At 66.8% G+C, this 115,343-nt stretch carries 81 protein-coding genes, 1 other RNA gene and 4 pseudogenes (1 of these 86 cut by a window edge); 30 read left to right on the top strand and 56 right to left on the bottom strand.

The features are described from left to right. Window positions 1-33: 33 nt before the first annotated feature. Window positions 34-1,080: a rod shape-determining protein gene (locus tag ACCQ13_RS16570; RefSeq protein ID WP_010368259.1), complete on the bottom strand. Its 1,047-nt coding sequence runs from the start codon at window positions 1,078-1,080 to the stop codon at window positions 34-36. Between the two features lie 277 nt (window positions 1,081-1,357). On the opposite strand from ACCQ13_RS16570, the gene ACCQ13_RS16575 reads away from it, so the two are divergent. Then, window positions 1,358-2,290 carry a carbohydrate kinase family protein gene (locus ACCQ13_RS16575; protein WP_159407584.1) on the top strand — a complete coding sequence of 311 codons (933 nt, stop codon included), beginning with the start codon at window positions 1,358-1,360 and terminating at the stop codon, window positions 2,288-2,290. Window positions 2,291-2,408: 118 nt separating this feature from the next. Here the strand turns inward: ACCQ13_RS16575 and ACCQ13_RS16580 are convergent, their stop codons facing one another. The 5 genes from ACCQ13_RS16580 to ubiE form a co-directional block, all read right to left on the bottom strand. Continuing rightward, entirely contained in the window at window positions 2,409-3,044 is a 636-nt protein-coding gene (locus ACCQ13_RS16580; protein WP_159407585.1) for an HAD family hydrolase, read from the bottom strand. A gap of 143 nt (window positions 3,045-3,187) precedes the next feature. Then, complete coding sequence (locus ACCQ13_RS16585) at window positions 3,188-3,907, bottom strand: hypothetical protein (protein WP_159407586.1); 720 nt, start codon at window positions 3,905-3,907, stop codon at window positions 3,188-3,190. Window positions 3,908-4,937: 1,030 nt separating this feature from the next. Beyond that, window positions 4,938-6,887: a M1 family metallopeptidase gene (locus tag ACCQ13_RS16590; protein ID WP_159408026.1), complete on the bottom strand. Its 1,950-nt coding sequence runs from the start codon at window positions 6,885-6,887 to the stop codon at window positions 4,938-4,940. A gap of 183 nt (window positions 6,888-7,070) precedes the next feature. Then, on the bottom strand, window positions 7,071-7,961 hold the full coding sequence (locus tag ACCQ13_RS16595; protein WP_104602453.1) for a GGDEF domain-containing protein: 891 nt from the start codon (window positions 7,959-7,961) through the stop codon (window positions 7,071-7,073). A 200-nt stretch (window positions 7,962-8,161) separates the two neighbouring features. After that, window positions 8,162-8,923, bottom strand: a complete 762-nt coding sequence (ubiE, locus tag ACCQ13_RS16600) for a bifunctional demethylmenaquinone methyltransferase/2-methoxy-6-polyprenyl-1,4-benzoquinol methylase UbiE (RefSeq protein WP_104602454.1) — start codon at window positions 8,921-8,923, stop codon at window positions 8,162-8,164. 107 nt (window positions 8,924-9,030) lie between these two features. Here ubiE and ACCQ13_RS16605 point away from each other — a divergent pair. Both ACCQ13_RS16605 and ACCQ13_RS16610 read left to right on the top strand, forming a co-directional pair. Then, window positions 9,031-9,186: pseudogene (locus ACCQ13_RS16605) on the top strand (GNAT family N-acetyltransferase); the annotation flags it as partial. Further along, window positions 9,186-9,641 carry a nucleoside deaminase gene (locus ACCQ13_RS16610; RefSeq protein ID WP_104602456.1) on the top strand — a complete coding sequence of 152 codons (456 nt, stop codon included), beginning with the start codon at window positions 9,186-9,188 and terminating at the stop codon, window positions 9,639-9,641. The pseudogene ACCQ13_RS16605 and the gene ACCQ13_RS16610, both read left to right, overlap by 1 nt. 100 nt (window positions 9,642-9,741) lie before the next feature. Here ACCQ13_RS16610 and hslU read toward each other — a convergent pair whose 3' ends face one another. The 8 genes from hslU to ACCQ13_RS16650 all read right to left on the bottom strand — a co-directional run bounded on the left by hslU (window position 9,742) and on the right by ACCQ13_RS16650 (window position 17,625). Next, complete coding sequence (hslU, locus tag ACCQ13_RS16615; RefSeq protein WP_104602457.1) at window positions 9,742-11,109, bottom strand: ATP-dependent protease ATPase subunit HslU; 1,368 nt, start codon at window positions 11,107-11,109, stop codon at window positions 9,742-9,744. Window positions 11,110-11,220: 111 nt separating this feature from the next. After that, entirely contained in the window at window positions 11,221-11,772 is a 552-nt protein-coding gene (gene hslV, locus ACCQ13_RS16620) for an ATP-dependent protease subunit HslV (protein WP_104602458.1), read from the bottom strand. A 289-nt stretch (window positions 11,773-12,061) separates the two neighbouring features. Then, on the bottom strand, window positions 12,062-12,964 hold the full coding sequence (xerC, locus tag ACCQ13_RS16625; protein ID WP_104602459.1) for a tyrosine recombinase XerC: 903 nt from the start codon (window positions 12,962-12,964) through the stop codon (window positions 12,062-12,064). 75 nt (window positions 12,965-13,039) lie between these two features. After that, the gene (locus ACCQ13_RS16630; protein ID WP_167526947.1) at window positions 13,040-13,711 is read right to left on the bottom strand and encodes a DUF484 family protein; all 672 of its coding nucleotides are present in this window, start codon (window positions 13,709-13,711) and stop codon (window positions 13,040-13,042) included. Continuing rightward, complete coding sequence (gene dapF, locus ACCQ13_RS16635; protein ID WP_104602461.1) at window positions 13,711-14,562, bottom strand: diaminopimelate epimerase; 852 nt, start codon at window positions 14,560-14,562, stop codon at window positions 13,711-13,713. Before dapF ends, ACCQ13_RS16630 begins: the two co-directional genes overlap by 1 nt. Beyond that, the gene (lptM, locus tag ACCQ13_RS16640; RefSeq protein ID WP_104602462.1) at window positions 14,552-14,791 is read right to left on the bottom strand and encodes an LPS translocon maturation chaperone LptM; all 240 of its coding nucleotides are present in this window, start codon (window positions 14,789-14,791) and stop codon (window positions 14,552-14,554) included. The genes dapF and lptM overlap by 11 nt, the downstream gene beginning before the upstream one ends. 38 nt (window positions 14,792-14,829) lie before the next feature. Next, on the bottom strand, window positions 14,830-15,228 hold the full coding sequence (locus tag ACCQ13_RS16645; protein ID WP_104602463.1) for a YbaN family protein: 399 nt from the start codon (window positions 15,226-15,228) through the stop codon (window positions 14,830-14,832). Between the two features lie 255 nt (window positions 15,229-15,483). Beyond that, the gene (locus ACCQ13_RS16650) at window positions 15,484-17,625 is read right to left on the bottom strand and encodes a S9 family peptidase (RefSeq protein WP_159407587.1); all 2,142 of its coding nucleotides are present in this window, start codon (window positions 17,623-17,625) and stop codon (window positions 15,484-15,486) included. Between the two features lie 109 nt (window positions 17,626-17,734). Between ACCQ13_RS16650 and ACCQ13_RS16655 the strand changes: the two genes are divergently transcribed. Next, window positions 17,735-18,919 carry a pyridoxal phosphate-dependent aminotransferase gene (locus ACCQ13_RS16655; RefSeq protein ID WP_159407588.1) on the top strand — a complete coding sequence of 395 codons (1,185 nt, stop codon included), beginning with the start codon at window positions 17,735-17,737 and terminating at the stop codon, window positions 18,917-18,919. Between the two features lie 308 nt (window positions 18,920-19,227). Here ACCQ13_RS16655 and ACCQ13_RS16660 read toward each other — a convergent pair whose 3' ends face one another. Together ACCQ13_RS16660 and ACCQ13_RS16665 are read right to left on the bottom strand one after the other, a co-directional pair. Continuing rightward, complete coding sequence (locus ACCQ13_RS16660) at window positions 19,228-21,321, bottom strand: prolyl oligopeptidase family serine peptidase (protein WP_159407589.1); 2,094 nt, start codon at window positions 21,319-21,321, stop codon at window positions 19,228-19,230. A 69-nt stretch (window positions 21,322-21,390) separates the two neighbouring features. Continuing rightward, on the bottom strand, window positions 21,391-21,705 hold the full coding sequence (locus ACCQ13_RS16665; protein WP_159407590.1) for a hypothetical protein: 315 nt from the start codon (window positions 21,703-21,705) through the stop codon (window positions 21,391-21,393). 363 nt (window positions 21,706-22,068) lie between these two features. On the opposite strand from ACCQ13_RS16665, the gene ACCQ13_RS16670 reads away from it, so the two are divergent. Then, complete coding sequence (locus ACCQ13_RS16670) at window positions 22,069-22,635, top strand: lipocalin family protein (RefSeq protein ID WP_104602468.1); 567 nt, start codon at window positions 22,069-22,071, stop codon at window positions 22,633-22,635. A 39-nt stretch (window positions 22,636-22,674) separates the two neighbouring features. Here ACCQ13_RS16670 and ACCQ13_RS16675 read toward each other — a convergent pair whose 3' ends face one another. Beyond that, the gene (locus ACCQ13_RS16675; RefSeq protein ID WP_104602469.1) at window positions 22,675-23,640 is read right to left on the bottom strand and encodes a helix-turn-helix transcriptional regulator; all 966 of its coding nucleotides are present in this window, start codon (window positions 23,638-23,640) and stop codon (window positions 22,675-22,677) included. A 271-nt stretch (window positions 23,641-23,911) separates the two neighbouring features. Here ACCQ13_RS16675 and ACCQ13_RS16680 point away from each other — a divergent pair, with 271 nt between their 5' ends. Continuing rightward, on the top strand, window positions 23,912-24,718 hold the full coding sequence (locus ACCQ13_RS16680; protein ID WP_104602470.1) for a DUF481 domain-containing protein: 807 nt from the start codon (window positions 23,912-23,914) through the stop codon (window positions 24,716-24,718). Between the two features lie 609 nt (window positions 24,719-25,327). Here the strand turns inward: ACCQ13_RS16680 and hemC are convergent. The 8 genes from hemC to ACCQ13_RS16720 all read right to left on the bottom strand — a co-directional run bounded on the left by hemC (window position 25,328) and on the right by ACCQ13_RS16720 (window position 35,727). Beyond that, on the bottom strand, window positions 25,328-26,242 hold the full coding sequence (hemC, locus tag ACCQ13_RS16685) for a hydroxymethylbilane synthase (RefSeq protein WP_104602471.1): 915 nt from the start codon (window positions 26,240-26,242) through the stop codon (window positions 25,328-25,330). A 30-nt stretch (window positions 26,243-26,272) separates the two neighbouring features. Further along, window positions 26,273-27,010, bottom strand: coding sequence for a LytR/AlgR family response regulator transcription factor (locus ACCQ13_RS16690; RefSeq protein ID WP_167526948.1), 738 nt, complete (start codon window positions 27,008-27,010; stop codon window positions 26,273-26,275). Window positions 27,011-27,043: 33 nt separating this feature from the next. After that, a complete protein-coding gene (locus tag ACCQ13_RS16695; RefSeq protein WP_159407591.1) occupies window positions 27,044-28,096 on the bottom strand; it encodes a sensor histidine kinase in 1,053 nt (350 codons plus the stop codon). Window positions 28,097-28,100: 4 nt separating this feature from the next. After that, window positions 28,101-28,766: an alpha/beta hydrolase gene (locus tag ACCQ13_RS16700; RefSeq protein WP_159407592.1), complete on the bottom strand. Its 666-nt coding sequence runs from the start codon at window positions 28,764-28,766 to the stop codon at window positions 28,101-28,103. An 82-nt stretch (window positions 28,767-28,848) separates the two neighbouring features. Next, on the bottom strand, window positions 28,849-30,786 hold the full coding sequence (gene mdoH / locus ACCQ13_RS16705; RefSeq protein ID WP_159407593.1) for a glucans biosynthesis glucosyltransferase MdoH: 1,938 nt from the start codon (window positions 30,784-30,786) through the stop codon (window positions 28,849-28,851). A gap of 446 nt (window positions 30,787-31,232) precedes the next feature. Beyond that, complete coding sequence (locus ACCQ13_RS16710) at window positions 31,233-32,882, bottom strand: M28 family metallopeptidase (RefSeq protein WP_159407594.1); 1,650 nt, start codon at window positions 32,880-32,882, stop codon at window positions 31,233-31,235. Window positions 32,883-33,027: 145 nt separating this feature from the next. Further along, on the bottom strand, window positions 33,028-34,008 hold the full coding sequence (locus tag ACCQ13_RS16715) for a GGDEF domain-containing protein (RefSeq protein ID WP_167526949.1): 981 nt from the start codon (window positions 34,006-34,008) through the stop codon (window positions 33,028-33,030). Window positions 34,009-34,239: 231 nt separating this feature from the next. Further along, on the bottom strand, window positions 34,240-35,727 hold the full coding sequence (locus ACCQ13_RS16720; protein ID WP_159407595.1) for a SulP family inorganic anion transporter: 1,488 nt from the start codon (window positions 35,725-35,727) through the stop codon (window positions 34,240-34,242). Window positions 35,728-35,927: 200 nt separating this feature from the next. Here ACCQ13_RS16720 and ACCQ13_RS16725 point away from each other — a divergent pair, with 200 nt between their 5' ends. Continuing rightward, a complete protein-coding gene (locus ACCQ13_RS16725; RefSeq protein WP_104602478.1) occupies window positions 35,928-37,391 on the top strand; it encodes a cellulase family glycosylhydrolase in 1,464 nt (487 codons plus the stop codon). Window positions 37,392-38,701: 1,310 nt separating this feature from the next. On the opposite strand, the pseudogene ACCQ13_RS16730 reads toward ACCQ13_RS16725, so the two are convergent. Further along, window positions 38,702-41,307: pseudogene (locus ACCQ13_RS16730) on the bottom strand (PAS domain S-box protein). Between the two features lie 271 nt (window positions 41,308-41,578). Between ACCQ13_RS16730 and ACCQ13_RS16735 the strand changes: the two are divergent. Beyond that, entirely contained in the window at window positions 41,579-44,458 is a 2,880-nt protein-coding gene (locus ACCQ13_RS16735) for a M16 family metallopeptidase (RefSeq protein ID WP_159407597.1), read from the top strand. Between the two features lie 128 nt (window positions 44,459-44,586). Then, window positions 44,587-45,513, top strand: coding sequence for a GAF domain-containing protein (locus ACCQ13_RS16740; protein ID WP_159407598.1), 927 nt, complete (start codon window positions 44,587-44,589; stop codon window positions 45,511-45,513). Window positions 45,514-45,748: 235 nt separating this feature from the next. On the opposite strand, the gene ACCQ13_RS16745 is transcribed toward ACCQ13_RS16740, so the two are convergent. Beyond that, window positions 45,749-46,765: a hypothetical protein gene (locus ACCQ13_RS16745; protein WP_167526950.1), complete on the bottom strand. Its 1,017-nt coding sequence runs from the start codon at window positions 46,763-46,765 to the stop codon at window positions 45,749-45,751. A 491-nt stretch (window positions 46,766-47,256) separates the two neighbouring features. Between ACCQ13_RS16745 and treA the strand changes: the two genes are divergently transcribed. Continuing rightward, window positions 47,257-48,930: an alpha,alpha-trehalase TreA gene (gene treA / locus ACCQ13_RS16750; RefSeq protein WP_104602484.1), complete on the top strand. Its 1,674-nt coding sequence runs from the start codon at window positions 47,257-47,259 to the stop codon at window positions 48,928-48,930. A gap of 79 nt (window positions 48,931-49,009) precedes the next feature. Next, the gene (locus ACCQ13_RS16755; RefSeq protein ID WP_104602508.1) at window positions 49,010-49,705 is read left to right on the top strand and encodes an AIM24 family protein; all 696 of its coding nucleotides are present in this window, start codon (window positions 49,010-49,012) and stop codon (window positions 49,703-49,705) included. A gap of 215 nt (window positions 49,706-49,920) precedes the next feature. Here the strand turns inward: ACCQ13_RS16755 and ACCQ13_RS16760 are convergent, their stop codons facing one another. Both ACCQ13_RS16760 and cycA read right to left on the bottom strand, forming a co-directional pair. Further along, window positions 49,921-50,832 (bottom strand): CorA family divalent cation transporter, encoded by a 912-nt coding sequence (locus ACCQ13_RS16760; RefSeq protein WP_159407599.1) that lies wholly within the window; start codon window positions 50,830-50,832, stop codon window positions 49,921-49,923. 139 nt (window positions 50,833-50,971) lie between these two features. Further along, complete coding sequence (gene cycA, locus ACCQ13_RS16765; protein ID WP_104602486.1) at window positions 50,972-52,348, bottom strand: D-serine/D-alanine/glycine transporter; 1,377 nt, start codon at window positions 52,346-52,348, stop codon at window positions 50,972-50,974. A gap of 341 nt (window positions 52,349-52,689) precedes the next feature. Between cycA and ACCQ13_RS16770 the strand changes: the two genes are divergently transcribed. Next, window positions 52,690-54,456, top strand: coding sequence for an expansin EXLX1 family cellulose-binding protein (locus ACCQ13_RS16770; protein WP_274391986.1), 1,767 nt, complete (start codon window positions 52,690-52,692; stop codon window positions 54,454-54,456). A 23-nt stretch (window positions 54,457-54,479) separates the two neighbouring features. Here ACCQ13_RS16770 and ACCQ13_RS16775 read toward each other — a convergent pair whose 3' ends face one another. Then, window positions 54,480-55,355 (bottom strand): DMT family transporter, encoded by an 876-nt coding sequence (locus ACCQ13_RS16775; protein ID WP_167526951.1) that lies wholly within the window; start codon window positions 55,353-55,355, stop codon window positions 54,480-54,482. Window positions 55,356-55,606: 251 nt separating this feature from the next. Here ACCQ13_RS16775 and ACCQ13_RS16780 point away from each other — a divergent pair, with 251 nt between their 5' ends. Next, window positions 55,607-56,458 (top strand): class I SAM-dependent methyltransferase, encoded by an 852-nt coding sequence (locus ACCQ13_RS16780; protein WP_159407601.1) that lies wholly within the window; start codon window positions 55,607-55,609, stop codon window positions 56,456-56,458. A gap of 469 nt (window positions 56,459-56,927) precedes the next feature. Here the strand turns inward: ACCQ13_RS16780 and ACCQ13_RS16785 are convergent. The 3 genes and pseudogenes from ACCQ13_RS16785 to ACCQ13_RS16795 form a co-directional block, all read right to left on the bottom strand. Then, window positions 56,928-57,818, bottom strand: a pseudogene (locus tag ACCQ13_RS16785) (NAD(P)/FAD-dependent oxidoreductase); the annotation flags it as partial. A 107-nt stretch (window positions 57,819-57,925) separates the two neighbouring features. Beyond that, window positions 57,926-58,414, bottom strand: a complete 489-nt coding sequence (locus ACCQ13_RS16790; RefSeq protein ID WP_104604011.1) for an Rrf2 family transcriptional regulator — start codon at window positions 58,412-58,414, stop codon at window positions 57,926-57,928. A 107-nt stretch (window positions 58,415-58,521) separates the two neighbouring features. Then, window positions 58,522-60,541 (bottom strand): annotated as a pseudogene (locus ACCQ13_RS16795) (diguanylate cyclase). 270 nt (window positions 60,542-60,811) lie between these two features. Between ACCQ13_RS16795 and ACCQ13_RS16800 the strand changes: the two are divergent. Beyond that, on the top strand, window positions 60,812-61,903 hold the full coding sequence (locus ACCQ13_RS16800; protein WP_159407603.1) for a DUF1615 domain-containing protein: 1,092 nt from the start codon (window positions 60,812-60,814) through the stop codon (window positions 61,901-61,903). Between the two features lie 273 nt (window positions 61,904-62,176). Continuing rightward, complete coding sequence (locus tag ACCQ13_RS16805; protein WP_159407604.1) at window positions 62,177-64,501, top strand: S9 family peptidase; 2,325 nt, start codon at window positions 62,177-62,179, stop codon at window positions 64,499-64,501. An 8-nt stretch (window positions 64,502-64,509) separates the two neighbouring features. Here the strand turns inward: ACCQ13_RS16805 and ACCQ13_RS16810 are convergent. From ACCQ13_RS16810 to ACCQ13_RS16820, 3 genes are all read right to left on the bottom strand, one after another. Next, a non-coding RNA gene (locus tag ACCQ13_RS16810) (sX9 sRNA) lies at window positions 64,510-64,586 on the bottom strand. 142 nt (window positions 64,587-64,728) lie between these two features. Further along, window positions 64,729-66,690 (bottom strand): alpha/beta hydrolase family protein, encoded by a 1,962-nt coding sequence (locus ACCQ13_RS16815; protein WP_223214364.1) that lies wholly within the window; start codon window positions 66,688-66,690, stop codon window positions 64,729-64,731. A gap of 204 nt (window positions 66,691-66,894) precedes the next feature. After that, window positions 66,895-67,038, bottom strand: coding sequence for a hypothetical protein (locus ACCQ13_RS16820; protein ID WP_159407605.1), 144 nt, complete (start codon window positions 67,036-67,038; stop codon window positions 66,895-66,897). Window positions 67,039-67,106: 68 nt separating this feature from the next. On the opposite strand from ACCQ13_RS16820, the gene ACCQ13_RS16825 reads away from it, so the two are divergent. The 3 genes from ACCQ13_RS16825 to ACCQ13_RS16835 all read left to right on the top strand — a co-directional run bounded on the left by ACCQ13_RS16825 (window position 67,107) and on the right by ACCQ13_RS16835 (window position 69,273). Then, complete coding sequence (locus ACCQ13_RS16825; protein WP_104604014.1) at window positions 67,107-67,592, top strand: MarR family winged helix-turn-helix transcriptional regulator; 486 nt, start codon at window positions 67,107-67,109, stop codon at window positions 67,590-67,592. Window positions 67,593-67,617: 25 nt separating this feature from the next. Further along, window positions 67,618-68,541 (top strand): CPBP family intramembrane glutamic endopeptidase, encoded by a 924-nt coding sequence (locus ACCQ13_RS16830; protein WP_104604015.1) that lies wholly within the window; start codon window positions 67,618-67,620, stop codon window positions 68,539-68,541. Between the two features lie 270 nt (window positions 68,542-68,811). Then, the gene (locus tag ACCQ13_RS16835) at window positions 68,812-69,273 is read left to right on the top strand and encodes a DUF4126 domain-containing protein (protein ID WP_167526952.1); all 462 of its coding nucleotides are present in this window, start codon (window positions 68,812-68,814) and stop codon (window positions 69,271-69,273) included. 9 nt (window positions 69,274-69,282) lie between these two features. Here the strand turns inward: ACCQ13_RS16835 and ACCQ13_RS16840 are convergent, their stop codons facing one another. Further along, window positions 69,283-70,269: a glutathione S-transferase family protein gene (locus ACCQ13_RS16840; protein ID WP_159407606.1), complete on the bottom strand. Its 987-nt coding sequence runs from the start codon at window positions 70,267-70,269 to the stop codon at window positions 69,283-69,285. Between the two features lie 337 nt (window positions 70,270-70,606). Between ACCQ13_RS16840 and ACCQ13_RS16845 the strand changes: the two genes are divergently transcribed. Then, the gene (locus ACCQ13_RS16845; protein ID WP_159407607.1) at window positions 70,607-72,190 is read left to right on the top strand and encodes an SDR family NAD(P)-dependent oxidoreductase; all 1,584 of its coding nucleotides are present in this window, start codon (window positions 70,607-70,609) and stop codon (window positions 72,188-72,190) included. 397 nt (window positions 72,191-72,587) lie between these two features. Here the strand turns inward: ACCQ13_RS16845 and ACCQ13_RS16850 are convergent, their stop codons facing one another. From ACCQ13_RS16850 to mdcA, 9 genes are all read right to left on the bottom strand, one after another. Next, window positions 72,588-73,307, bottom strand: a complete 720-nt coding sequence (locus ACCQ13_RS16850) for a GntR family transcriptional regulator (RefSeq protein ID WP_159407608.1) — start codon at window positions 73,305-73,307, stop codon at window positions 72,588-72,590. 79 nt (window positions 73,308-73,386) lie between these two features. Further along, complete coding sequence (locus ACCQ13_RS16855) at window positions 73,387-74,742, bottom strand: SLC13 family permease (RefSeq protein ID WP_159407609.1); 1,356 nt, start codon at window positions 74,740-74,742, stop codon at window positions 73,387-73,389. 87 nt (window positions 74,743-74,829) lie between these two features. Beyond that, entirely contained in the window at window positions 74,830-75,750 is a 921-nt protein-coding gene (gene mdcH / locus ACCQ13_RS16860; protein WP_104604021.1) for a malonate decarboxylase subunit epsilon, read from the bottom strand. A gap of 184 nt (window positions 75,751-75,934) precedes the next feature. Next, window positions 75,935-76,825 (bottom strand): triphosphoribosyl-dephospho-CoA synthase MdcB, encoded by an 891-nt coding sequence (gene mdcB, locus ACCQ13_RS16865; RefSeq protein ID WP_159407610.1) that lies wholly within the window; start codon window positions 76,823-76,825, stop codon window positions 75,935-75,937. Continuing rightward, window positions 76,822-77,463, bottom strand: a complete 642-nt coding sequence (gene mdcG, locus ACCQ13_RS16870) for a malonate decarboxylase holo-[acyl-carrier-protein] synthase (protein WP_159407611.1) — start codon at window positions 77,461-77,463, stop codon at window positions 76,822-76,824. The genes mdcB and mdcG overlap by 4 nt, the downstream gene beginning before the upstream one ends. A gap of 1 nt (window position 77,464) precedes the next feature. Then, a complete protein-coding gene (gene mdcE / locus ACCQ13_RS16875; protein ID WP_159407612.1) occupies window positions 77,465-78,169 on the bottom strand; it encodes a biotin-independent malonate decarboxylase subunit gamma in 705 nt (234 codons plus the stop codon). Continuing rightward, window positions 78,160-79,062, bottom strand: coding sequence for a biotin-independent malonate decarboxylase subunit beta (locus tag ACCQ13_RS16880; protein ID WP_208800714.1), 903 nt, complete (start codon window positions 79,060-79,062; stop codon window positions 78,160-78,162). The genes mdcE and ACCQ13_RS16880 overlap by 10 nt, the downstream gene beginning before the upstream one ends. A gap of 226 nt (window positions 79,063-79,288) precedes the next feature. Beyond that, the gene (gene mdcC, locus ACCQ13_RS16885; protein WP_104604024.1) at window positions 79,289-79,606 is read right to left on the bottom strand and encodes a malonate decarboxylase acyl carrier protein; all 318 of its coding nucleotides are present in this window, start codon (window positions 79,604-79,606) and stop codon (window positions 79,289-79,291) included. A gap of 8 nt (window positions 79,607-79,614) precedes the next feature. Further along, a complete protein-coding gene (gene mdcA / locus ACCQ13_RS16890) occupies window positions 79,615-81,258 on the bottom strand; it encodes a malonate decarboxylase subunit alpha (RefSeq protein WP_159407614.1) in 1,644 nt (547 codons plus the stop codon). A gap of 193 nt (window positions 81,259-81,451) precedes the next feature. Here mdcA and ACCQ13_RS16895 point away from each other — a divergent pair, with 193 nt between their 5' ends. Beyond that, complete coding sequence (locus tag ACCQ13_RS16895; RefSeq protein ID WP_104604026.1) at window positions 81,452-81,973, top strand: PadR family transcriptional regulator; 522 nt, start codon at window positions 81,452-81,454, stop codon at window positions 81,971-81,973. A gap of 194 nt (window positions 81,974-82,167) precedes the next feature. Beyond that, window positions 82,168-82,956 carry a siderophore-interacting protein gene (locus ACCQ13_RS16900; RefSeq protein WP_104604027.1) on the top strand — a complete coding sequence of 263 codons (789 nt, stop codon included), beginning with the start codon at window positions 82,168-82,170 and terminating at the stop codon, window positions 82,954-82,956. A 1,040-nt stretch (window positions 82,957-83,996) separates the two neighbouring features. On the opposite strand, the gene ACCQ13_RS16905 is transcribed toward ACCQ13_RS16900, so the two are convergent. Beyond that, window positions 83,997-84,728, bottom strand: coding sequence for a YceI family protein (locus tag ACCQ13_RS16905; RefSeq protein ID WP_159407615.1), 732 nt, complete (start codon window positions 84,726-84,728; stop codon window positions 83,997-83,999). Between the two features lie 196 nt (window positions 84,729-84,924). After that, entirely contained in the window at window positions 84,925-85,515 is a 591-nt protein-coding gene (locus ACCQ13_RS16910; protein ID WP_159407616.1) for a malonic semialdehyde reductase, read from the bottom strand. Window positions 85,516-85,649: 134 nt separating this feature from the next. Here ACCQ13_RS16910 and ACCQ13_RS16915 point away from each other — a divergent pair, with 134 nt between their 5' ends. Continuing rightward, window positions 85,650-86,597 carry a mitochondrial fission ELM1 family protein gene (locus tag ACCQ13_RS16915; protein WP_159407617.1) on the top strand — a complete coding sequence of 316 codons (948 nt, stop codon included), beginning with the start codon at window positions 85,650-85,652 and terminating at the stop codon, window positions 86,595-86,597. A gap of 111 nt (window positions 86,598-86,708) precedes the next feature. Next, on the top strand, window positions 86,709-87,272 hold the full coding sequence (locus ACCQ13_RS16920) for a VUT family protein (RefSeq protein ID WP_104604031.1): 564 nt from the start codon (window positions 86,709-86,711) through the stop codon (window positions 87,270-87,272). A gap of 155 nt (window positions 87,273-87,427) precedes the next feature. Here the strand turns inward: ACCQ13_RS16920 and glnE are convergent, their stop codons facing one another. From glnE to ACCQ13_RS16945, 5 genes are all read right to left on the bottom strand, one after another. Continuing rightward, on the bottom strand, window positions 87,428-90,259 hold the full coding sequence (glnE, locus tag ACCQ13_RS16925) for a bifunctional [glutamate--ammonia ligase]-adenylyl-L-tyrosine phosphorylase/[glutamate--ammonia-ligase] adenylyltransferase (RefSeq protein WP_104604032.1): 2,832 nt from the start codon (window positions 90,257-90,259) through the stop codon (window positions 87,428-87,430). A gap of 290 nt (window positions 90,260-90,549) precedes the next feature. Next, window positions 90,550-92,958, bottom strand: coding sequence for a hypothetical protein (locus ACCQ13_RS16930; RefSeq protein WP_104604065.1), 2,409 nt, complete (start codon window positions 92,956-92,958; stop codon window positions 90,550-90,552). A 150-nt stretch (window positions 92,959-93,108) separates the two neighbouring features. Further along, window positions 93,109-95,286 (bottom strand): translocation/assembly module TamB domain-containing protein, encoded by a 2,178-nt coding sequence (locus ACCQ13_RS16935; protein WP_159407620.1) that lies wholly within the window; start codon window positions 95,284-95,286, stop codon window positions 93,109-93,111. A gap of 107 nt (window positions 95,287-95,393) precedes the next feature. Further along, entirely contained in the window at window positions 95,394-96,467 is a 1,074-nt protein-coding gene (locus ACCQ13_RS16940) for a 3-deoxy-7-phosphoheptulonate synthase (protein WP_159407621.1), read from the bottom strand. Continuing rightward, window positions 96,467-96,703 carry a hypothetical protein gene (locus ACCQ13_RS16945; RefSeq protein WP_146090333.1) on the bottom strand — a complete coding sequence of 79 codons (237 nt, stop codon included), beginning with the start codon at window positions 96,701-96,703 and terminating at the stop codon, window positions 96,467-96,469. Before ACCQ13_RS16945 ends, ACCQ13_RS16940 begins: the two co-directional genes overlap by 1 nt. A gap of 337 nt (window positions 96,704-97,040) precedes the next feature. Here ACCQ13_RS16945 and yjjJ point away from each other — a divergent pair, with 337 nt between their 5' ends. Then, window positions 97,041-98,417 (top strand): type II toxin-antitoxin system HipA family toxin YjjJ, encoded by a 1,377-nt coding sequence (gene yjjJ / locus ACCQ13_RS16950; RefSeq protein WP_372372311.1) that lies wholly within the window; start codon window positions 97,041-97,043, stop codon window positions 98,415-98,417. Between the two features lie 59 nt (window positions 98,418-98,476). Here the strand turns inward: yjjJ and ACCQ13_RS16955 are convergent, their stop codons facing one another. After that, complete coding sequence (locus ACCQ13_RS16955) at window positions 98,477-101,368, bottom strand: TonB-dependent receptor plug domain-containing protein (protein WP_159407623.1); 2,892 nt, start codon at window positions 101,366-101,368, stop codon at window positions 98,477-98,479. 428 nt (window positions 101,369-101,796) lie between these two features. Between ACCQ13_RS16955 and xopX (ACCQ13_RS16960) the strand changes: the two genes are divergently transcribed. Together xopX (ACCQ13_RS16960) and xopX (ACCQ13_RS16965) are read left to right on the top strand one after the other, a co-directional pair. Then, on the top strand, window positions 101,797-103,854 hold the full coding sequence (xopX, locus tag ACCQ13_RS16960; protein WP_223214365.1) for a XopX family type III secretion system effector: 2,058 nt from the start codon (window positions 101,797-101,799) through the stop codon (window positions 103,852-103,854). Between the two features lie 175 nt (window positions 103,855-104,029). Continuing rightward, window positions 104,030-106,147: a XopX family type III secretion system effector gene (xopX, locus tag ACCQ13_RS16965; protein ID WP_104604037.1), complete on the top strand. Its 2,118-nt coding sequence runs from the start codon at window positions 104,030-104,032 to the stop codon at window positions 106,145-106,147. A 118-nt stretch (window positions 106,148-106,265) separates the two neighbouring features. Here the strand turns inward: xopX (ACCQ13_RS16965) and groL are convergent, their stop codons facing one another. After that, a complete protein-coding gene (groL, locus tag ACCQ13_RS16970) occupies window positions 106,266-107,906 on the bottom strand; it encodes a chaperonin GroEL (RefSeq protein WP_159407624.1) in 1,641 nt (546 codons plus the stop codon). A 146-nt stretch (window positions 107,907-108,052) separates the two neighbouring features. Beyond that, window positions 108,053-108,340 (bottom strand): co-chaperone GroES, encoded by a 288-nt coding sequence (locus ACCQ13_RS16975; RefSeq protein WP_104604039.1) that lies wholly within the window; start codon window positions 108,338-108,340, stop codon window positions 108,053-108,055. A 437-nt stretch (window positions 108,341-108,777) separates the two neighbouring features. Here ACCQ13_RS16975 and ACCQ13_RS16980 point away from each other — a divergent pair, with 437 nt between their 5' ends. From ACCQ13_RS16980 to ACCQ13_RS16995, 4 genes are all read left to right on the top strand, one after another. Then, window positions 108,778-110,550: an endonuclease gene (locus tag ACCQ13_RS16980; RefSeq protein ID WP_104604040.1), complete on the top strand. Its 1,773-nt coding sequence runs from the start codon at window positions 108,778-108,780 to the stop codon at window positions 110,548-110,550. Window positions 110,551-110,861: 311 nt separating this feature from the next. Continuing rightward, window positions 110,862-111,185, top strand: a complete 324-nt coding sequence (cutA, locus tag ACCQ13_RS16985) for a divalent-cation tolerance protein CutA (RefSeq protein WP_104604041.1) — start codon at window positions 110,862-110,864, stop codon at window positions 111,183-111,185. Window positions 111,186-111,201: 16 nt separating this feature from the next. Continuing rightward, window positions 111,202-113,511: a protein-disulfide reductase DsbD family protein gene (locus tag ACCQ13_RS16990; protein ID WP_104604042.1), complete on the top strand. Its 2,310-nt coding sequence runs from the start codon at window positions 111,202-111,204 to the stop codon at window positions 113,509-113,511. 373 nt (window positions 113,512-113,884) lie between these two features. Continuing rightward, on the top strand, window positions 113,885-115,343 hold the 5' portion of the coding sequence (locus ACCQ13_RS16995; RefSeq protein ID WP_372372312.1) for a prolyl oligopeptidase family serine peptidase. 692 nt of this gene lie beyond the right edge of the window; 1,459 of the gene's 2,151 nt are visible here — the first part of the coding sequence; it begins with the start codon at window positions 113,885-113,887; its stop codon lies off the right edge, out of view.

The following is a 115,343-nucleotide window of genomic DNA, read 5'->3' on the forward strand; positions in this document are numbered from 1 at the left end:
TTCCCCATTCCCGATTCCCCATTCCCAGCTCCATCACTCCGGGGCAAAGAACTCATTGCCGTGCATGTCCACCAGCTCCAGCGCACGGCCACCGCCGCGAGCCACGCAGGTGAGCGGGTCGTCGGCCACCTGCACGTGCAGGCCGGTTTCCTCGGAGATCAGGCGGTCCAGGTCGCGCAGCAGCGCGCCGCCACCGGTGAGCACGATGCCGCGCTCGGCCACATCGGCACACAGCTCCGGCGGGGTCTGCTCCAGCGCCAGCTTGACTGCCGAGACGATGCCCGACAGCGGCTCGTGCAGCGCTTCGAGCACTTCGTTGGAGTTGATCTTGATCATCTTCGGCACGCCCTCGGCGAGGTTGCGGCCGGAGATTTCCATCTCCTGCACCTCGTCCTGCGGGTAGGCACAGCCGATCTGCAGCTTGATGCGCTCGGCGGTGGCTTCACCGATCAGCATGCCGTGGTTGCGCCGCACGTAGTTGGTGATCGACTCGTCGAAGCGGTCGCCGCCCACGCGCACCGACTGCGAGTAGACGATGCCGTTGAGCGAGATCACCGCCACTTCGGTGGTGCCGCCACCGATGTCGATGACCATCGAACCGCGCGCCTCGGTGACCGGCATGCCGGCACCGATCGCCGCCGCCATTGGCTCCTCGATCAGGTACACATCGCGGGCACCGGCCTCTTCCGCAGACTCCTTGATCGCGCGGCGCTCCACCTGAGTGGAACCGGCCGGCACGCACACCAGCACGCGCGGGCTGGGGCGCAGGACGCGCGACTTGTGCACCTTCTTGATGAAGTGCTTCAGCATCGCCTCGGTGTAGGTGAAGTCGGCGATCACGCCGTCCTTCATCGGGCGGATGGTAGTGATGTGACCGGGGGTACGGCCGAGCATCTGCTTGGCCTCGGCGCCGACCGCGGCCACCGAGCGCGTACCGCCGATGGCGCGGTCTTGGCGTACCGCCACCACCGACGGCTCGTTCAGCACGATGCCCTGTCCGCGCACGTAGATCAGCGTATTGGCCGTGCCCAGATCGATGGACAGGTCGTTGGAGAACATGCCGCGCAATTTCTTGAACATCGAGGGAATTGTTCCTGGGTAAGTCGCGTGCCCCGCCACCCGTGTGGCGAAATTTTGGGCAGAAAACGAAGTCAGCTAGCCTAGCAATCCCCCCCGGTGTGAGCAAGGAAAAATAGGTTAATACGCCCCCGTTTTCATGTGCCGGTCACGCCGGCCATGGCATGCGGTTGTGGCCCTGATCGGTCGCAGCCGTTACCCTTTGCGCCGCGGCGCACGCGCCGTCCCGCTGCCATGCCCGGCAACTGGCGGGTATTTCCCTACGCAAAGGCCTGATTCGATGTCCGCACTGATCTGTGGTTCCCTCGCCTACGACACCATCATGGTGTTTCCGGACCAGTTCAAGAACCACATCCTGCCGGACAAGGTGCACATCCTGAATGTGTCGTTCCTGGTGCCGCGCATGCGCCGCGAGTTCGGCGGCTGCGCCGGCAACATCGCCTACAACCTGCACCTGCTTGGCGGCGCGCCGATCCCGATGGGCACCGTAGGCCAGGATTTCGGCCCCTACCGCGAACATTTCGAAGCGCTGGGCATCGACCTGTCGCGGGTGAAGATCATCGACGACCTGTTCACCCCACAGGCCTTCATCACCACCGACCACGACAACAACCAGATCACCGCCTTCCATCCGGGCGCGATGATGCGCAGCTACGAGAACCATGTGAAGGACGTACCGGGCGTGACCCTGGGCCTGGTCGGCCCGGACGGGCGCGAGGGCATGATCCAGAACGCGGAAGAGTTCGCTGCCGGCGGCATCCCCTTCATCTTCGACCCTGGCCAGGCGATGCCGCTGTTCAACGGCCCGGAGCTGCGCCAGTTCATCGAGCAGGCCGAGTACGTGGTGGTCAACGACTACGAGTCCAACCTGCTGCAGGAGCGCACCGGCTGGGACGAGAAGGACATCGTCTCGCGCGTGCAGGCCTACATCACCACCCAGGGGCCCAAGGGCGCGCTGGTGCATACGCCCGAGAAGACCTACGACATCCCGCCGGCGCACGAGCGCCGCGTGGTCGACCCCACCGGTTGCGGCGACGCGTTCCGCGCCGGGCTGATCTACGGCATCCAGCACAACTACGACTGGCTCACCATCGGCCGCATGGGCAACCTGATGGGCGCGCTGAAGGTCGAACACCCGGGCACGCAGAACCAGCGCTTCGACTTCGCCGAGTTCAACGACCAGTTCAAGCAGCAGTTCGGCTACGCGCTGTAAGGGCTCTGTCGGGCGGCTGCGAGCCGTCCCGTGGCGACAGGTGGCGGGAGTTTGGATGCGACCGGGATTGGCCGGTCTGACTCAGGCGCCACAGGGAAAACCGCTGGCGATCGGCAACTCAATCGCCGTCGCGTCGCTGCCATTGCTGCAACAGTTGCGTGCAATCGTGAAGGCGCCAGTCGGCAAGGCCGGGCCATGGGTCGCCAGGCGTGTTGACCAACACCGTGCAGGCGCCCACGGCCCGGCCGCACGCCAGGTCATTGAGGTGGTCGCCGACCATCACCAGCGCGGGGCCGCCGATTGCCCAGCGCTGCTGGAAGTAGTGCAGACCGTCGGGCGCTGGCTTGGGCGCCGCTTCGTCGCGGCCGACAATATCGTCCCAGCCGAACGCATCCTCCAGGCCGATCGCCCGTAGCGTCACCTGCGCCAGTTCGCGTGCGTTGCGCGTGAGCATGCCAAGCCGGCATCCGGCTGCCTGCAGCGCCCGCACCAGTTCCACCGCGCCAGGTGCAGCACGTGCAGCCTGCGCCAGTTCCCGCTCGTGTTCGAGCAACCAGGCGTGCCGGGCCGCAGCCTGGTCGGCGGGCAGTGTCGCCAGGTGGTGCAGGATGTCGGCCTCTGGCGGAATTTCCAGGGTGCGTCGGATCGCTGCGAAATCGTGCACTGCCTCGGTCAGCGTACCGTCCATGTCGAAGACCCAGTGCCGGTAATGGGGCAGCGCTGGCAATGCCTGTGTGCGTGTCATGCCGTCCATCCGTTCAAAGCGACCGGGGTGGTCAACCACCGCGCGGCCGGATGCACCGTCGCTGCCGGCTGTGCGCCTGCCGATCCCAAGGGTTCCCGCCGCCAGGCAACGACCGCTTGCGCAGCGCTGCAGTGGCGCGGGGACATGGCGTGCTACTTCCAGCCGGGCATCTGCGCAGGGTCCAGCCCGCCCACGTCGAACGCTGCCGTGCGCGTGCCGCCGGCTTTGACCGGGAACGCAATGCTGATGCGCTTGGCATTGCGCACCACCTTCCATAGCGCCTTGTCGTCGTCGATGAACATCGCGATGGCTTCGTCGGTATCCGGGCGATGTGCCGCCATCGCGCGCGGCGCGCCGCCGTCGGCCGACACCTGCACCTTGCAGCCGCTGTAGCAGTTGAAGTCGCCGGCCTTGAGCACGAGGTAACTATGCCGTTTCCATTGCGGGTGGTCGCGGAACACCAGGCTCACCGGTTTCGCCCCGCTGCCGTCCACATCCACGCGCGCGGCGGCCTCGACCATCGCCGAACGCTGGGTGCCGCCCTTGGCCGGCACTTGCGAATACGCCCAGAGTGCCTGCATGCGGCGCAGCTCGCGCGCCTGCTCGCCCTTGGCCTTGATCTCGGCGTAGCCGGGCGCGATGCGCGTGGCCGCAGCGCTACCGGCATAGCCTTCCAGCAAGGCAGCGCCATGCGCGCGCGCCATGTCCCAGTTCTGCGCTGCGACCGCTTCGTCGTACTGCTTGGCCAGCGCATCGGCCTGCGCTTGCCTGGCCTGCGCCTGCGCAGCTTCCTGCGCCTGGCGTTGCGCCTGGCGGTCGGTGCAGGCACTCAGGGCCGCCACGCACAAGGCCGCGCTCAGCAGATACTTCATCGTCGACTCCGGAAGACATGAAAGGCTACGGCAACGATAACAGCCCGCCCGCATGACCCGCGATCAGACACCCGCAACCCGTAGGAGCGCACCTGGGCGCGATAGGGCTCTACCGGGAAAGCTCCATCGCGCCCGGGTGCGCTCCTACGGTGTTGATTGCAGGGCACGATGCCGCGCTGCAGGCAGCGGGAGGGCGTGCACCTGGGCGCGACTTCATCGTCGACTCCAGAAGGCATGAAAGGCTACAGCAACGATAACAGCCCGCCCCCATGACCCGCGATCAGACATCGGCAACCCGTAGGAGCGCACCTGGGCACGATAGGGCTCTACCAGGAAAGCCCCATCGCGCCCGGGTGCGCTCCTACGGTGTTGATTGCAGGGCACGATGCCGCGCTGCAAGCAGCGGGAGGGCGTGCACCTGGGCGCGACTTCATCGTCGACTCCGGAAGACATGAAAGGCTACGGCAACGATAACAGCCCGCCCGCATGACCCGCGATCAGACACCCGCAACCCGTAGGAGCGCACCTGGGCGCGATAGGGCTCTACCGGGAAAGCTCCATCGCGCCCGGGTGCGCTCCTACGGTGTTGATTGCAGGGCACGATGCCGCGCTGCAGGCAGCGGGAGGGCGTGCACCTGGGCGCGACTTCATCGTCGACTCCGGAAGACATGAAAGGCTACAGCAACGATAACAGCCTGCCCGCATGACCCGCGATCAGACACCCGCAACCCGTAGGAGCGCACCTGGGCGCGATAGGGCTCTACCGGGAAAGCTCCATCGCGCCCGGGTGCGCTCCTACGGTGTTGATTGCAGGGCACAATGCCGCGCTGCAGGCAGCGGGAGGGCGTGCACCTGGGCGCGACTTCATCGTCGACTCCAGAAGGCATGAAAGGCTACAGCAACGATAACAGCCCGCCCCCATGACCCGCGATCAGACATCGGCAACCCGTAGGAGCGCACCCGGGCGCGACGGGGTTCTACCGGGAACGCCCCATCGCGCCCGGGTGCGCTCCTACGGTGCTGATTGCGGTTACGGCTGCGCCGGGGGCGCCGCCTTGGCCTTGGCGATCATCTCGGCCACCGAGGCGGTGGTGATCGGGTGATAGCTGGGCTTGGCCTTTTCGAAGGCCTGTTCGGCGAAGGCGATCCCGTCGGCGGTCTTCAACAGTTCGGCATAGATCGGCAGCACCAGCTTGCGCCGGCCCACACGCTCGATGAACTCACCCGCGGCCGGGCGGGCGTCGGTATAGCCGCTGCGGATTGCCAGCGGATACCAGCGCATGGCGATCTCGCCATTCGGGGTCCCGGTGAAGTGGTAGGCCTGATCCAGCTGCTTGAGCTGCTCGGGCTTGAGCGTGGCGCCCATGCCGCTGAGGAAATGCACCCACTCCTGCGTGCCCCACTCGCTGGTGACCTGCTGGCTGGGCAAGGTGCCACTGCCGCTCCAGGCGATGCGTGCGGTGTCCACGATGGAGAAGCTGCGCGAACGCGCCTTGGTGGCAAACGCGGGGATGCCCGGCTGCTTCAACCATGCATCCACCTCGGCCGCGCTGACCGTGGTCGGATGCTTGTCCAGCAGATTCTTCTTGAGGTAATCGACAAACTGGTCGGTGGTGGCGCTCTGGAAGGCATGGTCGTCGAACCAGCCACGCAGGAACGGGTCGAACACCTCGCGGCCGAAACGCTGCTCCAGGAACTGCAGGAACCACGCACCCTTGACGTAGGCCACCTGGCTCAAGGCTTCGTCCGGGTCGCGCTGCGCCAGCGGCGGCAATGCCAGGGTCTGGTCGGCCGGGGCCATGTCCTTCACTTCGGCCAGCAGGTCGCCCTGGTCGATCTCGCGCTCCATCTCGGCCATCTCGGTGCCGTACAGCGCTTCGGTGATGCGGCCCTGCACGTAGGTGGTGAAGCCTTCGTTGAGCCAGATGTCCTTCCAACTGGCATTGGTCACCAGGTTGCCGGACCAGCTATGTGCCAGTTCGTGCGCCACCAGCGACACCAGCGACTTGTCGCCGACGATCACGGTAGGCGTGGCGAAGGTCAGGCGCGGGTTCTCCATGCCGCCGAACGGGAACGACGGCGGCAGCACCAGCATGTCGTAGCGGCCCCAGCGATACGGGCCATAGAGCTTTTCGGCGGCACCGATCATCTTCTCGGTGTCTTCGAATTCCTTGGCGGCCTTGTCGGCCATCGCCGGCTCGGCCCACACACCCGAGCGCGCGGAGATCGGCTTGAACACCACATCGCCAGCGGCAATGGCCAGCAGGTAGGAGGGAATCGGCTCGGGCATCTTGAAGCTGTAGTCGCCGTCGCGCGCGGCCTTGGGGTCGTTGTCGGCGCTCATCAGCACCATCACGTCCGGGCGCGAGGTGACATGCGCGCTGTAGGTGAAGCGCACGCTCGGGGTGTCCTGCAGCGGCACCCAGCTGCGCGCGTGGATCGCCTGCGATTGGCTGAACATGAAGGGCAGCTGCTTGCCCTCGGTCATCGACGGCTCCAGCCACTGCAGGCCCGACGCGGTCGGTGCGGTGTGATAGGTGATGACGACCTTGGCCGGCTGGTTCGGCGTCTCGATGGTGAGCTTGCTGCCGAAGGTCTTGTCGGCCGGCGCCAGCGCGAACTGCAGCGGCGCCAGGCCGCCCTTGCCGTCGTCGGCCTGCACCTGGGCGATGCTCAGCTCGCGCGTGTCCAGCACCAGCTGCTTGGCCGCCTTGTCCTTCCACTCCAGCGTGTAGGTGGCCGTGCCACCAATCTGCTTGCTGTCGAAATCCAGCTTCAGGTCGAGCGCCAGGTCCTTGATGACCACCAGCTGCGGCTGGGCATAGGAGCTTTCGTCGTGGGTACGGGCATCTGCTTTCACGGTGGCCTTGGCAGTGGCGGCCGGCGCGGCAGCGGTGGCGGCCGGCGAGGCGGAGTCATTGGAGCAGCCGGCCAGGGCGATGGACACGGCCAGGGACAGCGACAGGATCGGGAAGCGCATCGACGGCACCGCAGCATGAACAATCACGCAGTTTAGCGCTCCGCGCCGTTGGCTGCCCGCGCGGTGGCCCGGGCAGCGCCAGGCACGGGCAAGATCACGCCAGACGCGCGCGCGCCAGCACCGCACTGCCGACGCATCCACAAGGCGCCACGCGTGCAATGCGCGACGCACTACAATGCCCGCTCAGATCGCCGGAGGCAGGCGCGGGGTGTCGACCCCATCGCGCACCAGGCGCCGGCCGCCGGAAAACTTGGCGCGATACATCGCCGCGTCAGCGCGCCGATACAGCTCGGTGGCATCCACGTCCGGCGCGTAGACCGCGCTGCCGGCGCTCAGGTGCAGCGGCGCTTCCTCGCCATCTTCGCGCTCCAGCATCGACAGCCATTGATTGAGCTTGAGGGTGGCCTCGTCCTCGCCGGCATGCACGCCGATCAGGAACTCGTCGCCGCCCCAGCGGCCGATCCAGTCCTGCGCACCGAGCCAGCCATAGGCCGATTCCACCAGCCGCACCAGTACACGGTCGCCGGCCAGATGCCCGAAGCGGTCATTGATCGGCTTGAGGTTGTCCATGTCCAGCACGAACAACACGAACGGCCAGCCTTCGCGTTGTGCGGCGGCCACCGAATCGCGCATCGCCTGTTCACAGCCGCGCCGGTTCAACGCTTCGGTCAGCGGGTCGAACAAGGCGTGCTTCTTCAGATCGCGCATGCCCGCGTCGATGCCGTGCAGGCTGCGGTTGATCCCGCGCAGCAAGCGGCCCAATTCATCGTCACCGTGTTCTGGCAGGTTGGGCAGGCGTTGGTCGGCGTAGTAGCCGTCCAGCGCGTCGGCGGCAATGCGCAGCGGTGCCAGCAGCCGATACAGGGCCGACAGGGTCAGCGCGGTGCCCACCAGGGTCGCCAGCAACGCCACCACGACCACCGACCACAGCAGATGCCCCTCCAGCTCACTCTGCGCAGCCAGCCACGCGATCAACAGCAGCAGCGGCAGGTGGATGCCGACGAAGGTCACCGCCAGCAGCTTGGCACTGAAGGAACGCGGAAACACGCGCGCCAGTCCTGTATACAAGCGCATCCAACTCTCCGCCGGAACCGGCGCCCAGTGTCGCCGACGGCCCGTGCAATCGACGCGACGGGCGTCCCAGAACCTCGTTGCCCGCTCCTGGTTGCGGCGTTGCCCCGCGCAAGCCTGTGATGGCCTGCGCAGGCGAAGGCCTTCGCATCAGGCCCGCACGGCACGCCTGCGCGCGCCGCGTCGGCCCCGATGGCGCCGCCTCAGATCTTGTAGCCGGAGTGGATCGCCACGATGCCACCGGTGAGATTCTTGTAGTGGCAGCGCGCAAACCCGGCCTCGCCCATCATGCCCTTGAGCGAATCCTGCGGCGGATGCTTGCGGATGCTCTCGGCCAGGTACTGGTAGCTGTCGGCGTCGCGCGCGAACAGCTGGCCCAGTCTGGGCAGGATCTTGAACGAGTGGAAATCGTAGATCGGCTTGAACCACTCGGCGGTGACTTCGGAGAACTCCAGCACGCGCGCCTGCCCGCCCACCTTCAGCACGCGGTACATCTCGCGCAATGCGGCGTCCTTGTCGGTGACGTTGCGCAGGCCGAAAGAGATCGTGACAAGGTCGAAACTCTGGTCCGGGAACGGCAGCGCTTCGGCATTGCATTGCACGTAGTCGAGGCCGGCCACCAGCCCGCGGTTGGTCAGCCGGTCGCGGCCGACCGACAGCATGCCGGCGTTGATGTCGCCCAACACCACCGCGCCTTCATCGCCCACGCGCTCCTTGAGCAGCACGGCGATGTCGCCGGTGCCGCCGGCCAGATCCAGCACCCGGTCGCCCGGCTTCACCTGGGCGGTGGCCACGAAGTAGCGTTTCCAGGCGCGATGCACGCCCAGGCTCATCAGGTCGTTCATCAGGTCGTAATTGCGCGCGACCGAGGTGAACACGTCGCCGACCAGCTTCTGCTTGTCCTTGGCAGCGACATCGCGAAAGCCGAAATGGGTGGTACCGGAGGTATAGGGGGATTCGCTCATTGGGAGATTATCGCACTGCCGAGGCCAACGTGACCGCAACCGGATCACACGGCGGCCTCTTCCGCAACCAGACCTGCGCGCGATGCAGCCGCTATCATGCGGTGATGCCCACCTTCGCACGCGCGCTCCTGGCGCAGGCGCACCTGCAAGCGTTCTACGCAGCGCATGCATTGACGCCGGTGTCCTCCCCGTCCCTGCAAGACCGCGTTCCCCACCCCGACCTGCTGCGCCCTGCCGGCGCGGCGTCCATGGAGCCCGCCTGATGCTGACCACCCCCGACTATCGCGCCCTGCTCGACACCGCCATCGCGCAAGCCCGCCAGGGCCTGGCCGAAGGCGGCATCCCGATCGGCGCGGCGCTGTATCACAACGACGGCCGCCTGCTCGGTTGCGGCCACAATCGCCGCGTGCAGGAAAACGACCCATCCGTGCACGGCGAAACCGACGCCTTTCGCAAGGCCGGCCGCCAGCGCCGCTACAAGGACACCATCATGGTCACCACGCTGGCGCCGTGCTGGTACTGCAGCGGACTGGTGCGCCAGTTCAATATCGGCACCGTGGTGGTGGGCGAATCGATCACCTTTCAGGGCGGGATTGCCTGGCTGCGCGAGCATGGCGTCAACGTGATCGACCTGCAAAGCCAGGAATGCGTCGACCTGCTGGGTGGCTATATCTCCGCCAATCCGGACGTGTGGAACGAAGACATCGGCGAGGATTGACGCGCGCGGGCATCCCGCTCGCACCGCCACCTCGTCCTGCAAGGCAGCAGCGGGCACGGCCCATACCGCAGCCGTGCATGCCCGTGCTGCTGCCTCGCGCTCAGAGGATGTAGCGGCTCAGGTCCGGATCCTGCACCAGCTCGCCCAGCTGCGCGTCCACATAGGCCGCATCCACGCTCACGCTCTGGCCATCGCGGTCGGGGGCTTCGTAGCTCAAGCCATCCAGCAGCCGTTCCAGCACCGTATGCAGGCGACGGGCACCGATGTTTTCCTGGCGCTCGTTGACCTGGGCGGCAATCTCGGCCAGCCGCTCCACCGCATCGGCGCCAAAGCGCAGCGACACGCCTTCGGTCTGCAGCAGGGCTTCGTACTGCTTGATTAATGCGGCCTTCGGCTCGGTGAGAATGCGCACGAAATCGGCCTTGGTCAGCGCGGTCAGCTCCACCCGAATCGGGAAACGGCCCTGCAGCTCGGGAATCAGGTCGCTGGGCTTGGCCAGGTGGAAGGCGCCCGAGGCAATGAACAGGATATGGTCGGTCTTGACCGTCCCGTATTTGGTGGACACGTTGGAGCCTTCCACCAACGGCAACAGATCGCGCTGCACGCCTTCGCGGCTGACATCGCCACCGTTGGAGCCGGCTTCGCCGCGCTTGGCAACCTTGTCGATCTCATCGATGAACACGATTCCGTGCTGTTCGCAGGCCTCGATCGCCGCTGTGCGCACATCGTCTTCATTGACCAGCTTGCCGGCCTCTTCCTCGATCAACAGCGGGCGCGCGGCCTTGATGGTGAGCTTGCGCTTTTGCGACTTGCCGCTGCCGATGTTGGCGAACATCTGCCGCAGCTGCTGGCCCATTTCCTCCATGCCCGGCGGGGTCATGATGTCCATGCTGGCGTTGATTGCCACGTCCAGTTCGATCTCGCGCTCGTCCAGCTCACCGTTCCGCAGCATGCGGCGGAACTTGATGCGGGTGTCGTTATCCTGCGACGAAGGCTCGTTGCGTGCGGCTTCCGGATCAAAACCAATACCGGCGGCACGACGCGGCAGCAGCGCGTCCAGGATGCGGTCTTCGGCGCGCTCTTCGGCCTGGTTGCGCACGCGCACCTTGGCCTGTTCGCGGTACAGCTTGACCGAGGTGTCGGCCAGGTCGCGAATGATCTGCTCCACGTCCTTGCCGACGTAGCCCACCTCGGTGAAGCGGGTGGCTTCCACCTTGACGAATGGCGCGTTGGCCAGCGTCGCCAGGCGTCGCGCGATCTCGGTCTTGCCGACGCCGGTCGGGCCGATCATCAGGATGTTCTTGGGCATCACCTCGTTGCGCAGCTCTTCGGGCAACTGCATGCGACGCCAGCGATTGCGCAGCGCGATGGCAACCGCACGCTTGGCATCGTGCTGACCCACGATATGACGGTCAAGCTCCTGCACGATTTCGCGCGGAGTCATGGTTGAAGTTTCGGGATTTGGCATTGGGGGAGTCGAGAATGGGGAATGGGGAATCGTGGAGGCAAGCATCAAGAGCCTGTGTCGTTGGAGTGGAGACGAGACCGCTGTTGCGATTCCCGATTCCCCACTCCCGATTCACAACTCTTCGACCACCACATTGCGATTGGTATAGATGCAGATATCGCCAGCGATATTGATCGCCTCGGTGGCGATGGTCCTGGCATCCAGCGCCGTGTGCGCCAGCAGCGCGCGCGCAGCCGACAGCGCGTACGAGCCGCCGGAACCGATGGCGATGATGCCGTCTTCCGGCTCGATCACATCGCCGGTGCCGCTGATGATGAGCGAGGTTTCCTTGTCGGCCACCGCCAGCAGGGCTTCCAGCTTGCCCAGGCGGCGCTCGGTGCGCCAATCCTTGGCCAGTTCCACCGCTGCGCGGGTCAACTGGCCGTGCTTGTCCAGCTTGGCTTCGAACAATTCGAACAGGGTGAATGCGTCGGCCGCAGCGCCTGCGAATCCGGCCAGCACCTGACCCTCGCGTCCGAGCCGGCGCACCTTGCGCGCATTGCCTTTCATGACCGTATGGCCGAGGGTGACCTGGCCATCGCCGGCGACGGCGACATGCCCACCACGCCGCACCGAAATGATGGTGGTGGCATGCACGATGTTGGGGTTCTGGCTGGGGTCCATGGGTCCTCCGGGGGTTTCCAAAGAGGTGGGGACGCCCCTGCCGGGTTCAAGCGCGCTGCGACGAAGCGACGCGAGGGCACTGCCGCGCCCCGGATGCGTGCACATCACTTGCGATGGAGACTTCGCGCGACCTGGAGACAGACGAGCATGCTTTGACCAACACGCCAGCCCTCTAGCCCCTCTCCCACCGGGAGAGGGGTTGGGGTGAGAGTAAGGCCACTCATGATGTCTGCATGACGCACTCACCCATCATGCGCCGCCATGGATTGAATCGCTCGCCCCGTCACGCTCACTCGGCTGATTTCTTGCGCTTGGCGCGCGGATGCGCGGCGTCGTAGACCTTGGCCAGGTGCTGGAAGTCCAGATGCGTGTAGATCTGGGTGGTGGCGATATCCGAATGGCCAAGCAGCTCCTGCACACCGCGCAGATCGCCGGACGACTCCAGGATATGGCTGGCAAAACTATGCCGCAGCATATGCGGGTGCACGTCCTTGAACATGCCCTGGCGCACGCCGAGTTGCTTGATGCGGATCTGCACGGCGCGCTGCGAGAGCGCGCCGCCGGCGCGCCCGGGGAATACATGCGCGTCGGCAGTTCCGCCGCTGTCGCGCTGCCATTCACGCAGGGCAGCGATCGCATGCGAGCCCACCGGCACCAGCCGCTGCTTGCTGCCCTTGCCCAGCACCATCACCAGACCGCTGGCCAGATCCAGGTCGCGCCAGCGCAGGGCACACAACTCGCTCAGGCGCAGACCGGAGGAATACACCAGTTCCAGCAAGGCACGGTCGCGCAGGCCCAGCGGGGCGTCGGTGGGCACCTCGACCAGGCGCACGGCCTCGTCGGCGTCGAGTACCTGCGGCAGTTTGCGCGGCGCCTTGGGCGCACGCAGCGCGGCGGCGGGGCTGAGGGCGATGCGCCCATGCTTGAGCAACCAGGCGTAATAACTACGGCAGGCAGACAGGCGCCGCTGCAGGCTCTTGGCCGACAGCCCGCGTCGATGTTCGTCAGCGACAAACTGGCGCAGGTGCGCGCTGTCCAGCTGCGCGACATCCAGCGGTGCGGCAGTATCCTTGGTCTGCTCGGCCACCCAGCTCAGCAGTGCGGCCAGATCACGCCGATACGCATCCAGCGTGTGGGCCGACACCTGCCGCTCGACCTGCAGATACGCCAGGAAATCCTCCACCGACGCCATGTCACCTGTCCCGCGGTCGCGGCGCTATTGCAACAGTGCGCTGCAATGCGCCAAACCATTGCCACGCCACCGCCATCACGCCTCGAAGCGCTGCAGCGCCACGCTCAGCGACTCGCCCATCATGCGCAGGAACAAGGTCCCCATGCCGGGATAGAAGCGGTTGGCGTCGTGGCTGCCCACCGCAATCAGACCGATGCCGGGCAACGGCAGCAAGGCGGTGGACTGCACTTGGCTCGCTTGCTCGCCATACAGCAGCGCGTGCTTGTCGGCCTGCAGGCGGCCGCAGATCGGTTCACCATCGCTCAGGCAGTCGCGGAATGGCGCCAGGCGCGCATCCTCGGCGGCCATCGTCTGCAACCAGTCGGCCTGCAGACCAGCCACCGGGGTCAGCAGCACCAGCCGCACCAGATCGCCGTTGAAATCTTCCGCCAGCGAAGCGGCCATGGCCTTCAGCGTATCGGCCGCGGTGCGTTGGCGCATCAGCGCCAGCGTCAGCTGATGGGTGCGCACCGCCAGCCGCTCGTTGACCTGGGCGTTGCTGCCCAGCTCGTGCAGCCGCCGCGACAGCTCGCGGTTCTTGTCGCGCAACACTTCCAGTTGGTAGGTCGCCAGCGAGGCGGTGGGGCCGTCGTCGCGCGGCACCAGCAGGCTCACCGCCAGATCCGGAAACTGCTTGAGGAAGGTGGGATGACGGCGCAACCATGTCGCCACATCGTGTGCGCCCAGCTTGTCGGTGGTGTCGCTCATCAGATCCATTCTCCATCGAAGACGAACACGGCCGGACCGGACATCACCACGTCCTGCCCCTCGCCGGGCCAGCGGATCCGCAGCGCGCCGCCCGGCAGGGACACACGCACGTCGCGCTCCACGCGGCCGCGCTGCATCAGCACCACTGCCGCTGCGCAGGCGCCGCTACCGCAGGCCAGCGTCTCGCCGACGCCGCGCTCGAACACGCGCAACTGCACCTGCGTGGGGTCCACTACCTGGACAAAACCGACGTTGACCGAATCGGGGAACGCGGCGTTCTGCTGCAGCAGGCTGCCGACACGTTCCACCGCCGCGGCCTCCACGCGGCCAACCTCCAGCACGGCGTGCGGGTTGCCCATCGACACCGCGCCAAAGCGCAGCGTCTCGCCATGCACCGGCAACGCGTATTCCTCGCGCGCATGCGCAAAGCCGGCCAGCGGAATCTGCGCCGGATCGAACCGCGGCACGCCCATCGCCACCGCATAGATGCCTGCATCGACCCGCTCCACCGCATGCGCGGTGACCGGGCTGTCGATGAGGAAGCGATCGCCTTGCGCAGTGCCATCGCGCACCAGCCAGGCCGCGACGCAGCGCGCGCCGTTGCCGCACTGGCGGGCCGCCGAACCATCGGAATTCCAGATGCCATAGGCAGCCACGGCGCCATCGCTGCGCGGGGCTTCGATGGTCAGGATCTGATCGCAGCCCACGCCGAAGTGCCGGTCCGCCAGGCGGGCCGCCAGCGCGGCATCCGGCGGCAGCGCGCCGTCGCGCAGGTCCAGCACCACGAAATCGTTGCCGGCACCATGCATTTTGGTGAAACGCAGGCGCCCGTTGCGGCCGTCAGCGCTCATTGCCGCTGCTAGCGGGCTGGTCGGTGGTGGAGGCAGGCGGCGTGTCGGTCTGCGCCGGCGCCGGCTCGCTCTGCGATTGCGGCGCATCGGCCGGTGGCACGGGCTGTGCTTCCACCGGCACCGGCTTCTGCGGCATCACCAGCGGGCCCTTGTTGCCGCAGGCGGCAAGCAGGGCAAAGATCGCACCAACCAGTGCGAGACGAACGGAAGGTCGGGACATGAGGCTCATGGCCCGAGTATAGCCAGAACACCCTGACTGCCGTGCGCTCAGGACGGCGCCGGCAGCGTGCGCGGCGGCGGCTCCGGGCGCAGCCACAACCAGATTCCCACCACCGCCATGCTGCCGATCGACAGGCACTTCACCCACAGCACCGGAACGCACCACAGCATGATGCCGGCACACACGGTCATGGTCAGCGTGGCCATCCACTTGGCCTTGCGGCTCACCGCCCGATAGGTCTGCCATTCCACGATGGCCGGACCGAAGCGCGGGTGCGACAGCAGCCAGCCATGCAGGCGCTCGGACCCACGCGAGGCGGCCCAGGCCGAGATCAGGACGAACACGGTGGTCGGCAAGCCCGGCACGAAGATTCCGACAATGCCGGTCGCCAGGCTGGCGTACGCCAGCAACCACCAGGCCCAGCGGAATCGAGTCGGTCGCGTCATGGGTAAATGATACGACCAGAGCGGCTACGGGTGCGCCAGGGGGTGGCGTGGGGGGGGGGAGGTGAGGATGCGTGCAGGCCCTACCCTCATCCGCCCTGCGGGCACCTTCTCCCGATGGGAGAAGGGAGCGGGTCATCTGTCCTGCGGGCACCTTCTCCCGACGGGAGAAGGGAGCGGGTCATCTGTCCTGCGGGCACCTTCTCCCGACGGGAGAAGGGAGCGGGCCATCTGTCCGGGCGCGTTGCCGGCAGGCAGTTATTTGACGCCTAGCTGATCCAGCACAAACGCATACGACTCGGCCAGTTCGCGGTAGCGCCGGAAGCGGCCGGATTTACCGCCATGGCCGGCTTCCATGTTGGTGCGGAACACGATTGGATACTTTCCGATGTTGTCGTCGCGCAGCTTGGCCACCCACTTGGCCGGCTCCCAATACTGCACCTGCGAATCCCACAGGCCGGTGCCGACGAACATCGCCGGATACGCCTGCTTGCGCACGTTGTCGTACGGCGAATACGACAGCATGTAGTCGTAATAGTCCTTGTTCTCCGGGTTGCCCCACTCGTCGTATTCGTTGGTGGTCAATGGAATGCTGGCATCCAGCATGGTGGTGACCACATCCACGAACGGCACCTGCGCCACCATCACGCGGTAGTCCTGCGGGGCCATGTTGGCCACTGCGCCCATCAACAGGCCACCGGCGCTGCCGCCGGATGCCGCCACGCGGTCCTTGGAGGCATAGCCCTGCGCCACCAGGCCGTGGGTGACATCGACGAAATCGGTGAAGGTGTTCTTCTTGTGCAGCAGCTTGCCGTCGTCGTACCACTGGCGGCCCATCTCCTGGCCGCCGCGGATGTGCGCGATGGCATACACCACGCCACGGTCCAGCAGGCTGATGGCGGGCAGGTTGAACGCCGGATCCATCGACATACCGTAGCTGCCGTAGGCGTACTGGAACAGCGCCGCAGAACCATCCTTCTTGAAGCCCTGCTTGTACACCAGCGATACCGGCACCTTGACCCCGTCGCGCGCAATCACCCATACCCGCTCGGTGACGTACTTGCTGGCATCGTAGCCAATCACCGGTTGCTGCTTGAGCGTTTTGCGTTCGCCGGTCTGGGTATTGAGTTCGTAGGTGGTGGCAGGCGTGGTCAGCGAGGTGTAGCTGTAGCGCAGCCAGGGCGTGCCTGGCTCGGAGTTGACCGACAGGCCCATCGAATACGCTGGCTCATCGGCCTTGACGTATTGCGCCTCCCCCGCAAGAGCCTGCGCACCCGTGTGCGGACCGTTGAATTGGAGACGCACGCGCTCCAGACCGCCGGAGCGTTCTTCGATGGCGGTGAATCCGTCGAACAATTCGAAATTCTCGATGTACACCTTGTCGTCGTGCGCCACCCAATCGGTCCACTGCTTGCGGGTGGTCGCATCGGTCGGTGCGGTCACCAACTTGAAGTTCTTGGCACCATCGGCATTGGTGCGGATCACCCAGCGGCCATCGAAATGCTCGGCGTGGTATTCCACATCGCGCTCGCGCTTGGCCAGCACCTTGAACGTGTCCGGTTTGGCGGCGGAGGTATAACGCGTCTCCGAGGACACTGTGCTTTCTACGCCGATGGTGATGTACTTGTCGTCGCGGGTGCGGCCGATACCCATGTAGAAACTGTCGTCCTTCTCTTCATAGACCAGCACGTCGTCCTTGGCGGGCGTGCCGAGCACATGCTTTTTCACGCGCACGGTCAGTAGCGTTTCCGGATCGTTTTCGACGTAGAACAGCGTCTTGTTGTCGTCGGCCCAGACAATGTTGGCCGCAACGCCTTCCACGGTATCGGGATAGGTTTCACCGGTCTCCAGGTTCTTGAAACGGATCGTGTACTGGCGGCGGCCGATCGCATCGTCGGCCCAGGCCAGGATGCGGTTGTCCTGGCTGACCTCGGCCTCACCGACGCTGAAATACCCCTTGCCTTGCGCCATCTGGTTGACGTCCAGCAGGATCTGCTCCGGCGCGTCCATGCTGCCCTTGCGACGCGCCTGGATAGGGTAGTCCTTGCCGGCTTCGAAGCGGGTGTAATACCAGTAGCCGCGCTGCCGATACGGCACGCTGGCGTCGTCCTGCTGGATGCGCCCCAAGATCTCGGTATAAAGCGTGTCCTCCAACGGCTTGAGCGGCGCCATCACGGTGTCGGCATAGGCGTTTTCCGCATTGAGATAGGCCAGCATCGCCTTGTCTTGCCGCTTGTCGTCGCGCAGCCAGTAGTAGTCGTCGTTGCGGGTGGCACCGAAGGGCGCCTTGACCACATGCGGATGCTTGGCGAGGTCTGGCGGCGTTGGGAGAGCGGCAACGGCGGAGGCGGCGGATGTGGTCATCAGGCTGGCGATCAACAAGGTCAGGACAGGCTTCATCAGATTGGGGTCCGTTGGATGAACGCAATGCCATCCCAGCGCCGGAGTGTGGAAGAGCCCGTCGCCGAGCGCCATGTGTCCTAGGTCATGCTGGTCTATCATCCTCGCAATGGATTCCACGCTTTCGCCCCTTCGCGGCTATAGCCGCCGCAGTCAGGACATCGCCCCGTTCCATGTCATGTCGCTGCTGGCGCGGGCCAATGCGCTGGAGCAGGCCGGGCACGACGTAATCCATCTGGAAATTGGCGAACCCGACTTCACCACCGCCGCGCCGATCGTGGCCGCAGGCCAAGCCGCCCTGGCCGCCGGCCACACCCGCTACACCGCCGCGCGCGGGCTGCCGGCATTGCGCGAGGCCATTGCCGGTTTCTATGCGCAGCGTTATGGCTGCAGCCTGGATCCGGAGCGGATTCTGGTCACCCCGGGCGGCTCCGGTGCGCTGCTACTGGCCAGCAGCCTGCTGGTGGACCCTGGCAGGCACTGGCTATTAGCCGACCCCGGCTATCCGTGCAACCGCCATTTCCTGCGCCTGGTCGAAGGCGCCGCGCAGTTGGTGCCGGTCGGGCCAGACAGCGATTACCAGCTGACCCCGGCACTGGTGGATGCGTGCTGGAATACCGACAGTGTCGGCGCGTTGGTCGCCTCGCCGGCCAACCCCACCGGCAGCGTGCTCGCGCGCGAACAGCTGGCCGGGTTGTCCCACGCGCTGCAGGCCCACGGTGGGCATCTGGTGGTGGACGAGATCTATCACGGCCTGACCTATGGCCTGGATGCGCACAGCGTGCTGGAAGTGGACGACAGCGCCTTCGTGCTGAACAGTTTTTCCAAGTACTTCGGCATGACCGGCTGGCGGCTGGGCTGGCTGATCGCGCCACCTGAGGCGGTGCCCGAGCTGGAGAAGCTGGCGCAGAATCTCTACATCAGTGCCTCCACCATTGCGCAACACGCGGCGCTGGCCTGCTTCACGCCCGAGAGCATGGCCATCTTCGAAGCGCGCCGCGCGCAGTTCCAGCAACGCCGCGATTATCTATTGCCCGCCCTGCGCGCATTGGGGTTCAAGATCGCCGTCGAACCGCAGGGCGCGTTCTATCTGTATGCCGACATCAGTGCATTCTCCGACGATGCGCAGGCCTTCTGTGCGCATTTCCTGGAAACCGAACATGTGGCATTCACGCCCGGCATCGACTTCGGCTTCCATCGCGCCAACCAGCATGTGCGTATTGCCTACACGCAAAGCTTGCCGCGCCTGGAGCAGGCGGTAGAGCGAATTGCGCGTGGGTTGAACCATTTTTGATGACATGACGCGCGTTTCGCACGGCTCATCGCTGTCGCTACGCTCAGACGCAACATCGCTCACTGCGGTTGATGAAAGCAGCTGTTTCTTCAGGCCCTGCGCGTTTACTTTTGCACCCAGGAACATCTCCTTCTGCGTGCGACCGTCCCCTCATCCGCCCTTCGGGCACCTTCTCCCCCATGAAGGAGGACAATGTCCCGGCGGGAGAAGGAAATACCAAAAAAGCCCTGGACCACTCGGCCCAGGGCTTTGTTCAACGCAACACATGGAAAAACAAAGCAAGTTGCGGAATTGCTTTCAAGACCAACTCAGTCCGCCAACCGCTCCCACAGGAAGCTGTACGCCAATGCCGCCATATGCGCAGCCTGCGCATTGTTGGCTGCGCCGCCGTGGCCGCCTTCGATGTTCTCGTAGTAGGTCACGTCCTTGCCGGCCTCGATCATCTTGGCGGCCATCTTGCGGGCATGGCCGGGATGCACGCGGTCATCGCGCGTGGAGGTCAGGAAGATCACCGGCGGGTAGGTCTTCTTCGGGTCGAACAGGTGGTACGGCGAGAAGGTCTGGATGAAGGTCCAGTCGTCGGTGTCCGGGTTGCCGTATTCGGCCATCCAGGAGGCGCCGGCCAGCAGGTGGCTGTAGCGCTTCATGTCCAGCAGCGGCACCTGCACCACCACCGCACCGAACAGCTCCGGATACTGGGTGAGCATGTTGCCGGTCATCAGGCCGCCGTTGCTGCCGCCCTGCACGCCCAGGCGCTTGGTCGAGGTGATCTTGCGGGCGACCAGATCCTTGGCCACCGCCGCCATGTCCTCGTAGGCCTTGTGACGGTTCTGCTTGAGGGCGGCCTGGTGCCACCGCGGACCATACTCGCCGCCGCCGCGGATGTTGGCCACCGCATACACGCCGCCCTTTTCCAGCCACGAGCGACCCAGGGCACCGGAGTAGTTCGGCGTCATCGAGATCTCGAAACCGCCGTAGCCGTACAGCAGCGTCGGCGCGCTGCCATCGAGCTTCAGCGCCTTCGGGCGGACCAGGAAATACGGCACGCGGGTGCCGTCCTTGCTGGTGGCGAAGTGCTGCTCGATGCTGTCCTTGCCGGCATCGAAGAACGCCGGCATGGTCTTGAGCGGCTGCGGCGCGCTGCCGACCTCGACCCACGACAGCGTGGTCGGGGTGAGGTAATCGGTGACGGTCAGCCACAGCGCATCGCTGTCATCGCTGTCCACCGCGCTGACATCGACCGTGCCGAAGGCCGGCGCGCCGACGAAGGCGCTCTTCTTCCATCCGTCCTGCGTTGGAGTGACCACGCTCAGGCGGTTCTTGACGTCTTCGAGCACGTTCAACACGAGATGGGATTTAGTCCAGGCAATGCCGGCCAGCGAGGTGGTCTCGGTGGGCTCGAACAGCACATCGAACCGGCGCTTGCCCGCCATGAACGCGTCAAAGCGCGTCGCCAGCAGCGAGCCGGCCTTGTAGGTCTTGCCACCCACCGTCCACGGCTCGCGCAGCTCCAGGGTCAGCCATTGGCGCTTGACCGCCTTGCTGGCCGAGTTGGGCGCGTCCACCTTGACCAGCTTGCCGTCGGCGCCCTTCAGATACAGCTCGTCGTTGTAGAAGGCCAGGGTGCGGCTGACGAAATCCCGCTCGAATCCAGGCGTGTCGTCGTGCATCGCGGCGATGTACATGTCGGTCGGCTTGCCTTCGTAGACCACCGCAGCGGCACTGAGCGGAGTACCGCGCTTCCACTGTTTGGCAATGCGCGGGTAACCGGAGGTGGTCATCGCACCAGAGCCGAAATCGGTGAACACGTAGACGGTGTCCTGGTCGATCCAGCCCAGCCCGCCCTTGGACTCGGGACGGAAGAAACCGTCCTTGACCCACTGCTTGCTGCCCAGGTCGAACTCGCGGGTGACATCGGCGTCGGCACCGCCGCGCGAGAGCGCGATCAGGCAGCGCTGGTAGTCCGGGCGCAGGCAGTCGGCGCCGTGCCAGACCCAGTTCTCGCCTTCGGCCTTGTTGAGCGCATCCAGGTCCAGCACCGTTTCCCACTTGGGCGCCGGCTTGCGGTATTCGTCCAGCGTAGTGCGCCGCCACAGGCCGCGCTCATGCTGCTTGTCCTTCCAGAAGTTGTAGTAGAACGCGCCGATCTTCTGCACGCCGGGAATCTTGGCGTCCGAATCCAGCACCTCGCGGATGCGGGTTTCCATCTGCTTGAACGCCGGGGTGACCGCCAGCCGCGCTTCGGTCTTGGCGTTCTGGGCCTTGACCCAGTCCAGCGGCTTGGCGCCGGTGACATCTTCCAGCCAGGCGTAGGGATCATTGGACACGGCGGTTTCCTCTGCAGAGACGGCGCCAACAGTCATCAGGCCGGCAAGCAGGCAGATCGAGGCGAATTTGGACATGGGTATTTCCGGAAAAACCAATGCCGGAAAACCTAGCACAGCACCTGGCCGGGCCTCCCCTGCCGAAGGTCAGGCCGCCCGTGCCGATGTCGCCGGGTGCGAAGCAACACGCCGGCGCTGCGTCTGCGGCCGACGGCGGCGGCGCGCGGCCGGCCGCAGCCCGGTCGCCGCCAGGGTCGGTAGCGCGAACCGATACAGGCTCCACCAGGCCAGCATCGGCATGCCCACCAGCCACATCGGCCACCAACCGATCCATTGGCTGTCCCCGCGCGCGGCCGGCCACACCAGCACCAACGCAAGACCTGCCAGGGCAATCTGCCGAACCGGGCGCAGCACGCGCGGATCGGGGCGTTCGGAACGGCGGTTGGGGCGATGATGCGACATGGCGGCACTCCGTGGCTGGAAGGATGGAACAGGCCGGCAGGATTGCCTGCGTCCATCTCACGGACTGCGACCTGGCCGACGCAGCGCGGCTGTCCGGCAGTGGGAGACACCGCCGCTCGACCCATCCATACCGACGCCTGACTTGCCGCCTCGCCGGGCTGGGTTCTCGCCGGCCCACCGCCCAGCCATCCTGAGCGCTGTGGCGCCGCGCAGGACGGCCTCACGCCCTCCCCCACCGACCGGCGTCCCGTCAGGGAGTTGCCGCGCCGGCCGCCGCCGCACACGCCAGACCCGACCGTTGACGCGAACTTGCCCCCTGCATGCGGTAGTGTGCTGCACCTATTGCCCCTTTGTGATGTTGCGATGCGCCTGACCGTTACGATCGCCCTCGCCTTCCTGCTCGTGCTCGGCCTGTCTCCGGCGCATGCCAAGGACCCGCCCAGCGCCGCAGCGATCGATCTGTCCAAGATGATGGGCACCTGGTATGTGATCGCCCGCATGCCCAACGCGGTCGAACGCGGCCACGTCACCAGCCGCGACGAGTACACCCTGCTCGAAGAGGGCAAGGTGGCGGTGCGTTACCTGTACCGCGAGGGCTTTGGCGAGCCGGAAAAGGAAGTCAACGCGCGCGCCTCGGTGGATGCGGACAGCGGTAATCGCGATTGGCGGGTCTGGTTCTACAAAGTGATCCCGACCAAGCAGCGCGTCCTGGAAATTGCCCCGGATGGTTCATGGATGCTGATTTCCTACCCAGGCCGCGATCTGGCATGGATCTTTTCCCGCAAGCCGGACATGAGCCGCGACCAGTACCGCGCCCTGGTGGACAAGATGCGCGACGACTACGGCATCTACACCGACAAGATCAAGCGCGTGCCGCAGCTGCGCGAGCAGGTGGACCGGTTGGGATTCGAAGTGCCGAACAAGCGCTGAAATAGCGGCGGGCCGGCGCATCGCAGGCCGCCCGCCGGCTCAGTCGTAATTGCTCAATGCCAGCGACAACAGCGCCTTGACCTGCTCGCGCAGCGACACCGGCTCGACGATTTCCGCGTCCGAACCGTAGTGCAGCACGTCCATCAGCAATTCGCGCGAGTTGCTATACGGTAATTTGAGTTCGTAGCGGCCATCCGGCAAGAAGCGGCCCTGCTGCCTGGAATGCCAGTGTTCGTCGGCCACCCAGCGCGCGGCCTTGGCACTGAAGACGATGGTGGCCCAGCCCTTGGGCGCGCCGGAGAAAATGCCGTAGCTGGCGGCCAGCTGTTCGTCCAGCTCGCTATCGGGCACATCGCGCGGCGCCGCATCGAGCAGGCGCGCGTGGTTGATGCGGTCCACCGCGAAGCTGCGCACGCCGTCGCGGCCATGGTCCCAGGCATCCAGATACCAGTTGTCGCGGTAATGGGTAATGCGCTGCGGGGACACGGTGCGCTTGGTGGATTCGTCGGTGGAACGGGCGCGGTAGTCGAAGCTCAGCTGCTTGCGCTCCAGCACCCCGGAGGCCACGGTGCGGAAACTGGCTTCGTCCAGCTTGCGGCCGCGATGCGGGATCACCCGTACCCGGTCCACCGGCCAGTGCGACACCCCGGCCTGCGCGGCCAGCAAGCCTTCGATGCGCTGCTGCAACGGCGCCAGCATCGAGGACAGCACCCCGCCACCGGTACGCGCGAGCAATTGCTGCGAGGCCAGCAACGCGTGCAATTCTTCGGAACTGAGCCACAGGCCGGGCAGTTCGAAGCGGTCGCTTTCGCCGGACAGGTAGCGGAAGCCGGATTCGCCATCGCCCTCCACCGGCGCCATCAGCGCATCGCGCAGGAACGCCAGGTCGCGGTACACGGTGGCGCGGGAACAGCTCAGCTCATCCTGCAGCCGCGCCACCGTGACCGGATAGCGCGCCGACTTGAGCAAGCGATGCAGGGAGTTGATGCGTTCATAGCGGTCCATGCGCCGATTATGTCCGGATTCGTCGCGCGGCGGGGTGAGCATGCGCCCGGGTCGTTGCCCGCTCGTCCACGTGGCGGCGGTAGCGGCGGCGCACCATCGGCTGGATGCCTGGGCGCGGGACGGGAGTTTTCGCGCATCTGCCGTCGCTGGATGGCAGCAGCAGCGGAACCACGACTAAAGCGTGGCGTTCACCTGGTCATGACGAAGCGCACAGTCCGTTATCATGAAACCGCTTCCACCTTACCCACCCCGTCCATCAAGCGAGCCGCCCATGTCCCGCCGTGCCCCGTTGTCCGCCCTGTTGCCACTGCTGTTGATGACGCCTGCCGTGTGGGCCCAGTCGATCGCGGTTGCGCCGACGCCGATTGATCCCGCTGCGGCACTGGTGCCGTCGCCGTGGAGTGGCAGCAGCGGCGAGCTGGGCTATGCCTCGGCGCACGGCAACAGCACCACCGACAGCCTCAACGGCCGTATTCGCCTGCGTTACACCGACGGCGACTGGATCCACAGCCTGGACGCCACCGCGCTGCGCTCCAGCTCGGAGTACATCAACACCAACGACGACGGCAGCACCACGCGCGAGCGCCAGACCACGGCCGAGCGCTACACCGGCAGCGCCGGCAGCGCATTGCAGCTGGGCGAACACCGCCAGCTCACCGCCACCGGCCGCTACGAACACGACGACTTCGCCACCTACGACCGCCTGGCCACCTTCGGTATCGGCTATGGCACGCGTCTGATCGACGCGCAGCGGTTCTATCTGGATGCGCAGGTAGGCCCGGGTATCCGTCGCGCGCACAACAGCAACGACGACCGCAACGAGACGGGCTTGATCGGGCGCGGCCTGTTCGACCTGAAGTACACCGTCACCGACAACACCGATCTCATCAACACCCTGCTGGTGGAATCGGGCCAGTACAACACCTATGCGCAGAACGACTTTGGCGTGCAGGTCAGCATGAACTCGCACTTCGCGCTCAAGGCCGCCTGGCAGATGCGCCACAACAGCGACGTTAGCGAAGGCGACAAGAAAACCGACACGCTGACCACGGTCAATCTCGTCTACACCTTCAAGTAAGCCCCGTAGGAGCGGCCCTGGCCGCGAGGGCTTTCCCGGTAACGCCCGTCGCGGCCGGGGCCGCTCCTACAAATTGCTGGCGCGCGCGCGGCGTGCAGCATCCCTGTAGGAGCGCACCCGGGCGCGAGGGGCGTTACCACCAAAATCCAACCCCATCGGTGCCTCTATCGGTCACGCGTTCGCGGCCGGGTCCGCTCCTACAAGTGCTGGCGCGCGCGGCCTGCAACATCCCTGTAGGAGCGCACCTGGGCGCGAGAGGCGTGACCGCCAAAACCCAACCCCGTCGGTGCCTCTATCGGTCACGCGTTCGCGGCTGGGGCCGCTCCTACAAGTGCTGGCGCGCGCGGCGTGCAGCATCCCTGTAGGAGCGCACCTGGGCGCGAGAGGCTTCACCGACAAAACCCAACCCCATCGGTGCCTCTATCGGTAACGCGTTCGCGGCCGGGTCCGCTCCTACAAGTGCTGGCGCTCGCGGCGTGCAGCATCCCTGTAGGAGCGCACCCGGGCGCGAGGGGCGTTACCACCAAAATCCAACCCCATCGGTGCCTCTATCGGTAACGCGTTCGCGGCCCGGTCCGCTCCTACGAAGGGCACGGCTGGGTTCGGGTGCTACAGCTCGGCCAGCAGCTGCGCGGCGCCCTTGTCGAACAAGCCCTGCGCAACGCGGCGACCCAGTGCTTCGGTGTCGTCGGCGCTGCCGTGTGCGTCGGCATGGATCAGCCGGCCATCGCTGGCGCTGCCGACCATGCCCTGCAAGTACAGACCTTCGCCTTGCCAACGCGCGAAGGCCGCCACCGGCACGTGGCAGCTGCCGTGCAGCGCGCGATTCATGGCCCGCTCGGCTTCCACGCAGACGCGGGTGGTGGGCGCGTCCAGCACCGCCAGCAGGGCGTGGATGCGTGCATCGTCGCTGCGGCATTCCACCGCCACCGCGCCCTGCGCCGGCGCTGGCAGCCACTGCGGCGCGTCCAGCCGTGCGCTGATGCGTGCATCCAGGCCCAGCCGCTGCAGGCCGGCACAGGCCAGCACGATGGCGTCGTAACCGCCGTTGTCGAGCTTGGCCAGGCGGGTGTTGACGTTGCCGCGCAGGTCGATCAATTCCAGGTCCGGGCGGGCGGCGCGCAGCTGCGCCTGGCGACGCAGCGAGGAGGTGCCCACGCGTGCACCCAGCGGCAGTGCCTGCAGGCTGGCATAAAGGTTGGACACCAGCGCATCGGCGGCATCGCCACGGGGCAGGATGGCCGGCAGCACGAAGGGCGCATCCAGCTCCATCGGCACGTCCTTGAGCGAATGCACCGCGCAATCGGCATCGCCGCGCAGCATCGCCAGCTCCAGCTCCTTCAGGAACAGGCCCTTGCCGCCGATCGCCGCCAGCGAACGGTCCAGCACTTCGTCGCCGCGGGTGCTCATCGGCACCAGCACCACCTCCAGGCCGGGGTGGTGCTGGCGCAGCGCGGCGGCGACATGTTCGCTCTGCCAGAGGGCAAGCGGGCTTTTGCGGGTGGCGATGCGGAGCGTGGTCATTGCGCCATTATCGCGGACCGGACCGCGAACTCATACATGGCGAAGTTGATCGCGCAGGCTGGCCACGCAGCGGCGACTCACTTCCAGGGGGTGCGGCACGTTGCGCAGCACCGCATGCACCTGGCCGTCGCTGCCGCGACGCAGTTCCAGCAACTCGTCGCGGGCCACCAGGCAATTGCGGTGGATGCGCACCAGGCGGTCGGAGAATTCGTCTTCCAGCGACTTGAGCGATTCTTCGATCAGGTCCTCGCCACGGGTGTGGTGGACGATGACGTACTTCTCTTCGGCCTGCAGATAACGGATGTCGCCGATGGCGATCAACCGCAGGCTGCCGCGCAGGCGCGCGCACAGATGGGTGCGCAGCGGTGCCGGCGCGGCGCTGGGCACGCGCCCGGCCAGGAAGGTGGCCACGCGCTCCAGCGCGGCGGCCAGGCGTTCCGGGCGCACCGGTTTCATCAGATAGTCCAGCGCGGCGGCATCGAAGGCCGACAAGGCGTGCTGGTCGTAGGCGGTGCAGAACACCACCGCCGGCTGCGGCTGGCACTGGCGCAGCAATCGCGCAGTTTCCAGCCCGTCCACGCCGGGCATGGCGATGTCCAGCAGCACCAGGTCCGGGTGCCATTGCTCGCATTGCTGCAGCACCTGCTGGCCGTTTTCGGCCTCGCCGATCACCTGCACCTGAGGATGGTCTGCCAGCAGCATGCGCAGGCGCTCGCGCGCCAGTGGCTCGTCATCGGCGATCAACACCCGCACTTGCGTGGCCGTCATGGACATCCCCCCTTACGCTGCGGTGACTCTCCCTCACGGCAGCGGCAATGTGATTTCGCAGGCATAGTAGCCTTCGGCCCAGCTGGCCGCCATCCGTGCTCCGGCACCGAACTGGAACGCCAGCCGGTGCGAAATGCTGGCTTGTGCGTGCCCGGCGCCGGCAAGCAGCGGCGCCTGCGTGCCCGGCTGCGGGGCCGGGTTGACGATGCGGATCTGCAATTGGTTGCCGCGCTGGCGTAGCGACAGATACAGCGTGCCACCTTCGGGCATGCGCGAGACGCCGTGCAGCACGGCGTTTTCCACCAGCGGTTGCAGCACCAGGCGCGGCATCGGCAGCTCCCAGGGCAGCGGTTCCTGGCGGTGCCAGCGCACCTGCAGGCGCTGGCCCAGGCGCAGCGATTCGATCGCCAGATAACGCTCGGCCAGTTCGCATTCGGCGCGCAGGGTGGACAGGCCTTCGCCGGCACCGAGCGCGGCGCGGAACAGGTCCGACAGGTCCAGCACCGCCTGCTCGGCTACCACCGGGTCGCGACGCAGCAGGCTGGCGATCAGATTCATGCTGTTGAACAGGAAATGCGGGCGGATGCGCGCCTGCAGCGCATCGGCTTCGGCGCGGGCATTGGCCTGCACCTGTGCTTCCCAGCGGTCGCTGACGTAGAAGTAGCGCAGTGCCAGCGCGGTAATCAGCACCACGGTGGCCGCGCTGCCCAGGGTGAAGCGCCAGAAACCGACCAGCGGGCCCAGCGGGGCCTGGTCGAGCGCCGCATACAGGGCGTGCACGATCCCGGCCCCCAGCATCGCCACCACAGCGGCAATCGACAACGCCGCCAGCCCACCCAGCCGTGGCGGCAGCCGCGACAACGCGGGCCGCAGCACGCACAGCAAGACGCTGACCGCCAGCGCCAGCCACAGCGCCAGGCCACTGGCCGAAAGGAAGCGCGACAGGGTGATGCTGCGCGCCGCATCGGCATCAGGCACCAGGGTCACCACCAGCACCACCAGTTCGGCCAGCCCCAGCATCGCGCCCAACCGGGGCAGCCGGCACAGGTCCGGCATCCAGGCGATCTGGGGGGCGCCGGTGGCCATGGGCTCAGGCGGCGAAGCGCGCCTGCATCCAGTCGCGCAGGGCGTCGATCTCTTCCAGGCAGACCTGGTGGCCCATCGGGTAGGTGTGCCAGTCCAGCGCGAAGCCGAGCGTGCGCAGGGCCTGCATGCTGGCCTGGCCGGCCGCGAACGGCACCACCGGGTCGGCGCTGCCATGGGCCATGAACAGCGGTTGGCCGGTGGCGGCCGGCTGCAGTTGGCTGGCCGCAGCGGCCGGGTCCGGCAGATAGGTCGACAGCGCGATCAGCCCGGCCAGCGGCACGCTGCGCTGCAGGCCTACCGCCAGGGTCACCGCGCCGCCCTGCGAGAAGCCGGCCAGCAGGATGCGCCCGGGGGCGGTCCCGCGGCTCTGCTCATGGGCAATCAGCGCTTCGACCTGAGCCACCGATTCGGCGATGCCGGCCTTGTCGGCACGCTGGGCAAAATCCATGCCCACGATGTCGTACCACCCGCGCATACGCACACCGTTGTTGATGGTGATCGGGCGGATCGGCGCATGCGGGAACACGAAGCGCAGCGCCGGCCAGTCGGGACGCACCAGCTCCGGCACCAGCGGGGCGAAATCGCTGCCGTCGGCGCCCAGGCCATGCAGCCACAGCACGGTCCACTGCGGGTTCGGTCCGGTCTCGCGTTCGATCACTTCCAGCATCATCCAGCTCCGTTCGGGGGCCGGGCATTATGCCTTGCGCGCCTGCCCTGCCCGATCACGCAGGCGCGGCTGCCACGCCCCCCGCTCAGATCAGCGGGGGTTGCTGGGCGGCGGCGCGGCGCAGCTCGGAGGCACGCACCAGCACCTTGGGTGGGTCGAGTTCTTCGGGGATGCAGAAGATGCCGGCGCGGCGCAACGCCAGGCCGCCGCGGCGCAGCGAGGTCAGCGCCACCACCGGGATCGATACCGCCATGCCCACGATCACCGGGGCCATCCACGCCGCCAGCGACGGCGAGACCAGATAGGCCAAGGTCCCCATGAACACGCCGAACACGGTCAGCCCGCCGTAGCTGCGCAACAACGCCGGCCACGACAGCTTGCCGTCGTCGCGCACCTGCGCATCCCAGCCCGAATCCTTGCCGGCCAATACTTCGAACACGCCGCGCGATTGCAGGTACATCACCACCGGCGCCATCAGCGCGGCCAGCAAGGTTTCCAGCAGGATGCTCAGCGCGGCGCAGATGGCACCGCCGCAGGCACGCAGTTCGCGCGGGTTGAGCAGCAGGCAGATGTAGCCGAGCAGCTTGGGCGCCAGCAGCACGAACATAGTGCAGATGAAGATCCAGATCGCATTGCCCTGGCTGCTGCCGTGCCAGTAGCGGGCAGGCGAGAACGGCAGGTCGCCGGCCAGGTCGATGCCGCCGCCGGCCAGCGGAATGCCGATGCCGATCAGCATCAGCAGGCCCCACATCGGCGCGGTGAAGTAATGGCCGATGCCGATCAGCATGTGCATGCGGCTGATCCAGTGCAGCCCCCTGGCGCCGACCACCTTGGCGTGCTGCAGGTTGCCCTGGCACCAGCGGCGGTCGCGGATCAGCAGGTCGGTGAGCGTGGGCGGGCCTTCTTCGTAGCTGCCCTGCAGATACGGCACCATATGCATGGCCCAGCCGCCGCGCCGCATCAGCGCCGCTTCGACGAAATCATGGCTGAGCACGTGGCCGCCGAACGGCTTGCGCCCACGCAGCGACGGCAGGCCGGCGTGATCGGCAAAGGCCTGGGTGCGGATGATGGCGTTGTGGCCCCAGTAATTGCTCTCGGCGCCATGCCACCAGGCCACGCCGAAGGCGATGATCGGCCCATACACGCGCCCGCCGAACTGCTGCATGCGGGCGAACAGGGTCTGCCCGTTGACCACCGCCGGCAGGGTCTGGATCAGGCCCACGTCCGGGTTGTTTTCCATACCCGCGACCAACCGTACGATGGTGTCGCCGGTCATCACGCTGTCGGCGTCCAGAATCAGCATCTGCGGGTAGTTGCCACCGAAGCGGCGCACCCAGTCGGCCACGTTACCGGCCTTGCGCGCGGCATTGTCGGCGCGGCGGCGGTAGAAGATGCGTCCATGCCCGCCGACGCTGTCGCACAGTTCGTTGTAGACCCGCTCTTCGGCGCGGCCGATGTGCTCGCGGGTGGTGTCGCTGAGCACGAAAAAGTCGAAGTGCTCCAGCTGCCCGGTCTCGGCCACCGATTCGTAGATGGCCTGCAGGCCGGCCAGCAACCGGCGCGGGTCTTCGTTGTAGGTGGGCATCAGCAGCGCGGTGCGCGAGCGCAGCGTGGGCAGCGGTTCTTCCGGATCGATGCCGAGCTTGCGCCCGGCACGCGCGACCACGGTGACGAAGCCGGCCACCGCGCTGGCGAAGGACATCGCGATCCAGGCGAACAGCAGCACGAACAGCCCGAGCAGGCAGCCTTCCAGCACGCTGATGCCGTCGGGCCACAACACGCTGAGCATCACCCACACCGCGACCGCAGTGGTGGCGAAGGTGCCGCCGATCAGATAGAAGCGGCGCAGCCCGATGCCGGGCGGCGAGGTGCGCTGGTGCGGCACCTGCAACTGGCCCTCGCGCAGCGATTGTTCGGGCATCGCCAACGGCGCTTCCGGCGGCAGTGTGGGCTGGCCGGCATCGAGCGCGGAGACGGGGGGCAAATCGGTGGGCGCGGGGGAAAGGGTCACGGTACCGTCCATCAGGGCTGTCCGTCGCACGCGGGCGACAATGTGGGCGGAAACGGAAGATGGCTTCCCGCGATGCGGCGCGAGAACCTCATGCATGCGTCAACGAGAGCAAGCCTGGCGGTGTGCAGGCACAACGCGGGGTTGGCAGCTTTGGAACCACTCCGATGCACAAACTCTCCTGGCGGCGACGCACTGTCGCGGCTCATGCTAAAGAATCGTCCGTTAAAGGAAACGAAGGCCATTGTGCGGTCTTCGCCCCTTCCCGACGAGGACCGCGCGGCAGACTACGCGGTGACAACCGAACGCAACCCCAACAGATTGCGGGCTGGCGCGCAGGCTGTCACGGCCGGCGCTGCCCTGCCGCCACCATCAGCGATGCAAGCAATATGCCAGCAGCGGCGCGGCAACAGCCATGCCGCGCCAGCCCGCGCCGGCATGGCCGTTGCCGCAGACGCCGCCTACTTGCGCGCCGCCGCGCTGGCATCGCGGATGGCGCGGAATTGCGAATCGCCGCTCCAGTTTGGCCATTGCCGCGAATCGGCCAGTTGCTGGCCCAGCGTGTACAGCACGCCCAGGTCGCGCGCGGCGCCAGCGAAGGTCCAGTCCGGCTTCCACTCATCGCCCTGCTGGTGGTAGCGCTTGGCGGTGTAGTCATCGGCGGCAGCCTTGCCTGCGGCCACGCCGCCCACTTCCCAATCCTGCCCGGCCGCATACGACAGCGCCGGCACGCCGCGCTTGGCGAAGGAGAAGTGATCGGAACGGAAGAAATAACCGGCCTGCGGCTTGGGATCGGGGGTGTAGCGCAGCTTGGATTGCGCCGCCACGGTCTTGAGCTGGTCGAGCAGTTCGAGCTTTGCGGTGCCGTAGATGCCGAAGTCGCGCGAGGGCACGAACGGGTTCATGCCATCCATGTTGATGACCGCCACCGTGGTGTCCAGCGGGTACAGCGGCTTGGAGGCGTAGAACTCCGAACCCAGCAAGCCCTTTTCCTCGGCGGTGACCGCCAGGAACACCACCGAGCGCTCGGGCTTGGGCCCTTTGGCAAAACCACGTGCCAGTTCCAGCAAAGCGGCGGTGCCGCTGGCGTTGTCCAGTGCGCCGTTGAAGATGGTGTCGCCACGCGCATCCGGCTTGCCCACGCCGATATGGTCCCAGTGCGCGCTGTAGATCAGCGTCTGGTTGGGCCGCTTGCTGCCTTGCAGATGCGCCACCACGTTGTGCGAGGTAATCACGTCGGATGTGACCTGGTAGCGGGCGCTCAGGCCCTGGCCCTTAAGTTCCACCGGTTTGAAGCTGCGGGTCTGCGCCTGCTGCTTCAATGCATCGAAATCCAGGCCAGCGCGCTTGAACAGCGTGGCCGCCAGATCGCGCTGGATCCAGCCTTCCAACGTGGGATGCGCCGCGCGCGGGTTGTCGCGCACCACGTCGAACATGGTGTTGGTGTTGGAACTGGCCACGGTGTCCCAGCCATAGGAGGCCGGCGCGGTTTCGTGCACCACCAGCACGCCGAGCGCGCCCTGGCGTGCGCCTTCTTCGTACTTGTAGCTCCAGCGGCCGTAGTAGGTCATGCCGGCGCCGTCGAAGGCGCCTTTGCCGGTTTCGAAGTCCGGGTCGTTAATCAGCACCAACGCGATCTTGCCCTTCAGGTCCACGCCCTTGAAGTCATCCCAGTCGCGCTCGGGCGCCTTGACGCCATAGCCGACGAATACCAGCGGTGCGTTGGCGATGTCCACGGTGGACGAGCCGTCGAGCGCGGCGCGGATGGCGATCTGCTTGCCCTGGGTCAGCGGCTGCGACTTGCCGGCATCGGCCAGCGCGATGGTCGGTGCACCGACGATATCGGCGCGCCGCAGCGGTACCGCCTGGGTCCACAGCCGCTTGCCGTCGGCCAGATCGCCACCGGGCTGCAGGCCGGCGGCGGCGAACTGCTTGCTCAGGTAGGCCACGGTCTTGGCTTCGCCAGCGGTGGCCGGGCCACGGCCTTCGTAGGCGTCGGAAGCCAGTTCCTTGACGTCGCGCGAGATGCGCGCACCGTCGAACGTCGGCGTCTGCGCCAGTGTGGCGGTCGAGACCGCCATTGCCAGTAGTCCTGCTGCAACTCGCTTCACTGCGCACTCCGGTGTGATCGAACAAGCCCGGAGTGTAAGTCAGGACGCCGGCAGTGGCTGCATGCACGGCAGGGCGATGACGCTGGATGCCTGCCGGCGCTGCATCACCGCGCCGACACTGCGCAGCCCTCGCGCGCGGCGTTGTTCAAAACAGATCCACGCTCCCGACCTGCTGGATGCTCTGCTGCAACTGCCCGCTGGCAATCAGCTCGGCATACACCGCGGCACGGTTGCGGCCGTGCTGCTTGGCCCAGTACAGCGCCTTGTCCGCCTCATCCAGCATTTCGCTGATGAGCCGGCCATGGGTCAGCTCCACGATGCCGGTGCTGAGGGTGACCTGCCCCACCTGCGGAAAATCGTGCCCGGCCACCGCCGCACGGAACCGCTCGAACAAGCCGACGGCGATATCGCGATCCACCCCGCGCAGCACGATCACGAATTCCTCGCCGCCGAAGCGGAACAACAGGTCGTCCTGCCGGAACGCGCGCTGCATCAGCTGCGCCACCAGCAACAGCACCTCATCGCCATACAGATGCCCGAAGGTGTCGTTGACGCGCTTGAAGTGATCGATGTCCACGATCCCCAGCCACACACCCTGCGTCGCTGCGGCCTCGGCACTGCCGGAAAACAGCTGCAGGATCACATCGTCGAATGTCTTGCGGTTGCGCAGGCCGGTCAACGCATCGCGCTGGGCGTCGTCGAGCAGACTGCGGTAGTTCTGGAAGAACCGCGCAAACCCCTGCAGCATCGCCTGCTCGGCGGCACCGGGCGCGCTTGCCCCGCCCACCCGCAGGCAGGTGCGGATGCCACGCGCTTCCATCATCGGGTAGACCAGCAGCGAGCGGCCATCCTGCTGCAGTTGCAGCACCTCGCCCGGGCCATGCATCTCGGCCAATTGCGCACGCATCTGCGCATCGTGCAGCTCGGCCACCGTCAACGACAGGCGGCCGTCGTCGCGCAACAGGCTTTCGGCCATGGTGCGGCCATCCGGGGCGATCCGCAGCAGCGACAGTTCCTCGACGGCGCACACCTCGCGCATGGTGCGCAACAGGCTCAGGTCGAGCAGTTCCGCATCGCGGATGGCGCTCATGTCGACCATGCGTTCCAGCAACGGCGTCGCGCTCATCGACCCCTCCGCCGGGCGCACGCGGGCCCGCCACCGCAAAGGCGGCCTGTTGGCAGACAACGGGGACGGCAACGCAGAGGCTTCACGACGGCGACCAACAATCAGGTAGCCGGTTCATCGGCGCAGGTGACACAAACTTGAGATCACGCGCCGGCCGGCCTCAGCGCGTGACCGGTTGGCCGCCACGCGGCGGCGGGCACGACCGCGCGCCGCCACGCCGGGCTGCGCCGTTCAAGGCAATGCCGATTCCAGTGCATCCTCGCCCAGCGCATGCGCCTGCATCAGGCGCCGGCTGCCGGCATTCAGGCCTTTGACCTGCACCTCGAGCTCGTGATGCCGCAGCCGCTGCACCACCTTGTCCAGGGCGGCCACGGCGGTGATGTCCCAGAAGTGCGCGCGACCGACATCGATCACCACACGGCGGCCGGGCACCTGCCGCGCATCGAAGGCATCGATGAATACATCGGCCGAGGCGAAGAACACCTGCCCGCGCACGTTATAGGTCCGCACGCCGTCTGCGCCATCGTCGTGGGTGATCTGCAGCAGCCCGGCCACCTTGAAGGTGAAGAACACCCCGCTCAGCACCACGCCCACCGCCACTCCGGCGGCCAGGTTGTCGGTGGCCAGGGTCACCGCCACGGTGGCCAGCATCACCACGCTGGAGGTCCGCGGGTGGGTGACAACGGTGCGCAACGAGCGCCAGTCGAAGGTCTCCGCCGAGACCATCACCATGATGGCCACCAGCGCCACCACCGGCACCTGCGACACCCACGGCTTGAGCAGCACCATCAGGATCATCAGGAACACGCCGGCAAATAACGTCGACAGCCGGCCACGGCCGCCGTACTTCACGTTGCCCACGGTCTGCCCGATCATGCCGCAGCCGGCGATGCCACCGAACAGGCTGGCCGCCGCGTTGGCCAGGCCCAGGCCGGTGCATTCGCGGTTCTTGTCGCTGGGGGTATCGGTGAGCTCATCGACCACGCGCGCGGTCATCAACGATTCGAGCAGGCCCACCATGGCGATGGCCAGCGCCGGCAGCGCGATGATGCGCAAGGTCTCCAGCGTCAGTGGCACCGCCGGCCACTGCAGGAACGGGAGCGCAGTGGGCAGCTTGCCCAGGTCGGCCACGGTCTTCAGCGGCAGCTGCAGCACGCTACCGGCGATGGTCAGCAGCAGGATGCACAGCAGCGGAGAAGGAATCGCCGATAGCCCCGGGATGCGCAGGCGCGGCAGCCCGTAGATGATCGCCAGGCCCGCCCCCAGCATCGCCCAGCTGGCCAGGTTGGCGCCCAGCAGATGCGGTAGCTGCGCGGCGAAGATCAGCACCGCCAGCGCGTTGACGAAACCGGTGCGCACCGAGCTGCTGACGAAGCGCATCAGCACGCCCAACCGCAGCAACCCGAACAGGATCTGCACGGCGCCGGCCAGCAGCCCCGCCGCCAGCAGATACGGCAGGCCATGCACCGCGACCAGGGGCGCCGCCACCAGCGCCACCGACCCGGCCGCCGCCGAGATCATGGCCGGCCGGCCACCGCAGAAGGCGATGACGATGCCGATCACGAAGGAGGCGAACAACCCCACCTGTGGGTCCACGCCTGCGACGAAGGCGAATGCGATCACCTCGGGAATCAGGGCGAAGGTGGCAACCGCACCGGCCATCAGTTCGCGCGCGGGCGAGGCGCGCCATTGCGCCAGTTCGGCACGCAGCAAGGACATTCGTGGACACTCCAGGGACAAGAGGGACAGCGCGTGGCCATCCGGAGGTGCGAATTGTGGTCCAAACAACCGCTTCCGGTGTGACTGAATCGCCAAAGCCTCTTTCTGTGGCGCAAATCACGCCCCGATCCGGGGCCCAGGAACAAGATGCCCCCCTTACTGGGCCCGGGTGTCGGGCTCGCTCACCCACGGAGATCCGCATGTCCATCCTCAGGACCGTCACCGCCGCTGCGTTGGCCACCGCGCTGGCGCTGGCTGCCGCCCCGGCGCACAGCTATGCCATCAGCAACAACCGCATCGTCGACGACAACGGCAATGTCGTGCAGCTCAAGGGCGTCAACGTATTCGGTTTCGAAACCGGCAACCATGTCATGCACGGCCTGTGGGCGCGCAACTGGAAAGACATGATCGGCCAGATGCAGAGCCTGGGCTTCAACGCCGTGCGCCTGCCGTTCTGCCCGGCCACGCTGCGCAGCGACACTCAGCCGACCAGCATCGACTACAGCCGCAACGCCGACCTGCAGGGCCTGACCGCGCTGCAGATCCTCGACAAGGTCATCAACGAATTCAATGCGCGCGGCATGTACGTGTTGCTGGATCACCACACCCCCGACTGCGCGTCCATCTCTGAACTCTGGTACACCGGCTCCTATTCCGAAGCCCAGTGGCTCACCGACCTGCGATTCGTGGCCAACCGCTACAAGAACGTGCCGTTCGTGCTTGGCCTGGACCTGAAAAACGAACCGCACGGCGCCGCCACCTGGGGCACCGGCAATGCCGCCACTGACTGGAACAAGGCCGCCGAGCGCGGTTCGGCGGCCGTGCTGGCGGTGGCGCCGAAATGGATCATCGCGGTGGAAGGCATCACCGATAACCCGGTGTGCTCCACCAACGGCGGCATCTTCTGGGGCGGCAACCTGCAGCCGCTGACCTGCACCCCGCTGAACATCCCGGCCAACCGCCTGTTGCTGGCGCCGCATGTGTATGGCCCGGATGTGTTTGTGCAGTCGTACTTCAACGACAGCACCTTCCCCAACAACATGCCGGCCATCTGGGACCGCCACTTCGGCCAGTTCATCGGCACGCACGCCCTGTTGCTGGGCGAATTCGGCGGCAAGTACGGCGAAGGCGATGCACGCGACAAGGTCTGGCAGGACGCACTGGTGAAGTACCTGCGCAGCAAGGGCATCAACGAAGGCTTCTATTGGTCGTGGAATCCCAACAGCGGCGACACCGGCGGCATCCTGCGCGACGACTGGACCACGGTGCGCCAGGACAAGATGACGCTGCTGCGCACCTTGTGGGGCACCATCTCCAACACTACTCCGACTCCAACTCCGACGCCTACTCCCACACCAACGCCGACGCCTACTCCCACACCAACGCCGACTCCGACGCCCACCCCGGGCACCAGCAGCTTCAGCACCAAGGTGATTCTGGACAGCAGCTGGAATGGCGGCGCGTGCAACCGCGTGCAGGTCACCAATACCGGCACCGCCAGCGGCACCTGGTCGATCGCGCTGCCGGTCACCGGCACGGTCAACAATGCCTGGAACGTCACCTGGTCGCAGACAGGCAATACGCTCAAGGCTAGTGGCGTGGACTTCAACCGCACGCTGGCCGCCGGCGCCACCGCCGAATTCGGTTTCTGCGCGGCTAGCTGAGCATCGCGTGGCGGGCACCGGGGTGCCCGCCACATCCGCCACATGCAGCCAGGTCGCTGACCAGACCACCGCGTAGGAGCGCACCCGGGCGCGATGAGGCGTCACCGTTATTCCCATCGCGCCCAGGTGCGCTCCTACCGCTTTGTGCGTCACCGAATTGGTGTCGGTCTGACTTATCGATCGTGGTGGTAACGCCACTGCGCGATCGCAACTGCACTGCAAAAAACCCGCCTGTGTCCCTGTAGGAGCGCACCCGGGCGCGACGAGGCGTCACCGTTATTCCCATCGCGCCCAGGTGCGCTCCTACCGCTTTGTGCGTCACCGAATTGGTGTCGGTCTGACTTATCGATCGTGGTGGTAACGCCACTGCGCGATCGCAACTGCACTGCAAAAAAAACCGCCTGTGTCCCTGTAGGAGCGCACCCGGGCGCGACGAGGCGTCACCTGCTCTCCCGTCGCGCCCAGGTGCGCTCCTAGGGCTTTGCGCTTCACCGAGTTGGTGTCGGTCTGGCTCATCGATCGTGGTGATAACGCCACTGCGCGATCGCAACTGCACTGCAAAAAAACCCGCCTGTGTCCCTGTAGGAGCGCACCCGGGCGCGACGAGGCGTCACCTGCTCTCCCGTCGCGCCCAGGTGCGCTCCTACCGCTTTGTGCGTCACCGAATTGGTGTCGGTCTGGCTCATCGATCGTGGTGATAACGCCACTGCGCGATCGCAACTGCACTGCAAAAAAACCCGCCTGTGTCCCTGTAGGAGCGCACCCGGGCGCGACGAGGCGTCACCTGCTCTCCCGTCGCGCCCAGGTGCGCTCCTAGGGCTTTGCGCTTCACCGAGTTGGTGTCGGTCTGGCTCATCGATCGTGGTGATAACGCCACTGCGCGATCGCAACTGCACTGCAAAAAAACCCGCCTGTGTCCCTGTAGGAGCGCACCCGGGCGCGACGAGGCGTCACCTGCTCTCCCGTCGCGCCCAGGTGCGCTCCTACCGCTTTGTGCGTCACCGAATTGGTGTCGGTCTGGCTCATCGATCGTGGTGATAACGCCACTGCGCGATCGCAACTGCACTGCAAAAAAACCCGCCTGTGTCCCTGTAGGAGCGCACCCGGGCGCGACGAGGCGTCACCGTTACTCCCATCGCGCCCAGGTGCGCTCCTACGGCTTTGTGCGTGGGTGAGAGTGCTCCGGCGGTCGCGATGCGTCGATGGACAAAGCGTCGCGTTGGCAATCGAGCCATCGGCTGAGGTGCCCTCATCCGCCCTTCGGGCACCTTCTTCCCGATGGGAGAAGGAACAGTGTGTGGCCGCCAGTTTCAACGCGCAGCGTCGCGACGCCCCTGTTTTCCACGCGCATGCTTTGCCGCATACATCGCCTCGTCTGCCGCGTGCATCAGGCTTGCGGCATCGGCCTGGTCACCCTGCTGCCAGGCCACGCCGATGCTGGGCTGGATCGGTAGCCATTGCTCGCCGAACATGGCCCCGGCGGCGGCGGCCTGGCGGATGCGCTCGGCAACACCGCTACACGCTGCCTCGGGCAGCTGCAGGTTGTCCAGCAGCACCACGAACTCATCGCCAGCCAGGCGTGCCACCAGGTAGCGGCCTTCCACGGCGCGCTGCAGGCAGCGCCCGAACTCCATCAGCACCGCATCGCCGGCACGGTGGCCGTAGGTGTCGTTGATGCGCTTGAACCCATCCAGGTCCAGGAACATCACCGCCACGGCGCGCTGCAGTTGCTGTGCCTGCGTCACCGCGTCTTGCAATGCCTCGGTCCAGGCGTGGCGGTTGGGCAGGCCGGTCAGCGCGTCGCGGGTGGCGCGCTCGTGCATCAGGCGGTGCAGCGCCTTGTGCGCGGTCACGTCCTGCGCCATCAGGAAGAAGCCTTGCGCACCCGCACGCGAACGGCGGGTTTCCGGCACCAGGGTGATTTCCACATCGCGTGCGGTGCTGCCAGACCGCAGTACGTGTTCGAAACTGGCACGTCGCCCGGCCGCCACCTGCGCCAGTGCAGCGCGGGCGGGAATGCTGAGCGCGGCGCCGAGCAGATGGGTGATGGGCAGGCCGACCAGGCTGGCAGGCTCCACGCCCAGCCAGTCGCGATGCGCTTCATTGGCGAACAGGCAGCGCTGGCTGCCATCGAACTGGCTGACCAGCGCCGGGGTGGCATCGCTGATCGCGCGCAGCCGCGCTTCGCTTTCGGCCAGGCGTTCGGCGGCGACATGCCGCTCGGTGACGTCCTGGACCTGCGACACGAAATGCACCGGCGCGCCGCTGCCATCGCGAACCAGCGACACCGACAACTGCGCCCAGATCACCGCACCCTGCCGGCTGATGTAGCGCTTGGCCAGGCTGTAGCTGTCGCGCTTGCCGTCGATCAGTTCCTGCACCAACTGCAGGTCCATCTGCAGGTCGTCCGGGTGGGTGATCTGCTGGAAGGTGGTGCGCAGCAACTGCTCGCGCGGATACCCCAGGATGCTGCACAGCGATGGATTGACGTCGCGCCAGCTGCCGTCCAGCGACACGATGGCCATGCCCTGCGGTGCGGTTTCGAAGGCGCCGGCGAACCGTTCGGCGGCCAGCTGCGCGGCCGCTTGCGCCTGCAGTTCGGCGGTGACGTCGATGGCCATCGCCAGATAGCCGGCCAGGCCCTGCTGCGCATCGTGGATGATGTTGAAGCACAGCCGCACCCGCCGCAGCTCGCCATCCTTGCGCACCAGCGTCCACAGCTCCACGCCCAGTAAATCGCCAGCGGCGGCGGCCGCCAGCTTTGCATACGACGGCGGCGACAACGCCAGCGTGGCCATATGGCGTTCGAGTTCGGCTTGCAGATGGAACTGCGCGGGGCACCCACCCAGCACCTCGGTTGCGGCATACCCCAGCAGCCGCTCGGCACCGGGATTGAACAACTCCACGCGTCCCTGCGGGTCGAACGCGATGATCGCCACGTCCTTCGAGGCATCCACCAGTGCCTGCAGCCGCGCGCGCTCGGCAGCCAACGCCGCCGAGGCATCCTTGAGCTGGGTGATGTCGTGCATCACGCACACCGCGCCCAGCGCCGAGCCGTTGTCGGCGGCCACCGGGTCGGCATTGCACAGCACGCTGCGTGCGGGCTGGCCGTTGGCGCGGATCACCAGTTCGGCATTGCGGACATGTTCGCCGTGCCAGGCACGCACCAGGGGAATTGCCGCCGTCGGCAGCAGCGTGGTGCCGTCGGCGGCGTACAGATCGAAATGCTGCGCCCATTGCGCAGGCGGCAACACCCGCGGGTCGGTGCCGTGCCAGCGCCGGGCGGCGTGATTGAACTCGCGCAGCAGGCCATCGGTATCGCAGGCCACCACCCCGTCAGGCATGGCTTCCAACAGCATGCTGAGCGTCTGCCGTTGCGCCTGCGCCGCCAGGCGATCACGGCGCGATTCCAGCAGGTTGGCAACCTGATGCGCGAGGCGGATCAGTGCCTGCTTCTGCTCTTCGCCAAGCACGCGCGGACGCGTGCTGAGCGTGCACAGGGTGCCGTAGGTATGGCCCTCGCGGCCGATCAGCGGCACCCCAACATACGAGCGGATGCCCGGAACAGCGGTGACCAGCGGGTTGGCGGCGAAGCGCGGGTCGGCCTCGGCATCGGGCACCTCCATCAGCTCGGTGCCCATCACCGTGTAGGAACAGAACGAGACGCTGCGCGGCGTGCCCTCCAGGTCGGTGCCGCAGCGGGCCTTGAACCACTGCCGGTCGGCATCCAGCAGCGAGACCAGCGCCATCGGTGCGCCGGTGACATGCGCCGCCAGCCAGGCGAGATCGTCGAATTCAGCCTCGGCCTCGGTATCCAGCACGCCCAGCCCGCGCACCGCTTCCACGCGCAAGGCGTCGTTGTCGGGAATCGGCACGGGCGGCAGCAGGGCGGTCATGGCGAAGTCAGGGACGGCATGTGCTCAAGTCAGGTCGCTCGAAGTAACGGCGAAACGACGGTCAACTTAAGCACCGTCTGGATGGGTCCGTTAAGGCGCGGCGACCGGCCAGCGCTGCGGGTGGCGTTGGCGCCACGGCAACGGCCAGCGGGTATCGGCGCTGCCGACAGGCATGCGCGCCCCGCCGAGCGACGCCGGCAACGCATCCGCCGCGCGCGCTGCCCACCTGCATTTGCAGCGCTGCCAGGCAGCCACTACCCTCGGCCGATTGTCCATCTCCGGGAGTGTCATATGCTGCGTCCGCTGTCCCTGTTGATTGCCGGTGTCCTGGGTGTGACTGCCGGTACCGTCGCCCCCGCCGTGGAGGCCGCCCCGGCCAGTCTGGCCAAGGCAACGACCCGCAGCGCCATTCCCGACATCGGCTACACCCGCTTCACCCTGCCCAACGGCCTGACCGTGATCGTGCACGAGGACCACAAGGCACCGGTGGTGGCGGTGAGCATCTGGTACCACATCGGCTCCGGCGACGAGCCGGCCGGCAAGACCGGCTTTGCGCACCTGTTCGAGCATCTGATGTTCTCCGGCTCGGAGAACAACAAGGGCAGCTTCTTCGCGCCGCTGGAAAAGGTCGGCACCACCGACATGAACGGCACCACCTGGTTCGACCGCACCAATTACTTCGAAACCGTGCCGACCACCGCGCTGGATACCGCGCTGTGGCTGGAATCGGACCGCATGGGCCACCTGCTCGGCGCGATCGGCCAGGAAGAGCTCGATACCCAGCGCGGTGTGGTGCAGAACGAAAAACGCCAGGGCGAGAACCGACCGTACGGCCGCGTGGACCAGAACATCCTGTCCCACCTGTTCCCGGCCAACCACCCCTACCAGCACGACACCATCGGCTCGATGGAAGACCTGGACGCGGCCTCGCTGGGCGACGTCAAACAGTGGTTCAACGACAACTACGGTGCAGCCAACACCACCTTGGTGCTGGCCGGCGACATCACCGTGGCGCAGGCGCGCGCCAAGGCCGCGCAGTATTTCGGCGACATCCCGGCCGGCAAGCCGGTGGCGCGCCAGCAGCCGTGGGTCACCCCGCTGCCGGCGCAGAAGCGTGGCGTACAGCACGACCATGTGTCGCAGCCGCGCATCTACCGCACCTGGGCGGCGCCGCAGCTGGGCACCGACGAGGTGATCCAGTTGGACCTGGCCACCACCGTGCTGGGCGGCGGCAAGACCTCGCGGCTGTATCAGCGCCTGGTGTATCAGGACAATCTGGTCGACGACGTGTCCGCCTCGGTGCAGCCGTTCGCGCTGTCCAGCCAATTGCAGATCCAGGCCGACGTGAAGGACGGCGTGGACCCGGCCAAGGTCGAAGCCATCATCGACGAAGAGCTGAAGACGTTTCTCGCGCAAGGCCCCACCGCCGACGAATTGCAGCGCGCGCAAGTGGCCTACCGCGCCGGCTTCGTGCGTGGGTTGGAAAAAGTGGGCGGCTTCAGTGGCAAGGCGGCGATCCTGGCCGAGGGCCAGGTCTATCGTGGCGACCCGGGCGCCTACAAGCAGGACCTGCAACGCGGCCAGGCGGCCACCGTGGACAGTGTCCGGCGGGCTGCCGCCACCTGGTTCGGCAAGGGCGACTACCTGCTGACCGTCTTGCCGGCTGGCAAGGACTTCGACCCGGCGGCCGAGGACAAGGCGGTGGTGGCACGCGCCGCCGAACCGGGCAAGCCGGCGCCCAAGCTGCCGGCCGCCGCCAGCTACAAGACCGTCGCCAGCACGCTGGATCGCAGCAAGGGCGTGCCGGAGACCAACCAGTTCCCGGACCTGAGCTTCCCCAAGCTGCAGCGCGGCAAGCTGAAGAACGGCATCGAAGTGATCCTGGCCGAGCGCCACACCATCCCGGTCACCCAGGTCGAGCTGCTGTTCGACGCCGGTTATGCCGCCGATCAGGGCAACAAGCTCGGCACAGCCAGCTTCAGCGCCGCGCTGATGAACGAGAGCACCGCCGCGCTGGATTCGGTGGAAGTAGCGCAGCGCCGCCAGCGTCTGGGCGCGATCACGGCGGTGGGCTGCGACCTGGACAGCTGCAGCGCCTCGCTGGATGCGCTCAACGACCAGTTGCAGCCCTCGCTGCAGTTGTTCTCCGACATCGTGCGCAACCCGGCCTTCAAGAGCAGCGATATCGAACGCGTGCGCGGGCAGTGGCTTTCCGGCATCGCGCAAGAAAAGACCCAGCCCAATAGCCTGGCGCTGCGTGCGCTGCCGCCGCTGCTGTTCGGCCAGAACCACCCCTACGGCATCCCGCTCACCGGCAGCGGTACCGAGGCGGCGATCAAGAGCCTCAACGCCAAGGACCTGCAGGCCTTCCACAGCCAGTGGCTGCGCCCGGACAACCTGCGCATCCTGGTGGCCGGCGACACCACCCTGGCGCAGATCATCCCGCAGCTGGACGCGGCGTTCGGCGACTGGAAGGCCCCGGCCACCCCGCTGCCGAAGAAACACCTGGTCGAGGTGGCCGCCCAACCCAAGCCGCGCGTCTATCTCATCAACCGCCCGGACGCGCCGCAGTCGGTGATCCTGGCCGGCCTGCTGGCCCCGTCCACCAAGACGCCGGACAACCTGGCGATCGGCGTGGCCAACGGCGCCTTCGGCGGCACCTTCACCTCGCGCCTGAACATGAACCTGCGCGAGAGCAAGCGCTGGGCCTACGGCGCCGGCACCCGCATGATGGATGCGCAGGGCCAGCGCCCCTACCTGTTCTCCGCGCCGGTGCAGACCGACAAGACCGCCGAGTCGGCCAGCGAGATCCTCAAGGAAGCCACTGCGGTGATCGGCGCCAAGCCGCTGACCAGCGAGGAGATCGAAAAGATCAAGAACCAGCGCATCCGCGCCCTGCCCGGCAGCTTCGAAACCACCGGTGCGGTACTGGGCGCAATCGAAGGCATCGTGCAGTTCGACCGCCCGGACGATTACGTGCAAACCCTCAAGCCGCGTCTGGAAGCGATCGATCAACCCGCGGCGCAGACCGCCATCGCGCAGATCATCAAGCCCGACGCCATGACCTGGGTGATCGTGGGCGACCTGAAGAAGATCGAGGCCCCGGTGCGCGCGCTCAAGCTCGGCCAGGTGCAGGTGCTGGACGCGGACGGCAAGCCGGTCAAGCGCTAACGGCAGCCCCTGCCCGCACCGCACGGCGCAGTTGTCGCCGTGCGGCGCGGCCTGACACAGCGCGTTTTCGCCGGCTGGGCTATCGTGTGCGGCCCTGCGCACTCCGCGCGCCCGTGAACGTCCGTTCCATGTCCGACGAAACACTACGCCAACAGGTACTCGACGGTTATCGCATCGTCGACAGCCTGCCCGAAGACACCTACCAGGACATCGTGCAGGTGGCCGCTTCGTTGTGCGAGACACCCATCGCGGTGATGTCGCTGGTGGACCGCGATCGCCAATGGTTCAAGGCACAGCTGGGCCTCGGCCTGGGCCTGCGGCAGACCGACCGCAGCCAGGCGGTGTGCGACTACGCCATCCGCGAGCCCGGCAACCTGCTGGAAGTCCCCGACCTGACCCAGGACCCGCGTTTTCGCGAGATCTCCGTGGTCACCGGCGATACCGGCGCGCGCTTCTACGCCGGCATGCCGCTGGTGACTTCCGACGGCGTGGCGCTGGGCACCGTCTGCGTGCTGGACACCGAACCGCGCCGGCTCAACGACACCCAGCGCACCGGGCTGCAGGCCTTGGCGCGGGTCACCATGAACCTGTTGGATGCACGTCAGCAGGCGCTGCAACAGCAGCGCGATGCCCTGCTGCAGCCAGCGGCCGAAGTGCCGGCCACCGCGCAGGCCGCTACGGACGAACCGTATCGACTGGTGATCCTGGAGGTACAGGAACTGGCCGCCCTGGCCGAACGCCAGAGCGAACGCCTGCTCGGCCGCAGCCTGCAGCAACTGGACCAGGCCTTTGCCGCGCTGGTGCAGGGCCCTGGCAACAGCATCGACCGGGTGACCGACAGCGCCGAGTTCATCGCCGTGCTGCGCGGCCCCGACAGCGAACGCACATTGCAGGCCCTGCGCGAAATGGCCGGCCAACAACAGGCGCTGGGCCTGACCGTGTTGGTGGGCCAGGCACGCGCCACGCGCGCGAACGAGCCGATCGGGCAGGTGTTCCTGCGCGCGGAAGTGGCGTTGAGCGCGGAAAAGGACCGCTACCGCCCACATCCGGCGTGACCCTGGCGTGGGGGCGTCGACGGATGTTGGGACGAGCCGACCTGCGAGCCGGCCTGGTAGAAGCACTCACTGGTAGAGGCACTCACCGTCAGCGGCACGACAATGGCACTGCTGGCGCCAGCTGCCACTGCGCCACGCGCTCGCTGCCGCTGACAGCCAAGCTCCTGCAACGCCGCCGCTGCGTTGCGCGCCTTGCCCAGCCAGCCCACCCGCGGCTGCGGCGCATCTGCCCAGCTCACCCCACCGCGCACTGCCGCAATTGTCGATCCGCATACCACAGCGCGCGGCGCGCCAGATCGTAGGCGCTGTCCAGCTGGCGCGGCAGCAGCTGCGCGGCCATCACCGGATCGGCGCCGTGGTTGAGCGCATGTTCGGCGCGTTCCAGATCCGACAGATGCGTGCGTACCGGCGACAGCAGCAAGGTGCGCCTGGACGCCTCGCAACGCGTGCTGCGCTGTTCCAGCGTCGCCAGGGCCTGGCGGATGCGGCGGCTGGCCTCGCCCTTCAGGTCGGGCGGCGTCTCGTGCGCGATGGGCGCGGCCTTGTAGGCATCGCCGGTCGCCTCGCTACCAAGCTCGGCCTGGTTTCCGGCCAGGGCAGGATTGAAGCGCACGTCCGGCGGCGGCCGCGCCGTGGCCACCTGCGTCTGCGGCCCATTGATCATGGCGTTGAACTTCTTCATGCCGCGGTCCACTTCCTGCATCGCCACATCGCCCAGCGTGCCATCGCTTTTCCAGTCCTTGGCGAAGCGCGTCTGCTGGTATTGCACCGGGTTGACCCGTTCCATCACGTTGCGTGCCCTGGCTTGCGCGCGCGCGTCGGCCATGCCGGGCGGGACTGCATCACCCGGCGGCGCCATCGGGTCCTGCTGCGTGTCGGGCGGCAGGCGCAACTTGCCATCGCGGGTGTACAGCTGGGCGGCCATCGGGTCGGCGGCCGGCGTACGGGCCGCGGCCACCTGGCGTTGCGGCGGCGGGGTGCGCGTGGGCGGCGGTGCACGACGCGCCGTCGCCGTCGCTGCCTGCGTCGTCGCACGCGGGCGCGGCCTGGAGTCGCGCGATGGCTGCGCCGGCGCCGGCGCGTATGCTGGCGGGCGTGGCACGAAGTCCACCTGAAGCCTGTCGTCATGTCGTACGCCCTGGCGCGGCGGTGGCAGGTACAGCAACAGGCAGGCGAAGAAGAACAGGATGGCGCCGGTACATGCAGCGGCGGCTGCATGCGCAACAAGCGCGTCCTTCCGGCGGATAGTCACAATGCGGCCGACCGATGCGATGAGGGGGAAAAACGGGCACGGCATCGGCGAGTGCGATGCACGACGTTCCAATCTAGCCGGCGCCGCGTGCACGCGCGTTTGAAATTCGTTGTCCGGCCCGCACTTGCCAGCCGCCATTCACATTGCGCACGCGCTGCTGCGACAGGCCTGTCCTGCAGGCAGCGCGCAACGCTGCCGCCCATGCCGCAGCAGACGGGCACGGCGCCCCCGACGCATCGTCCCTGCGCACGCCGCCGCGTTGCAATCCCTGGCGCGCATCTTGCATCGCGTCCTGGTGATCCAGTGCAACGCGGCGCTGCTCAAGCTGGTTGCCCGGATGCCGATAGGCCTGGATCGGCACACGTCGCGGCGGCGCGCCGGATCACCGTGCCGGCTTCCGTCACCGGCGCGTGCACGGGGTCGCACCCCGGTCCCGCCCGTTACCCCGGTCGTTTACCATGCCCCACGCCACTGCCCGTTCTGGAGATGCCATGAGTTCTGCCGCGCCCCCGTGTTGCACGTCGCTGCTCGGCCTGTCGCTGGGCATGTTCGTTGCGCCGTGCACACTGACCGCCGCGCCGCTGGACACTCCGGTCGTCAACGTGCCGGCCTCCACGCCGCCCACACCGGATCTGGCCTACCCGGAGCTGTTCCAGGCGGTGCAACGCGGGGAACTGTTCGATGACCAGAAACATTTCGTCGATTTCCTGCCGCTGCGCGACCCTGCACTCATCAACGCCGATTACCTGGCCCAGCACGACCACCCCGGCTTCGATCTGCGCCGTTTTGTGGATGCCAATTTCGAGGAATCGCCGCCGGTGCAGACCGACGCGATCCGCCAGGACACCGCACTGCGCGAGCATATCGACCTGCTGTGGCCCAAGCTGGTGCGTCGCCAGGCGCAGGTGCCGCCGCACAGCAGCCTGCTGGCGCTGCCGCACCCGTACGTGGTGCCAGGCGGGCGCTTCCGCGAGGTGTACTACTGGGATTCTTACTTCACCATGCTGGGCCTGGTGAAGAGCGGACAGACCACGCTCAGCCGCCAGATGCTGGACAACTTCGCCTACCTGATCGACACCTACGGGCACATTCCCAACGGCAACCGCAATTATTACCTGAGCCGCTCGCAGCCACCGTTCTTTTCCTACATGGTGGAGCTGCAGGCCGGCGTGGAAGGCGAGGCGGTCTATCAACGCTACCTGCCGCAATTGCAGCGGGAATATGCCTACTGGATGCAGGGCAGCGATGGCCTCAAGCCCGGCGAGGCCACGCGCCATGTGGTGCGCCTGGCCGATGGCAGCGTCCTCAACCGCTACTGGGACGAACGCGATACGCCGCGCCCGGAAGCCTGGTTGCACGACACCCGTACCGCTGCCGACGCGGGTGATCGCCCGGCTGCCGAGGTCTACCGCGACCTGCGTGCCGGTGCGGAAAGTGGCTGGGATTACTCCAGCCGCTGGCTGGCCGACGGGCAGCACCTGCACACCATCCGCACCACGGCCATCGTGCCGATCGATCTCAATAGCCTGCTGTATCACCTGGAGCGCACCCTGGCCCAGGCCTGCGCGCAACCCGGCGCCGAGTGCGCGCTGGACTACGCCGCGCTGGCGCAGCAACGCAAACAGGCCATCGATGCGCACCTGTGGAATGCGGCCGGCTATTACGCCGACTACGACTGGCAGACCAAGACCTTGAGCAATCAGATCACGGCGGCCGCGCTCTATCCGCTGTTTACCGGGCTGGCCTCGGACGCGCACGCCAAAGGCACCGCCACCACCGTGCGTGCGAGGCTGCTCCGTCCAGGCGGCCTGGCCACCACCGCAGTGAAGACCGGCCAGCAATGGGACGAGCCCAATGGCTGGGCACCACTGCAATGGATTGCGGTGGACGGCCTGCGCCGCTATGGCCAGGTCGCACTGGCGCGCACTATCGGCGAGCGTTTCCTCTCCCAGGTGCAGGCACTGTTCGCACGCGAACACAAGCTGGTCGAGAAGTACGGTCTGGACGCCGACGCGGCCGGTGGTGGTGGCGGCGAATACGCCCTGCAGGATGGGTTCGGCTGGACCAACGGCGTCACCTTGATGCTGTTGAACCTGTATCCCTCGCCGGCGACCACCCCCGCCCCGCGCAAGGCCAAGCGCAAGCGCGCGCCCGCCGCGCCCTGATCCGGTCGCGTCGCCCTGCACGCCGTCGCACGCAAACCGGCGGGTATCATGCGTACTCTTTCACTCCAGGATGGAACGCATGGCCGTACGCACGCTCAACGAATTTCTCGCCCACTCCAAGGAAAAGGACCTCAGCCCCGATCCCTTCGAGCTGGAAAACCCGCATCTGCTGGAAGTGCGCCTCAACGGCATGGTGTGGTCCAAGGCCGGCGCCATGGTCGCGCGCACCGGCAACGTCAAGTTCACGCGCGAAGGCCTGCTGGAACAGGGCCTGGGCAATCTGCTGAAAAAGGCGGTCAGCGGCGAAGGCATGCAGCTGATGAAGGCCGAAGGCCAGGGCCGCGTGTATCTGGCCGATGTCGGCAAGCTGGTCACGCTGCTGCGCTTGAACGGCGAGTCGATCTTCGTCAACGGCAATGATGTGTTGGCGTTCGAATCCGGCATCGAACACAAGATCACCATGATGCGCAAAGTGGCCGGCATGCTCTCCGGCGGCCTGTTCAACGTGCGCCTGAGCGGCCACGGCATCGTGGCGATCACCTCGCATTACGAACCGTTGACCCTGCCGGTCACCGCCGCCAGCGGCCCGATATTCACCGACCCCAATGCCACCGTGGCCTGGTCGGGCACGCTCACCCCGGAACTGGTCACCGATGTGTCGCTGGGCACGCTGTTTGGCCGCGGCTCGGGCGAAAGCCTGCAGATGCGTTTTGCTGGAGAAGGCTGGGTGGTGGTGCAACCCTATGAAGAAGTCAGCTTCCAGGCCAAGGGCTGATCCTGGCCCCGCGTAGGAGCGCACCCGGGCGCGAGGGGCCTTCCCAGTAAAGCCTCGTCGCGCCCGGGTGCGCTCCTACGACGCTTACGGTCGCGCTACGCGATCGGGCAACCCATCTGCACACAGACGCCGCACCGGGTAGGAGCGCACCTGGGCGCGAGGCCTTGACCGATGACAATCAAACTCCTGGGCTCCCACGATGCGCTGGCCACCCATCACACCCAGCCGCGCTTGCGGAACCACGCCAGCGGAATCAGCACGCTCAGCGCGATCGCGCCCAACGCCCAGAAGTGGTGGTCGTGCCCCTTGAGTTCGGGCATGTAGGCGAAGTTCATGCCCCAGATACCGACCAGCACGGTGGGCGGAATGCCGACCACCGACGCTACCGCCATCACCTTCATCACATTGTTCTGGTCCATGTTGATCATGCCCAGCACGCTGTCGAGCAGGAACTCGATGCGGTCGTCCATGTGCTGATGGAATTCGCTCAAGGTGGCCAGGTCCTTGTGCAGCAGTCCGATCCGCTTGGCCGCATCGGCACCGAACCACTCGGGCGCGCTGCTGTCCAGGTAGGTCACCAGCCGCAACAAGCCCTGCCCCGCGCCATGTAGCCCGCCCAGCTGCCGGCCCATGCCACCGACATGGCGCAGCATGCGTTCCAGGTCGCGGGTCTTGTGCGGGTTGTCGAACACCTGCCGGGTGGTCTCGGTGACGGCCGCTTCCAGGGCTTCCAGCCGGTCTGCCAGACGCCCGACCAACTGGTCGAACATGCGCAGCAGCAGATCGTCGGAACGGTGGCAGGGCTCGTGTTCCAGCCGCGCGGTCAAGGCCTCCAGCGAGCCGATGCGTTGCTCACGCAGGGTCACCAGCATGGTCGGCGACAGTGCAAAGCCCAGCGGCGCGGTGGGGCCATCGTCGTCCTGGAAGCGCGGCACGTTGAGGAACAGCACCTCGCCCTGTCGGCGCACCCGGCTGGAAAATTCGATCTCGCCGATCGCCGCGCGGTCCGGCAGCGCGAAACCCACCCGCCTGGTGGCCTCGGCGAGTTCCTGCGCAGTGGGCTGGCACAGGTCCACCCAGCAGCCCTGCGCGTGCTCGGTTCCGGTTATCGGGTGGATCGTCATCATGCGGCAGGCCCTGCTGAACAGTGGCCGCGAGCATCCCGTGCGGCCCCATCCACGTCAACGACGCGCACTCATCGACTCAGCTGCCGGTGATCTTCATCAGCGCGGCGTGCACTGGCCGCGCACATGCCACACGCAGCGCTCAGGCCGCGCCAGGCCTGCGCCCCTTGAGCGCATAGCCGATCGCCAGGACCAGGAACCACACCGGGCTGGCCAGCAGCGCCTGGCGCGTATCGGCCTGCAACGTCAGCAGCACGATGACGAAGGCGAAGAACGCCAGGCACAGGTAACACATCAACACGCCGCCAGGCATCTTGAACTGCGATACCGCGTGCTGCCCGGGGCGCTTGCGGCGATAGGCGATGTAGGCGCACAGGATCAGCGACCACACGAACATGAAGAGCACCGCCGACAAGGTGGTGACCAGCGTGAAGGCCGTCACCAGATTGGGGATCAGATACACCAGCATCGCGCCCAGCAGCAGGCACACGCAGGAGAACAGCAGGCCGCGCGCCGGCACCGCCGCGCGCGAGAGCTTGGAGAAACCCTTGGGTGCATGCCGCTCTTCGGCCAGGCCGTAGAGCATGCGGCTGGTGGAAAAGATGCCGCTGTTGGCCGACGAGGTGGCCGAGGTCAGCACCACGAAGTTGATGAGGCTCGCCGCCGCCGGCACGCCGGCCAGCACGAACAGCTCCACGAACGGGCTCTTGTCGGCCACCACCTGCCGCCAGGGCGTCACCGCCATGATGGCGATCAGCGCCAGCACGTAGAAGATCAGGATCCGCACCGGAATCGAATTGATCGCCTTGGGCAGGTTGCGGCGTGGGTCGGCGGTTTCGGCGGCGGTAGTGCCCACCAGCTCGATGCCGACAAAGGCGAACACCGCGATCTGGAACCCGGCAAAGAATCCGCCGATGCCCATCGGGAACATGCCGCCGTCGTTCCACAGGTTCGCCAGCGAGGCCACGTTGCCCGAGGGCGAACGGAAGCCCCATGCCACCAACCCGGCACCGGTGACGATCAGTGCGCAGATGGCGAGGATCTTGATGAGTGCGAACCAGAACTCCATTTCGCCGAACAGTTTCACCGTGACCAGATTCAGTGCCAACAGCAACAGCACGCAGGCGATGGCGGGTATCCACGGCGCCAGGCCTGGAAACCAGAACTGCGCATAGGCGGCAATGGCGATCACATCGGCGATGGCGGTGATGATCCAACAGAACCAGTAGGTCCATCCGCAGAAGAATCCGGCCCAGGGGCCGAGCAGATCGGTGGAGAAATCGATGAACGACTTGTATTCCAGGTTGGACAGCAGCAGCTCGCCCATCGCGCGCATCACGAAGAACAGCATTGCGCCGATGATGAGGTAGACGAACAGGATCGACGGCCCGGCCAGGCTGATGGTCTTGCCCGAGCCCATGAACAAGCCGGTGCCGATCGCCCCACCGATCGCGATCAACTGCAGGTGGCGATTGGACAGGCTGCGTTGCAGGTGATCGGGCGCAGACGGATCGGACATGGCACGGCACCGGCAAGTGAACAAGCCGTCAAAAATACGAGATCGCGCCGGTTGGCACCAGAGGGCTGCGCCGCCAGCCGCTCGGGACGGCAGGATGCACGGCGGCACCCATGACCACGCCTCATCGCGCCGCGCGGGATCGGCACGCGGGATCGGCGACGCTTACAGGTGATGGCACTGCAGGCAGATCCGCAGCACCCGGCGCAAACGACGGACCTATGTTCCAGTACGGCCATCTTCCCGACGTCGTGGGCACACTTCGGTTCGCTTCCTTGACTGCGCGCACGGACGCTGTGCGCCTGATGCTGGTCTGCTGCCCAGCCGTCCTCCAGGAGACCGTCATGCAACTGCGCAGCCATCTACTGCTTGCACTCGCGGCACTGACCCCGCTGACCTGCGGGGCCATGCAGGTCGATGCCCACGGCCAGCTCGTCGATGCCCGAGGGCGGACATTGCAGGTGCGCGGAGTGACCTGGCCAGGCTTCGATCGCAGCACCCTGGCGGCCACCGGCCTGCGTGACAGCACGCTCGCGCAGCAACTGGGTCGGATGCAGGCCTCGCAGATCACGGCCCTGCGGCTGCCGCTGTGCGCTGCCGTGCTCCAGGGCAGGCCGGTGGCTGCCGACGATGTGGCCGGCGACCCTGCACTGCGTGGCCTGAATTCCCTGCAGCTCGTCGATGCGGTGGTGCGCAACGCAACCCAGCGCGGCATGCAGGTCCTGTTCGCCTTTGCCGCTGGCGGCTGCGACGACGACGCGCCGCAGTTGGGCACGACACCGCAATCGCAGGCATGGATGCAGGGCCTGGCCACCCTGGCGCGTCGCTATCGCAGCAGCACCGGCGTGATCGGCATCGATCTTGGCAGCAGCGGCTATCGCAATGCGACCTGGGCCGGAACCACCGCCGGGGCGGACTGGGGCCGCATGGCGGCACGTGCAGCCGATAGTGTGCTGGCGCAGGCGCCGCACTGGGTGGTGGGGGTGGAAGGCGTGGGCAGCAACGCGGTGTGCAGCGATCCGGCACGCAAGGCCGCCGGCAGCAATTTGCAGCCGTTGGCCTGTGCACCGCTGCGCATCCCGGCCCGGCAACTGGTGCTACTGCCCAAGCTGGCAGGGCCGGACCGCGACGCTGCCGAGACGTTCGCGTCGCCAGACTTCGCGCAGGCGCTGCCCGCGCTGTGGCAGCGCGATTTCGGCCAATTCGCCGCCGATCACGCGGTGATCCCGGTCAGCATCGGCGGGGGCCTGGGCGATGGCGATCCGCGCGATGCGGCCTGGCAGCAGGCGTTGAGCGGCTATCTGGCCGGCAGCGGCCTGCGCAGCGCGTTCCTCGGCAGCTGGGAGCCGGGCAATGCCAACAACGGTGGCCTGCTTGCACCGGATGGCCGCCCGCGCGTGGACAAGCTGCAGATCCTGCACCGGGCCTGGGGCATCGCGCCGGTTGCACGCGCCGCCACTGTATCCACTGCAGCCGCACGCAGTGATGCCGCCTGGAACAGCACCTTCACCGGCACCGCGACGTACACCGGCTCGGGCTACTCCGGCGGTGCGCTGCTGCTGGATCCGATTCCAAGCACCGCCTTCATCACCGCGCTCAATCCCACCCAGTTGAACTACGGCGGGGTGAAAGCGGCGCTCGCCGGCGCGTCTCTGGAAGTGACCGGCCCCAAGGGCACGGCCACCGTCTATGTGACCGACCTGTACCCGGAAGGCGCCTCCGGTGGACTGGATTTGTCTCCCAATGCGTTCGCGGCGATCGGCAACATGGCCGATGGACGCATCCCCATCAGCTGGAAGGTGGTGCGCGCGCCGGTGTCAGGCAATGTGCAGTACCGCATCAAGGAAGGCAGCTCGCGCTGGTGGGCAGCGATCCAGGTGCGCAACCATGCCTATCCGGTGGTCAAGTTCGAGGTGAAGCAGGGCACGACCTGGAAAAGCCTGCAAAAAATGGACTACAACCACTTCCTGGGCGAGCAGCTCGGCAACCAGCCCTTGGTCATTCGCATCACCGACATCCGCGGCAAGACCATCACCGACACGCTTGCCGCCCTGTACGAAAACGGCAGCCCCCAGGCGTATTTCCAAGCGGGCAACGTGCAGTTTCCATGAGTTGCCGCAGCGATAATCCCGAACTAAACGATCTTGGTCCGCCGCCACCACCGCGACACCTGCTCTTCGCGCACCAGCGTGAACAGCCCGGCCCCCAGGATCAGCGCGATCCCCACGCCCATCGGCCAGTCCAGGCGGTCGTGGAACAGCAGGTAGCCGAACGCAATCGCCCACAGCATCTGGCTGTATTGGGTGGGCGCCACCACGCTGACCGGCGCCAGGCGCGTGGCGTACATCATGCAGATGGCCGCCAATCCGGCGAGCAGGCCATAGCCGGCCAGCAGGCCCCACTGATACAGCGACGGCCAGACGAAGCTCGGCAACATCAGGATGCCGCCCATCACCAATGGGCCGATGACGCCGGCACCGTACAGCGTCAAGCGCTTTTCGCCATGCCCGGCCATGCGCAGCGCGATCACCGAAATCGCCCCGACCAGCCCGCACACGATCGCCGCCACATGCCCGTGGGTGAGATGCCGAAACCCGGGGCGCAGCACGATCAGCACGCCGATGAAGCCGACGATCACCGCGCTCCAGCGCCGCCAGCGCACTTCCTCCTTGAGAAAGATCACCGACAGCACGGTGACGAAGATCGGCATCAGGAAGATCAGCGCAAACGCCTCGGCCATCGGCAAGGTGGTGAAGGCGATCACCGAGGTCAGGTTGCCGATGGCGCCGGTGAGCGCCCGTAGCAGCCATAAGGCCGGCTGCTTGGCCATCACCAGGTCGCGCAACCTGTCATCGGGCTTCTTCAGGAACGGCACCGCCACCAGCATCAGCAGCGCACCCAGAAACAGCACCTCGTAGACCGGCAAGCTGCCTTCGAGCAGCTTCACGAATGCATCGCTGATCGCATACGCTGCATAACAGGCGAATCCCAACAGCACACCCTTCAACATTGCCGACACTCCATGGTTCATACCGATCCGGGCGAGCGCATGGATGCGGAAAACGTCGAGTATGCGCGGTGGCGCGGGCCCACGAAACCGTAGCGGCCGTTGCCAGCGCCCTATCGAGGCACCACCGCGGCCAACCGCCTCGCCCACGGCCAGGGTAGGCAATCGGCGGCGGCGCGGCGGCCGATGTCCTGCCGCGATGGGTCGGTTACGATGGGGCACCCTTCCCCAGGCCGCGCACGCGTCCACCCACCGTGCCCCATTATTCCGGACCGCTGCTCACCTGTTCCGATGCCCAGGCGTTGCTGGCAGCACGCAGTGCCGGCCTGGCCACGTGGGCCGGTTCACTGGACCTGGGCCGCAGCACCGATACCGTGCAACTCGCGGTGCAGACCTGGCAGTGGCGCGGTCGCGGCTATCCCTATCCCGGCGCGCTCAAGGACCGCACGCTGTATTTCTGGGACGGCGAGGATTTCGCGCCGATCTCCCGCTACAGCGGCGCCTTGATCAAGCTGGTGCCTACCGCCTGGGGCGCACCCACCTTCGAGATCGATGGCATCAAGATGCTGCCGTCGGCGCAGCTGTCGCCGTTCGAGGATGCGCGCCGCAAGGTGGCGCTGGTGGACCCGCGTGGCAAGACCGTGCTGGATACCTGCGGCGGGCTGGGCTACTTCGCGGCGTGTTGCCTGGAAGATGGTGTGGCGCAGCTGCGCTCATTCGAGAAGAACGCCGACGTGCTGTGGTTGCGTACGCTCAACCCGTGGTCGCCGGACCCGGAGGCGGCAGCGGCCGGCGGGCGCCTGCAGCTGATCCATGCCGACGTGTCGCAGCAGATCGCCACGCTTGCGGACGACTCGGTGGACGCCATCCTGCACGACCCACCGCGCTTCGGCATTGCCGGCGAGCTGTATTCGCAGGCTTTCTACGATCACCTGGCGCGGGTGCTGCGCCGTGGCGGGCGGCTGTTCCACTACACCGGCGCGCCCAACCGACTCACCAGCGGGCGCGATGTGCCCAATGAGGTGAGCAAGCGGCTTGCCAAGGCCGGTTTCAGTACCCAACTCGCGCTCGACGGCGTGTTGGCCACCTTGCCCACGCGCCGATAACGCACGCTGCGCGCCGCGTGGCTGCCGGGCGGATCTGCAGACGCGCACGTTGCATGCGCGCGCATATCTCCCCGGTGGCATGCCAGAGCCAGACAGTGTGTCCAGCGCCCGCCAGCGCGATTCAAGTGCCGACGCCGACCGGAAGGAGAGCGTTTGCGGCGACGACACCTGGCCCAAACGCGATAAGCGACCGGCAAGCCGCCCGCAACGCAGGCGATAAGCACGGCGCCGGGCCGACGTGCAGGCGTCGTCGCTGCTGATTCGGGAGCCCCAGCCGTGCACGCCGCGGCTGCATAGCCGTGGTATCAGCTGCTTTCGGGAGCCGAGCAACGCGCACCTATGTGCTTGAGTCGCTGCTGCGATCGCCTGGCGGCCGAGCAGCCTGAGTAAGGAGGGCTTCCCGCCCTGCCGCAGTTTCCAACCCAACGACCGCCGGGCTCGAAGCGACGGTCCGCTGCTGCTGGTCGTCCAGGCCGAATATCAGGGTGCGATGCGCCGCCACGCCGGCCATCGCGCCGCTGGCGACGGCAAAGGCCACCGATGCGGCCGGGTTGGCGACATCGCCGCAGGCGAATACGCCTAGCACCGTGGTGGCCTGCAGCGCATCCACCGCGATATGGCTCCCCAATGGCCCATCGTTGCCGCCACAGCCCAGCTGCGCCACCAAAGGGCTGAGGGTGGTGCGTGGGGTGACGAACACGCCATCCAGCGCAAACACCTGGCCATCGCGTAGTAGCACCTCCAGCGATTGGCCCTCCCCTTGCAGCGCGGCCACCGCGCCGGCGACCAGCTGCACACCGCGCGCCTGCAGGTGCCGGTGCTGCGCCTCGTCCAGCACCAGCGTGTCATTCAAGAACAGGCGGGTAGCGCCCCAGTCCGGCAGCATCGCCGCCTGGTGCGCCGCGAACGCCGAGGTTGCCAGCACCCCGATGGTCCCCTGCTGTAGCTCGTAGCCGTGGCAATAGGGGCACACGAAGACCTGCCTGCCCCAGCGCTCGGCCAGCCCGGCGATCGTGGGCAATTGGTCGACCACGCCGGTGGCCAGGATCAGGCGGCGTGCGCTGTGGCGGCTGCCATCGGCCAGCGCGACCTCGAAGGCATCGGCCCGCCCACTTAGCTGCGTCACCTGCCCGTCGACCCACTGCACGGTGGGGTACGCCAGCACCTGCGCATGCGCTTCGGCGGCAATCTGAGCCGGCGATGCGCCATCGCGACCAAGAAAACCGTGCGAGGTCGCCGCGAAACGGTTGCGCCGTTGGCCGCCATCGACCACCAACACCGCGCGCCGCGCGCGCGCCAATTGCAGGGCGGAGGACAGCCCCGCGTAGCTGCCGCCAATGATGATTACCTCGTGCTGCATGTCCGCTCCCGGTCGCCACGCCATTAATGTACTTTTCGATGTTACATGAAAAGACAAGCAGCTCAACCCCTAGGGTGTGCTGCGCCCCAGGCCAAAAGCGTGCTGGGTCAATGCGGCGGCGTGCGGCGGCGCTTGGCTGTGGTCTTTGCCGGCTTGCCCGGCGTTGCCGCGCCGGCGCTGCATAAGGCATCGAACTCGCTGGCCAGGGCGGCCAGTGTCACCGACCCCAGGCGATGCAGCAGCCGCGCTTCGGCATCGGCCAGCGCATCGGCGATCGCCGCGTTCACAACGCGCTCCACTCGGCACTGCGGGTTGGACTGGTCGGCGCCGATCGCAAACAGATGCGGGCCGCCGACTGCGCGATGCACATCCAGCAGCGTCACCTGCGCCAGATCGCAGGCAATCTGCCAGCCACCGTTGTGGCCCTTGCTCGATTGCACATAACCGGCACTGCGCAGCCCGGCCATGGTTCGGCGCACCACCACCGCATTGGTCGACAACATGCCGGCGATCTGCTCGGAGGTCATCGGCTGCGCGCTTCTGGCCATGTGCAGCAGCACATGCAACATGCGGGAGAGGCGGCTATCGGTGCGCATGCGGTCCTGGGGTGTTCGGCTGGTTCACGGCAACGACCTGCTGTCGTCACTGCACGATTGTGCCGCAGCACCACGGCATTGTCGCAACACGGCGGTGCGCCGCAGGCTCAGCACACCGCCCATTGATCGCGCCCGGCGGTCTTGGCGGCATACAGTGCCAGATCGGCCTGGCCGAGCAGCAGGTCCAGCTCGGTCGTGGCGCCCGCCGTCGCCATTGCCACATTGACGGCCCCCATCGAGAACCGCACCGACTGGCTTTTGGGCAGGCCCGGGATCTGGATCGCGGCCACGGCATCGCGCAGGCGTGCGAACACCGCCGGCAATTCGTCCGGGCTGCAGCCCGGCAGCACCAGCAGGAATTCTTCCCCGCCCAATCGACCCAGCCGCTCCTGTGCACGCAGCGCCCGTCGGGAGGCGCTGGCCAGCGCCTTGAGCACGGCATCGCCGCTGGCATGGCCGTGCACGTCGTTGATGCGCTTGAAGTGGTCCAGGTCGATCAGGGCCAGCATGCACGGCGTGCGGGCGCGCACGGCATGATCGATCTGCTGCTGCGCTCTGGCGCGGATGGCGCGGCGGTTAGGCAGGCCGGTGAGTTCGTCGCGCATCGCCAGCCGCGACAACTGGCGGCGGTGCCGCGCACCGAATGCCAGGACCACCAGTGCGGCGAGCAGCAGCAGGCAGGTAGCACACAAGGCGATCCACAAGGTACGCTGGCCTGCTTCGCGCGCCTGCAGTGCCAGCTGCGCGATCTCGCTGCGGCGCCGCAGTTCGGCGGTTTCCACGCTGCGGCGCGCATCGTCGTAGCGTGCCTGCAAGCGCAGCATCACCGTGTCGCGCTGATGGCTCAGGCTCTGCGCGCGAAGCGCATTGGCGCGTTGCAGCTCCTGATACGCCTCGGCATGCCGCCCTTCGGCGGCCAGTGCCTGCGCAATGGCATCGACCAGCTCCACGCGGCCGGACACGGCGAGCGTCGTCTTGTCCGCGCCGCGCGCGGCGGTAATCGCATCGCGCAGGCCGTCGGCCTTCAAGGCGGTCAGCGCCCGCAGCAACACCGCATGGCAGGCCGCCACCCGGCCCACGTTGCCCTGCGCCTGCATCTGCGGCAAGGCCTCACGCGCCATCGCCAGGGCGGCACCGGCATCGCCGGTCTGGATGAGCGCTTCGCTGGCGCTGGTCAATGCGGCGGCGACCCCGGCCTGATCGTCCAACTCGCGGCTGAGGGCCAGCGCGCGCCGGAAATGCAGCAACGCGACTGCCGGCTGCCGCTCTGCCAGCGAGGTGCCGTATTCGTATTCGATCAGGCTGCGCTGGAAGCGCGAAGGATGCCCGTGCAGGCGCGTCAGGGCGCGCTGCAGGTAGTCCTGTGCATCGTTGACGTCGGCCACCCGGCCAGAGACGCGGCTGGCCAGCGCGCCCAACTGGGTCAACGCGTCCAGTTCCAACGCCAGCACCTGTTCGCGCACGGCGCATTGGTAGCTGGCCTGCGCTGCATTCCAGGCTTCATCGCTGCTACCGGAGGCGAGCATGCTCCACATGTCGACCGTTTCGATCTCGCACAGCAGATCGCTGCGCCCCATCGCGCGCGCCTGCCGGCGCAAGGCATCGAGCCGGCCCACCATGTCGCGATTGGGATTGTCGCGCACATCGCTGAGCGCCTGCACGATCTCCAACCACAGTTGCGCCTGCGCGGCGTTGCCGTGCAAATGCGCGCGCAGGCCGCGGGCACGGGCCAGCGCCGCCTGCCGGCCAGCATTGTCCTCCAGCGAGATCAGCACCCGCGCCTGTGCCAGCAGCGCCCAGAACTGCGCATCGCGATTGCCATCGCGATCGGCCTAGTGCAGCACTTGCCGTGACAGCCCCAGCGCCGCCACCGGATCGTCGAGCGCGGCCAGTTCGATGGTCTTCCAGGGTTGTGGCTGCGCCCAGGCCACCATGCCGTGCAGCAGCAACACCGCGCCGGCGAGCAACCGCCAGCTGCCCTGCACCCACCCCCTCACCTGCGCAACCGCGCGCACCGCAGACGCATCGGCGTCGCGCGCATGCGTGCGGACCGGCAGCAGCTGGCGGTTTGCTGGCGCATTGCGGGCACTCCCTGGGTCGGACAGCGGTGATTCCGGCAAGGCCCACAGCACGGCACTGCGACCTCGATGGCGAATGATTGCAATGATGGCCATCGGTCACGCCAGATCGTGTGAGCGCCCCGCAGCGTATGAGCGCCGCGCAGATGGACGGGGCCGTTATCGGCCTGATCGCGCCGATCTTGAATGGAGCAAACGGCGATCGTCCTGCTCGCTGTGCCACGGCCGTGCGCGTGCGTCGACCGGCAGGCAGGCAGGCACACGGTGGCGGCGTAGACTGCCTGCCGGCGACTGTCGCCTGAAACAGGCTGAAAACGCCGTGATACCGCCTCCGTTCCGCCTGCTCGCCCTGGCTGCCGCCGCCGCGCTGTGTGCCTGCGCCAGCCAGGCCCCACGCGGGCCGCAACGCTCACCCGCGGCAGCCAAGGCCGACATCGCGCGGCGCCTGCCGGCCACGCTCCAGGACCGCAGCGGCTGGGCCGAGGCGGTCTACGTGGCGCTGACCTCGCAAGGGCTGGAGACCAGCGCCGTGCACATTTGCGCCGTGCTGGCGGTGACCGAGCAGGAGTCGAGCTACCAGGCCAACCCGGTGGTGCCCAACCTGGGCCGGATCGCGCGTGCGGAAATCGATCGCCGCGCCGGCGCGCACCATGTCCCTGCCTTCATGGTGGATGCGGCGCTGCGCATCGCCTCGCCGGACGGCCGCAGCTACGCCACCCGCATCGCTGCCGCACGCACCGAGCAGGACCTGAGCCGCCTCTTCGAAGACTTCACCGGCAGCGTGCCACTGGGCGCGCGCCTGTTCGACGGCTTCAATCCGGTCCACACCGCCGGGCCGATGCAGGTGAGCATCGCATTCGCACAACAGCATGCCGCGCGTTATCCGTACCCGATCGACGGCGCGATCCGCCAGGAGGTGTTCAGCCGCCGCGGCGGGCTGTGGTTCGGCACCCTGCACCTGCTGGGCTACCCGACCAGCGACGGCGCCTTGCTCTACCGGTTTGCCGACTTCAACGCCGGCTGGTATGCCAGCCGCAATGCCGCCTTCCAGGCCGCGCTGAGCAAGGCCAGCGGCATCGCGCTGGCCCTGGATGGCGACCTGCTGGTTCCCGGTGCCGGCCTGGAGGCGCCAGGCGCCACCGAGCGCGCCGTGCGTGCCCTGGGCAGCCAGCTGGCCTTGAGCGATCGCCAGATCCGCCGCGCGCTGGAGGCCGGCACCACCCTGGAGTTCGAACAGACCGCCCTGTACCGGCAGGTGTTCGCACTGGCCCAGCGCGACGCCGGGCAAGCGTTGCCGCGTGCGGTCCTGCCCGGCATCACCCTGGACAGCCCCAAGATCACCCGCCGCCTCACCACCGCCTGGTTCGCGCAACGGGTGGATGCACGCTGGAAACGCTGCATGAGCCGGTAGCCGGCGGCGGCGCAGGCGCCGACGATGGCGGGCGAACCGGCCTCCATGGTGGCGCACCCTGCGACAGCGGCAGGTCAGGGCCGCCACCAACCGCTTACGTCGCCACGGCCTGCGCGCGGCGTGCACCGGCTCCACCAGCCCGCGCGCGGCGCATTGGCGATGGCGTGGCTGCGCACACGAGGTCTGGCGCAGGCAGACCACGATGGCGACAGGTAGCATCGGGTCTTCGCGCGGCCGGTGGCTGCGCGCTCCCTTCGTGCCGGAGACTCCACCATGCCCACCCCGTTGCCGATGCGGCACCTGTTTGCTGCCATCGCCCTGATCGCCGTGCCCTGCATCGCCGGCGCGCAGACACCTCGCGTGAGCGAGGCCGACTACGCGCGTGCCGAACGCCTGGTCAACTATCTTGCACAGCCGCTGGTCGATCGTGTCGCTACCCGCATCGACTGGCTGGATGCCACCCATGTGGTCTATGTCGATCACGACGCCACCGGCGATCGCCTGCTGCAACTGGACACCGCCACCGGCAAGACTGCGCCGATCTTCAAACAGCCTGCGCTGGTTCGCTCGCTCAACACGCTGCTGAAGACCGGCGACAAGCCGCTCAAAGCCGACAGCTTCGCACCAGCAGTCAAACGCACCGCCGATGGCCGCTACCGCCTCAGCGTACGCGGCACGGCGGTGGTCTGCGACACGCGGGCGCGCTGCAGCAAGCTGTATGCAAAGGACAAGCCCGAACCGGGCGTGCTGTCGCCGGACAAGCGGAGCGAAGCGTTCATCCGCAACTGGAACCTGTGGGTGCGCGATCTGGCCAGCGGCAGCGAGACCCAGCTCACCCACGATGGCGTGGAAAACTTCGGCTACGCCACCGACAACGCCGGCTGGCAGCACACCGACAACGCCATCGTCGCGTGGTCGCCGGATTCGCAGAAGATCGCCACCTTCCAGCAGGACCAGCGCAAGACCGGCGACATGTACCTGGTCAGCACCAAGGTCGGGCATCCGGAGTTGCAGTCCTGGAAGTACCCGCTGGCCGGCGACAAGGACGTGACCATGATCGAACGCGTCATCGTCGATGTGCCCACGCGCGGCGTGCTGCGATTGAAGATGCCGCCGGATCAGCATCGCTCCACCCTGTGCGATGACGTCAGTTGCTCGCCTGGCCTGTGGGATGACGTGAAGTGGGCGCCGGACGGCAAGACGCTGGCCTTTGCCTCCACTTCGCGCTTCCACAAGCAGACCTGGCTGCGCATCGCCGATGTCGCCACCGGGCAGGTACGCACGGCGTTTGAGGAAACCGCCAAGACCTACTACGAAAGCGGCCAGGTCGCCGCCAACTGGGCCTATCTGCCCGGCAGCAACGAGGCGGTGTGGTTCTCCGAGCGCAGCGACTGGGGCCAGCTGTATCTGTACGACCTGGCCACCGGCAAGCCCAAGCATGCCATCACCACCGGCCAAGGCAACGTCACCGAGTTGCTGCGCGTGGACCCGGTGAGCCGTACCGCGTGGTTCATGGCGGTGGGCCGCTCTGCGGGCGTGGACCCGTACTACCAGCAGCTGTGGAAAGTGAGCCTGGATGGCGGCGCGCCGGTGCTGCTGACGCCGGAGGTGGCCGACCACAGCGTGGTGCTGTCACCCGATGGCGCGCGTTTTGTGGACACCTATTCCACCTCGGTTGTCCCGCCGGTCACGCAGCTGCGCGATGCCAGTGACGGACGCACGCTCAGCACGATTGCCAGTGCCGACATCAGCCGCCTCAAGGCCGCCGGCTGGGTGCCACCGGAGCCGATCACGGTCAAAGCGCGCGATGGCAAGACCACGCTATACGGGTTGATGTTCAAGCCGACCCACTTCGACCCCGCACGCAAGTATCCGGTGATCGACTACGTCTACCCCGGCCCGCAGACCGGCTCGGTGCGCGGGCGCAGCTTCCTCGCCGGCCACGGCGACAACCAGTCGCTGGCCGAGCTGGGCTTCATCGTGATCGCCATCGACGGCATGGGCACACCCTGGCGCTCCAAGACCTTCCACGACACCTGGTACGCCAACATGGGCGACAACACGCTGCCCGACCAGGTGGCTGCGGTGAAGGAACTCGGCCAACGTTACCCATGGTTCGACACCAGCCGCGTCGGCATCTGGGGCCACTCGGGCGGCGGCAATGCCTCCACTGCCGCCATGCTGCGCTACCCCGAGGTGTTCAAGGTGGCCTGGTCGGAAAGCGGCAACCACGACAACCGCGGCTATGAGGACGACTGGGCCGAGAAGTATCACGGCGAACACATCGTCAACAAGGATGGCAGCTCCAATTACGACGACCAGGCCAATGCCACCCACGCCAGCAAGCTCAAGGGCCGGCTGATGCTGGTGCACGGCACGCTGGACGACAACGTGCCGCCCTACCTCACCCTGCTGGTGGCCGATGCGCTCATCAAGGCCAACAAGGACTTCGACATGCTGATGCTGCCCAACGCCAAGCATGGCTATGGCGACCTCACGCCCTACGTCACCCGCCGCCGCTGGGACTACTTCGTGCAACATCTGCTCGGCGCCACTCCGCCGACGCAGTACCAGATGAAGCCGATGCCGGACAGGTAGGTAAGCGCGGCTGACAGCACGTAGCGAGCGCGCGTCAGGGAGGTATGGACGGCGTGCCCAGAACCGGAGTGTACGCAGGGGACATGCCGATTCCGCGCACCGGCCATGCCCATCTAGCGGCTACGCAGTCGTTTTGCCAGCCACTCCTGTTCAACAGCACAGGCAGCGGCAGATAGCGCTGACCACGGTCGGTCTCGATCCAGAAACCGACCTGATGAACAAGTGCATCACTTCGCCGTACTGCCGCCAAGCTGCTTGCTCAGGAACGCCAGCAACCGCGTGTAGTACTCCCGACGATGCGCCTCGGTGTAGAAGCCATGGCCTTCGTTGGCGAAGTACAGCGATTCCACCGGCACGCCGGCGCCCTTCAAGGCGCGTTCCATCGCCTTGGTGTGCTCGATCGGCGCGCGCTCGTCCTTGCCGCCGGCCGCCAGGAACACCGGCACCTTGATCTGCCGTGCCAGCGTCACCGGCGAGCGTGCCGCCAGGGTGTCGCGCGCGCCCAACCAATCCACGGTCCAGTTCTTGGCCCAGCGTGCGTAACGGGCGGTATCGCGCGCCATCATGTCCAGGTCGTACACACCCACATAGCCCGCGGCGCAGCGGTACAGCGCCGGCTCCTTGGCCACGCCCATCAGTGCCGCGTAACCGCCATAACTGGCTCCGTAGAGGCAGATGCGCTGCGCATCGGCAATGCCTTCGGCGATCGCCCACCGCGTGGCATCGGTGACATCGTCCTGCATGCGCCCGCCCCACTCCTTGGCGCCAGCCTGGGTAAACGCATCCCCGTAGTTGGCCGAGCCACGGTAGTTGACGCGCAGCACCGCGTAGCCGGCTGCCGCCAGCAACTGGGTCTCGTCGTCGAACGCCCACTTGTCAAACACGCCAAACGGGCCGCCGTGCGGCATCACGATCAGTGGCAGCGGCTTGCCGGCAGCGGCGTGCAGGGGCTGGGTCAGGTAGCCGTGCAATACCAGGCCATCGCGCGCCTTGAAGCTCACCTGCCTGCTCGGCGGCACCGTATCGGGCGGGAACCATTCGCGGCTGCTGAACACCCGGTCGGCCTTCTTGCTCACCGTGTCGAACAGGTAATAGTCGCCGTTGTTGCGATCGCTCCACACATAGACCAGGGCCAGGCGGCGGTCGCTGGTGGCCGAGGTGATGTAGATCGCATTGCCGTCGAAGGCCTTCTCCAGGCTGCGGTACAACCGCGCAGTAGGCGATGTCTCGTCGAAGAACCGGTTCCGCACCCGATCGCTCATGTAGGACGCACCGATCGGCGTGGTGCCATCCAGGTCGCGCAGGATGCGGTACGGGTCGACGGTGTCGTCGCGTAGCAACGGCGTGGACTTGTCGGTTGCCGGATCCCAGGCCACCAGCGCATCCGGGCCGCTGGCCTGCTCCACCTGCAGATAGGCCAGCGTGCCATCGGCGGAAAAACCCAATGGATACTCGCGGTGCTGACTACTGGCCGAGTCGTTGATCAGCCGCCACGGTGCAGCATCGTTGTCGCGGTAATACAGCTTGCTGACGTTGCTGATGTCCAACCCCCGGGCGAAGCGGATCCGCCCCTGCTGATCGGTCGCAAAACTCGCCCGCCGCACCGGCGAGGTGGCCACGGTACTGCGCCGGCCGGTCTGGATATCCAGCTTGTCGATGCGGATGCTCGGGTCGCCCACGAAGGGAACCGTGGACACCAGGATGGTGCGCGGGTCGTCGCGCAAGGTGTCCAGCATGAAGGTGGCCGGGTCCAGATCCATCTTCAGCTGCGCACCGTTGATGTCGGGATTGGTGCCATAGGGGCTGGCCAGCAGCCGGCTGTTCTTGCCATCGGCATCGATGGCGTGCAGCTGGCCGATCGCCACCGGCTCGTCGCGCGAGCCCAGCCGCTGCGCCATCGACACCACCATGCGCTCGTCGCTGGCCCACCAGAAATCGTCCACCACGCTGTCGGCGCCGCCGGTGATCTTCGCAGTGGCTACCTTGTCCTGCCGGCGCACGATGCCCAGCACGGTGCGGTCTTCCAGCGGCATGGTCAGCGCGAAATACGCGCCCGACGGCGAAATCTTGATGCGTTCGAACTGGTCCCGCTTGAGGTACGGCGCCAGCTCTACCGCTTCCTGCGCCTGTCCCGGCATCGCCGCGACCAACGCAAGCACACACCCCACCACCCGCATCCAATAACGCATATCGCCCCCTGCGATCTGTCCTTGAGGCCGCCATAGTGGCAAAGGCGTCGCGTGGCGTCCATGTCCTGTGCCACGCCGCGTCGGGCCAGTCGCTGCTGCAGCCACGCAGGCCGGAATGCCTGCGGTGACAGCGCGCAGCTGCGATGCACAGCCCGACCAGATGCATGCGGTGCTGTGCGGCATGTCACCGGTCAACGCTCTCGGTCAGCGCGCGGCAGCGCGCCGCTGGCCCGGCAGGCCGATCCGCCGGAACCACGGTTCCAGCGGCACCATCGCCAGCCGTGGCACCGCCGCCGGCAGACTCAGCGCCAAAGCCCAGCATGACCAACGCAGCGGCAGGGCGGCCACCGGATCGCGTCATGCCCCCAAACTTTCGGCACATGGCGTAAATACAACAGCGCTTATATATTTGCGCCATGAGCACACTCACTCCCACACTGGGCACCCTGGTCCGGCACCTGATCGAGTTGCTGGATGGCGATCTCGAAGCGGTGTACGCGGCCTCCGGGCTCGCCTGGCGGCCGCGCTACACGCCGGTGCTGCGCGTGCTGATGCGGCTCGGCCCTGCGTCCATCAAGGTGCTGGCCCAGGAGATCGGCATCACTCACTCCGCTGCCAGCCAGACCGTTGCACAGATGGCCAAGCAGCGCCTGGTCGTCCTCAAACCCGGTGCCGATGCACGCGAACGCATCGTCGTACTCACCGCCAAGGTCCGGCGCCTGGTTCCCGCCCTGCAGCAGCAATGGGCGGCGACCAATGCGGCGGCGGCACAGCTCGATGCCGAGCTGTCCGTGCCGCTGTCGGCCGTGCTTGCCGAAGCCATCGCCGCGTTGCAGCGGCGCTCGTTCGCAACCCGCATCACCGCAGCAACTGATCCAGCCTCCCGCACTTCCGCCCCATGACCGCTGTATCCACAAGGAGTCGCACATGCCTGCAGTGACGCAATCGCCCCCCACCAGCGCAGCACCTGCCACGCACGCACCCCACGCCATCGCGCTGGGCGAACGCGGCATCCTGCGTCCCGGCCGCCTGCGGTGGTTGCGCGCCTGCGGCTGGGCCGTCGTGCTGTTCTTTCTGGTCGCCATTCCCACCGGCGTAGTGACCCGGTCGCTGGGCAGCTTGTGGCCGAAGAGCAACGAGCCGGTGCAGTTTGCGGTCAGCACCTTCGGTGCGCTGGTGGCCTTGGGCATCTACGCGCTGGCGGTACGCCTGGCCGAACAGCGCACTCCTTCCGAAATCGCCGTGCGCCCCATGCTGCCGCAGCTGGCCATCGGCCTGCTGGCCGGTGCGGCGATGTTTTCTGCGGTCATGGGCATCATGGCGCTGTTCGGTCTTTACGATATCCAGGCAACCGGCCCTGCATCGGCATGGACACCGCTGCGCCAGGCGTTGCAGGCCGGCGTCGTGGAAGAACTGATGATGCGCGCGGCAATCCTGCGGCTGCTGTGGCGCGCGTTCGGCCCCTGGACTGCGTTTGCGGTCTCCTCTGCGGTGTTCGGCTTCAGCCATCTGGGCAACCCCAACGCCACGGTGTTGGCGGCGGTCTGCATCGCCCTGGAAGCCGGCGTGATGCTGGGCGCGTTCTATGCGCTCACCGGCCGCATCTGGGTGTCGATCGGGGCGCACACCGCCTGGAATTTCACCCAGGGCTATCTGTTCGGCGCCGCTGTCTCGGGCATCGCCCCGGGCGCGGCCATCGCGCGCAGCACGCCCAACGCCGCCATGCCCGACATGTTCACCGGCGGTGTGTTCGGCCCTGAAGCGTCGCTACCTGCGGCGCTGGTGTGCCTGGCCGTTGGGCTGAGCGTGGTCTGGGTGGCATGGCGTACGGGCAGGTTCGCCGTGCGCTGATCGCGCACTGGCGCATCCACCCACTCGCCTTTATACGCATCGCTCCATCGCACAGCCGCGACAGGACATTCCACTGGCGCGCAGGTCCTGCAGCGATCTGTGCGCCAGTCGTGCACCACATGCCAACCTATGGCAGACCCACGAGCGAACTGCTCGGTACGCATCTTGCCAACCTCCACACACGCCACCCTCTAGGCTGGGTTTTTCGATCCATCGTGACGGCACGCAGCGCATTGCGCCTGCGGTCGCGCGACACGCACGGAGGTGTTTATGGCGTTGATTCATTCCATCCTGATGGGCGCGGTGGCCGGCATGCGCTCGATGACCCCGCTTGCTGCGGTCGCCAATGCCGCACGCAGCGGGAAGCTTCCCCGCGACAACGGTGCCCCCGGCCTACTGGCCAACCCACTGGCCTCGGCCGGCATGCTGGCGCTGGCCAGCGGTGAAATCGCCGGGGACAAGATGAAAAGCGCACCCGACCGCATCGTGTTGCCCGGCATGGTGGCGCGCGTGGCCACCGGCATGCTCGCCGGTGCGGCATTGGCACCACGTCACCAGCGTGGCGTCGCCGCCGTGCTGGGTGCGGCGGCCGCCGTCGGCGCCGCCTACCTCACCTTCAACCTGCGCATGCGGGCGATCGAGCGTTATGGCCAGACCAGCACCGGCGCCGTGGAGGATGCGATTTCGGTGGGCGCTGCTGCATTGATCGTGCGCAGCGCGGCACACGAGTAAGCGTGCGGACTAGCCGCCCTGGTGCGCCTCGCGCCCGTGCGGCGCCAGCAGGTCCAGCACCGGGCCCAGCGGCACGATCCCGGTGGGATTGATCGTGTCGTGGCTCTGGTAGTAGTGGCCCTTGATGTGCTGGAAATCCACCGTCTCGGCGATGCCGGGCAGCTGGTATAGCTCGCGCAGAAAGCCCGACAAGTGCGGGTAATCGGCAATGCGGCGCAGATTGCACTTGAAGTGCCCCACGTACACCGCGTCGAAGCGCACCAGCGTGGTGAACAGGCGCCAGTCGGCTTCGGTCAAGGTGTCGCCACACAGATAGCGTTGCTGGCCCAGGCGTGCCTCAAGCCAATCCAACGACTCAAAAAGTGGGCTTATCGCGTCTTCGTAAGCGCGCTGCGTGGTGGCAAATCCCGCCTTGTACACGCCATTGTTGACGGTGTCGTAGACACGCGCATTGACCGCATCGATCGCTGCCCGCAACGGCGCGGGATAGTAATCGCCCGCGCGCGCGCCGACCGCATCGAACGCGCTGTTGAACATGCGGATGATATCGGCCGATTCGTTGCTCACCACCGTCTTGCGCTCGCGGTCCCACAGCACCGGCACGGTCACCCGCCCGGAGTACTGCGGGTCGGCCTTGAGATAGACCTGGTACAGACGTTGCGCGTGATTGACCGAATCTTCCACCACCCCCGGGCCTGCATCGAAGGTCCAGCCGTGTTCGCCCATCAGCCAGTTCACCACCGACACATCGATCATCGACTGCAGGCCTTTCAGGTGGCGAAAGATCAAGGTGCGATGCGCCCACGGGCAGGCCAGCGACACATACAGGTGATACCGCCCCGCCGCGGCCTGGAATCCGGCCTCCCCATGCGGGCCGGCCGCCCCATCGCGCGTCACCCAGTTGCGGAACTGCGATTGCGAGCGCTCAAAGCGCCCATCGCTGCTGTCGGTGTCATACCAACGGTCTTGCCACTTGCCCTCGACCAGCAGGCCCATGATTTTTCCTTGCAACCGGCACAGGCTCTCCAACGTAGCCGACCGGCGTTGCAGGACATGTGAGCGCTGCCCCCCTCCGGCCGCCAAGGCGCCGCCCACAACGGCAACGCCCTGGCAGGTGGACCACGACCGAGGAGCTGGACGGTAGCGCGCGGCAGGACCTCGCCCTGGTGCCCGATTGGCGCGGTGCCGCGCCAATCGGCGAAAATGCGCGAGCGCACTGCGGCGCATCTGGTCACGCGGCCCCCGGCCGGCGGACCGTTGCCCTGCCCTGGTGCCGGACTTCGCAGGCTTCCGTCCGCAGCAGCTGCGCCATTGCCCCTTCCTTGGATCCGTCTTGAACACCACCGCCCCGCCCCCGCCCGCCGCCGACCTGCCACTGACCGACCGCCTGCGCGCCGCGCTGGATGTGCTGGAAGCCATCGATGCCGACCGCAGCGTCCTCGACTCCCTGCCCGAGGCCGACCGCGTGCGCCTGCACCAGGTGGTGGCCCGCGTCTACCACCCCGAGCCCAAGGCGCGCCGCCAGTTGCTCAAGCAGCGCGAACGCGAGCGGCACCAGGAGAAGGTGCGCAAGGCCGAAGCCCTGCTCGAACAACGCGGCATCCGCGCGTTGCGGCGCAAACCGGTGTTCAGCACGCCGAACTACTTCCCGCCACACGCCGCCGGCCTGCACGACGCGCACAACGGCGAGAACGCCGCCGCCGAGGAGCCGACGCATTCGCCCGAGCTGCGCCACTGCTATGTGTGCAAGCAGAAATTCACCCAGCTGCACGATTTCTACGACCAGATGTGCCCCGCCTGCGCCGAGCTGAATTTCTTCAAGCGCACCGAAACCGCCGACCTGCGCGGGCGTGTTGCATTGCTCACCGGCGGCCGGGTCAAGATCGGCTACCAGGCCGGCCTGAAGCTGCTGCGCGCCGGTGCCGAACTCATCGTCACCACCCGCTTCCCGCGCGATTCGGCCGCGCGTTATGCGCAGGAGCCGGACTTTGCGCAGTGGGGCCATCGCCTGCAGGTGTTTGGGCTGGATCTGCGCCACACGCCCAGCGTGGAGGCGTTCTGCAGCCAGTTGCTGGCCACCCGGCTGCGGCTGGACTTCATCATCAACAATGCCTGCCAGACCGTGCGCCGCCCGCCGCAGTTCTATGCGCACATGATGGCCAACGAAACCGCCGCACTGCACGCCCTGCCGGAGACCGTGCAACGACTGGTTGGCCATTACGAAGGCCTGCGCACGCCCGAGCCCTTGCGGAAGGCCTCGGCCGCTGCGCTGCCAGCGGTACACGGCCGCAGCCTTGACGATGCCGATGGCCTCACCCGCGCCGCCGAGCTTTCACAGATTGCCCTGCTGGACGACGAACTGGTGGGGCAGGAGCACCTGTTCCCCGACGGCCGGCTGGACCAGGACCTGCAGCAGGTGGATCTGCGCGGGCGCAATTCCTGGCGCCTGCTGATGGCCGAAGTGCCGTCGGTGGAATTGCTGGAAACGCAACTGGTCAACGCCATCGCGCCGTTCATCATCAATGCGCGCCTGAAGCCGTTGATGCTGCGCACGCCCGAGCGCGACAAGCACATCGTCAACGTCTCGGCGATGGAGGGCCAGTTCTACCGCAACTTCAAGACCACCCGGCACCCGCACACCAACATGGCCAAGGCCGCGTTGAACATGATGACGCGCACCTCGGCGGCCGATTACCAGAACGACGGCATCCACATGAACAGCGTGGACACCGGCTGGGTGACCGACGAGGATCCGGCCGACATCGCTGCGCTCAAGGTGCAGCAGGAACGTTTTCACCCACCGCTGGATATCGTCGATGGCGCCGCGCGCATCGTCGACCCGATCATTCACGGCTTCAATACCGGCGAACACGTCTGGGGGCAATTCCTGAAGGACTACGCGCCCACGGATTGGTAGCCGTCAGCCCCGCGCCGTGCTGGCGGCAGGCACGCCGAGCGCGCTGGAAGGGCGCGCTCCCAGGTGCCCGGCCGGGCCGGCGGCGATAGAAGATATCGATTTGCGAGCGGCGTTTTTTCACGCCAGCATCACATGTACTGGGATGGGGATGCCGCCACTGGGGCGACAGGCGGATCGGGCCGGCTTTCCACCCACCACAGCGTATGCGAAGGGGCAAGCATGTATCTGATCCGGGCTCACCAGCGCGCCGTGCAGTCGGCGCTGATCGTTGGCTACGTCTTCCTGCTCGGCTGGGCGGGCTGGCTCTTCACGCACCTGCACTGAACACCGGCAGGCGGCCGCGCTGTCGCCGCAGTCGCCAGCCAGCGTCGGGACCTGCCGCGTCTTCCGGTGGCGCCTACGCCCCACCCGAGCGCGGCAGCGGCGCCGGCACGTTCAACATCCCTCCGGCCGCCACATACGCCGCCAGCGCCTGGCCCTGGCTCAACAGATGCCCGTGCATGGTGCGCTCTGCGCCTTCCGCATCGCCGCGCCGCACGCATTCCATCAGTTGCCGATGCTCGGCCAGCGATTGCGCCATCCGCCCGGGAGTGAGTAACTGCCGCCCGCGATGCATCTTGAGGATGCGATGCAGATCGTGGGTGACGCGGATCAGCCACGGATTGCCGGCGTAGTGCTGCACCGTCTCGTGGATCAGATAATTGTTGCGGTAGTACTCGGCCAGATCGCCGGAGGCGGCCGAGGCCTCCATCGCCGCATGCAACTCTTCCAGTCGCTGCACACCGGCTGCGTCGATGCGCTTGACCGCATCGTGTGCACAGCGGCCTTCCAGCATCGCCATCACCGGGAACAGCTGGTTGAGGTCTTCCAGCGTCAGCCGCGTGACCCGGCTGCCGCGGCCGGCGTCCAGCTGCACCAGGCCTTCGGCCGCGAGCAGCTTGAGGCTTTCGCGCAAGGGGGTGCGGCTGATGCCGAGCTCTTCGGCCAGCGCCGGCTCGTCGATCCATTCGCCCGGCGGCAACGCGTAGTCGTAGATCTTCTGGCGCAGGCGCTCGGCCACTTCCTCGTACAGCGGTACGCGCTTTCTGGCGCTGCGCGAATCAGGGGCGAGGGTCATGGTGGGCAGGTCGTCGGCGTTGGAGCAGGGGCGCCCATTCTACCGGGGCACCCCTGGGCCCTGCCCGATACCGCCGGCCTCACAGCCAACCCGGCACCACGAACAGCAGCCACGCCGCCAGCGGCCCCAACACCACCACCAGCCCGCTATAGACCAGGAAGCGGCGGAACAGGCCGTCGCGTTCTTCCTTGGCGGCCGAGGCCACCACCAGCGCACCATTGGTGGAGAACGGGCTGACATCCACGATCGTGGACGACACCGCCAACGCGCAGATCACCCCGGCGGCACCCAGCTGCCCCTGCATCAGGAACGGCACCGCCAGCGGGATGGTGGCACCCAGCACGGCCGCCGACGAGGCGAATGCGGAGACGATGCCGCCCACATAGCAGACCAGCAACGCGCCGAGTAGCGGCATGCCGATGTGCGAGACGCCGGTGCCGATGTAGTCCACCGCGCCGGCTTTTTCCAGCACCGCCACATAGGTCACCACACCGCTAATCAACAGCACCGTGGACCAGCTGATGCCGTCCACCGCGCCCTTCTGCGCATTCGGCGAAATCAGCGCCAGCGCCACGGCGACGGTGATCGACACCAGGCCGACATTGAGGTTGTAGACCAGCGCCGCAACACCCAGGCCGAGCAAGCCGATCAAGGTGATGACCCGGTCGCGGGTGATCGCCACCGCCTCCAGCGCCAGCGGATCGGTGGACAAGGTGCCACCGCCGGCAGCGACCAGCGCGCCATGGCCTTCGATGGCGAAGCGGCGTTGCGAAGCCTGGTCGCCGGTGACCGGCACATACTGCGCATCGGCCAGCGACATCTCCTGCCGGCGCATCAGCGTGAGCCCGCCGAAGGCGCAGAAACAGATGATCGCCATCATCAGGTTGAAGCCCAGGCTGGTGAGGAATACCGCCATTTCGGTGACATCCAGCCCGGCCTTTTCCACCACCTTGTTGGTGATGCCGCCATACACGCTGATTGGCGAGAACCCACCGCCCTGCGCACCATGGATCACCAGCAGGCCCATCATCAGCGGATTGATGCGGTACTGCTTGGCGAAGCGCAGCGCGACCGGGCCGATGATGGCCACCGCCGCCGGCCCCAACGCGCCGAACGCGGTGAGCAGGCCGGTGATGAGGAACATCACCCACGGAATGGCCACGATATGCCCGCGGACCGCGCGGACCGCCCAATGCACCAGCAGATCGATGGTGCCGTTCTTTTGCGCGATGGCAAACAGATAGGTGATGCCGACCAGGGTCAGGAACAGATCGCCAGGAAAGCCGGCCAGCACCTCCTTGCCGTCAAGCCCCACCCATACCCCACCGACGATGAACGCCAGCGCGAAGGCCACCGCGCCCATGTTGATGGGCAGAGCGGTGGCCACGATAAACATCACAACCAAGCCAAGAATCGTTGCAATTTGCGGGGTCATGCGCCCTCCCAGACACTTGATTCGCGTACAGCACGGATGGCCACCCGCCATCCAGGGGGCACGCTATGTGCGCCACCTGCCGGTCCTTCATGCCGCGCGCTCGCACGCGGCGCCGACCCATTCCACGACACCGTGGATGCCGTGGAATTCATCGACCGAGCGCGCCTCGCACCCCGGTACGACCTCGCGCACCATGCGCGCCAATGCGCTGCCCGGGCCGAGTTCGAGAAACACGCGCGCACCGCGTTCGGCCGCCTGCACCAGCACGTCACGCCAACGCACGGTCTGCGCGATCTGTGCCGACAGGCTGTCGACGACCAGCGCAGGCGTGGTGACCGCGCGTGCATCGATACCGGCCAGCACGCGCACGGCTGGCGCGCGTACGGCCACCTTGTTCAATTCGATGGCGAACGCATCGGCTGCCTCGCGCAGCCACGGCGTATGCGCAGGCACGCTGACCGGCAGCAAGGTCGTGCGCGCACCACGTGCCTGCGCGTCATCGCCCAGCGCCTGCAGTGCGGCGCGTGGGCCGCCAAGCACGGCATGGTCGTCGCCATTGAGGATGGCAAGCGCGGCGCCATGGCTGTTGCAGAGCGATTCAAGCGTGGTCAGTGGCAGGCCGACCACCGCCATCAGCCCGGCGTGCGCGGGACTGGCGGCGTCCATCAGGCGCGCGCGGGTGGCGGCCAGCTGCAGGCAGGTGGCGATTTCCATGCTGCCGGCCACGGCGTGCGCGGCGAGTTCGCCCACGCTATAACCCAGCGCCATCAAGGGCGTCGGCAACTGCTGGCGTAGCGCCTGCCACTGCGCCAGCGTGCCTGCGCAGACCAGCGGCTGGGCGATGGCATTGGCATAGCGGCCGGGATCGGCCGCCAGACGCTGGGACGATGTGCCAAGCAGCGCGTCCGCAAGCGCGACGACCTCAGGCGCAGCCGGCGCATCCGCCACCTGCGCGAACATCTCCGGATGCTGGCCGCCTTGGCCGGGGCAGAGGATGGCCAGGCTCATGGAGTTGCTCGGTGAGCTGTGGTCGGACGGTGTCTGCCAGAGCTGCCCTCATCCGCCCTTCGGGCACCTTCTCCCGTAGACGGGAGAAGGACGGCACCCGGCACAGTAGTAGGTGGTGCGATACGACTGCTCGCACGTTCTGCCACGACACGTGCAGTGAGACGGCGCGGATGGGGATCTGGGCTCATGCGCGCTCCTGGCAGTGCAGAAACCACGCACAGGCCAACAGATCGGCACTGCCGCCGGGGCTGAGCCGGCGTTCGACGAAGCCCTTGCTGAGTGCAGCAAGCCGATCGCGCCAGTTTGGCTGCGCCGTACCGCCATCGGCAAGAAAGCCGGATGCCTGCGCCTTGGCATACGCCAGTCCATCGGCGCCACCGCGATGCAACAGATTGAGATCGTCCACCTGTGCGACCAACTGCATCAGGGTATCCACGAGCGCGGCCTCCTGCGTGGCACCGCTGTTCAACCGGGCACGCAAGGTTGGCAACGCCACCTCGCGCAGCAGCGGATAACCCATCGCGGCCTGCTCGCGCACACCGCTGACCGGGTGCTGCGCACGCATGCGCTGGCCGTTGCTGCGCGGATCCAGCGGCGCGGCCAGCACCGCGTCGCGCCAGACCTGCACGCCCTGGCAGATGGCTTCAGCAGCGGGGGGCCGCTGCTGTGCAGCGTGCAGGCGCGCGGCCTGCGCGGTGAGCAGGCCAAGGCTGAAGATGGCACCCCGGTGCGTGTTGATGCCGCCGGTAGCGCGCAGCATGGCGGCCTCGGCGACGATCCCCCGTTCGCGCAGCTGCGCGAAGGGCGCGTTGTCGATCCCGGCCTGGGCGATGGCGACGAAATAGCCCCGCAGTGCAAACAGGCTGCGTAGGAAGGTGGACGCGTCCATGTCGGTGTGGCTGCCGCTGTCGAACGGCGTCACCAGGCCGGGCTTGAACGCACATGCCAATTCCTCGTGCAGCGCGCCAACCGCAAGACGGCCGATGCGGTGCGCCAGCGGGCTGGCGTGGGCCTGTGCAGGGGGCGATGAGTCAGGGTGGTCGAAATATCCCCCGTGTTGCGCCTGCGCCCTCATGCCGCGCTGCATACCGGAAACAGGGCGGCCCGCGGCAGCAGGCGGCATCCGTTACTGGACTTCACCAGCAGCTGCTGCGCACTACCGGCGTATTCGCGCCAGTTCACGGCCCTGTCGTCGGGCAGCAACAGCTCACCATCGGCGCGTTGCCCGTGGCGCTGCTCCCAACGCTGTAACAGCGCGACGACGGCCTGCGCCTGTTCAGGTGTTTCGGCTCCCCACAGCAGGTCCAGATCCGATTGCGCATGCACATAGGCCAGGCCGGTCAACGCCTGCCAGGCGAAGCTGCCGAACACGCGCGGTTGCAGGGCCGCGGCCTGGCATTGCCTCAGCAGGGCCTGCAAGGCCGCTTGCGCGGTCTCCGGAGCGTGCGCGAGTACCGCGTCCAGTGCGAGTGGCGCGGTACAGCGCGCAATGTCATCAACGTGCACGGTCAGCGCCAGGCGCTGCTTGTTTTCTGCAGGCGGCAACGGCACGCCCAGGCGCATGGCACCCGGTGCTTCGCTGCCGTCACGGCGCGCCACCACGGCCGGCAGGCCGGCGGCAAACCAGTGCTGCAGCCGCGGCTGCGTGCCCGGGGTGAGCGCTTGCCACTGCGCCGCCGCACGCAACCACACCAGGGCGTGGCGGCCGGCCATGTCAGGCTTCGCCCGCCGCCACGGCGGCAGCGACATCGCGTGCCAGGGTTCGGCCACCGCGTTGCGCACCGCGTACCCGGCGCTGGTCGCCATCCACAGGCGCGGCCAATGCCTCGAGCAGCGCCTGCGCCAGATCGCCTTCCCACAGCGAATCCACCGCGCCCATGCGTACGTAGTTCTCCACACCCGGCGCAAACACCGGCGAGCTCTTGCTAAGCGCCTGCAAGGTTTCCAGCGGTTGCTTGGTGACCCGCGCCATCGCGCGCAGATCCATGACGCGCACCTGTGCACTCGGCAAGGCATGGATGCGATCGGCCATCAGGCCAAAGGACAGGAATCCACCGCTGACCGCTTCGCCATACACCAGCGTGACCAGCCGCGCGCCGCGCTGGCGGGCCACCTCCAACGCGCGCGCCAGATGCGCGAAATAGCCGTTGATGCCAAGCAGCTCGTCGCGACGTGCAAGCCGCTGCCCGGCGGTGTCGGCCAGCATCACGATGGGCCGCTGCGGATGTGCGCGGGTGCTGGCCAGCACGGTGGCGGCCAGCATCAGGGCATGGTCAACGCCCACTTCCAGTGTGTTGGCCGTGCCGATCACCGTCACCTCGCCTGCGACGGTGGTGGCGCTGCCGGTGAGCACATCGTCGTTCCGGGTGATGGCATGACCGAGCGGAAACAGCTGGTCGAGCAACTGGCTCAGTTCCATGGCGTGCTCCGGTCGGCGGTGGCGGCAAGGAAGGCGTCGGTGTCCAGCAGTGGCAGGCGCTGCGCATCGGCGATGCCCTGGCGCGTCCAGATTTCCAGGCTGTCGCGGCAATCGCCGTACGCGTCGATACGCGCGGACAAGTGCTGATGCGCGCGCTCCAGCGACTGCAACGCGGCATCGCCGTCGGGTTCTGAGAGTGCATCCAGCGTGCTGGCGGCGGCATCGGCGAAGGCCGCGATGCGGTCGGCCACCAGGGTGCGCGCTTCGCCGAGCAGATAGCGGTGCTTGCCGCCGGTGACGCGCCACACCAGCGCGCGGTCGCGCGCATCGAATTCCTCCACACCACGCACGGTCTCGATCACATCCGGGCCAGACAACGACAGGCGGCCTTCCTCGGACATGAGCACCGCGCTACAGCAGCGCGCCACGATGCCCATGCCACCGAACGCGCCGTTGCCGCTGCCGATCAACGCCAGCACTGCAATGCCGGCGGCGCGCACGGTCAAGGTGGCACGCATGACCTCGGAGATGGCGATCAGGCCGGCATTGGCTTCATGCAGGCGCACGCCGCCGGTATCGAGCAGCAGCAGCACGGCATCCGGGCGCGTGGCCACGGCACGTTCAAGCAGGCCGGTGAGTTTGGCACCGTGCACTTCGCCGACACCACCACCCATGAAGGCGCCTTGTTGCGCGGCGATCAGCACGTTGCGCCCGCGCAGCGTGCCCTGCCCCACGACGACGCCGTCGTCGAAGGCGCCGGGCACGTCCAGTTGCGCCAGATGCGGGCTGACCAGGCGACGGCGCGGGCCGACGAATTCCTGGAAGCTGCCGGCATCCAGGAGCCCATCGATGCGCTCGCGCGCATCGGCTTCGTAGTAGCTGCGGTCGGCCATGGGAATGGTGGTGCTCATGCGAGTCTCCGGATCGCGTAGGTAGGAGCGCACCCGGGCGCGACTGACGCGTGACCGGAGATGCCCGTCGCACTCTGGCGCGCTCCTACAGCGGCGGCTGCGGCGCATCGGCTGGCGACTCTGTGCGTAGGAGCGCACCCGGGCGCGACGGTGGGGTTACCGGGAACGCCTATCGCGCCCGGGTGCGCTCCTACAGGGGCATGCGGGCTCATGCGTCGGCTCCTTGCAGCACGTCGATCGCCTGGTCAAGGCGCAGGCTCACCACCGCCGGGGTGGCACCGACATCGTTGACGCTGATGCGCACATCGCGCAGTGGATGGCGCGCGGCGAAATCGTCCAGCACCGCTTGCCAGATCGTGCCGAAGCCACGCGCGGCGGTGAGGATGTGGATCTCCATCGCGCCATCCAGCGGCACGCGCTCGACCAGCACTTCCAGATTGCCGGAGGCGACCACGCCCACCAGCGCATGCTCCAGCCCGGCGCCTGCACCGCGCTGGCCGTCAAAACGATAGCGAAGGGTTTCCATGCTCGGCCCTACCAGTTGCGAAAACGTTTCGGCGGGTCGTACAGCCCACCAGACCAGCGCACCAGGTCCTTGACCGTGCGCGCGGCCAGCAGGTCACGCGTGGCATCGCGCGGGCGAATGCCCAGGTCGTCCGGACGCTTGATGACGCCGCGGTCGCGCAGGTTCTCCACCATGCGCTTGTCGCGCCCCAGGCCCACCGCGGTGTAGCCGGATACGCCACGGATCGCCTGCTCGCGTTCTTCCGGGGTGCGGCATAGCAGCAGGTTGGCGATGCCTTCTTCGGTCAGCACATGGCTGACGTCGTCGCCGTAGATCATCACCGGCGGCAGTGGCAGGTTTGCCCGCTCGGCCAGCTCCCAGGCATCGAGCCTGTCGACGAAGGCCGGCGCCATGTGCTCGCGGAAGGTTTCCACCATCTGCACCACCAGCTTGCGCCCGCGCGGCATCTCGCCAGGCCGTGCGGCCTCGCGCCCGGCCTTGAGCCAGGCAGCGCTGGCATGCCGGCGGCCGCGTGCGTCCGAGCCCATGTTGGGCGCGCCACCGAAGCCGGCAATGCGGTCGCGCGTGGCAGTGGAGCTATTGCCCTGCAAATCGATCTGCAGCGTCGAACCGATGAACATGTCGCAGGCATACAGGCCGGCGGTCTGCGACAGCGCGCGGTTGGAACGCATGCTGCCGTCGGCACCGGCGAAGAACACATCCGGGCGTGCGGCGATATACGCCTCCATGCCCAGCTCCGAGCCGAACGCGTGCACCGATTCGACGAAGCCCGACTCGATCGCCGGAATCAGCGCCGGGTGTGGATTGAGCGCCCAATGCCGGCAGATCTTGCCCTTCAACCCCAGCGACTCGGCATAGGTGGGCAGCAACAGTTCGATGGCGGCGGTATCGAAGCCGATGCCGTGGTTGAGGCGCTCCACGCCGTACTCGGCGTAGATGCCCTTGATGGCCAGCATCGCCATCAGCACCTGGATTTCGGAGATCTGCGCCGGGTCGCGGGTGAACAGCGGTTCGATGTAATTGGGCTTGGGCGCCTGGGTGACGAAGTCCACCCAGTCGGCAGGGATATCCACGCGCGGCAAGGTGTCCAGGATTTCATTGACCTGTGCAATCACGATGCCGCCCTTGAACGCCGTGGCTTCCACGATCACCGGCGTGTCTTCGGTATTGGGGCCGGTATAGAGATTGCCGTGGCGATCTGCCGCCTGCGCGGTGACCAGCGCAATGCGCGGAGTGAGGTCGATGAAGTAACGGCCGAACAATTCCAGGTAGGTGTGGATGGCACCGATCTCGATGCGCCCTTCGCTCACCAACCCGGCCAGGCGCGCGGCCTGCGGGCCGGAGAACGAGAAATCCAGCCGCTTGGCGATGCCGCGCTCGAACACGTCCAGATGCGCGGCCAGCGACAGCACCGACTGCACCATGTGCAGATCGTGCACGCGGGCCGGGTCCACCTCGGTCAGGCAACGCGCCAGGAAGTCGGCCTGCTTCTGGTTGTTGCCCTCCAGGCACACCCGGTCGCCGGGTTCGATCACCGCCTCCAGCAGCGCCACCACGTCCTCGGCGGCCACCCGCCCATGCGGCGCGAGCGCGGCGGCGCGCTGCAGGCGCTGGCGGCGGCTTTCGGCCTGGGTGTTCCACTGTCGGCTCATCGCCTCGCCTCACCGGGCCGAGCCCGTAATGTCGAAGTAATTACATCGTAATTATGAAGATTAGCGCTGTCTAGACGCGTTGCAGCATGGGGGCACTGATGACCACAGTCGGTCCGCTAGGCGACAGCTGGGCGCTTGCGATGCCCATCACGTCGGCCTATCGTTTCCACAGGATTCGATCTATCGAATAAGGATGCGCTCCTACCGTCACCACCCACCTGAGCGGGATGCGCTGGCCGGTAGCGCGCGGATGCGGCCGTTGGAGCATGGCGATCCGCGCCTGCTACTGCTGGCACTGATCGACCAACAACCACGCCACGGCTACGCGTTGATGCGGCAGATCGGCGCGCTGTTCGAAGGCCTATACGCGCCCAGCGCCGGTGCGATCTATCCGGCCCTGGCGCAACTGGAAGCCGACGGATTGGTAGAACCCGATCTGCAACGGGGCCGCAAGCGCTACCAAGTCAACGCTGCCGGGCGCCGCTACGCCAATGAACACCGCGATGCACTGGATGCCGCGCTCGCACGTACCCAGCACCGTGCGCGCGCGTTGATCAAGGCGCAGACACCTGCCCCGATCCGCGAGGCGATCCAGCGCATCAAGCACGGCCTGTTCGCACGGCACGGGCAGTGGAGTGGCGCCGAGACCGCACGCATCGCCGCACTGCTCAACGCCGCCGCCGATGGCATGGAGCAGGGCCAGGCCCGAGCATGAGGCTGCGTGCGCACCCTCATCGGCCGCTGCGCGGCACCGTCTCCCCCATGAAGGAGGACAATGTCCCGAGTGGAGAAGGGATAGCGACTGCATCGGCTGGCTGCTGTACCTGTCACGTCATTGATTTCGACCTTCATCGTGTCCCCATTCCCCAACGCCGCGTATCGAAACGGTACCCACAGGAATCGCACTTCATGGCTGCACATACCAACACCCAACTCCGCCGCGACCCGCGCCTGCGTACCGTGCAGGTGGTGCGCTGCACGTCGATCACCCCGCAGATGCGCCGCATCGTGTTCGGTGGCAGTGAACTGGCTGGTTTCCAGAGCGAGGCACCGGACGATCACGTCAAATTGTTCTTCCCCAATGCCGACGGCGCCTTCGTGCTGCCGACGATGACGGCAGACGGCCCCCGCTACGCCGAAGGCGTCGTCCCCTCGCCCGGCCGCGACTACACCCCGCGCCTGTTCGACCCGCAAACCGGCGAACTCGGCATCGACTTCGTGCTGCATGGCGACGGCGTGGCCTCCAACTGGGCGGCACAGGCGCAGCCGGGCGATGCACTGCGCATCGGCGGCCCACGCGGCTCGTTCCTGGTGGCCGACGATTTCGATCATTACGTGCTGCTCGGCGATGAAACCGCGTTGCCAGCCATCGGCCGTTGGCTGGAGGCGATGCCGGCGGACATGCATGCCGAAGTGTTCATCGAAGTGGCCGATGCCAGCGAACGCCAGGAACTGCTGAGCGCGGCCGATGTGGAGGTGTACTGGCTGGAGCGCAATGGCTTCGACGCGGCCAGCAGCACGCTGCTGGAAGACAGCCTGCGTGATTACGAGCCGCACGACGGCGACACGTTCTACTGGATCGGTGCCGAATCGATGCGCGCCCGTGCCATGCGCAAGTTCATCGAAGAGCACCTGGGCGTGGACCGCGAATGGGTGCGCGCGAAAGGCTACTGGAAGGCAAATCCCACAGCGGAGTAACCCCGCCCGTAGGAGCGCACCCGGGCGCGACGGGCTTTCCCGACAAAACCCAGCCCCGTCGGTACAGCGATCGGTAACGCGTTCGCGGCCGTGGCCGCTCCTACAATCGCTGGCGCGCGCGGGGCCACTCCCGGCGTGCAACATCCCCGTAGGAGCGCACCCGGGCGCGACAAGCTTTCCCGACAAAACCCAACCCCATCGGTACAGCGATCGGTAACGCGTTCGCGGCCGGGGCCGCTCCTACAATCGCTGGCGCGCGCGGGGCCACTCCCGGCGTGCAACATCCCCGTAGGAGCGCACCCGGGCGCGACGGGCTTTCCCGACAAAGCCCAGCCCCATCGGTACAGTGATCGGTAACGCCCTCGCGGCCGGGGCCGCTCCTACAATCGCTGGCGCGCGCGGCCACTCACGGCGTGCAACATCCCCGTAGGAGCGCACCCGGGCGCGACGGGCTTTCCCGACAAAGCCCAGCCCCATCGGTGCAGCGATCGGTAACGCCCTCGCGGCCGGGGCCGCTCCTACAATCGCTGGCGCGCGGGGCAACTCACGGCGTGCAACATCCCCGTAGGAGCGCACCCGGGCGCGACGGGCTTTCCCGACAAAGCCCAGCCCCATCGGTGCAGCGATCGGTAACGCGTTCGCGGCCGGGGCCGCTCCTACAATCGCTGGCGCGCGCGGCCACTCACGGCGTGCAACATCCCCGTAGGAGCGCACCCGGGCGCGACGGGCTTTCCCGACAAAGCCCAGCCCCGTCGGTGCAGCTATCGGTAACGCGTTCGCGGCCGGGGCCGCTCCTGCAATCGCTGGCGCGCGCGGCCACTCACGGCGTGCAACATCCCCGTAGGAGCGCACCCGGGCGCGACGGGCTTTCCCGACAAAACCCAGCCCCTTCGGTGCAGCTATCGGTAACGCGTTCGCGGCCGGGGCCGCTCCTACAGAGAACGCGCTTTGCGCACACAAGCAAAAGCCCGCCGATTGGCGGGCTTCTGGGTTGCGGCATCGGGCAGCTGCGTGCATCGATGCCGCGATCTCCGCGCGAATTACTTCGCAGCAGCCGCCTCACCCGCCTTGGCCTGCAAGGCTTCGGTGGTGATGCGGATCTTCACTTCGTCGCTGACGTTCGGGGCGTACTGGCCCACGCCGAAGTCGCTGCGCTTGATCGTGGTGGTGGCATCGAAGCCAGCCGCCGGCACCTTCTTCATCGGGTGCTCGCCGGCACCGTTGAGGGTGACGTCCAGCACGACCGGCTTGGTCTGATCCTTGATGGTCAGATCGCCGGTGACGGTCAGCTTGTTGTTGCCGGCCGCTTCGACCTTGGTGCTCTTGAAGGTGGCGGTCGGGAACTTGGCCGCGTCGAAGAAGTCACCGCTCTTGAGGTGCTCGTCGAACTTGGCGGTGAAGCTGTTCAAGCCGGACAGCGGCAGGGTCACCTGCACGGTGGACTTGGTCACGTCGGCTGCGTCGTAGACCAGCGTGCCGTCGACATTGCCGAAGTGCGCACTGGGGTTGGAGAAGCCGAAGTGGCTCCATTGCGCGATCACGTCGGTGTGGCTCGGGTCCAGGGTGTAGGTGCCCGAAGCCACCTGCACGGCCGGTGCGGTGGAGGCGGCCGATTCGGCAGCTGCCGGTGCCGGCGCAGCAGTGGTGGCGGCCGGCGCAGTGGCGGCCGGGGTTTCGGCAGCCGGGGCGGCAGCGTTGTCGGCCGGCTTGGAGCAGGCGGCAATGGCCAGGGTCAGGGCGAGCGGCAGCAACAGCTTGTGGGTGGTCTTCATTGAAACTCCATGTGATGAGAGACGCGTTGGATCAACGCGGATGGGACGAAGCGCAGACGGACGAGGACTGCAGGAAACCTGAAAACGGGCACATCGGTGCAACGCAACACTCCTGGCGGACGGCCATCGGCCAGACAAGCACGCAGCGCACGCGCGCCCCGGCCCATGTGTGCCGACAACACACCCCGCACCGGCATCACTCGAACCGCGCGGCTTCCTCGAAGCTCAGGCGCGGCAGGCGCGGGAACAATCCCGATGGATCGCCGTAGCCAAGATTGACCAGGAAGTTGGACTTGATCGGCGTGCCGGCAAAGAACGCGGCGTCTACCTTGGCATTGTCGAAGCCGGACATCGGACCGGCGTCCAGGCCCAGCGCGCGTGCGGCCAGGATCAGGTAGGCGCCCTGCAGCGAGCTGTTGCGGAATGCCGATTCGGTGCGGCCTTCGCGCGGGCCGTCGAACCAGCTCTTGGCATCGGCATGCGGAAACAAATACGGCAGCTTTTCGTGGAAGTCCTCATCGTGGGCGACGATCACCGTCACCGGCGCGGCCAGGGTCTTGTCGGCGTTGCCTTCGGACAATGCCGGCTTGAGCTTGGCCTTGCCTGCGGCGCTGGTCACGAAGACAAATCGCGCGGGACTGCCGTTGGCGGCGGTGGGGCCCCACTTCACCAGCGCGTAGAGCTCGCGTAGCAAGTCCTGGCTGACCGGCGTGTCGGCAAACGCGTTCTGCGTGCGGGCGGTGCGGAACAGCTGATCCAGTGCGGCGGCATTGAGCGAATCGGACATGGGCACTCCAGAAAAAGGGACGGTGCGACGGTGGGCTGCGGCGTCGGCACCAGTGTGAAGACCCGCAGTGTAGAGTGGTGCGATGGCCGCCACACGCGCTCAATCTGAAACAAATCCATGTCGGATCTGAAACGATGGGGCTGACCTGGGCGCTGAGCGACGGCCGCGCCGGCAATGCGCGTCAGGCCGAGGCGCTGGCCCGTGCGCTGCACCCGAGTGCCTTCCAACCCATGCACCTGCAAGCGCGCGCGCCCTGGCGCTGGGCCGCCCCGCGCCTGTTACCCGCTGCGCACCAGGCATTTGGCGCGGCATTTGTGCGGCAACTGCAGCAACCGCCGGCACTGGCCATCGGATGCGGCCGGCAGGCAGCGCTGGCCACCCGGCTGCTGCGCGCCCGTGGCAGCCGCAGCGTGCAGATCCTGGACCCACGCCTGGACCCGCGCCAGTGGGACCTGCTGGTGGTCCCCGAACATGACGCACTGCACGGCGAAAACGTGCTCACCCTGCTCGGCAGCCTGCACCCGGTGGACGATGCCTGGCTGACGGCCGGGCGGGCCGCACGTCCCGCGCTGGGCGGCCTGCCCGGCCCGCGGCTGGCCCTGCTGGTCGGCGGCCCCACGGCGCAGGTGCCGTGGACGCCACCGGCGCTGGCGGCGCTGTGCGCAGGCTTGAGTGCGCAGCTACGTGCAGTGGGCGGTAGCCTGCTGGTCACCCTCTCCCGCCGCACGCCGACCGACGCCATCGCTCCACTGCGTGCGGTCTGCAGCGGGCTGCCACATCTGCTGTGGTGCGACGAGCGCGATGGCCCCAATCCGTATGCCGGCCTGCTGGGCTGGGCGGACGCGATCGTGGCCACCGCCGACTCGGTCAACCTGCTCTCCGAAGCCTGCGCCACGCGCGTGCCGGTGGCCGCAGCATTCAGCGATCTGGCCAGCGGGCGCGTGCGTACCTATGTGCAGGCACTGCGGCAGCGCCAGCGGCTGCGCGCAGCCGATGCAGTCCTCGACGCGGGCAGCGAGATCCTGCCCGTGCGCGAAACCGAGCGGATCGCCCTGCAGGTACGCGCACACCTTTCGGTATAGGGTCAGAGGCTAAGACCCTTCGCGCCCAGGTGCGCTCCCATCGCAGGTCGCTGCGCTGGTCCGGCCATTGCGGCACGCGGATAATCGACGCATTGCCCATCGATTATCGCCATGCCCAGCTTGCCTGCCCCGACGTTCGCACCGCTCACCGCCCGCGCCCTGCTCTGGGCGGTGCTGGCGATGGGCGCAGTGGTGCTGCTGTCCAACATCCTGGTGCAGTACCCGATCAACGACTGGCTGACCTGGGGCGCGTTCTCGTATCCACTGGCATTTCTGGCCAGCAATCTGGTCAACCGCCGCTTCGGGCCGCAGGCCGCGCGCTCGGTGGCCTGGTGCGGGTTTGCGCTGGCGGTGCTGCTGTCGGTATGGCTGGCAACGCCGCGCATCGCGGCCGCCTCGTGCACGGCGTTCATTGCCGCGCAATTGCTCGACATCACCGTGTTCGACCGGCTGCGTGGCGGCAGCTGGTGGCGGGCGCCAATCGTGGCCACCACCTGCAGCGCCACGCTGGATACCGCACTCTTCTGGGGCATTGCCTTCGCTGGCGCATCGCTGCCCTGGGTGAGCTGGGCCGCAGGCGATCTGGCGGTGAAACTGGGCATGGGCGTATTCCTGCTTGGGCCGTTCCGTGCCTTGCTGTGGCGCAGTGCGCCGCGCGCCCATGCCGACACCTGATGCAGCGGGGCCTGCGTGGCTGCCGACGCATGGCCCTCAGTGATCCTTCGCCGGCATCCGCAACACCGGCCGTCACGGTGATCCGTTCCTGCCGACGCATACGCAACAAGCTGCCCGAGGATCGGACGGGAGAGCCACCGGACCACACTGCACAGCTACAACGCAGCCACGTCCTTGCCGACGGGAAATGCCAGCCCCTGTGCACGCGCCGCGTTGAAGATGACGCTGCGCGCCTGCTGGATGGCCGGCGTGGGTGCGATCAGGCGTGGCCGCCTGTCCAACGTGCAGCCAAGGCCGGCATCCACCAGCATGGCATGCGCCGCATGCAGCGGCGGCGCCAGATCGGCCGGCAACCAGTGCGCCTGCACCAACGCATCGATCAAGCCAGGCGTGGAGCAACTTTCCAGCAAGCCCGGATGCTGGGCCGCGTGTTCCAGCACACCGGCCTGCAACAGGAATTCCAGATCCACCAGGCCACCGGCACCCTGCTTCAGATCCAGCCGCGCGGCGTCGCTGCGATCCAGTTCGGCGCGCATGCGTGCACGCATCTTGCGCACGTCCTCGTGCAGCAGCGCGACATCGCGTACGCGGGTGAGCGTGTCGCGGCGCACCTGTGCAAACGCATCGCACAGCGCGGCATCGCCGGCCACCGCCCGGGCACGCACCAGCGCCTGGTGTTCCCAGGTCCACGCGCGCTCGCGCTGGTACTCGCGGTAACTGGCCAGCGACGATACCAGCGCACCCTTGCCGCCGTCCGGACGCAGCCGCACATCGATGTCGTACAGCCGGCCGGCTCCGGTTTCGGCGGCAAGTAGCGCCATCACCTTCTGCGCGAGCCGCGCGAACCAGCGTCCCGCCTCCAGCGGCCGTTGGCCGTCGGAGTGTTCCGCCTCGCGCGGGTGGTCGTAGAGAAACACCAGATCCAGGTCCGAGCCGAAGCCCAGCTCCAGCCCACCCAGGCTGCCGTAGCCGACGATGGCGAACGTGCCGCCCGGCACCTGCCCGTGCACGGCCACCAGTTCCCTGCGCGCCAGCTGCAGCACCGTCTGCACCACCGCCTCGGCCAGCCAGGCCAGCTGGCGGGTGCTGTCCACCGCCTGCTGGCGGCCGTCGAGCGTGGCCAGCGCAATGCGGAAGCTCAGCGCCAGCCGGCGTTCGTTGAGCTCGCGCAGGGCCGCTTCGGTGTCCTCGATGTGCACGGTGTCGGCGCAGGCGGCCTGCAACGCGCCACGATCGGGCAGCGCACCGCCGATGCGGGTGTCGAGCAGTTCGTCCAGCAGCAGCGGATAGGCCGCCAGGCGCTCGGCCAGCAGCGCGCTGCGCGAGAGCACATCCACCAGCCGCGCAAGCGCGCTGGGCTGTTCGTCGAGCAGCGCCAGATAGCTGGTACGGCGCAAGGTGGCCTGCAGCAGGCCCAGCATGCGCCGGACCGCCGCATCGGGCTGGCTGCCCCGGGTGGCGGCGTGCAGCAACGCCGGCACTACGCGGTCCAGCCGCGCACGCGCGGTATCGGACAGGGCACGCACGCCGGAGGATTGCGCGAAATCGCCCAGCACCTGGTGCGCACTGCCCGGATCGTGCAACCCGATACCCAGCAGCGGCGCCGCATCGCCATCGGGCAGCGCTCGCCAGTAATCGGCCAGCGTATCGGGGGCGGTGGTGCGCACGCGCGGTGCCAGCAGTTCGGCGAACTCGGCGGCCACCTGCGTGCGGTGCGGTACCAGTGCGTCCAGCAATGCCTGCCAATCCGCATAGCCCAGGCCCAGCGCGATGCGCTCGCAGTCCAGCGGCGCCTGCGGCAGGGCGTGGGTCTGTGCATCGCGCAGCATCTGCAGGCGGTTTTCCAGCCGGCGCAGGAACCGGTACGCCTCGGCCAGCGCCACGCCGGTATCGGGTTCGATCTGGCCCGCAGCGACCAGCGCTTTGAGCGCGGGCAACAGGCGACGCTCGCGCAGGGCCGGCTCGCGCCCGGCGCGGATCAACTGCAGCGATTGCACCAGGAATTCGATCTCGCGAATGCCGCCCGGCCCGCGCTTGATGTCGTCCAGCCGGTCATGCCGCGCAACTTCGGCGGCGATGGCGGCCTTCATCTCGCGCAGGCCATCAAGCGCGGTGAAATCCAGATAGCGGCGGTAGACGAAGGGCCGCAAGCTCTCCAGCCAGGCCTCGCCGGCGGCGATATCGCCCGCCACCGCGCGCGCCTTGAGCCAGGCATAGCGCTCCCAATCGCGGCCTTCGCGCTGGAAATACTGGTCCATGCCGGTAAACGACAAGGCCACGCGCCCGGCACTGCCGAACGGACGCAGGCGCAGATCCACGCGGTGACTGAAGCCCTCGGCGGTGGTTTCGTCCAGCAGCCTGGCCAGTTGCTGACCCAGCCGCGCGAAATATTCCTCCGCCGCCAGCGGGCGTGGCCCGTCGGACTGGCCGCCCTGCGGGTAGGCGTACACCAGGTCCACGTCCGACGAAAAATTCAGCTCGCCGCCGCCCAGTTTGCCCAGGCCGAAGACCACCAGCCGCTGCACGCTGCCGTCGTCGGCAATCACCTGCCCATGGCGAGTGGAAAACTGCTGTTCCAGTGCCTGCAGCGCGGTCTGCAGACAGGTTTCGGCCAACACGGTGGCACCGGCCAGGGTGGCGTCCACGCTGTCCAGGCCCAGCACGTCGCGCCAGATCAGCCGGGTGGATGCGGCGGCGCGGTAACGACGCAGCTGCGCCGGCCACTCCTGCGGCTGCGCCGGGTCCAGCACCGGCACCGGCAGTGGCGGTGGATCGGCCTGCGCCAGCCGTGCCAGCAAGGCGGGTTGGCGCGCCAAGGTCTCCAACGCAAAGTCGCTGGCAAGCGCGAGCTGTTCGAGCGGCCGGGCGAGCGCATCGCCAGGCCATGGCTGCCCGGCAGCAGCAGCCTGCTGGACACGGGCCACGGCCCGTTCGATCAGGGCGGTCAGCGCGGGGGAGATGGGGCGGGAGGCAATGGAAGGCGACATGCCGCGATTCTGGCATCCCGGCCACGCAGCGGCACGGTGTTCTACGTGTACGCTCGACCAGCAGTCGCTGCGGCATGCATCACGGTCGGCCATGCCGTGGAGACTGCACCTGCCGCCAGACCCGCTGCGGTCGGCCAGACGTCAGGCAACAAAAAGCCCGCTTGCAGCGAACTGCCAGCGGGCTTTGCTCCCTCCCCCACGTCGGGATGCAAGAGCATAGTGCGCCCCCCAAATACAACTTGCACGCTGCACTGCAAAACAATACCAGACGGTACAGAACCGGGGCTTTGTCACCTGCCGTCGCCGCCTGGCGAGCTGATCGGGAGCAGATCCGGCTGCGCCTGGTACCACTGCGGCGCGCGTAGCAGATGCCATTCCGGAATGTCGTTGCGCAGGCCCACTGCCGCGCTCAACACGCCCCAACGCGCGAGCAGGCTGCCGCTGCGCTGGCGTCCCTGCAACCGCAGGCGCGCATCGACCTGGAAGCGTGCGTTATGCGCCTGCAAGCGATCCAGGATGACGGTCTCGCCCTGCCAATGCACGCGTCCGCTGACCTGTGCCTGGCCGGCGTCCATCAGGCGCAGCATCCAGTCCGGAACCGAACGGTCGCGTGCATATACCGCCATCAAGAATGCCAGGTCGCGCACTTGCACGCGCACGCGCCCATCCACACCGATCGGTTGCCGCCATTGCATGTGGGTGTCGTCCAGCACCACGCGCGCCCACCACCCGTCGCGGCGCTGCCCATCCGGGCCGGTGAAGCCGACATTGCGCAGCTGCACGGTACTGGCATCGAGGCGAAAGGTTTCTTCGCGCAGATCGCCACGCTGCAAGCGCAGATCCGCATCCACATCGCCGCGCATCGCAAGCCCTGCAAATTGCAGGCGCGCCGCACGCGCACCGATACGCAAACCACCCTTGCCGATCCGCCCACCCGGTTCAATCTGTAGATCGCCGCTGAGCACGCCGTTGCCACCATCGAAGCGCAGCTGCTGCTGCGGCAGATAGCGGTTGTACGCCCGTAGATCGGGCACGCGTGCATTGGCAAAGCTTAGATGCGCGCGCGTGGCATCGCGCAGGCTGGTCAGGTTGCGCGCATCGGCACGCGTGCGCAGGTCCAGGCGCAAATCGCGGCCTTGCACGAACGGACGTGCCGGCGCGTCGGTATGCGCAACCGAGAACTGCTGCATCTGCAGCGCCAGTGCCGGCAGCAACTGTCCGGCTGCATCGGCGTCCACACGCAGATCGGCGCTGGCCTGGCCGGCGATTGCATGCCCCATCACACCCACCTGCGCGCGCACGTGCGGCACCTGCAGGCGGCTGCCTGCACCGAGCTGGCCACGGTCGATGCGCAGATCTGCATCGACCAACCCATCGCCTTGCAGGGTGAGCCAATCCACATCGGGAAACAGCGCTGGAATCCAGCTCAGCGAGGCTAGCTGCCAATGCAGACGGGCATGCCCGGAAGTCCGCGGCAACAAGGCGCGCAGGCCGCCCAGCGGCAACTGCCGGCCCTGTACGCGCAGATCCGCATCCAGGGTGAGCCCGGCATCGGCTGGCTCAGGCATGGCGATCGTCAGGCGCATGTCGTCATCGACCTGCAACTGTGCGGTGAGTTCGCCCAGCAAGGCTGCCGGTGCGCGCGTGCCGTCGTGCAACGGTGTGCGCCAGTGCAGTTGGCTGCCGGGTTGCAACGCACCGCGCGCCCAGCGCAGCTCGCCATCTGCACGCCCGTTGCCAGCACGGGGAACGACGCGGTGGCGCCCCTGCGCATTGCGCGTGACATCCAGCGCCGCGGTGTCGCCATGCACGGCCAGCACGGCATCGGTCAGCTGCAGCAACGCCAACCCACGCGCCTGGTCGGGCCTGTGCCGCGCAATGCCGGCTTCCAGGTGGAGTTGTCCGTTGCGCAGCATCTCGCTCTGGCCCCAGCGCACACGCGCCTTGTCGAAACTGGCCCGCGAGGGAAACAGTTCCATCGCACCACCACGCAACTGCTTGAACAACCCCAACTGCAATTGTCCCTGCCCTTCGATGTGCAGTTGGCGCAGCGACAGTGCCTGCACCTGTTCCGCATCGATGCGATCGAACTGTAGCGTCCATGCGGGCGTAGCGGGCGGCTGGGCCGCAGCAGGCAGTTGCTTGGAGGCTTCGCTGCCTGGCGCCGTTGCCGCTGTGGCAGGGCCTGGTGTCCCTGGTGCGGCGACGACGGTGTGGCGAGCCGACTGGGCCGCAGATCTTTGCGGTATTGGATCCGATGCGACGGCAGCCTGCTGCGCGGCGGATGCAGCGCTGGTGGGCGGTGTGTTTCCCGCTGTTGCTGGCGGCGTCGTGGCCTGCAGTGCGGCACGCACGCCCTGCACCTGCAGCTCGGGCACCAGCAGTTGCCGGTGCAGCAGTGGCAACAGCCGGATCTGCCCGCGCATGCGCTGCGCACTGACGTTCCAGCTGTTGTGCGTGGAACGACCCTGCAACTCCACCTGCCACATCATCACTCGACCCGGCCACCAGGTCAGCGCCGGTCCCCAGTGCATGGCGAAGCTCTCCGGCTTGCGATTGAGCGCAGCCGGCCCCAGCGGGGTATTGAGCAGCAGGTTGCCCAACAACAAATAGCTTGCGTACAGCGCGATGACGGCCAGCAATGGCCAGCGCAGTACGCGCGGCAGGGCGCGCCAGCGGGCGCGAGGCGGCAGCGTCATGACGGCAGGCTCCTTGAACACCGCGCACGCGGCGTCACGCAGTGTGGCAAGCAGGCTGTGAGTGCGGTGCGCAGCGCGGCAATCCGACGTACTCCGTTGCCCATGCACACCACGCATTACCCGGCACGCTGCCTCATGCGGGCAGCGTCGTCACTTGCTCCTGGACACCGCAGGCAACAAGCCAGGCTGCGACTCATACCACTCGCGCGCGCCCGCCAGATGCCATTGGCGTTGCTTGCCATCGAGTTCGATGCCGGCACCGAGCACGCCCCAGCGCAGGTAGAGATTGCCGCGCCGCTGTGCATCATCGAGCGCCAGGCGGGCACGCAAGGACAGGCGCTGGTTTTCGGCATGCAGATCGTCGACGGTGAGTTGCTGCTTGCGCCAGCGCACCCGCCCGGTTGCGTCGAGTTGCCCCGAGTCCAGCAAGCCCACCACCCAGCGCGGATAATCGCTGCGCTGTGCGAACACCGACAGCAGCGGCGCGGCATCGCGCATGCGCAACGCGGCATCGGCATCCAGCTGGAACGGTGCGCTGGCCTGGATGGTGCCGGCACCGACCTGCAACTCGCCCCACCAGCCGGCATCGGCGCCGTCTTCGCCCACCCGCATGTTGCGCAGGCGTACGCGGGTGCCGCTGAGGTCGAAGACCTTGTTCTTGAAGTCGGCGCGCTGCAGCTGCGCCTGCAGGTCGGCATCGCCACGCATCTGCACGCCGGCCAGCGCCAGATGCGCGCCCTGGCCGCGCAACTGCGCATGACCGCTGCCCACCTCACCGGAGGCGTTGAGCGCGACCTCGCCGGTCAGGCTGCCGCGCCCACCGAGCAGGCGCACGGTGTTGCCCGGCAGATAGCGGTTGTAGACGGTCAGCTCGGGCACCTGCGCATTGCTGAAACGCAGCTGCGCCTTCAGCGTGTCGCGCAAGCGCGCCAGCTCGGCGTCGCCGTGCATGGCCAACTGGAGGTCGCGGCCATCCAGCAACACCTGCCGGGGCGCATCGCGCGGGGTGGCCTTGAAGGTGGGAATGCGCACGTCCAGGTGCGCCTGCGGCGTGGCAGCATCGTCGATGTGTCCGCGCGCCGTGGCCACGCCCGCCAGACGCGTATCGAACACCTGCGCCACCGCTTCCACGCGCGGAATCTCCAGGCGGCTGCCACTGGTCAGCCGCCCCTGCGCCATGCGCAGGTCGGCCTCGACCAGCCCACCGCCTTCCAGCTGGAACCAGGGCTTGCGCACGAACAGCTCGGCAATCCAGTTCAGCGATTCGAACTTCCAGCGCCCGCGCACCTGGCCGGATAGACGCGGCAGCACCTGCGCCGGCTGCTCGAACGGCATGCTGCGGCCGGCGATGCGCAGGTCGGCATGCAGTTCACTGCCGGTGTCTTCGTCGCGCGGCAGTCGCGCCTGCACGCGGATGTCCTGCGCCACGTCCAATTGCAGCGCAAGCATGCCGCGATCGGTGGCGCCCACGCCGGCCAGCAGAGGCAGCCGCCACACCGCGCGGCTGCCGGGCTGCAGCGCGCCGTTCGCCAGCGCGATGTCGGCCTCCACCCGCGCGGCCGACGGTCCGCTGCGGATGTCCACGTTCGGCACCCCGGTATCGATCTTCAACGCTACCGTGCTGGCCTTCAGTTGCAGGCGCGCCTGGGTGATGCCGAGCTTGCGCAGGCCGGGCGCGGCATCGCGATAATGGCGTGGAAACTGTAACTGCGCATCCAGCTGCGCATCGTTGAACACCTGCACGCCGTCATAGCTGACCACCGCTTCCTTGAAGCCGGCTTCGGAGGGAAACAGCTCCGATGGCCCGCCCTTGAGCTGCTTCAGAAAACCGACCCTGCCGTGCCCAGTGCCGGCGATCAGCAACTTGCCCAGGCGGGCACTGCGGATGCTGTTGCTGGTGATCGCATCGAAGCGCAGCGTCCAGCCGCGGTTGCCGCGCGGTGGCGGCGGGATAGGGGTGTCCGACGTCTCCACTTCTGCGCTGACATTGGTGGCATGCAGCCACGGCAGGCGTACCTCGCGCCGGAACAAGGCCAGCAATGCGATGCGCGCATGCGCGCGATCGGCGTGGAAGACATACACGGTGCGGTTGGCCTGCCCGCGCATGCGCACGTTCCAGGCCATCACCTCGCCCGGGAACAGCGTCAGTGCCGGGCCGGTCTGCAGGGTGAACTTGTGCGGCTGGCGGTTGGTGCTGGCATCGAACAACGGGGTATTGAGATAGATGTTGCCGGCCAGCAGGTACAGCACGTACAGCGCCAACACCACGACCACTGCAAGACGCCACGGCCGAGGCCAGCGCTGGAAGCGTTCGCGAAGAGAGGGCATGGGCTCGGGCGGCAGGAAAGTCCGCCGCCACTATCACGGGTGGGCCGACGCCGGGGCGTGAATACCGATGCTTGCCGCGCTACCGCACGCCGGCTAGCGGCCTCGACTCATGCGGCCTCGCCGAGGCGCTTCATACGGCGTGTACGCACCGCCATCGCCAGCCGCTCCAGCACCTGCACCGAGGTGGCCCAGTCGATGCAGCCGTCGGTGATGCTCTGGCCATAGGTCAGCTCGCCACCGGGCACCAATTCCTGACGTCCACTTACCAGGTGGCTTTCGACCATGACGCCGACGATACGCGTTTGGCCACCCTCCAGCTGCGCTGCAATGTCCTCGACCACTTTGGGCTGGTTCTCGGGATTCTTGCCGCTGTTGGCGTGGCTGGCGTCGATCATCAGGCGCGCCGGCAGGCCGGAGGCATTGAGCACCTGGCTGGCGGCTGCCACGCTGGCTGCATCGAAGTTGGGCTGCTTGCCGCCGCGCAGGATCACATGGCAATCCGGATTGCCGGCGGTGGCCGCCACGGCCGTCTTGCCGTCCTTGGTCACGGCCAGGAAATGGTGCGGATACGAGGCCGCGCCCACTGCGTCCACCGCGATCTTGACGTCGCCGCCGGTGCCATTCTTGAAACCCACCGGACACGACAGGCCCGAGGCCATTTCGCGATGCACCTGGCTTTCGGTGGTCCGGGCGCCGATCGCGCCCCAGGCCACCAGGTCGGCGATGTATTGCGGAGAGATGATGTCGAGGAACTCCACGCCGGCCGGCAGGCCCAGGTTGTTGATGTCGCGCAGCAAGCCGCGCGCCACACGTAGCCCCTTGTTGATCTGGAAGCTGCCATCCAGGTCAGGATCGTTGATTAATCCCTTCCAGCCGATGGTGGTGCGCGGCTTTTCGAAGTACACCCGCATCACGATCTCCAACGCATCGCCGAACCGGTCGCGCAACGGGCGCAGGCGGCGGGCATAGTCCATCGCCGCCACTGGGTCGTGGATCGAACACGGCCCGATCACCACCGCCAGGCGGTCGTCGCGCCCGTGCAGGATCTCGTGCAGCGCGGCGCGCGATTGGGTCACGGTCTCGGAGGCGCGCTCGTCGCAGGGCAGCAGCGACAGCAGCTGCGAAGGCGGTGCGAGGGCTTCGATCTTGCGGATACGCAGGTCATCGGTTACAGGCGGCATCACAGTGTCTCGGGTCGGCAGTGCATCGGGGGAGCCAGGCAAAGCGGCAACAAAAAAGCCGCCAGTGTGCGCTGGCGGCTTTTCGGGAATGCTGCTGAAGTGTCCTTCAGGGTGAGCGCACTCCTTCCTCCGCCAGCGGCATCGGAAAGCCGTAGTACCAAAAATAAAACTGGCTGCGGGGTGCGTTCATGGGATGCATTGATACCACGCGTTTTTTTTTGATGCCACTGTTTCATCGGCAACGGAACGTGCAGGCCGACGCACTCTGCGCGCAGCACCGCAGGTGACCAGACGCGTCGGCATTCACACCTGCACAGGACAGATTGCTGCGGAACAACCGATGGATACGGGCAGTTGGCCCGGTGGAGCGGCGGCGTGTCGAGGCAGCGGTCCCGACCCGCGCAGCAGCGACGCTCCGGGCATCCGGGCCTGCCATGGAGAGCATCGAAAGTATCGTTTCATCATTTCTGCTTAGAGAACCGCTTTTTGGAGTCAAAATTGTTCTAAATCAGTTATTTGCAAATCACACATTCTTAATTTATCGTTCCACAAATCGTTTCATGGATGCTCTGCATGCCGCCGTCCGATGCAGTACAACGCCTGGTCGCCACACTGCGCCTCGAAGGCCCGTTGCGCGGTGCCGATCTCGCCACACGGCTGGGTGTGAGCAAGGCAACGCTCTCGCGCCTGGTCGCGGCAGCAGGCAGTGCCGTGCGGCGCTATGGCAACGCGCGCGCCACCCATTACATCGCCACCGGCGAGGTGAGAGGCGAACGTGCCTGGCCGCTCTACCGGATCGACGCTAAGGCCCGCGTCGTGCCGCTCGGCCAGCTGCATGCACTCCATCACGACCACTTCTGCGTGGAGTTGCTGCAGGACAACCCCGTGCTGCTGCGTCCGCCAATGCACCTGGGCGTGTTCGAGTCGCTGCCCTGGTTTCTCGATGACCAACGCCCGCAGGGATTTCTCGGGCGCAACCTGGCCCATCGCATCTCCAAGCCGTTGCGACTGCCCGAAAATCTCACACTGTGGTCGCCCGGTGACACACTCGTCGCGCTGCTGTCCGATGGACACGACCAGCTCGGCGATCTGCTGGTTGGCGAGGCTGCGCTGGCACGCGCATGGGCATCGATCGAGCAGCCTGAGTGCATCGAGCCAGAAGCACGCGCAGAAAGCTATCTGCAGCACGCCGATGCCGCATTACGCGGTGAGGACGTCGGTTCATCCGCTGCCGGCGAGCAACCGAAATTCACTGCCGTGCTGCGCGAGGATGGCGTGTATCGCCCGGTGATCGTGAAATTCTCCGACCGGATCGATCAGCCGGCCGGCCGGCGCTGGGCGGATCTGTTGCAGATGGAATCCCTGGCCAACCAGGTATTGCTTGCCGGTGGCATCCCGGCGGCAACGACACACTGGCTGCAGGCAGGTGAGCGCGTGTTTCTCGAATCCACCCGCTTCGATCGCACACCGACGTTGGGCCGACACGGGTTTGTCTCGTTGATGGCGATCTTCGCTGCGTTCTACGGGCAGTCGGAGGTCGGCACATGGCGTGCGCTTGCGCCGCTGCTCCAGCGCGATGGCTGGCTGAGTGCGGAAGACACCGAGCGTCTTGAGGTGACCAGCTGGTTCGGTGCGCTCATCGGCAATACCGACATGCATCTGGGCAACGCCGCGCTGATGCTTGCCGACACTTTTCCGCTGCGGCTTGCGCCGGTGTACGACATGTTGCCGATGGCGCTACGGCCGGCGTCCAATGGCGAAGTCGTGCCCAGGGACATCGAAATTCCAACGCCCACGGTCGGCCAATTCGCCCAGTGGCGACGCGCTGCCGCGCTGGCCGAACAGTTCTGGCAGCGATCCAGCGACGACAACGCCCTGAGCGAGCAGATGCGCGGCATCGCTGCGCGCGCATTGGCAAGCCTGCGCCGAACGGCCTCGCGCCTTGCCTGAGCGCTGGCCCGCGACACTGCACCACACGCCGCAGCGTGCGATGCAGCGGCCAGCCTCACTCAGAACGTAAACACATACTCCGCCGCCACTTCGCGGCCGATCGGGTTGAACAGCGTGGTGTTGTAGAAGCCGTAGCCGTAGAAGCGCTCCTTGTGTTCGTAGCCCACTTCGTTGAATACGTTGTTGATGTAGAAGTTGACCTTGGCATGGTCGGTGATTCTGTAGCCAGTGCTGAGGTTCCAGTAGATCGCCGGGCCGACGCGGCCAAAATAGCGCTTGCTGGTCTGGCCCAGATTCACGTTGCCGGTATCGGTGACCAGGCACTGATCCGAGGCGCTGGGCTGGTAGCCATCGTCGAAGCGTGCGCAGGTGCCCCAGTTGACCGCACGCATCGAACCGAGCCGGCGGAAGAACACGGTCCAGTCCCAGGCGCCGCCGTTGTCCCAGTGCACGCTGCCGCGCACCCGGCTGCGCACGCGCTCGTCGCGGCGGTTTTCGTCGCTGTCGGTGCGGTAGATCTGCTCGCGGTAGGCAATCAGATTGTTGTAGTCCAGCGACAGCTGTAAGTTGCCCCAGCCGCCCGTGGCCAGGCGGTACCTCAGCGCGGCATCGATACCGGAGGTTTCCATCTGCGCCAGGTTGATCGGGCCGCGTTCGATGGCGGCGATGGTGCCGTCGGCATGACGTGTCACGCGCGAGGTGATGGTATCGCAGTAACCGGCGCCGCCAGGGTTGTTCCAGGCGCCGCCGCTGATGGTGGTGCCGGTACGGCAGCCGGCTTCGGCCGACAGGATCTCGTCGCGGTCCAGATCCTTGATCATGTCCTCCAGCTGGATGCGGTAGTAGTCCACGCTCAACGACAGCCCCTGTGCGATGTCCCACACCACGCCACCGGTGAACGAACGGCCGGTCTCCGAGCGCAGGTCGGGCGTGCCGCGCCGGTTCACATCCACGGTGTAGAAGATGTTGTTGTTCTCGTCGTTGCAGCCGCCGGTCTGGTACGCGCCGGAGGTGATGCAGCGATATTGGTCGATCACCGTCTGGTTGGTGGAGCTGGGTTCGCCCAGCACGTAGTGCATGTCCGGCGCGCGGAAGCTGGTGGCCAGGGTGCTGCGCACCAGCAGGCTCTCCACCGGCCGCCATTCCAGGCCGGCGCTCCAGGTGGTGTCGCTCTGCTGGCCTACCTCGGTCTGGATGGCGGCGGAGGAGCGATAGTTGCTGTAGCGGTCGTAGCGGCCGGCCACATTGGCGCTGAGCGTGGACAGCAGCGGGATCTGGAATTCCAGGCCGGCCGAACTGCGCAGGCGCTCGCCACCACCGCTGTCCACCACATCCACCGGGTAGCATTCGTTGGCGCAGGGGTCGGGCGAGAGTTGATAGCCCTGCTTGGCGACTTCGGCCACGGTGGCGAAGCGGATCGGCCCCGCCCATCCCTGCATCACATCGCCGCTCAAACTGAAAATGGCTTGGTTGACCCAGGAATACGCAGCGTTGTGCGACTTGGCCACCAGGCTGTCGTACTCGTTGGATGCCAGCGGCGCGTACCAGCGCGCTTCGTTGACCGCATAGATCGGGTTGCCATCGGCACCAGTCCCGAGCGGGCTGCCGAGGAAATAATCGGTGGCGCGCGCGGTATCCACGGTGCGGATGTATTCGTCCACGGTGTAGCGCGAACGGCCCACGCTCAGCTCCCAATCAAAGCGGTCGGCCCACACGCCGCGCAGGCCGGCGCCCAGATCCCAGGACTGTTCCTTGTTGTAGTTGGCCAACCGATCCCAGCCACCGGCTTCGCGGCGAGTGAGCTGGCGGATGGCATTCAACTGGCGTCCGGTGTTGGCATCCTGAAATGGACCCAGCAAGACATACGGCGGGTCATAGGTCCAGCGCCCGATGCTGCGGTTGGCCGACACCGTGGCCCAGGCCTCGGTCGCCGCGCCAAACTTCCAGGTGCCATACAGGTACGCCGAATAATCTTCGCTGCCGGTCACCAGGCCCCAATCGCCATAATCGCGCGCCATACCGCAATAGCTGCCCGAATTGGTGAGTGCGCCGGTATTCTGGTTGTAGCTCAACCGCTGGCCGTCGATGAACTCACCGCCGAAACGCGCGCAGGTGCCCGGCGGCGGCGCGAGGCGCTCGTTGGTGTTGACGTCGACTAGGCTCAGGCCGGTGAACGGGTTGAACCCGTAGCGGCGGTTCTGGCCGGTCCAGTTGGAATAGGACATGTCGTCCGAGTCGTCCATCTTCGGGCGATCGCGCCCGCTCAATGGGTCGCGCCGGGTGGCCTGCAGCGCATAGGTCACGCTCCAGTTATCGCCGGTGCGCCCGCCGGCCCAGGACCCGTCGAAACTATCGCGACCGCCTTCAGTGGCGGTGCCGCCGCGCAAACGGAATTGATCTCCCTGGTAATCGCGCTTGAGGATCACGTTGATGACGCCGGCCACCGCATCCGAACCGTAGATCGCCGACGCGCCGCCGGTGAGGATGTCGATGCGCTCCACCGCGGCGGCGGGAATATTGCTGTAGTTGGAGAAATTGCTTTCACCGCCGTACGGCAGCGGGTAATCGGCCACGCGGCGGCTGTTGACCAACAGCAGCGTGCGGCCCGGCCCCAGGTCGCGCAGGTTGATCGGCGAGGCATTGGGCGTGTGCGAGCCCCACTGCGTGTCCGCTTCCACCGAGCCTTGCTGGTTCATGCTGTTGAGTACGTCGTAGACGGTGGCGAAGCCTTCCTGCTGGATCTGCTGCGCGGAGATGGTGACCACCGGCTGCGCGCCTTCGACCTGCGCGCGCTTGATGCGCGAGCCGGTGACGCTGACAGCATCCAGCGTGGACGTGGCGCGCGATGGATCGGGTTCGACTTGCTGGGCCATGAGCGGCGGTGCACACGCACCGGTCATGGCAAGGGACACGGTAATGGACACGGCAAGACGGTGACTGCGACAGTTCATGAAAGTCCCCCGGGAGAAGCCGGACGCGGCCGGCGTGGCAGTGCACTGCAACGACGTCTGCCAGCGATGCATGCATCGCCGCCCCTTGTCCGATGGCCCCCCTGACCACTCGACGCAAACGCCTGCCCAGCGACGCTAAGGCTCCGATGACATCGGTGTCAATACACCTGTACTGGCAGTGATGCCTTTCCTCACATTCAGCCGCCTGGCACTGGCCGCTCGGTGGCTGACACGCGTCGAGCGCACTCGACAATGCAACTGGCCCGCAGCGGGCTTGCCATGCAGGCCACGGCTGCAGCTTTCGTATGTCCGTCGTTCTTCTTGCAGTGCAGTATTTCGCGTCGCGGTGTACCGCTGTGTACAGACGTACAAATAATACAGGGGTAGCACGGATCGTCGTCTGGTTATTTCCTATCAAGGAGCGCTCTGTGGAGATCAAGCAGCCGCAAACAGCAGGACCATCTTCTCCCGCTTCGCCGCACGACGTTGGTACGGACACATCCTCTACAGGGGCCGCCGTGCCGTCTCCTCCATCGCCGATGCAAACGCCGGTCGATCCCCGCTTGTCGGCGCTCACAGCGCGCGGCCATTCGCGCGTGTCCATCCCCAACTCGGAGCATGGCTCCTCGCCGACAGCATCGCATGGGCCTGAACTGCAGACGCATTCACCGGAACTCGCCTCCCGCTCGTCTACTGCCGCTACCTTGGTCACGCGTGCCAACGCTGCGTTGACACGCGGGGTTCAGCGGGCTTACGCCTCGGTATCCGAGGGCGCATCCAATCTTTGGTCGCTGACGGATCTCCGCACCATGCTGCAGATCCATGCAGACGACCCCACATTTCTGGCAGTCCTAAGGGGCGCCGATCCGGAACAACCGACGCCACATACCTTGTCGTCCTGCCGCCAGCAGATACAGGAGCTCGGCCGGCTCATCGAAACTGCAGAGGGGATTGGACCACATCAGCGCAACCAGCTGCTGGGCGACGTCAAAGAGATATTGAACGCCCTGCAGCCGCTCGATCACTCCACACCAGTCGCCTCACGAGTACTGAAGTCGGTTGGCAATCTCATCAATTTCTGGCCAATCGTTGTTCCCAGCCCGCTCATGGGCAATCAGGCCAAAACCCTCGCTTTCACGATGTCCACCGCCACCAAGGGGGTGCTCGCCATGTCAGCCTCGGCGTTACGCCCCAGTGCTGACGGCTTACCCTTTCCGTTCGCCGGAGGTCAGCTAGGCCGAGACGCGAACGAAATGCATCTCTACAACGTGCTAATCAACACGCTGTTCCTCACTACCGAACTTCCGAAGAAATTCGGCGATCCGACGTTGCGCAGAAACGCTGAGACGGTCAGCCAGAATATGGGCTACGCCGCAGGCATCTCGGTGAGCTTCACGGCCATGATGCTGACCCCATTCCTGTGGAACAGCCTCAGCGCGCTCGGCAATAAACTGCTGGACAAGACGGCACGCCTGGGCGCCGCCGCAGCGCAGGCAACGGGCCTGAACAACCAGGCGGAGCAACTGCGTGCCCGTCTGACGCCTGCCCGAATTAACCAAGAAGTACGCTCGCAGCTAGAGGAGATCCGCGAACAGCTGGACGCCTCCTGCGAGACCTTTCAGCTGGCGCGTCGCAGCTTCATCGATCAGGATGGAGGGCGGGAACTCACCAGAACGGTGAATGCGCAATGCACGCATCTGTTGGAAACGCTAGACAGGTGCAGCAAACGGCTTGCGAGCGTATTGCATCTGGATGGCGATCAGATGCCGGGTATTCCGCGCCAAGTAACCAACCACGATGTCTCCTCCAAGGTGGCATTGATGATACTGGCAACCGCAGTGACCGGCTCGACCATCTACCTTATCCAACCGGATCGGTTGGGCACGATCAACCTGCTCAGTGACACCTGCATCGTGACAGCAGTGATGGCACAGTCGGTATGGAACAAACAGGCGACGCGGCAAGACGCAATGGACCGCTTCAAGGCCATGTGCGGTGGCAGCATGGTCATCGCCCTTGCACTGGGCGCAGAAAAATTGTCCAAGGTGCTCACCGACAAAAGCTTGATAGAGTCCTCGCCCAACGCTCAGTTTTACGCCGGTGCCATCATGTCGCTGATGGCGGTAACGATGCCAGGCCCAATCGCACGCGGTGCGGAGCTGGCGATGAACTGGGGCGGACGCCAGCTTGGCCGCATGTTCACCGGCCCGGATGGCGCACAGCTGGCAACCTTTGTTCCCTCTTCTGCCGAAGAACTGCAGCAGATGTCCCAAAACACGTTGGCGTATCTGTTCAGCCTGGAAGATGAGCAGCTGCAGGACTATACGAGGACCGTGGGAGACTCCATCCTTCAAGCAATCCAGGACGCTGGCGAAGCGACACACGCCGGGCCCAGCAGCAACGTGACCCTCACCGAGATCGATGACAGCCAATCCGCCGCGCCCGAGCATGCGCCAGAGGGCGCTGGCAAGACGCGATCCGATTGAGCGCCTCCGCGCCGACGGTGCCTTTGCATAATCCGATTAGGCCCACGGCACGCCGATGCCGTGGCACGCACGTTGATCGCCATTAGGACGCAACCGCTTTGGAACGAAACGCGTAGTTACGAAGCATCTACCAGTGACGAACTCTACCGCGCCCAGTAATTTCGAGGAATTTCCCATGCACATCAAGCAAGCGAACCAGGCGGAGGCAGCCAGCCCGCTGCGCGAGCAAATTCCGCAGGAAACGGCTCCGACATCGCAGCCGACTCCTCATGATGCAGTCCCCCAACGCCAAGTCGATCCACAATTGAGCGGGCTCACCCAGCGCGCAAGCAGGCCCTCTTCGCCAGCAGAACGCCCTGACATCGAGATCGCCGACGCAGACATATCCAGCGTTGATACAGATGGGGAACAGCACCAGCACCCTACGCTGCAATCCAGGTCGCCTGCAGCGCATGCACCCAGTTCGCTGATTCGCAGAGCAACCGCCGGCCTGACCGAGGGGGCGCTGCAGCTCTCCGGGACGCTCAAAAACGCCGCCTCCAGTCTGTGGTCACTGACGGATTTGCGCACCATGCTGCAAATCCATGCGGACGATCCTGCATTCCTGCAAATGGTGCGTCATACCGACCCGGAACACAGCAGGCCGCACAGCCTGGCCGCGTGCCGCGAGCAGATCACGCAGCTGCGCGGCGCCATCGAAGCGGCAACCGGTCTGGAAGCACGCTTCCGTCAGCAATTGCTCGGCGACATCAAAGCCGTGGAAGACGCGCTTCGACCGCTGGAACACGGGACACCTGCGCCCGGGCGGGCGCTGAAGTCGCTGGCCAATCTGGTCAATCTCTGGCCCCTGGTGGTGCCCAGTCCGCTGCTCGCCAACCAGGCCAAGACCTTCGCCTATTCCATTGCCGCAGCAACCAAAGGCGTGATGAGTCTATCGGCATCGGCGCTGCGCCCCACCGCCGACGGGCTTCCGTTCCCGCTGATGGGCGGGCAGTTGGGGCGCGAAGCCAATGAAATGCATTTCTACGCCATCCTGCTCAACGGACTGTTCCTCACCACCGAGCTCCCCAAGAAATTCGGCAACCCGTCCGTGCGACAGCAGGCCGAAGCGGTGGAAAGCAACCTGGGATTTGCTGCAGCCGCATCGACGGCCTGCACAGCGATGGTGCTGACGCCTTTCCTCTGGAACAGCCTCAACGCACTCGGTAATCGAATGCAGCATGGCGTCTCCCACGTGGGCGCGAGTATCGCGGACCGTGTCGGCCTTCAGACGCAGGCTCAGCGGCTGCGCGCGCGCCTGACGCCCGGACAGATCAGCGCGCACCTGCGCACGCAACTCAATGAGATCTGTGCCGCCCTGGAGAATGGCCGCGACGCTTTTCAACAATTACGTCGCGACTTCACCGCCCCGAACCAGGGGCACGAGCTCACCCGCACGCTCAATGCCCAATGCACGCATCTGCTGGAGACGCTCGACCAATGCAGCAAGCGATTGGGCGCCGCGCTGCAAGTCGATCAGGACCAGCCAGCCACCATCCCGCGTCAGGTGGCCAACAGCGATATTGCCTCCAAGTTGGCATTGGCCATGCTAGGGGCCGGAGTGACCGGACTGACCGTCTACCTGATCCAGCCGGATCGGATCGGCACGGTAGACCTGCTGGCCGACTTCGCCGTGGTGACGACCGTGATGATGCAGTCGGCGCTGAACAAGCACGCGACCCGCCAAGACGCGATGGAGCGCTTCAAGGCCATGTGCTCCGGCAGCATGGTCATGGCGCTGGCGCTGGGTGTGGAGAAGCTGTCCAAGACCTTCGCAGACAAGAGTCTGATCGAAGCATCGTCGGCATCGCCCTACTACGCCGGCGCGATCATGTCGCTGATGTCGATGACAATGCCTGGCCCAATGGCGCGTGGCACGGAACTGGCGATGAACTGGGGCGGGCGTCAGGTCATGCGGGTGTTCAAGGGACCCGATGGCACCCCGCTCGCAACCCGCATGCCGTCCTCGCCCGAAGAGCTGATCCAGACCGTACAAGACACAGCGAGATATGTGGAAACGCTGTCGCCGGAAGAGGCGCAGCAGTACGAGCAGATGGTCGGAGAGATTGCGCTCCAAGTGATCGAGGACGCGGGCGCGGGCGCGCAGACCAGGCCCAGCGGCAGCGTCACGATCACCGAGATCACCGACGACGCCCAATTCGCCGCAGGGAACGCATCGCCTGAGCAGGGTGCACCTGCGCAATCGCATCTGCCAACCGATGCGACCGCAACCAGCGCAGTGCGTTCGCCCTGACGTCACGACCAGGTGCAAGGGGCGAGAGTGGGCATCCGCGTCGTGGTGAAGCGCACATACAAAAAAACCCCGCCTTTCGGCGGGGTCATTTTTGATGCAACAGCCAAAGTGGCGTGGATCAGAAATCCATGCCGCCCATGCCGCCCATGCCGCCACCGGCCGGCATCGCCGGCTCGTCCTTCTTCGGTGCATCGGCCACCATCGCTTCGGTGGTTATCATCAGGCCGGCGATCGAGGCCGCGTTCTGCAGCGCCGAACGGGTGACCTTGGTCGGGTCCAGGATGCCGAATTCGACCATGTCGCCGAACTCGCCGTTGGCGGCGTTGTAGCCGTAGTTGCCGGTGCCTTCCTTGACCTTGTTCAGGATCACGGACGGCTCTTCGCCGGCATTGGCCACGATTTCGCGCAGCGGGGCTTCCATGGCGCGCAGGGCGATCTGGATGCCGTGGGTCTGGTCTTCGTTGGCACCGGTCAGGTTGCCGACGGCCACCAGCGCACGCACCAGGGCCACGCCGCCGCCCGGGACCACGCCTTCTTCGACGGCTGCACGGGTGGCGTGCAGGGCGTCTTCGACGCGTGCCTTCTTTTCCTTCATTTCGATTTCGGTCGAGGCGCCGACCTTGATGACTGCAACGCCGCCGGCCAACTTGGCCACGCGCTCCTGCAGCTTTTCACGGTCGTAATCGGACGAGGTGTCTTCGATCTGGGTCTTGATCTGGCCGACGCGCGACTCGATCGTGGCCGAATCGCCAGCACCGTCGATGATGGTGGTGTTTTCCTTGGAGACCTGCACCTTCTTGGCGCGGCCCAGGTCCTTGATGGTGGCCTTTTCCAGCGCCAGGCCCACTTCCTCGGAGATCACGGTGCCGCCGGTCAGCACGGCCATGTCTTCCAGCATCGCCTTGCGACGGTCGCCGAAGCCCGGTGCCTTGACGGCCACGACCTTGACGATGCCACGGATGGTGTTGACCACCAGGGTCGCCAGCGCTTCGCCTTCGACTTCTTCAGCCACGATCAGCAGCGGCTTGCCGGCCTTGGCCACGCCTTCCAGCACGGGCAGCAGGTCACGCACGTTGGAGATCTTCTTGTCGTGCAGCAGGATGAACGGGTCGTCCAGGTCGGCCGACTGGCTCTGCTGGTTGTTGATGAAGTACGGGGAGAGGTAGCCGCGATCGAACTGCATGCCCTCGACCACGTCCAGCTCGTTTTCCAGGCCCGAACCTTCTTCAACGGTGATGACGCCTTCCTTGCCGACCTTCTGCATCGCTTCGGCAATGATGTTGCCGATCGACTCGTCCGAGTTGGCCGAGATGGTGCCGACCTGGGCAATCGCCTTGTCGTCGGTGGTGGGCTTGGAGATGTTCTTCAGCTCGACGACGGCGGCCTTGACGGCCTGGTCGATACCGCGCTTGAGGTCCATCGGGTTCATGCCGGCGGCCACGGCCTTGGCGCCTTCGCGGATCAGGGCCTGGGCCAGCACGGTGGCGGTGGTGGTGCCGTCGCCGGCGTTGTCGTTAGTCTTGGAAGCGACTTCCTTGACCATCTGCGCACCCATGTTCTCGAACTTGTCGGCCAGTTCGATTTCCTTGGCGACGGAGACGCCGTCCTTGGTGATGGTCGGCGCGCCGAAGCTCTTCTCGAGCACGACGTTGCGGCCCTTCGGGCCCAGGGTGGCCTTCACGGCATTGGCAAGCACGTTGACGCCACGAACCATGCGGGTACGTGCGTCTTCACCGAAACGAATGTCTTTAGCAGCCATTTGTATGTAACTCCGGAAATTGGGAATGGGGAATGGGAAATCGGTCGATCAAGGGCGGAGATCGGGACTGGGTGGGATGGCGAGGGCGTTGGCCGCTCTACCGATTCCCGATTCCCCACTCCCGATTCCCAGCGCATAGCGCCTGATTAATCGATGACGGCCAGGATGTCGTCTTCGCGCAGCACCTTGTACTCGACGCCTTCGGACTTGTAGCTGCTGCCGGCATACTGGCCGTAGATGACCTTGTCGCCCACCTTGACCACCGGGGCGCGCAGGCTGCCGTTGTCCAGGGGCTTGCCGGCGCCGACGGCGACGACTTCACCCTTGGTGGACTTTTCCTTGGCCGAGTCCGGGATCACGATGCCGCCGGCGGAAACTTCGTCGGCTTCGATCGGCTTGACTACAACGCGGTCGTGAAGCGGCTTGATGCTCATAGAGAAAGACCCTCTTAAGTGATTGATTGGCCTGAAAATTGTCGGCAATGTTAGCACTCGCACATGACGACTGCCAGCACAGCGCGCGGAAAAACCCGACAGAGCGGGTGCGGGTCAGAGATTGTGCTGGGCGCGTGCCTTTCAAGGGTGGGGCGCAAAAAAATTTTCACCCGCCAATCGCGTGGCTGTGGCCCTGTGGTGGCCGGACCCATCGCAGGGGGGCGATGGTGCGGACGGCACCGTCGCCGGGCGGGGCGGCGGTCCAGGACGAGCGCCGATGATCCGGGCGACGCTGGCGGTGGCGCCGGCACCGCGATGCGCATTGATACCCTGCCCTTCCAGGCGGCCATAGCCCTGAAAATGGAACCAGGTTCCATCGGCTGTCATCTGCAGGCCCTACAGTCGGGACCGCATTCCCCGACCACAAGGAGCTGTCGATGAGGTTGCCGTTCCGTAGTCTTCCGCTGGCCTGCGCCGTTGCCCTGGCCGTCCCCACCGCCCACGCTGCGGTGTTCATCAACGAACTGCATTACGACGACGCGGGCGCCTCCGGCGACACCGACGAAGGCGTGGAAGTGGTGGCCACCGCTGGCGAGTCGCTGAGCGGCTACCGCATCCAGCTCTACAACGGCAGTGCTCCCGGTGCGGCCACGGTCTACGCCACCACCGCAGTGCCGGCCGGCAGCCTGGTCAGTTGCGGCAGCCAGGTGCGCATTGCCACGGTGGGTTACGCCAGCAACGGCGTGCAGAACGGTCCCAACGACGGCGTGGCGCTGGTCGACCCCAGCGGCCAGCTGGTGCAGTTCCTCAGCTACGAAGGCGCCATCACCGGCAGCGGCGGCGCGGCGGCCGGGGTCACCAGCCAGAACCTGCCGGTCAGCGAGAGCAACAGCACAGCGGTCGGCAGCTCGCTGCAGCTAACCGGCACCGGCAGCAGCGCGGCCAACTTCAGCTGGGCCGGCTCGGCGGCGCAGACCTTCGGCGCCTGCAACCGCGGCCAGACCTTCAACGGCAGTGGCGGTGGCGGCACCACCGGTGCGCCCAGCATCACCAGCACCACCCCGACCCAGGGCGCGACCGGCTTCCCGGCCGCCGGCGATCTGGCGGTGGGCTTCAGCGAGGCGGTCAGCCTGAGCAGCGGCGCCTTTGCGCTGAGCTGCGCCAGCTCCGGCACAGTGGCGCTGAGCTATCCAGCCAGCGGCACCCGCTTCAGCCTGTCCACCGATACCGCCCTGGTCGGTGGCGAGCGCTGCACCCTGGCGATCACCGCCAGCGCCATCCGCGCTGCCGGCGGGCTGAGCCCGGCGGCCAATCAGTCCATCGCCTTCACCGTGGCCACCGCCAGCGGCGGCGCAACCGGCTATTACTCGCGGGTCAATACCGCCAACGCCAGCCAGCTGCGCTGCTCGCTGCACGCCACCATCAAGGGCCATACGGTCTATCCGTACAGCGGCACCAGCACCAACATCTGGACCATCCTGGAGATGGCCGACGAAGACCCCAACAACAGCGGCCGCATCCTGGACGCCTACCGCAACCGCAGCTACGCCAAGGGTAGCGACCGGGCCGGCACCGGCAGCGGGCTCACCTACAACCGCGAGCACACCTGGCCAAACTCGTTGGGCTTCGGCAGCGCCACCGGCGACCGCGGCCTGCCGTATGCGCCCTACACCGACACCCATATGCTGTATCTCACCGACACCACCTTCAACGCCGACCGTGGCAACAAGCCCTATGCCACCTGCACCAGCAGCTGCGGCGAGCGGGTGACCGAGGTCAACGACGGCAGTGGCGGCGGCAGCGGGCGCTACCCGGGCAATTCCAACTGGGTGCGCACACCCGACGGCAACAGCGGCACTTTCGAGGTGTGGGGCCGGCGCAAGGGCGATATGGCGCGCGCGGTGATGTACATGGCGATCCGCTACGAAGGCGGCGTTGATGCGGCCACCGGCCAGTCCGAGCCGGACCTGGAACTCACCGACGATCGCAGCCGGATCGTGCAGACCGCGTCCTCGCCCGCCTACATGGGCCTGCTCTCCACGCTGCTGGCCTGGCACCAGGCCGACCCGCCGGACGATGCCGAGCGCGCCCGCAACCAGGTGATCTTCAGCTTCCAGGGCAACCGCAACCCGTTCGTCGATCATCCCGAATGGGCTACCGCCAGCCTGTTCACTTCGGCAAAGCCGGCCAGTTGCCAGCTGGCCAACTGAGCGAAACCGGCCCGGCGCATGCTGCGTCGGGCCGGCACCGGCGGCCACGGACCGGAAGGCATGGCGACGCGACTGCGCGGCTGCGCGACTGAACTGCCTTGGCCCGAGAGGCACCGGTGGCCATGGCGCGTATCCCGCAACGGCTGCCGTGTAGAGGATCCAGCAGGCGCGCCACTGGCCAGGCATGCCGCCCTCCTGCGGGCGCGCCATGCGCGGTGGCGGCTTGGGCTTCTTGCGCCTGCGAAATGAACGCCCTGTTCCGGAAGGCCGGGTGATCCCCCCGCAGGCGTGGGATTACACTTCCAGGTCCGATGACTGCCTCTTCCCTCCATCTGCTGCTCAGTACCTGCCCGGATGCCGACAGCGCCGACCGCATCGCCCATGCCCTGCTGGACGAACGCCTGGCCGCCTGCGTCACCCAGCTGCCCGGCGCGCAGTCGCTGTATCGCTGGAATGGGGCGATCGAACGCAGCCAGGAAGTGCAGTTGCTCATCAAGACCTGGGAAGACCGCTTGCCGGACGCCATTGCGCGGCTGCAGGCGCTGCATCCGTATGAACTCCCGGAGACGGTGGCGGTCCAAGCCAGCGCCGGTTTGCCGGCCTATCTCGCCTGGGTCCGGTCCGAAACCCGCTAAGGAATTCTCAACTTCCATGAAGTCCCTGTCCCGCTGGATCGCCCGCCGCGTACTGCTGGCCGCCCCCTTGTTTGCCGCGTCACTGGTGCTGGTGGCGCCTGTCGCACAGGCGGTCAGCGAAGCCGACCTGCTGCCGGTGGACCAGGCCTTCGTGCTGCGTGCGCAGGCCGACAACCGCGACAGCATCGCGCTGCAATGGAAGATCGCACCGGGCTATTACCTGTACCGCCACCGCATCAGCGTCAAGTCCGGGCAAGGCTTCAGCGCCGGCGAGTTGGCCCTGCCGGAAGGCGAAAGCAAGCACGACGAGTTCTTCGGCCAGGTGCAGACCTACCGCACGCTGTTGCAGGCCACCCTGGCCGGCAAGGCCGAGCCCGCGCTGCAGACCGCGGTGCTGCAGGTGCAGTACCAGGGCTGCGCCGACGCCGGCGTGTGCTACCCGCCGCAGCGCCGCGAGATCCGCGTCAATCTTCCCCGCACCCAGGACGCCGCCACGCCACGCGACAACCTGGGCGCGCTGGTGCCGCGCAGCGCCGCCGGCCCACGGCTGTTCGGTGCCACCGGCCAGGCCGCCGGCATGGAGGCACTGCCGCTGCCTGCCGAGCAGGCGTTCAACTTCGAGGCCATCGTCGGCGACGGCAACAGTCTGTTGCTGCGCTTCACCCCGGCACCGGGTTACTACCTCTACCGCGACCGTACCTCGCTGGCCGTGGAGGGCAGCGGCGGCGTGCGCCCCGGACTGCCGCGTTGGCCGCAGGGCAAGACCCACCGCGACGAACACTTCGGCGATGTGGTGGTGTATTTCGACCAGGCCGAAGTCACCCTGCCACTGCTGCGCGAGCGCGCCGACCCGGCACGGGTGACCCTGGTGGCCACCTTCCAGGGCTGCCAGACCGACGGCATCTGCTATCCGCCGATGACCCGCCGGGTGGCGCTGGAGCTACCGGCTGGCACGGTGTCGCCGCAAAACCAGGCACAGGCCGCGCCGCTGATGATTTCGCCGCTGGCCGCCGGGCAGACGCCTGCCGGGCCAGCGCCGGCGCGCGCCGCGCAAGGGGCTGCGCATGCGGCTGCCGACGCCTCGGCCGACAATCTGCAACGGACCCAGCCGCCGCAGACCGACCAGGGCCTGCTGGCCATGCTGGCGCTGGCGCTGCTCGGCGGGCTGGTTCTGAACCTGATGCCCTGCGTGCTGCCGATCCTGTCGCTGAAGGTGCTGGGCCTGGCGCATAGCGGCGAGAGCCGCAGCCACGCGCGCAGCCATGCCATCTGGTATTCGCTGGGCGTGCTGGTGTCCTTCGCCGCCATCGGCGGGCTGGTAATCGGACTGCGCGCGGCCGGGCAGGCCGCCGGCTGGGGCTTCCAGCTGCAGCAGCCGTGGTTCGTGGCCGCGCTGGCCTATCTGATGTTCGCGGTCGGCCTGAGCCTGTCGGGCGTGTTCACGCTGGGCAGCAACCTGGGCGGCATCGGCCAGTCACTGGCCGCGCGCAACGGCCCGCTGGGCGATTTCTTCACCGGCGTGCTGGCCTGCGTGGTCGCCAGCCCCTGCATTGCCCCGTTCATGGGCACCGCGCTGGCCTATGCCTTCACCGCGCCGGCGCTGCTGGCGATGCTGGTGTTCCTGGCGCTGGGCCTGGGCCTGGCGCTGCCGTTCCTATTGATCGGCTTCGTGCCCTCGCTGGCGCGGCGCCTGCCCACGCCCGGCGCCTGGATGGAAACGCTCAAGCAGGTGCTGGCGTTCCCGATGTACCTCACCGCGATCTGGCTGCTGTGGGTGCTGGGCAAGCAGCGCGGCGTGGACGCAGTGGCGCTGATGCTGGTGGGCGCCACCTTGCTGGCGCTGGGGCTGTGGTGCTTCGAGCGCAGCCGCTGGAGTAGCCACCGCCCGGGCATGCACCTGGCCGCGGTGATGCTGCTGCTGGCCATCGTGCCGGTGGTCGGCGTCACCCGCCTGCGCCTGCCGGCCGCCACCGCTGCCAGCGAAGGCGTGGTGGCGTTCTCGCCGCAGTTGCTGGACCGCCTGCGCGCCGACAACCGCGTGGTGTTCGTCAACATGACCGCCGACTGGTGCGTGACCTGCAAGGCCAACGAAAAGAACGTGCTGGGCAGCGCCGAATTCCGCGACGCCCTGCGCCGCGTGGATGCGGTCTACATGAAAGGCGACTGGACCAATGTCGACCCCGCCATCAGCACTTTCCTGGACCAGCACCAGGCCGTGGGCGTGCCGCTGTACGTGGTCTACGGCCCCGGCGCCCCGCCAGCGATCCTGCCCACAGTGCTGACCGGCGCGATCACCGAGGATGCGCTGCTGCGCGCGGCGCGCTGAGGCAGCGGTTGGAGTGGGCGCGCGTCCGGCGCGCCGGCGAGCTGTTACGCATGATCTGCACCGCAGGGTGATGGCAGCCTGGATGCTGGCGGGGCTGCGTGCTGGCTGACAGCCAACTGCGATGATGCTGTCTGCGGTGGCGCACCGTCAGTGCCGGTGTCTTCTCGATGCGCCCACGCGTAACACTGGTGTTTCACTACTGCGTCTGCATTTGTCGCACGGATGACTGCACCTGCGATGCCTGCTTTGCGCACGGACAACCCGCGCACCATGCGAAGTGAGTGTCTCGGAAACGCATTCCTCAACATTGCTCGCCACGCCTTTCTGCAATGAGATCCAAGCCTATGCTGTCGTCCCCCTCAGCGAGGTCAGCATGATGCCCCTTACGCCCAAGCACACCACGTTGTGCGCCACGTTCGTTTGTCTTTTCGGCATCGTGATTGCCGACGCAGCACCGGTGACCGCAGCCACCACGACCATGCCGGATAGGTACCTCTGGCTGGAAGATGTCACCGGCACCAAAGCGCTGGACTGGGTGAAACAGCAAGATGCACGCACCGAAAAACAATTGGCTGACACTGCTGATTTCAAACAACTGGAAGCCGGCATCCGGGAGGTCATGGACTCGGATACCAAGATTCCTTATGTGCAGAAGATCGGTGCCGATTTCTACAATTTCTGGCAAGACAAAGACCACAAGCGCGGCATCTGGCGACGGACCACGCCCGCCGAATATCGAAAGCCATCGCCCAAATGGGAAACCGTGCTGGATCTGGATGCGCTCAATCAACACGAGGGCAAGGACTGGACATGGCAGTACGACAAGGTCGATTGCCTGCGCCCGGCCTATCGCCGCTGCCTGATCACGCTGTCGCGCGGCGGGTCCGACGCCGATGTCACCCGCGAGTTCGATCTGATCGACAAGCGCTGGGTGGAAGGCGGTTTTGTGCGCCCGGAGGCCAAGGGGGCACTGTCCTGGGTCGATCAGGATACCGTGTATGTCAGTACCGATTTCGGCGCTGGCAGCACCACCGATTCGGGCTATCCGCGCATCGTCAAACAGTGGAAGCGCGGCACCGCGCTGACGGCAGCCAGCATGGTCTACACCGGCAAGCAAACCGATATCAGGATCAGCGCCTTCCACGATGCGACACCCGGCTTTGAGCGCGACATCGTCGTGCAGGGACTGGGTAGCCGCAAGGATGCCTGGTTCTTGCGCGGGCGCGACGGCACCCTGACCAAGGTAGAGGCCCCCGATTCGGCGACCAAGCAGTTGCACCGCCAATGGCTCACGCTGGAATTGCGCGAGCCCTGGACCGTGGGTGGCACCACCTACCCGGTCGGCGCGCTGCTGGCGACCCGTTTCGACGCGTTCATGGCAGGCAAGCGCGCGTTCGAAATCCTGTTTGCGCCCACCGACACCACCTCGCTCGTCGGCGCCACATGGACACGTTCGCACCTTGTACTCAACGTGCTGGACGACGTAAAAGCACGGCTGAGCGTGCTGACTCCGACTGCAAGCGGCTGGAAGCGCAGCGCGTTCGTCGGTGCGCCCAGCCTGGGCTCGGTCGCGGTCTCACCGCTGGACAGCATCGACAGCGATGCGGTGTGGCTCACCGCCGAGGACAATCTGACTCCCACCACGCTGTCGCTGGCGCAGATTGGCAAGCGACCGCAGCGCATGAAGACGCTGCCGGCGTTTTTCGATGCCAGCCGCTTCGTCATCGAGCAACACTTCGTCACCAGCAAGGACGGTACCCGCGTGCCATATTTTCTGGTGCGCTCCAACGCACTGGCATTCGATGGCAGCGCACCGACCCAGCTCTATGGCT

The organism is Xanthomonas sp. NCPPB 1638, from assembly GCF_041475635.2.
Classification (GTDB): Bacteria; Pseudomonadota; Gammaproteobacteria; order Xanthomonadales; family Xanthomonadaceae; genus Xanthomonas; species Xanthomonas cucurbitae.

What these genes read in the sequence shown, in the direction of transcription:
- lptM (WP_104602462.1), bottom strand. Translation starts at nt 14,791, where the DNA reads ATGAGCCTCATGTCCCGACCTTCCGTTCGTCTCGCACTGGTTGGTGCG.
- ACCQ13_RS16915 (WP_159407617.1), top strand. Translation starts at nt 85,650, where the DNA reads ATGGGGCTGACCTGGGCGCTGAGCGACGGCCGCGCCGGCAATGCGCGT.
- ACCQ13_RS16570 (WP_010368259.1), bottom strand. Translation starts at nt 1,080, where the DNA reads ATGTTCAAGAAATTGCGCGGCATGTTCTCCAACGACCTGTCCATCGAT.
- ACCQ13_RS16680 (WP_104602470.1), top strand. Translation starts at nt 23,912, where the DNA reads ATGTCCCGCCGTGCCCCGTTGTCCGCCCTGTTGCCACTGCTGTTGATG.
- ACCQ13_RS16770 (WP_274391986.1), top strand. Translation starts at nt 52,690, where the DNA reads ATGCAACTGCGCAGCCATCTACTGCTTGCACTCGCGGCACTGACCCCG.
- ACCQ13_RS16575 (WP_159407584.1), top strand. Translation starts at nt 1,358, where the DNA reads ATGTCCGCACTGATCTGTGGTTCCCTCGCCTACGACACCATCATGGTG.
- ACCQ13_RS16735 (WP_159407597.1), top strand. Translation starts at nt 41,579, where the DNA reads ATGCTGCGTCCGCTGTCCCTGTTGATTGCCGGTGTCCTGGGTGTGACT.
- mdcE (WP_159407612.1), bottom strand. Translation starts at nt 78,169, where the DNA reads ATGGAACTGAGCCAGTTGCTCGACCAGCTGTTTCCGCTCGGTCATGCC.
- ACCQ13_RS16830 (WP_104604015.1), top strand. Translation starts at nt 67,618, where the DNA reads ATGCCTGCAGTGACGCAATCGCCCCCCACCAGCGCAGCACCTGCCACG.
- ACCQ13_RS16975 (WP_104604039.1), bottom strand. Translation starts at nt 108,340, where the DNA reads ATGAGCATCAAGCCGCTTCACGACCGCGTTGTAGTCAAGCCGATCGAA.
- ACCQ13_RS16650 (WP_159407587.1), bottom strand. Translation starts at nt 17,625, where the DNA reads ATGAAGCCTGTCCTGACCTTGTTGATCGCCAGCCTGATGACCACATCC.
- ACCQ13_RS16655 (WP_159407588.1), top strand. Translation starts at nt 17,735, where the DNA reads ATGGATTCCACGCTTTCGCCCCTTCGCGGCTATAGCCGCCGCAGTCAG.
- ACCQ13_RS16945 (WP_146090333.1), bottom strand. Translation starts at nt 96,703, where the DNA reads ATGAAACAGTGGCATCAAAAAAAAACGCGTGGTATCAATGCATCCCAT.
- dapF (WP_104602461.1), bottom strand. Translation starts at nt 14,562, where the DNA reads ATGAGCGCTGACGGCCGCAACGGGCGCCTGCGTTTCACCAAAATGCAT.
- ubiE (WP_104602454.1), bottom strand. Translation starts at nt 8,923, where the DNA reads ATGAGCGAATCCCCCTATACCTCCGGTACCACCCATTTCGGCTTTCGC.
- ACCQ13_RS16900 (WP_104604027.1), top strand. Translation starts at nt 82,168, where the DNA reads ATGGCTGCACATACCAACACCCAACTCCGCCGCGACCCGCGCCTGCGT.
- ACCQ13_RS16790 (WP_104604011.1), bottom strand. Translation starts at nt 58,414, where the DNA reads ATGCGCACCGATAGCCGCCTCTCCCGCATGTTGCATGTGCTGCTGCAC.
- ACCQ13_RS16880 (WP_208800714.1), bottom strand. Translation starts at nt 79,062, where the DNA reads ATGGCCGACCGCAGCTACTACGAAGCCGATGCGCGCGAGCGCATCGAT.
- ACCQ13_RS16610 (WP_104602456.1), top strand. Translation starts at nt 9,186, where the DNA reads ATGCTGACCACCCCCGACTATCGCGCCCTGCTCGACACCGCCATCGCG.
- ACCQ13_RS16715 (WP_167526949.1), bottom strand. Translation starts at nt 34,008, where the DNA reads ATGAGCGCGACGCCGTTGCTGGAACGCATGGTCGACATGAGCGCCATC.
- ACCQ13_RS16590 (WP_159408026.1), bottom strand. Translation starts at nt 6,887, where the DNA reads ATGCGCTTCCCGATCCTGTCGCTGTCCCTGGCCGTGTCCATCGCCCTG.
- yjjJ (WP_372372311.1), top strand. Translation starts at nt 97,041, where the DNA reads ATGCCGCCGTCCGATGCAGTACAACGCCTGGTCGCCACACTGCGCCTC.
- hemC (WP_104602471.1), bottom strand. Translation starts at nt 26,242, where the DNA reads ATGACCACGCTCCGCATCGCCACCCGCAAAAGCCCGCTTGCCCTCTGG.
- mdcG (WP_159407611.1), bottom strand. Translation starts at nt 77,463, where the DNA reads ATGGCCGGCCGCCACGCCCTGGTGTGGTTGCGTGCGGCGGCGCAGTGG.
- ACCQ13_RS16920 (WP_104604031.1), top strand. Translation starts at nt 86,709, where the DNA reads ATGCCCAGCTTGCCTGCCCCGACGTTCGCACCGCTCACCGCCCGCGCC.
- ACCQ13_RS16695 (WP_159407591.1), bottom strand. Translation starts at nt 28,096, where the DNA reads ATGGCCACCGGCGCCCCCCAGATCGCCTGGATGCCGGACCTGTGCCGG.
- ACCQ13_RS16690 (WP_167526948.1), bottom strand. Translation starts at nt 27,010, where the DNA reads ATGACGGCCACGCAAGTGCGGGTGTTGATCGCCGATGACGAGCCACTG.
- ACCQ13_RS16760 (WP_159407599.1), bottom strand. Translation starts at nt 50,832, where the DNA reads ATGATGACGATCCACCCGATAACCGGAACCGAGCACGCGCAGGGCTGC.
- ACCQ13_RS16910 (WP_159407616.1), bottom strand. Translation starts at nt 85,515, where the DNA reads ATGTCCGATTCGCTCAATGCCGCCGCACTGGATCAGCTGTTCCGCACC.
- ACCQ13_RS16660 (WP_159407589.1), bottom strand. Translation starts at nt 21,321, where the DNA reads ATGTCCAAATTCGCCTCGATCTGCCTGCTTGCCGGCCTGATGACTGTT.
- mdoH (WP_159407593.1), bottom strand. Translation starts at nt 30,786, where the DNA reads ATGGACGGTACCGTGACCCTTTCCCCCGCGCCCACCGATTTGCCCCCC.
- ACCQ13_RS16840 (WP_159407606.1), bottom strand. Translation starts at nt 70,269, where the DNA reads ATGGGCCTGCTGGTCGAGGGCAAGTGGCAAGACCGTTGGTATGACACC.
- ACCQ13_RS16905 (WP_159407615.1), bottom strand. Translation starts at nt 84,728, where the DNA reads ATGAAGACCACCCACAAGCTGTTGCTGCCGCTCGCCCTGACCCTGGCC.
- ACCQ13_RS16930 (WP_104604065.1), bottom strand. Translation starts at nt 92,958, where the DNA reads ATGACGCTGCCGCCTCGCGCCCGCTGGCGCGCCCTGCCGCGCGTACTG.
- ACCQ13_RS16720 (WP_159407595.1), bottom strand. Translation starts at nt 35,727, where the DNA reads ATGTCCTTGCTGCGTGCCGAACTGGCGCAATGGCGCGCCTCGCCCGCG.
- treA (WP_104602484.1), top strand. Translation starts at nt 47,257, where the DNA reads ATGAGTTCTGCCGCGCCCCCGTGTTGCACGTCGCTGCTCGGCCTGTCG.
- ACCQ13_RS16670 (WP_104602468.1), top strand. Translation starts at nt 22,069, where the DNA reads ATGCGCCTGACCGTTACGATCGCCCTCGCCTTCCTGCTCGTGCTCGGC.
- ACCQ13_RS16585 (WP_159407586.1), bottom strand. Translation starts at nt 3,907, where the DNA reads ATGAAGTATCTGCTGAGCGCGGCCTTGTGCGTGGCGGCCCTGAGTGCC.
- xerC (WP_104602459.1), bottom strand. Translation starts at nt 12,964, where the DNA reads ATGGCGTCGGTGGAGGATTTCCTGGCGTATCTGCAGGTCGAGCGGCAG.
- hslU (WP_104602457.1), bottom strand. Translation starts at nt 11,109, where the DNA reads ATGCCAAATCCCGAAACTTCAACCATGACTCCGCGCGAAATCGTGCAG.
- glnE (WP_104604032.1), bottom strand. Translation starts at nt 90,259, where the DNA reads ATGTCGCCTTCCATTGCCTCCCGCCCCATCTCCCCCGCGCTGACCGCC.
- xopX (WP_104604037.1), top strand. Translation starts at nt 104,030, where the DNA reads ATGCACATCAAGCAAGCGAACCAGGCGGAGGCAGCCAGCCCGCTGCGC.
- cycA (WP_104602486.1), bottom strand. Translation starts at nt 52,348, where the DNA reads ATGTCCGATCCGTCTGCGCCCGATCACCTGCAACGCAGCCTGTCCAAT.
- ACCQ13_RS16825 (WP_104604014.1), top strand. Translation starts at nt 67,107, where the DNA reads ATGAGCACACTCACTCCCACACTGGGCACCCTGGTCCGGCACCTGATC.
- hslV (WP_104602458.1), bottom strand. Translation starts at nt 11,772, where the DNA reads ATGGACCCCAGCCAGAACCCCAACATCGTGCATGCCACCACCATCATT.
- ACCQ13_RS16725 (WP_104602478.1), top strand. Translation starts at nt 35,928, where the DNA reads ATGTCCATCCTCAGGACCGTCACCGCCGCTGCGTTGGCCACCGCGCTG.
- ACCQ13_RS16955 (WP_159407623.1), bottom strand. Translation starts at nt 101,368, where the DNA reads ATGAACTGTCGCAGTCACCGTCTTGCCGTGTCCATTACCGTGTCCCTT.
- cutA (WP_104604041.1), top strand. Translation starts at nt 110,862, where the DNA reads ATGACTGCCTCTTCCCTCCATCTGCTGCTCAGTACCTGCCCGGATGCC.
- ACCQ13_RS16990 (WP_104604042.1), top strand. Translation starts at nt 111,202, where the DNA reads ATGAAGTCCCTGTCCCGCTGGATCGCCCGCCGCGTACTGCTGGCCGCC.
- ACCQ13_RS16835 (WP_167526952.1), top strand. Translation starts at nt 68,812, where the DNA reads ATGGCGTTGATTCATTCCATCCTGATGGGCGCGGTGGCCGGCATGCGC.
- ACCQ13_RS16630 (WP_167526947.1), bottom strand. Translation starts at nt 13,711, where the DNA reads ATGAGCGACACCACCGACAAGCTGGGCGCACACGATGTGGCGACATGG.
- ACCQ13_RS16595 (WP_104602453.1), bottom strand. Translation starts at nt 7,961, where the DNA reads ATGCGCTTGTATACAGGACTGGCGCGCGTGTTTCCGCGTTCCTTCAGT.
- ACCQ13_RS16940 (WP_159407621.1), bottom strand. Translation starts at nt 96,467, where the DNA reads ATGCCGCCTGTAACCGATGACCTGCGTATCCGCAAGATCGAAGCCCTC.
- ACCQ13_RS16980 (WP_104604040.1), top strand. Translation starts at nt 108,778, where the DNA reads ATGAGGTTGCCGTTCCGTAGTCTTCCGCTGGCCTGCGCCGTTGCCCTG.
- ACCQ13_RS16935 (WP_159407620.1), bottom strand. Translation starts at nt 95,286, where the DNA reads ATGCCCTCTCTTCGCGAACGCTTCCAGCGCTGGCCTCGGCCGTGGCGT.
- groL (WP_159407624.1), bottom strand. Translation starts at nt 107,906, where the DNA reads ATGGCTGCTAAAGACATTCGTTTCGGTGAAGACGCACGTACCCGCATG.
- ACCQ13_RS16805 (WP_159407604.1), top strand. Translation starts at nt 62,177, where the DNA reads ATGCCCACCCCGTTGCCGATGCGGCACCTGTTTGCTGCCATCGCCCTG.
- mdcH (WP_104604021.1), bottom strand. Translation starts at nt 75,750, where the DNA reads ATGAGCCTGGCCATCCTCTGCCCCGGCCAAGGCGGCCAGCATCCGGAG.
- ACCQ13_RS16755 (WP_104602508.1), top strand. Translation starts at nt 49,010, where the DNA reads ATGGCCGTACGCACGCTCAACGAATTTCTCGCCCACTCCAAGGAAAAG.
- ACCQ13_RS16775 (WP_167526951.1), bottom strand. Translation starts at nt 55,355, where the DNA reads ATGTTGAAGGGTGTGCTGTTGGGATTCGCCTGTTATGCAGCGTATGCG.
- ACCQ13_RS16665 (WP_159407590.1), bottom strand. Translation starts at nt 21,705, where the DNA reads ATGTCGCATCATCGCCCCAACCGCCGTTCCGAACGCCCCGATCCGCGC.
- mdcB (WP_159407610.1), bottom strand. Translation starts at nt 76,825, where the DNA reads ATGAGGGCGCAGGCGCAACACGGGGGATATTTCGACCACCCTGACTCA.
- ACCQ13_RS16855 (WP_159407609.1), bottom strand. Translation starts at nt 74,742, where the DNA reads ATGACCCCGCAAATTGCAACGATTCTTGGCTTGGTTGTGATGTTTATC.
- ACCQ13_RS16740 (WP_159407598.1), top strand. Translation starts at nt 44,587, where the DNA reads ATGTCCGACGAAACACTACGCCAACAGGTACTCGACGGTTATCGCATC.
- ACCQ13_RS16850 (WP_159407608.1), bottom strand. Translation starts at nt 73,307, where the DNA reads ATGACCCTCGCCCCTGATTCGCGCAGCGCCAGAAAGCGCGTACCGCTG.
- ACCQ13_RS16580 (WP_159407585.1), bottom strand. Translation starts at nt 3,044, where the DNA reads ATGGACGGCATGACACGCACACAGGCATTGCCAGCGCTGCCCCATTAC.
- ACCQ13_RS16645 (WP_104602463.1), bottom strand. Translation starts at nt 15,228, where the DNA reads ATGACGCGACCGACTCGATTCCGCTGGGCCTGGTGGTTGCTGGCGTAC.
- ACCQ13_RS16700 (WP_159407592.1), bottom strand. Translation starts at nt 28,766, where the DNA reads ATGATGCTGGAAGTGATCGAACGCGAGACCGGACCGAACCCGCAGTGG.
- ACCQ13_RS16815 (WP_223214364.1), bottom strand. Translation starts at nt 66,690, where the DNA reads ATGCGTTATTGGATGCGGGTGGTGGGGTGTGTGCTTGCGTTGGTCGCG.
- ACCQ13_RS16895 (WP_104604026.1), top strand. Translation starts at nt 81,452, where the DNA reads ATGCGCTCCTACCGTCACCACCCACCTGAGCGGGATGCGCTGGCCGGT.
- mdcC (WP_104604024.1), bottom strand. Translation starts at nt 79,606, where the DNA reads ATGGAAACCCTTCGCTATCGTTTTGACGGCCAGCGCGGTGCAGGCGCC.
- ACCQ13_RS16675 (WP_104602469.1), bottom strand. Translation starts at nt 23,640, where the DNA reads ATGGACCGCTATGAACGCATCAACTCCCTGCATCGCTTGCTCAAGTCG.
- mdcA (WP_159407614.1), bottom strand. Translation starts at nt 81,258, where the DNA reads ATGAGCCGACAGTGGAACACCCAGGCCGAAAGCCGCCGCCAGCGCCTG.